Annotated in this window: 113 protein-coding genes, 1 tRNA gene, 1 other RNA gene and 2 pseudogenes (2 of these 117 cut by a window edge); 51 read left to right on the top strand and 66 right to left on the bottom strand. The window is 65.9% G+C overall.

Annotated elements, in window-relative coordinates; translation table 11 throughout:
- The 3 genes in view from G6N50_RS28390 to G6N50_RS28380 are tightly spaced (at most 45 nt apart) and all read right to left on the bottom strand, a layout consistent with a single transcriptional unit that may run on beyond the window.
- Positions 1–324, bottom strand: partial view of an SDR family NAD(P)-dependent oxidoreductase gene (locus G6N50_RS28390; protein ID WP_083092834.1) — the 5' portion only. Its footprint begins 474 nt before the window's first position; 324 of the gene's 798 nt are visible here — the first part of the coding sequence; it begins with the start codon at positions 322–324; its stop codon lies beyond the left edge, outside the window.
- 45 nt (positions 325–369) lie between these two features.
- Positions 370–810 (bottom strand): DoxX family protein, encoded by a 441-nt coding sequence (locus G6N50_RS28385; RefSeq protein WP_083092835.1) that lies wholly within the window; start codon positions 808–810, stop codon positions 370–372.
- Positions 807–1730, bottom strand: coding sequence for an alpha/beta hydrolase (locus tag G6N50_RS28380; RefSeq protein WP_083092837.1), 924 nt, complete (start codon positions 1728–1730; stop codon positions 807–809). Before G6N50_RS28380 ends, G6N50_RS28385 begins: the two co-directional genes overlap by 4 nt.
- A 67-nt stretch (positions 1731–1797) precedes the next feature.
- Here G6N50_RS28380 and G6N50_RS28375 point away from each other — a divergent pair, with 67 nt between their 5' ends.
- The 9 genes from G6N50_RS28375 to G6N50_RS29940 all read left to right on the top strand — a co-directional run bounded on the left by G6N50_RS28375 (position 1798) and on the right by G6N50_RS29940 (position 14686).
- The gene (locus G6N50_RS28375) at positions 1798–2121 is read left to right on the top strand and encodes a DMT family transporter (RefSeq protein ID WP_083093116.1); all 324 of its coding nucleotides are present in this window, start codon (positions 1798–1800) and stop codon (positions 2119–2121) included.
- A gap of 249 nt (positions 2122–2370) precedes the next feature.
- A complete protein-coding gene (locus tag G6N50_RS28370) occupies positions 2371–4806 on the top strand; it encodes a glycogen/starch/alpha-glucan phosphorylase (RefSeq protein ID WP_142275427.1) in 2436 nt (811 codons plus the stop codon).
- A gap of 339 nt (positions 4807–5145) precedes the next feature.
- On the top strand, positions 5146–6609 hold the full coding sequence (locus G6N50_RS28365) for a hypothetical protein (RefSeq protein WP_179970199.1): 1464 nt from the start codon (positions 5146–5148) through the stop codon (positions 6607–6609).
- A gap of 42 nt (positions 6610–6651) precedes the next feature.
- Positions 6652–6837, top strand: coding sequence for a hypothetical protein (locus G6N50_RS28360; protein WP_067832101.1), 186 nt, complete (start codon positions 6652–6654; stop codon positions 6835–6837).
- Positions 6838–6911: 74 nt separating this feature from the next.
- Positions 6912–7337: a hypothetical protein gene (locus G6N50_RS28355; RefSeq protein ID WP_083092842.1), complete on the top strand. Its 426-nt coding sequence runs from the start codon at positions 6912–6914 to the stop codon at positions 7335–7337.
- A 207-nt stretch (positions 7338–7544) separates the two neighbouring features.
- On the top strand, positions 7545–7988 hold the full coding sequence (locus G6N50_RS28350) for an MmpS family transport accessory protein (protein ID WP_179970076.1): 444 nt from the start codon (positions 7545–7547) through the stop codon (positions 7986–7988).
- The gene (locus tag G6N50_RS28345; RefSeq protein WP_083092845.1) at positions 7985–10813 is read left to right on the top strand and encodes an MMPL/RND family transporter; all 2829 of its coding nucleotides are present in this window, start codon (positions 7985–7987) and stop codon (positions 10811–10813) included. Before G6N50_RS28350 ends, G6N50_RS28345 begins: the two co-directional genes overlap by 4 nt.
- Positions 10814–10928: 115 nt before the next feature.
- Positions 10929–11756, top strand: a complete 828-nt coding sequence (locus tag G6N50_RS28340) for a mycofactocin-coupled SDR family oxidoreductase (RefSeq protein ID WP_083092847.1) — start codon at positions 10929–10931, stop codon at positions 11754–11756.
- Positions 11757–11803: 47 nt separating this feature from the next.
- Positions 11804–14686 carry an ATP-binding cassette domain-containing protein gene (locus tag G6N50_RS29940; protein WP_142275417.1) on the top strand — a complete coding sequence of 961 codons (2883 nt, stop codon included), beginning with the start codon at positions 11804–11806 and terminating at the stop codon, positions 14684–14686.
- 12 nt (positions 14687–14698) lie between these two features.
- Here G6N50_RS29940 and eno read toward each other — a convergent pair whose 3' ends face one another.
- Positions 14699–15982 carry a phosphopyruvate hydratase gene (eno, locus tag G6N50_RS28330; RefSeq protein WP_083092850.1) on the bottom strand — a complete coding sequence of 428 codons (1284 nt, stop codon included), beginning with the start codon at positions 15980–15982 and terminating at the stop codon, positions 14699–14701.
- A gap of 125 nt (positions 15983–16107) precedes the next feature.
- Here eno and G6N50_RS28325 point away from each other — a divergent pair, with 125 nt between their 5' ends.
- Positions 16108–16299, top strand: a complete 192-nt coding sequence (locus tag G6N50_RS28325) for a ferredoxin (protein ID WP_083092851.1) — start codon at positions 16108–16110, stop codon at positions 16297–16299.
- Positions 16300–16434: 135 nt separating this feature from the next.
- Here G6N50_RS28325 and G6N50_RS28320 read toward each other — a convergent pair whose 3' ends face one another.
- The 10 genes from G6N50_RS28320 to G6N50_RS28275 all read right to left on the bottom strand — a co-directional run bounded on the left by G6N50_RS28320 (position 16435) and on the right by G6N50_RS28275 (position 24766).
- A complete protein-coding gene (locus tag G6N50_RS28320) occupies positions 16435–16983 on the bottom strand; it encodes a carboxymuconolactone decarboxylase family protein (RefSeq protein ID WP_083092853.1) in 549 nt (182 codons plus the stop codon).
- Between the two features lies 1 nt (position 16984).
- Positions 16985–17830: a TauD/TfdA dioxygenase family protein gene (locus G6N50_RS28315; protein WP_083092854.1), complete on the bottom strand. Its 846-nt coding sequence runs from the start codon at positions 17828–17830 to the stop codon at positions 16985–16987.
- Between the two features lie 53 nt (positions 17831–17883).
- Complete coding sequence (locus G6N50_RS28310) at positions 17884–18222, bottom strand: hypothetical protein (protein WP_083092856.1); 339 nt, start codon at positions 18220–18222, stop codon at positions 17884–17886.
- Positions 18219–19481, bottom strand: a complete 1263-nt coding sequence (locus G6N50_RS28305) for an aromatic ring-hydroxylating oxygenase subunit alpha (RefSeq protein WP_083092858.1) — start codon at positions 19479–19481, stop codon at positions 18219–18221. Before G6N50_RS28305 ends, G6N50_RS28310 begins: the two co-directional genes overlap by 4 nt.
- A gap of 13 nt (positions 19482–19494) precedes the next feature.
- Entirely contained in the window at positions 19495–20238 is a 744-nt protein-coding gene (locus G6N50_RS28300; protein ID WP_083093118.1) for an SDR family NAD(P)-dependent oxidoreductase, read from the bottom strand.
- Positions 20239–20270: 32 nt separating this feature from the next.
- Positions 20271–21293 (bottom strand): ferredoxin--NADP reductase, encoded by a 1023-nt coding sequence (locus tag G6N50_RS28295; protein WP_308204198.1) that lies wholly within the window; start codon positions 21291–21293, stop codon positions 20271–20273.
- A gap of 158 nt (positions 21294–21451) precedes the next feature.
- Positions 21452–21904, bottom strand: coding sequence for a MarR family winged helix-turn-helix transcriptional regulator (locus tag G6N50_RS28290; RefSeq protein WP_083092861.1), 453 nt, complete (start codon positions 21902–21904; stop codon positions 21452–21454).
- An 11-nt stretch (positions 21905–21915) separates the two neighbouring features.
- The gene (locus G6N50_RS28285) at positions 21916–23169 is read right to left on the bottom strand and encodes a metal-dependent hydrolase family protein (protein WP_083092863.1); all 1254 of its coding nucleotides are present in this window, start codon (positions 23167–23169) and stop codon (positions 21916–21918) included.
- Complete coding sequence (locus tag G6N50_RS28280) at positions 23166–23501, bottom strand: hypothetical protein (RefSeq protein WP_179970075.1); 336 nt, start codon at positions 23499–23501, stop codon at positions 23166–23168. Before G6N50_RS28280 ends, G6N50_RS28285 begins: the two co-directional genes overlap by 4 nt.
- Positions 23498–24766 carry an aromatic ring-hydroxylating oxygenase subunit alpha gene (locus G6N50_RS28275; protein WP_083092864.1) on the bottom strand — a complete coding sequence of 423 codons (1269 nt, stop codon included), beginning with the start codon at positions 24764–24766 and terminating at the stop codon, positions 23498–23500. The genes G6N50_RS28280 and G6N50_RS28275 overlap by 4 nt, the downstream gene beginning before the upstream one ends.
- A gap of 185 nt (positions 24767–24951) precedes the next feature.
- Here G6N50_RS28275 and G6N50_RS28270 point away from each other — a divergent pair, with 185 nt between their 5' ends.
- Positions 24952–26352: an aldehyde dehydrogenase gene (locus G6N50_RS28270; RefSeq protein ID WP_083092866.1), complete on the top strand. Its 1401-nt coding sequence runs from the start codon at positions 24952–24954 to the stop codon at positions 26350–26352.
- A 4-nt stretch (positions 26353–26356) separates the two neighbouring features.
- On the opposite strand, the gene G6N50_RS28265 is transcribed toward G6N50_RS28270, so the two are convergent.
- Positions 26357–26551, bottom strand: coding sequence for a long chain fatty acid-CoA synthetase Faa4p (locus G6N50_RS28265; protein WP_083092868.1), 195 nt, complete (start codon positions 26549–26551; stop codon positions 26357–26359).
- Positions 26552–27393: 842 nt separating this feature from the next.
- Here G6N50_RS28265 and G6N50_RS28260 point away from each other — a divergent pair.
- Positions 27394–27609, top strand: a complete 216-nt coding sequence (locus G6N50_RS28260; protein WP_067827239.1) for a hypothetical protein — start codon at positions 27394–27396, stop codon at positions 27607–27609.
- Between the two features lie 30 nt (positions 27610–27639).
- Here the strand turns inward: G6N50_RS28260 and G6N50_RS28255 are convergent, their stop codons facing one another.
- From G6N50_RS28255 to pgm, 8 genes are all read right to left on the bottom strand, one after another.
- Positions 27640–29304, bottom strand: coding sequence for a hypothetical protein (locus tag G6N50_RS28255; RefSeq protein WP_083092871.1), 1665 nt, complete (start codon positions 29302–29304; stop codon positions 27640–27642).
- A gap of 56 nt (positions 29305–29360) precedes the next feature.
- Positions 29361–29831, bottom strand: coding sequence for a hypothetical protein (locus G6N50_RS28250; protein WP_083092872.1), 471 nt, complete (start codon positions 29829–29831; stop codon positions 29361–29363).
- 112 nt (positions 29832–29943) lie between these two features.
- A complete protein-coding gene (locus tag G6N50_RS28245) occupies positions 29944–31161 on the bottom strand; it encodes an NAD(P)/FAD-dependent oxidoreductase (RefSeq protein ID WP_083092874.1) in 1218 nt (405 codons plus the stop codon).
- A 4-nt stretch (positions 31162–31165) separates the two neighbouring features.
- On the bottom strand, positions 31166–31306 hold the full coding sequence (locus G6N50_RS28240) for a ferredoxin (RefSeq protein WP_232068851.1): 141 nt from the start codon (positions 31304–31306) through the stop codon (positions 31166–31168).
- A gap of 44 nt (positions 31307–31350) precedes the next feature.
- Entirely contained in the window at positions 31351–32265 is a 915-nt protein-coding gene (locus tag G6N50_RS28235; protein ID WP_083092875.1) for a metal-dependent hydrolase, read from the bottom strand.
- Between the two features lie 281 nt (positions 32266–32546).
- Positions 32547–32619: transfer RNA gene (locus G6N50_RS28230), tRNA-Ala, on the bottom strand.
- A gap of 43 nt (positions 32620–32662) precedes the next feature.
- Positions 32663–33883: an MFS transporter gene (locus G6N50_RS28225; protein ID WP_264028717.1), complete on the bottom strand. Its 1221-nt coding sequence runs from the start codon at positions 33881–33883 to the stop codon at positions 32663–32665.
- 53 nt (positions 33884–33936) lie between these two features.
- Positions 33937–35568: a phosphoglucomutase (alpha-D-glucose-1,6-bisphosphate-dependent) gene (gene pgm, locus G6N50_RS28220; RefSeq protein WP_083093119.1), complete on the bottom strand. Its 1632-nt coding sequence runs from the start codon at positions 35566–35568 to the stop codon at positions 33937–33939.
- 101 nt (positions 35569–35669) lie between these two features.
- On the opposite strand from pgm, the gene crcB (G6N50_RS28215) reads away from it, so the two are divergent.
- On the top strand, positions 35670–36068 hold the full coding sequence (gene crcB / locus G6N50_RS28215) for a fluoride efflux transporter CrcB (protein WP_083092878.1): 399 nt from the start codon (positions 35670–35672) through the stop codon (positions 36066–36068).
- 11 nt (positions 36069–36079) lie between these two features.
- Positions 36080–36448 (top strand): fluoride efflux transporter CrcB, encoded by a 369-nt coding sequence (crcB, locus tag G6N50_RS28210; RefSeq protein ID WP_083093121.1) that lies wholly within the window; start codon positions 36080–36082, stop codon positions 36446–36448.
- 18 nt (positions 36449–36466) lie between these two features.
- Here crcB (G6N50_RS28210) and G6N50_RS28205 read toward each other — a convergent pair whose 3' ends face one another.
- The 4 genes from G6N50_RS28205 to G6N50_RS28190 are packed head-to-tail and all read right to left on the bottom strand — an operon-like array spanning position 36467 to position 39163.
- Positions 36467–37093, bottom strand: a complete 627-nt coding sequence (locus G6N50_RS28205; protein WP_083092880.1) for a GNAT family N-acetyltransferase — start codon at positions 37091–37093, stop codon at positions 36467–36469.
- A 42-nt stretch (positions 37094–37135) separates the two neighbouring features.
- Positions 37136–37492, bottom strand: coding sequence for a DUF488 domain-containing protein (locus G6N50_RS28200; RefSeq protein ID WP_083092882.1), 357 nt, complete (start codon positions 37490–37492; stop codon positions 37136–37138).
- Between the two features lie 22 nt (positions 37493–37514).
- On the bottom strand, positions 37515–38213 hold the full coding sequence (locus tag G6N50_RS28195) for a mycothiol-dependent nitroreductase Rv2466c family protein (protein WP_083092883.1): 699 nt from the start codon (positions 38211–38213) through the stop codon (positions 37515–37517).
- A 32-nt stretch (positions 38214–38245) separates the two neighbouring features.
- Positions 38246–39163, bottom strand: coding sequence for an HpcH/HpaI aldolase/citrate lyase family protein (locus G6N50_RS28190; RefSeq protein WP_083092885.1), 918 nt, complete (start codon positions 39161–39163; stop codon positions 38246–38248).
- A 306-nt stretch (positions 39164–39469) separates the two neighbouring features.
- Here G6N50_RS28190 and G6N50_RS28185 point away from each other — a divergent pair, with 306 nt between their 5' ends.
- On the top strand, positions 39470–40036 hold the full coding sequence (locus tag G6N50_RS28185) for a hemerythrin domain-containing protein (protein WP_083092887.1): 567 nt from the start codon (positions 39470–39472) through the stop codon (positions 40034–40036).
- A gap of 40 nt (positions 40037–40076) precedes the next feature.
- A complete protein-coding gene (locus G6N50_RS28180; RefSeq protein ID WP_083092888.1) occupies positions 40077–41540 on the top strand; it encodes a protein adenylyltransferase SelO in 1464 nt (487 codons plus the stop codon).
- 3 nt (positions 41541–41543) lie between these two features.
- On the opposite strand, the gene G6N50_RS28175 is transcribed toward G6N50_RS28180, so the two are convergent.
- The 5 genes from G6N50_RS28175 to G6N50_RS28155 all read right to left on the bottom strand — a co-directional run bounded on the left by G6N50_RS28175 (position 41544) and on the right by G6N50_RS28155 (position 45384).
- The gene (locus G6N50_RS28175) at positions 41544–42371 is read right to left on the bottom strand and encodes an LLM class F420-dependent oxidoreductase (RefSeq protein WP_083092890.1); all 828 of its coding nucleotides are present in this window, start codon (positions 42369–42371) and stop codon (positions 41544–41546) included.
- A 32-nt stretch (positions 42372–42403) separates the two neighbouring features.
- Positions 42404–43969, bottom strand: a complete 1566-nt coding sequence (locus G6N50_RS28170; protein WP_083092891.1) for an adenylate/guanylate cyclase domain-containing protein — start codon at positions 43967–43969, stop codon at positions 42404–42406.
- Positions 43970–44031: 62 nt separating this feature from the next.
- Positions 44032–44442 carry a DUF4267 domain-containing protein gene (locus G6N50_RS28165; RefSeq protein WP_083092892.1) on the bottom strand — a complete coding sequence of 137 codons (411 nt, stop codon included), beginning with the start codon at positions 44440–44442 and terminating at the stop codon, positions 44032–44034.
- Positions 44443–44500: 58 nt separating this feature from the next.
- Positions 44501–44773 (bottom strand): hypothetical protein, encoded by a 273-nt coding sequence (locus G6N50_RS28160; RefSeq protein ID WP_083092893.1) that lies wholly within the window; start codon positions 44771–44773, stop codon positions 44501–44503.
- 14 nt (positions 44774–44787) lie between these two features.
- The gene (locus G6N50_RS28155) at positions 44788–45384 is read right to left on the bottom strand and encodes a TetR/AcrR family transcriptional regulator (RefSeq protein WP_083092894.1); all 597 of its coding nucleotides are present in this window, start codon (positions 45382–45384) and stop codon (positions 44788–44790) included.
- Between the two features lie 98 nt (positions 45385–45482).
- Here G6N50_RS28155 and G6N50_RS28150 point away from each other — a divergent pair, with 98 nt between their 5' ends.
- The 3 genes from G6N50_RS28150 (at position 45483) to G6N50_RS28140 (ending at position 47668) form a co-directional block, all read left to right on the top strand.
- Positions 45483–46487: an oxygenase MpaB family protein gene (locus tag G6N50_RS28150; protein WP_083092895.1), complete on the top strand. Its 1005-nt coding sequence runs from the start codon at positions 45483–45485 to the stop codon at positions 46485–46487.
- Between the two features lie 72 nt (positions 46488–46559).
- Positions 46560–47057 carry an RNA polymerase sigma factor gene (locus tag G6N50_RS28145; RefSeq protein WP_232068849.1) on the top strand — a complete coding sequence of 166 codons (498 nt, stop codon included), beginning with the start codon at positions 46560–46562 and terminating at the stop codon, positions 47055–47057.
- On the top strand, positions 47054–47668 hold the full coding sequence (locus G6N50_RS28140; RefSeq protein ID WP_083092897.1) for a methylated-DNA--[protein]-cysteine S-methyltransferase: 615 nt from the start codon (positions 47054–47056) through the stop codon (positions 47666–47668). The genes G6N50_RS28145 and G6N50_RS28140 overlap by 4 nt, the downstream gene beginning before the upstream one ends.
- A 46-nt stretch (positions 47669–47714) precedes the next feature.
- On the opposite strand, the gene G6N50_RS28135 is transcribed toward G6N50_RS28140, so the two are convergent.
- On the bottom strand, positions 47715–48116 hold the full coding sequence (locus G6N50_RS28135; protein ID WP_197748043.1) for a DUF732 domain-containing protein: 402 nt from the start codon (positions 48114–48116) through the stop codon (positions 47715–47717).
- Between the two features lie 171 nt (positions 48117–48287).
- Here G6N50_RS28135 and G6N50_RS28130 point away from each other — a divergent pair, with 171 nt between their 5' ends.
- From G6N50_RS28130 to G6N50_RS28120, 3 genes are all read left to right on the top strand, one after another.
- On the top strand, positions 48288–49745 hold the full coding sequence (locus tag G6N50_RS28130; RefSeq protein ID WP_083092898.1) for a phospholipase D-like domain-containing protein: 1458 nt from the start codon (positions 48288–48290) through the stop codon (positions 49743–49745).
- A gap of 81 nt (positions 49746–49826) precedes the next feature.
- Positions 49827–50690, top strand: coding sequence for a phytanoyl-CoA dioxygenase family protein (locus G6N50_RS28125; protein WP_083092899.1), 864 nt, complete (start codon positions 49827–49829; stop codon positions 50688–50690).
- A 166-nt stretch (positions 50691–50856) separates the two neighbouring features.
- Positions 50857–52419 carry an LCP family protein gene (locus tag G6N50_RS28120; protein ID WP_083092900.1) on the top strand — a complete coding sequence of 521 codons (1563 nt, stop codon included), beginning with the start codon at positions 50857–50859 and terminating at the stop codon, positions 52417–52419.
- A 7-nt stretch (positions 52420–52426) separates the two neighbouring features.
- Here G6N50_RS28120 and G6N50_RS28115 read toward each other — a convergent pair whose 3' ends face one another.
- On the bottom strand, positions 52427–53989 hold the full coding sequence (locus tag G6N50_RS28115; protein ID WP_083092901.1) for a serine hydrolase domain-containing protein: 1563 nt from the start codon (positions 53987–53989) through the stop codon (positions 52427–52429).
- A 227-nt stretch (positions 53990–54216) separates the two neighbouring features.
- On the opposite strand from G6N50_RS28115, the gene G6N50_RS28110 reads away from it, so the two are divergent.
- Positions 54217–54894, top strand: a complete 678-nt coding sequence (locus G6N50_RS28110; RefSeq protein WP_083092903.1) for a M15 family metallopeptidase — start codon at positions 54217–54219, stop codon at positions 54892–54894.
- 27 nt (positions 54895–54921) lie between these two features.
- A complete protein-coding gene (locus tag G6N50_RS28105; RefSeq protein ID WP_083092904.1) occupies positions 54922–55428 on the top strand; it encodes a DUF2505 domain-containing protein in 507 nt (168 codons plus the stop codon).
- 168 nt (positions 55429–55596) lie between these two features.
- On the opposite strand, the gene G6N50_RS28100 is transcribed toward G6N50_RS28105, so the two are convergent.
- From G6N50_RS28100 to G6N50_RS28080, 5 genes are read right to left on the bottom strand one after another with little or no spacing between them, the layout of a single operon-like run.
- The gene (locus G6N50_RS28100) at positions 55597–56799 is read right to left on the bottom strand and encodes a cytochrome P450 (RefSeq protein ID WP_083092906.1); all 1203 of its coding nucleotides are present in this window, start codon (positions 56797–56799) and stop codon (positions 55597–55599) included.
- Positions 56800–56810: 11 nt separating this feature from the next.
- On the bottom strand, positions 56811–57689 hold the full coding sequence (locus tag G6N50_RS28095; RefSeq protein ID WP_083092907.1) for a TIGR03619 family F420-dependent LLM class oxidoreductase: 879 nt from the start codon (positions 57687–57689) through the stop codon (positions 56811–56813).
- The gene (locus G6N50_RS28090; RefSeq protein ID WP_083092909.1) at positions 57686–58516 is read right to left on the bottom strand and encodes a TauD/TfdA dioxygenase family protein; all 831 of its coding nucleotides are present in this window, start codon (positions 58514–58516) and stop codon (positions 57686–57688) included. Before G6N50_RS28090 ends, G6N50_RS28095 begins: the two co-directional genes overlap by 4 nt.
- 3 nt (positions 58517–58519) lie before the next feature.
- Positions 58520–58843: a hypothetical protein gene (locus G6N50_RS28085; RefSeq protein WP_083092910.1), complete on the bottom strand. Its 324-nt coding sequence runs from the start codon at positions 58841–58843 to the stop codon at positions 58520–58522.
- Complete coding sequence (locus G6N50_RS28080) at positions 58840–60120, bottom strand: aromatic ring-hydroxylating oxygenase subunit alpha (protein ID WP_083092912.1); 1281 nt, start codon at positions 60118–60120, stop codon at positions 58840–58842. Before G6N50_RS28080 ends, G6N50_RS28085 begins: the two co-directional genes overlap by 4 nt.
- Before the next feature lie 102 nt (positions 60121–60222).
- On the opposite strand from G6N50_RS28080, the gene G6N50_RS28075 reads away from it, so the two are divergent.
- The 4 genes from G6N50_RS28075 (at position 60223) to G6N50_RS28065 (ending at position 62956) form a co-directional block, all read left to right on the top strand.
- Positions 60223–61146, top strand: coding sequence for a LysR family transcriptional regulator (locus tag G6N50_RS28075; RefSeq protein WP_083092914.1), 924 nt, complete (start codon positions 60223–60225; stop codon positions 61144–61146).
- 23 nt (positions 61147–61169) lie between these two features.
- Positions 61170–61328 carry a hypothetical protein gene (locus tag G6N50_RS28955; protein WP_169926935.1) on the top strand — a complete coding sequence of 53 codons (159 nt, stop codon included), beginning with the start codon at positions 61170–61172 and terminating at the stop codon, positions 61326–61328.
- 90 nt (positions 61329–61418) lie between these two features.
- Positions 61419–61856, top strand: a complete 438-nt coding sequence (locus G6N50_RS28070) for a nitroreductase family deazaflavin-dependent oxidoreductase (protein ID WP_083092916.1) — start codon at positions 61419–61421, stop codon at positions 61854–61856.
- Positions 61857–62056: 200 nt separating this feature from the next.
- Positions 62057–62956: a universal stress protein gene (locus G6N50_RS28065; RefSeq protein ID WP_083092918.1), complete on the top strand. Its 900-nt coding sequence runs from the start codon at positions 62057–62059 to the stop codon at positions 62954–62956.
- A gap of 28 nt (positions 62957–62984) precedes the next feature.
- On the opposite strand, the gene G6N50_RS28060 is transcribed toward G6N50_RS28065, so the two are convergent.
- Entirely contained in the window at positions 62985–64313 is a 1329-nt protein-coding gene (locus tag G6N50_RS28060; protein ID WP_083092920.1) for an adenylate/guanylate cyclase domain-containing protein, read from the bottom strand.
- Between the two features lie 175 nt (positions 64314–64488).
- Here G6N50_RS28060 and G6N50_RS28055 point away from each other — a divergent pair, with 175 nt between their 5' ends.
- From G6N50_RS28055 to murQ, 8 genes and pseudogenes are all read left to right on the top strand, one after another.
- On the top strand, positions 64489–66129 hold the full coding sequence (locus G6N50_RS28055) for an FAD-dependent oxidoreductase (protein ID WP_083092921.1): 1641 nt from the start codon (positions 64489–64491) through the stop codon (positions 66127–66129).
- Positions 66130–66200: 71 nt separating this feature from the next.
- Positions 66201–67343 (top strand): acyl-CoA dehydrogenase family protein, encoded by a 1143-nt coding sequence (locus tag G6N50_RS28050; RefSeq protein ID WP_083092923.1) that lies wholly within the window; start codon positions 66201–66203, stop codon positions 67341–67343.
- Entirely contained in the window at positions 67340–68395 is a 1056-nt protein-coding gene (locus tag G6N50_RS28045) for an acyl-CoA dehydrogenase (RefSeq protein ID WP_083092925.1), read from the top strand. Before G6N50_RS28050 ends, G6N50_RS28045 begins: the two co-directional genes overlap by 4 nt.
- Complete coding sequence (locus G6N50_RS28040) at positions 68392–69156, top strand: alpha/beta fold hydrolase (RefSeq protein WP_083092926.1); 765 nt, start codon at positions 68392–68394, stop codon at positions 69154–69156. The genes G6N50_RS28045 and G6N50_RS28040 overlap by 4 nt, the downstream gene beginning before the upstream one ends.
- Positions 69153–69914, top strand: a complete 762-nt coding sequence (locus G6N50_RS28035; RefSeq protein WP_083092928.1) for an enoyl-CoA hydratase/isomerase family protein — start codon at positions 69153–69155, stop codon at positions 69912–69914. Before G6N50_RS28040 ends, G6N50_RS28035 begins: the two co-directional genes overlap by 4 nt.
- Before the next feature lie 41 nt (positions 69915–69955).
- Positions 69956–70324, top strand: coding sequence for a VOC family protein (locus tag G6N50_RS28030; protein WP_083092930.1), 369 nt, complete (start codon positions 69956–69958; stop codon positions 70322–70324).
- Between the two features lie 183 nt (positions 70325–70507).
- Positions 70508–70993: pseudogene (locus G6N50_RS30200) on the top strand (BadF/BadG/BcrA/BcrD ATPase family protein); the annotation flags it as partial.
- A gap of 171 nt (positions 70994–71164) precedes the next feature.
- Positions 71165–72067 carry an N-acetylmuramic acid 6-phosphate etherase gene (murQ, locus tag G6N50_RS30195; protein WP_372509948.1) on the top strand — a complete coding sequence of 301 codons (903 nt, stop codon included), beginning with the start codon at positions 71165–71167 and terminating at the stop codon, positions 72065–72067.
- A 90-nt stretch (positions 72068–72157) separates the two neighbouring features.
- Here murQ and G6N50_RS29830 read toward each other — a convergent pair whose 3' ends face one another.
- A complete protein-coding gene (locus G6N50_RS29830; RefSeq protein WP_269473843.1) occupies positions 72158–72292 on the bottom strand; it encodes a hypothetical protein in 135 nt (44 codons plus the stop codon).
- A gap of 43 nt (positions 72293–72335) precedes the next feature.
- Between G6N50_RS29830 and G6N50_RS28020 the strand changes: the two genes are divergently transcribed.
- Positions 72336–72911 (top strand): N-acetylmuramoyl-L-alanine amidase, encoded by a 576-nt coding sequence (locus tag G6N50_RS28020; protein WP_408632528.1) that lies wholly within the window; start codon positions 72336–72338, stop codon positions 72909–72911.
- A gap of 63 nt (positions 72912–72974) precedes the next feature.
- Positions 72975–73262: a hypothetical protein gene (locus G6N50_RS28015; protein WP_083092933.1), complete on the top strand. Its 288-nt coding sequence runs from the start codon at positions 72975–72977 to the stop codon at positions 73260–73262.
- Positions 73263–73309: 47 nt separating this feature from the next.
- On the opposite strand, the gene G6N50_RS28010 is transcribed toward G6N50_RS28015, so the two are convergent.
- Both G6N50_RS28010 and G6N50_RS28005 read right to left on the bottom strand, forming a co-directional pair.
- Positions 73310–76462: a bifunctional cytochrome P450/NADPH--P450 reductase gene (locus G6N50_RS28010; RefSeq protein WP_083092934.1), complete on the bottom strand. Its 3153-nt coding sequence runs from the start codon at positions 76460–76462 to the stop codon at positions 73310–73312.
- 99 nt (positions 76463–76561) lie between these two features.
- The gene (locus G6N50_RS28005) at positions 76562–77332 is read right to left on the bottom strand and encodes an SDR family NAD(P)-dependent oxidoreductase (RefSeq protein ID WP_083092936.1); all 771 of its coding nucleotides are present in this window, start codon (positions 77330–77332) and stop codon (positions 76562–76564) included.
- Between the two features lie 294 nt (positions 77333–77626).
- Between G6N50_RS28005 and G6N50_RS28000 the strand changes: the two genes are divergently transcribed.
- Entirely contained in the window at positions 77627–77845 is a 219-nt protein-coding gene (locus G6N50_RS28000; protein WP_083092938.1) for a ferric uptake regulation protein, read from the top strand.
- 152 nt (positions 77846–77997) lie between these two features.
- On the opposite strand, the gene G6N50_RS27995 is transcribed toward G6N50_RS28000, so the two are convergent.
- From G6N50_RS27995 to G6N50_RS27965, 7 genes are all read right to left on the bottom strand, one after another.
- Positions 77998–80967 (bottom strand): MMPL/RND family transporter, encoded by a 2970-nt coding sequence (locus tag G6N50_RS27995; protein WP_163650916.1) that lies wholly within the window; start codon positions 80965–80967, stop codon positions 77998–78000.
- Positions 80964–81386, bottom strand: coding sequence for an MmpS family transport accessory protein (locus G6N50_RS27990; RefSeq protein ID WP_179970197.1), 423 nt, complete (start codon positions 81384–81386; stop codon positions 80964–80966). The genes G6N50_RS27995 and G6N50_RS27990 overlap by 4 nt, the downstream gene beginning before the upstream one ends.
- A 205-nt stretch (positions 81387–81591) precedes the next feature.
- Positions 81592–83058, bottom strand: coding sequence for an MFS transporter (locus tag G6N50_RS27985; protein ID WP_232068847.1), 1467 nt, complete (start codon positions 83056–83058; stop codon positions 81592–81594).
- 91 nt (positions 83059–83149) lie between these two features.
- Positions 83150–83542, bottom strand: coding sequence for a Rid family hydrolase (locus G6N50_RS27980; RefSeq protein WP_083092941.1), 393 nt, complete (start codon positions 83540–83542; stop codon positions 83150–83152).
- A gap of 48 nt (positions 83543–83590) precedes the next feature.
- The gene (locus tag G6N50_RS27975) at positions 83591–84025 is read right to left on the bottom strand and encodes a cupin domain-containing protein (protein ID WP_083092942.1); all 435 of its coding nucleotides are present in this window, start codon (positions 84023–84025) and stop codon (positions 83591–83593) included.
- A gap of 20 nt (positions 84026–84045) precedes the next feature.
- On the bottom strand, positions 84046–84966 hold the full coding sequence (locus G6N50_RS27970) for an NADP-dependent oxidoreductase (protein WP_083092943.1): 921 nt from the start codon (positions 84964–84966) through the stop codon (positions 84046–84048).
- Positions 84966–85211 carry a hypothetical protein gene (locus G6N50_RS27965; protein WP_142275419.1) on the bottom strand — a complete coding sequence of 82 codons (246 nt, stop codon included), beginning with the start codon at positions 85209–85211 and terminating at the stop codon, positions 84966–84968. The genes G6N50_RS27970 and G6N50_RS27965 overlap by 1 nt, the downstream gene beginning before the upstream one ends.
- Before the next feature lie 177 nt (positions 85212–85388).
- Between G6N50_RS27965 and pdxR the strand changes: the two genes are divergently transcribed.
- Together pdxR and G6N50_RS27955 are read left to right on the top strand one after the other, a co-directional pair.
- Positions 85389–86801 (top strand): MocR-like pyridoxine biosynthesis transcription factor PdxR, encoded by a 1413-nt coding sequence (gene pdxR / locus G6N50_RS27960; protein ID WP_083092945.1) that lies wholly within the window; start codon positions 85389–85391, stop codon positions 86799–86801.
- 79 nt (positions 86802–86880) lie between these two features.
- Positions 86881–88368 carry a LuxR C-terminal-related transcriptional regulator gene (locus tag G6N50_RS27955; RefSeq protein ID WP_083092946.1) on the top strand — a complete coding sequence of 496 codons (1488 nt, stop codon included), beginning with the start codon at positions 86881–86883 and terminating at the stop codon, positions 88366–88368.
- Here the strand turns inward: G6N50_RS27955 and G6N50_RS27950 are convergent.
- From G6N50_RS27950 to prfB, 12 genes are all read right to left on the bottom strand, one after another.
- Positions 88255–88686, bottom strand: coding sequence for a hypothetical protein (locus G6N50_RS27950; protein WP_158086044.1), 432 nt, complete (start codon positions 88684–88686; stop codon positions 88255–88257). The two genes, G6N50_RS27955 and G6N50_RS27950, sit on opposite strands and share 114 nt — an antisense overlap.
- 353 nt (positions 88687–89039) lie before the next feature.
- Positions 89040–90125, bottom strand: a complete 1086-nt coding sequence (locus G6N50_RS27945; RefSeq protein ID WP_232068846.1) for an aldose epimerase family protein — start codon at positions 90123–90125, stop codon at positions 89040–89042.
- A gap of 235 nt (positions 90126–90360) precedes the next feature.
- Positions 90361–90728, bottom strand: a transfer-messenger RNA (tmRNA) gene (ssrA, locus tag G6N50_RS27940).
- Between the two features lie 133 nt (positions 90729–90861).
- Positions 90862–91824: a coiled-coil domain-containing protein gene (locus G6N50_RS27935; protein WP_083092948.1), complete on the bottom strand. Its 963-nt coding sequence runs from the start codon at positions 91822–91824 to the stop codon at positions 90862–90864.
- A gap of 165 nt (positions 91825–91989) precedes the next feature.
- Positions 91990–92835, bottom strand: a complete 846-nt coding sequence (locus G6N50_RS27930; protein WP_083092949.1) for a maleylpyruvate isomerase family mycothiol-dependent enzyme — start codon at positions 92833–92835, stop codon at positions 91990–91992.
- A 52-nt stretch (positions 92836–92887) separates the two neighbouring features.
- Positions 92888–93634: an EamA family transporter gene (locus tag G6N50_RS27925; protein WP_443677639.1), complete on the bottom strand. Its 747-nt coding sequence runs from the start codon at positions 93632–93634 to the stop codon at positions 92888–92890.
- A gap of 92 nt (positions 93635–93726) precedes the next feature.
- The gene (gene smpB / locus G6N50_RS27920) at positions 93727–94236 is read right to left on the bottom strand and encodes an SsrA-binding protein SmpB (protein WP_065052255.1); all 510 of its coding nucleotides are present in this window, start codon (positions 94234–94236) and stop codon (positions 93727–93729) included.
- 2 nt (positions 94237–94238) lie between these two features.
- The gene (ftsX, locus tag G6N50_RS27915) at positions 94239–95132 is read right to left on the bottom strand and encodes a permease-like cell division protein FtsX (protein ID WP_083092952.1); all 894 of its coding nucleotides are present in this window, start codon (positions 95130–95132) and stop codon (positions 94239–94241) included.
- Entirely contained in the window at positions 95133–95822 is a 690-nt protein-coding gene (ftsE, locus tag G6N50_RS27910; RefSeq protein ID WP_007772842.1) for a cell division ATP-binding protein FtsE, read from the bottom strand. It abuts the gene before it with no gap.
- Positions 95823–95866: 44 nt separating this feature from the next.
- Positions 95867–96358, bottom strand: coding sequence for a hypothetical protein (locus G6N50_RS27905; RefSeq protein ID WP_163650914.1), 492 nt, complete (start codon positions 96356–96358; stop codon positions 95867–95869).
- The gene (locus G6N50_RS27900) at positions 96355–97341 is read right to left on the bottom strand and encodes a mechanosensitive ion channel family protein (RefSeq protein ID WP_232068845.1); all 987 of its coding nucleotides are present in this window, start codon (positions 97339–97341) and stop codon (positions 96355–96357) included. Before G6N50_RS27900 ends, G6N50_RS27905 begins: the two co-directional genes overlap by 4 nt.
- Positions 97331–98443, bottom strand: coding sequence for a peptide chain release factor 2 (gene prfB, locus G6N50_RS27895; protein ID WP_083092957.1), 1113 nt, complete (start codon positions 98441–98443; stop codon positions 97331–97333). Before prfB ends, G6N50_RS27900 begins: the two co-directional genes overlap by 11 nt.
- Positions 98444–98614: 171 nt before the next feature.
- Between prfB and G6N50_RS27890 the strand changes: the two genes are divergently transcribed.
- The gene (locus tag G6N50_RS27890) at positions 98615–99976 is read left to right on the top strand and encodes an FAD-dependent oxidoreductase (protein WP_083092958.1); all 1362 of its coding nucleotides are present in this window, start codon (positions 98615–98617) and stop codon (positions 99974–99976) included.
- 72 nt (positions 99977–100048) lie between these two features.
- Positions 100049–100480: a pyridoxamine 5'-phosphate oxidase family protein gene (locus tag G6N50_RS27885; RefSeq protein ID WP_083092960.1), complete on the top strand. Its 432-nt coding sequence runs from the start codon at positions 100049–100051 to the stop codon at positions 100478–100480.
- Here the strand turns inward: G6N50_RS27885 and G6N50_RS27880 are convergent.
- Positions 100422–100772 (bottom strand): annotated as a pseudogene (locus G6N50_RS27880) (group III truncated hemoglobin). The gene G6N50_RS27885 and the pseudogene G6N50_RS27880 sit on opposite strands and share 59 nt — an antisense overlap.
- Positions 100773–100971: 199 nt before the next feature.
- On the bottom strand, positions 100972–101769 hold the full coding sequence (locus tag G6N50_RS27875) for a universal stress protein (protein WP_083092961.1): 798 nt from the start codon (positions 101767–101769) through the stop codon (positions 100972–100974).
- A 258-nt stretch (positions 101770–102027) separates the two neighbouring features.
- On the opposite strand from G6N50_RS27875, the gene G6N50_RS27870 reads away from it, so the two are divergent.
- The 5 genes from G6N50_RS27870 (at position 102028) to G6N50_RS27850 (ending at position 108667) form a co-directional block, all read left to right on the top strand.
- Positions 102028–104358: a nitric-oxide reductase large subunit gene (locus G6N50_RS27870; protein WP_083092963.1), complete on the top strand. Its 2331-nt coding sequence runs from the start codon at positions 102028–102030 to the stop codon at positions 104356–104358.
- 30 nt (positions 104359–104388) lie between these two features.
- Positions 104389–104988: a hypothetical protein gene (locus tag G6N50_RS27865; protein WP_276053501.1), complete on the top strand. Its 600-nt coding sequence runs from the start codon at positions 104389–104391 to the stop codon at positions 104986–104988.
- Complete coding sequence (locus tag G6N50_RS27860; RefSeq protein ID WP_083092966.1) at positions 104985–105782, top strand: slipin family protein; 798 nt, start codon at positions 104985–104987, stop codon at positions 105780–105782. Before G6N50_RS27865 ends, G6N50_RS27860 begins: the two co-directional genes overlap by 4 nt.
- Positions 105783–106301: 519 nt before the next feature.
- On the top strand, positions 106302–107486 hold the full coding sequence (locus tag G6N50_RS27855; RefSeq protein WP_083092968.1) for a PPE family protein: 1185 nt from the start codon (positions 106302–106304) through the stop codon (positions 107484–107486).
- 92 nt (positions 107487–107578) lie between these two features.
- Entirely contained in the window at positions 107579–108667 is a 1089-nt protein-coding gene (locus G6N50_RS27850) for a PPE family protein (protein WP_083092969.1), read from the top strand.
- A gap of 4 nt (positions 108668–108671) precedes the next feature.
- Here the strand turns inward: G6N50_RS27850 and G6N50_RS27845 are convergent, their stop codons facing one another.
- Positions 108672–109016 (bottom strand): hypothetical protein, encoded by a 345-nt coding sequence (locus G6N50_RS27845; protein ID WP_142275429.1) that lies wholly within the window; start codon positions 109014–109016, stop codon positions 108672–108674.
- 53 nt (positions 109017–109069) lie between these two features.
- Between G6N50_RS27845 and hisN the strand changes: the two genes are divergently transcribed.
- From hisN to G6N50_RS27830, 3 genes are all read left to right on the top strand, one after another.
- The gene (gene hisN / locus G6N50_RS27840) at positions 109070–109858 is read left to right on the top strand and encodes a histidinol-phosphatase (protein WP_083092973.1); all 789 of its coding nucleotides are present in this window, start codon (positions 109070–109072) and stop codon (positions 109856–109858) included.
- 85 nt (positions 109859–109943) lie between these two features.
- The gene (locus tag G6N50_RS27835) at positions 109944–111341 is read left to right on the top strand and encodes an acyl-CoA dehydrogenase family protein (RefSeq protein ID WP_083093127.1); all 1398 of its coding nucleotides are present in this window, start codon (positions 109944–109946) and stop codon (positions 111339–111341) included.
- Positions 111342–111373: 32 nt separating this feature from the next.
- Complete coding sequence (locus G6N50_RS27830) at positions 111374–112579, top strand: acyl-CoA dehydrogenase family protein (protein WP_067830780.1); 1206 nt, start codon at positions 111374–111376, stop codon at positions 112577–112579.
- A 27-nt stretch (positions 112580–112606) separates the two neighbouring features.
- Here G6N50_RS27830 and G6N50_RS27825 read toward each other — a convergent pair whose 3' ends face one another.
- A protein-coding gene (locus tag G6N50_RS27825; RefSeq protein ID WP_083092975.1) for an oxidoreductase crosses the window boundary here: on the bottom strand, positions 112607–112908 show its 3' end. 565 nt of this gene lie beyond the right edge of the window; only the last 302 of its 867 coding nucleotides appear in the window; the start codon falls outside the window, past its right edge — the gene reads right to left on this strand; it ends in the stop codon at positions 112607–112609.

Raw genomic sequence — 112908 nt, 5'->3', positions numbered from 1 at the left:
GAGGGGCCGCAGGAACGTCACCGCCGCGTTGTTGACCAGGATGTCGGGCGCGCCGACGGCACCGGCCACTTCGGCGAAAAGCCTCTCCCTTTCCTCGGATTGCGATAGATCCGCCTGCACCGCAATGGCTTTCCCGCCCGCGGCGACAATCTCGTCGCGGGTCTGGCTCAGCGACCCCTGGTACTTCGGGTCGGGGTCCATCGTGCGGGCGGTCAGCGCCACCGTCGCGCCCTCCGAAGCCAGCCGGGCGGCGATTGCCCTACCCAGGCCCCGGCTGCTTCCGGTGACCAGAGCCACCATCCCGTCGCAGCGTTGTGCGCCCATCCTCGACCTCCTCCGGAAACGGCTTCTCCGCATCAGAGAATGCCATTATCGCCGATCGAGGGGAAGTGCCCTCCCGCGCAGCGCATCGATCGAGTAGTTGCCGCCGCCCGTGAAGATCAGCAGGAAGAACGCGAAGCAGAAGAGGATCGCCAACGCCCCGCCGTTGCCCGCCGGTGGATCGGCGACGGGCCAGAGCGCCTTGGGTTGATGGATCCAGAAATAGGCGACCGCCATCTCCCCCGAGGCCAGGAACGCGACGGCGCGGGTGAACAGCCCGGCGGCGATCAGCAGGCCCGCGAGGATTTCGATCAACCCCGCATACCAGCCGGGCCAGGATCCGAAGTCCACCCGAACCGGCGAAGGGATGGGCCAATCGAACAGGCTGCGCGAGCCGTAGGCGGCGAACAGCAATCCGTAGACGATCCGGAACACGCTCAGCGCGGCCGGCGCATAACGCCCCAGTCGCCCGTCGGTCTCGGTTGTCACGATCGACAGGTTACGGCCGCGGCCCAGTCGAGCAGACGGCGCCAAAGCCGATACCGACTCGACGCCATGTTGTGGCAGTGCGCGCTGTCGGCCAGGACGAGGGTGGTGATGTCCGGGCTGTTGCGGTAGAGGCCGGCCTCGGCCCGCGGGTCCGGTGAGACGTCGACCACGCCATAGCCGACCAACACGGGGACGTCGACCAGCGCGGCGTGCTCAACGACGACACCGGGGATCATGGCGGTGCCGAACACGCGCGGCACCATCGATTTCGCGACGACGCAGTCCGCCGCCACGACGTCTGCGGGGACGTCGGCAAGGTGAAACCAGCTTTGCAAGTACTCGCGCGGCCCCTCGAAGTAGGGCTGCGGCAGGGCGGAAAGGATCTCGCCGGCGAGCTCGGCCCGTCCCCGCGCGGTCGCCGCCCGGGCGATGAATGCCGGGTCCAGGTTCAGCGGCGCGACGTGTTGGTTGGTGCACCCGAGCAGGGCCAGTGCGGCGAAGCTGGAGAACAGCGCTTGTTGGGTGATCGCCAGATACCCGCCCAGCGAATGCGCCACCGCTACCGGGGGCGCGTTGATTCCGGTGGCGCCGGGCAAGGCGGAGACGGCGTGTGCGAGCGTGGCGGCGATATCGTCGAACCCGAAATCACATGCGGGTTGCGAACTTTCGCCGATACCCAGCGGGTCGATAGTCACCACGGAGTAGCCGTTCCTGGTGGCGAAATCGGCGAAGCTGTATCCCTCATGGCCGGGGATGCGCAGGTCCCAATAATCCCGGCTGTAGGTGCCACCCGGCAGACAGACCAACAGCCCCAGCGGCTGCGCGCCGGTGCGCGCGGGATAGTAGGTCGCCGCCAGCGCCGCCTGCCCCCCGATCACGTCGCCGACGTCGAACGTCAATGGCCGCGCGGGAAACGTCATACGGCGCAATCCTTCCACGACATGTCCTGTACACACATACATGTACGACCGCACGCAAGGAGGCGTCTTGACCTATCTGTTCCTCTTCTGCGCGATCTTTGCAGAGGTGATAGCGACCAGCCTGCTCAAAAGCACGGAGGGCTTCACCCGGCTGTGGCCGACCGTCATCTGCCTGACCGGCTATGCCGTCTCGTTCGCGCTCCTGGCGCTATCGATTTCGCGCGGCATGCAGACAGACGTCGCCTACGCGTTGTGGTCGGCGATCGGCACCGCCCTCATCGTGCTGATCGCCGTGTTGTTCCTCGGCTCGACGATCTCCGTCACGAAGATTGTCGGGGTGGGGCTGATCATCGCCGGTGTGGTCACGCTGAACCTGTCCGGCGCGCACTGACCGCCACCATCAGCGCCGTTTCGTCGCCGGCCCGTGAGCCGGTGTTTACGTAACCGCCTTCAACTGCGCGCCTGGTGTGCAAACATCGCTGCCAGACTGACGGTCTGTTCGCCCTCGGGCGGACCGGTTGATTGCGGCAACCTCCAGGGAGTAGGACCCACCATGACCGATGTCGACCAGCCGCCCTCCGACGGACTCTCCCCCTCCAGCCCCACCCGGGCCGACTTGGTCGAGCACTCCCGGAGCGGGATGGGCGCGACCGCGCTACAGCGGGCGATCAACGATCACCTGCGCTATTCGATCGGCCGCCCGGCCGCGGCCCGGCGGCCCGAGCACTACTACCGGGCGCTCGCGCTGGCCGTGCGCGACCGCATGCAGGACCGCCGCGTGGTGTCCACCCAGACCTCGCTCGATCTGGGCCGCAAGGTGACCTGCTACCTGTCGGCGGAATTCCTGATGGGACCCCAACTGGGCAACAACCTGCTCAACCTCGGCATGGAGCGGGCGGCCCGCGATGCGCTGGCGGCGATGGGCCAGAACCTGGACACGGTCCTGGCGTGCGAGGAGGAACCGGGCTTGGGCAACGGCGGCCTCGGCCGGCTCGCTGCGTGCTACCTGGACTCGCTCGCCACCCTGGAGCGTCCGGCGATCGGTTACGGAATCCGTTACGAGTTCGGCATTTTCGACCAGGAGATCCACGACGGCTGGCAGGTCGAGCAAACCGACAACTGGTTGGACCACGGAAACCCTTGGGAGATAGCCAAACCCGATGTCAACTACCTGGTCAAGTGGGGCGGCTACGCCGCTCACTACACGGACGACGCCGGCCACGACCGCGTCCGGTGGGTGCCGGGGCGGGTGCTGAAGGGCGTCGCGTATGACACGCCCATCCAGGGTTATGGCGTCAACACCTGCAACGTGCTGACGCTGTGGAGCGCGCGGGCCGTCAAGTCGTTCGCGTTGGAAGCCTTCAACACCGGCGACTACTACGGCGCCGTCGAAGACGAGGTCATGTCGGAGACGGTCACCAAGGTGCTCTATCCGAACGACGAGCCGGAGGCGGGTAAACAGCTGCGCCTGCTGCAGCAGTACTTCTTCGTATCCTGCTCGCTGCAGCACGTGCTGCACATCATGGACGATCTCGCCGACGTCTCGGTCAAGGAGCTGCCCCAGCGGTTTGCCTTGCAGCTCAACGACACCCACCCGTCGATCGGCGTCGCCGAACTGATGCGGTTGCTCGTCGACGAGCGCGAACTGGACTGGGAGGAGGCGTGGGAGATCACGGTCGCGACGTTCGGCTACACTAACCACACCCTGCTGCCCGAGGCGCTGGAGACCTGGCCGCTGGACATGTTCGCCGAGGCGCTGCCCCGCCACCTGGAGATCATCTACGAGATCAACCGCCGGTTCCTCAACGAGGTGCGCGCCCTGTTCCCCGGCGACGAAGAGCGGGTCGGCCGGATGTCGCTCATCGGCGAGAACGGCGGCAAAAGCGTCCGGATGGCACACCTGGCCACGGTGGGCAGCCACGCCATCAACGGTGTCGCCGCGCTGCATTCGGAGCTGCTGAAAAGCAGTGTGCTCAAAGACTTCTACGAGATGTGGCCGGCGCGGTTCAGCAACAAGACCAACGGCGTGACTCCGCGCCGCTTCCTGGCGCTGGCCAACCCCGGGCTACGGGAATTGCTAGACCGCGCCGTCGGTGACGGCTGGTTGACCGATTTGGGGCGCCTGCGCGGACTCGAGCCGTTCGTCGACGACGCGGCCTTCCGCCGCGAATGGCGCGACATCAAACGCAACAACAAAGCGCGCCTTGCCAAGTACATCCACTCGGTGGCCGGCGTCGAACTCAACCCGGACTGGATGTTCGACGTCCAGGTCAAGCGCATCCACGAGTACAAGCGCCAGCATCTCAATGTCCTGCACGTCGTGGCGCTGTATCACCGGCTCAAACAGGACCCCAGCCTGTCGATTCCGCAGCGGGCCTTCATCTTCGGCGGCAAGGCGGCCCCCGGGTATTTCATGGCGAAACGAATCATCAAGCTGATCAATGCCGTTGGGGAGACCGTCAACGCCGACCCGGACGTCAACCGGTTCCTGAAGGTGGCGTTCGTGCCGAACTTCAACGTGCAGAACGCCCACATGATCTACCCGGCCGCCGACCTGTCCGAGCAGATCTCCACCGCGGGCAAGGAGGCATCCGGCACCGGGAACATGAAGTTCATGATCAACGGCGCCCTGACCATCGGCACGCTCGACGGTGCGAACGTGGAGATGCGCGACGAGGTGGGTCCGGAGAACTTCTTCCTGTTCGGCCTGACGGAGCAGGAGGTCGGGGCGGCCAAAGCGGGCGGATACCGCCCGGCCGACCACATCGATGGCGACGAGGAGCTGTGCACGGTGCTGGATCTGATTGCCGGCGGTACGTTTTCGCACGGCGACACCGAGGTGTTCCGGCCGCTCGTGGACAACCTCCGCAATGACGATCCATTCCTGGTGTGCGCCGACTACGCGTCCTATGTGACCTGTCAGGAGGGGGTGAGCGCCGCGTGGCGGGACACCGAGTCGTGGACGAGGATGTCGATCCTCAATACCGCGCGCAGCGGCAAGTTCTCGTCGGATCGGGCCATCACCGAGTACTGCGACGACATCTGGAACGTGTGGCCGCTGACCGTCAAGATCTGAGAAATCGGCTGATTATCGCGACCCATCGGCGGGGGCGATGCTCACCCTGGCCGCGCCGGTCAACCCATATCTGGGCGACGTCTTAGCCGCGGCGTGCGTCGACTTCTCGGTGCTCCCCCGCGGGTATACCGGGCAAACCCAGACCTAGCGGTACCAGGGCAGGTGCCGGCGCCACCGCCGTCGACCAACGCCACCTGCCCCGCGGCGGATCCGCCCGAAACGGGTTAGGGTGGGCCCCTCACGCGATCTCGTCGCAATTGGACGTTTTAGCGGTCCGCCGCAAGGATCGATACGACGACTCGTGGCAGGAGAGATGTGACTTTACGCTTCCGCAGGTTCATGCTGGCTGCGTTGGCCGTGACGCTGGCAATGCTGCTCGTTCCGTCCGCCTCGGCCGACACCTACACAGACCAGCTGGTGAACAGGTTCGACGCCGAGACGCATGTGGTGGTCGACCCGGGGGCCAGACCGCCGCTGCAGAACGCCGACAAGCTGAACCAGCAGATCCTCACCAGCTCGTGGACGTGGAGTTCGGGACCACCGGTCTGGGTGGCGGCGGTGTCGCCCGCGCAGAGCGGCGTGACCACAGCCGACGCCGTACACGACGCCATGCTGGGCCGCAACGCCGAATTCAGCGGGGTCATCCTGGTCATCGACTCGCGCGGCTACCACGTGCGCGCCTACAACGTGCCCAAGGCCATCGCGGACAACGTCGATCAATTCATGAACCAGTCGGCGAAAGATCACCGCAACGACCCCTACGCCGCGACGAGCGCCTTCGTCGGCAAGCTGGCGAACGCCACCGCGGCCTCCCGCGGTCCGGTGACCACATCTCCCGTCGCGCACGAAAAGCACGACGACTGGGCCTGGCTGAAGGTGGCGCTGGTCATTTTCGGCATCGCGCTGGCCATGGCCGGCCTGCTCTGGTTCGCCGTGCGCCGAAATCGTAAGCACCGCAAGGCCAACGAGGCGCGCGAGGAGATCAAGCAGGAGCTCATCGCGGCCACGTCGAATGTCGGCGACCTCGACAACGCGGTGCTGACCGATAGCAGCGCCGACGTCAGTGCCGAATCGCTGAAGGCCAACGCCGCCCTGTACGACGCCCGAAAGGCTTATGACAAGGGCGATTACGGGGCGGCGCGGGCGCATCTGCGGGTGGTGGACGCCACGGTCGCCAAGGCCAACCGCAAGCTCAACCCGCGGCAACCCGCGCCCGACGTGGCCGCAGTGACTTCGGTGCCGGCCGGTGATCGCAAGCAGGCCGCGGTGCGAACCGCGAACCCCGACACCGGTGAGTCGGTGACGATCAACAACAACAACTACAGCACCACTGCGCAGCCGGGCTACCCGTACTACTACAACGGCGGATACCACAACGGAATGTTCTTCTACCCCGGCTATTACCCGTACGCGTTCTGGGGTCCGGGCTGGACGTGGGCGCTGGCCGATGTGCTGCTGATGGATGCGCTGCTGGACGACCACTGGGGCGGCAGCTACGACCGCGGCTTCGAGGCCGGCCGCGATTCCGCCTTCGCAGATGCCAACAGCTACGGCTACGACGCCGGACAGGGCACCGGTTACGACAGCCCGCCGGCCGATGTGGGGTTCGCCGGCGAGCACTCGGGTGGCGCTGACGTCGGATTCGCCGGCGGCGACGCCTCATACTCCGGCGGGGGCGACGTCGGCTTTGGCGGCGGTTGGGACTCCAGCGGCTCCGATTTCGGCGGCGGCTCGGATTTCGGCGGCGGCTCGGATTTCGGCGGCGGTGGGTCCGATTCCGGCGGCGGCGACTTCGGGTTTTGACGTCTTGCGACGCCACGCCGATCGAGAAGTTAGGTTCCTTCAATGAGTACAGACAAGATCAATCGCGCCATCCTGCTCGTGATGGTGGTGATCGGAGCGGTCGCCTACGGCTTGCTGTACAGCCACGCGTCAATCGTCTTCAAGCTGCTGGTGCCGCTCGGCCTGATCGTCTTGCTCGGGTTGATCGTCCGCGATGTGATCAAGGGCCAGGACTCCGGAAAGCACTGAAGCCCGGTCGCAATCCTTGCGGTAGCGTTCTGCGCGAGCCTTCGGTAATCCCCACGGCAGAGCAAGGACTGGATATGAGTTTGTACTTATATGGCCTGCTGACCCTACTGAGCCTTGCGCTGGCGTTGATGCTGGCCGCCGTCGCAGCCGTGTACGTAAATCGTTTGGAGCGCCGAACGACTGCTCCGATCAGCGAGGGTATCGGGAGCGCCAAAGCGGTCGTGCATAAGGTGCGCAAACGCGAACCGATGTCACAGGAGGAGTTGGCCTACGCGAAGCAAGTCGTCGCCGACCGTGGTTCGTTGATGACCCTTTGCATTCCCGGCGCTCTGTTCATGTTGGGCTGCTTCTTCGTCTTCGGCAGCCTCTACCACTTACATGGAGCGACGCCTTCCGAGCGGACATTCCTCGGGGTGATCCCAATGTTGACCTCGACGAACCTGGCCATTCAGATTCGCCGTAGCGCACGGTTGAAGCGGCAGCTGAAGAAGGTGTCCTGAGGGGCGATGAGACGGGGCATCCGGTGCGGTCACCGGCGGCCGGTTAGGCCGGCGGGCCCCTTCCGGTCGCCCTCGGTTTGCGATGTTCCTGGTCTTTGCACGATCATATGGCCATTGGGCACATGACCGTCTACTATTTGACGGGCACGGGGGCAAGAGCGGGGGGCAAAGACAGGATGTCCGGACCGGGTCGCGAGAGGTAATCGAATGAGCCCTCGTTCAGTCGGGCGGACGGTCCTGGCGCGAATCTGGATGCCGCTGGTCGCCGTCGTCGCGGTCGGCGTGGGCCTGCTGTGCATGTACAAGGTGCATCAGTTCTCCGAACCGGAGCCGGTCATCACCGTCAATGGCCCGCAGGCCCCCGAGGAGTTCAACATCAAACGGATCACCTACGAGGTGTTCGGCTCCGCCGGGCAAGGCGGGAAACTCGTGTACGTCGACATCGACGGCCACCCGCATCAGGTGGATATCACGACGCTGCCGTGGTCCCACACGGAGACCACTACGCTCACGGTGGCGTCCGGCAGCATCTCGGTGCACGTCCATGGCGGTCAGGTGGGTTGCCGGATGCTGGTGGACGGGGTGATCCGCGACGAACAGACGGGTGACCATCAGGACGCCGACGTCCAGTGCAGGGTGAAGTCGGCATGACCGAACACCGCCTCGACGAGCCCCGGGTCAAACGTCCCCTCATCCCAAAGATGGTCCGCGCGCTGGCGATACCGATCATCTTTTTCTGGGGCCTCCTCGCGGTCACCACGAATACCTTTATGCCCCAAGTGGAACGGGTCGCGGAAGAGCTCGCCGGGCCAATGGTCCCGCACTACGCGCCCTCGCAACGCGCGCTGCTGCACATCGGCGAAAAGTTTCACGAATCCAACTCGACCAACTTGACCATGGTGGTGTTTGAGGCGAACCGGAAGCTGGGAGACCAGGACCACCGGTACTACGACGATTTGATGCGCCGCCTCCAGAACGACACCAAGCACGTGCAATACGTGATGGATCTGTGGGGCAAACCGTTCACCGCGGCGGGGGCGCAAAGCGTCGATGGCAAGTGCACTTACGTGCTGTTGCGTCTCGCCGGTGACATCGGCCAGATTGAAGCCAACCAGTCCGTCGACGCCGTCCGCGACGTCATCAAGAAGGACACGCCACCACCCGGGCTCAAGGTGTATGTCAGCGGCGCGGCTCCGCTGGCCTCCGACACGTTGAGCATCGCGAATGCGAGCCTGAACAACGTCACGATCGTCACGATCTGCCTCATCGTCGTGATGCTGCTGCTGGTATACCGGACCCCCTCGACGCTGCTGGTGCCCTTGCTCGGCGTCCTCATCGAAATGCTTGTCGCCAAGGGCGTTGTCTCGACCCTGGGGCATTACGGGTACATCGAACTGTCGTCGTTCGCGGTGAACATCGTCATCGCGCTGACCCTCGGGGCGGGGACGGACTACGGCATTTTCTTGATGGGCCGATATCACGAGGCGCGACAGGCCGGCGAAAGCCGGGAGGACAGTTTCTACATCGCCTACAAGGGCGTGGCGCCCATCATCATTGGGTCTGGGCTGACGATCGCCGGCGCGTGCTACTGCTTGACATTCGCGCGGCTGAACTACTTCCACACCATGGGGCCGGCCGTGGCGATCACCATGTTGTTCACCATCGCGGCGGCCATGACGTTGGGCCCGGCGGTGTTGACCGTCGGCAGCCTCTTCGGGATGTTCGACCCGAGGACCAACGTGCACGGGCGTCTGTACCGGCGGATCGGGGCGAGCGTGGTGCGCTGGCCGGTGCCGATTTTGGTGGCCAGTTCCGCCGTCGTCATGCTCGGGGCGATCTTCGTGCCGAGCTACCGGCAGAACTACGACGACAGGCAATACCAACCGGCCAGTGCGCCAGCTAATTTGGGTTTTCAGGCCGCCGACCGGCACTTCCCCAAGAGCAAGCTGTTCTCCGAGATGCTGATGGTCGAGACCGACCACGACATGCGCAACTCGGCCGACTTCATCTCGCTGGACCGGGTCGCCAGGGCGCTGATCCGCCTGCACGGTGTGGCGATGGTGCAGGGGATGACGCGGCCGCTGGGCCGGGCGCTCGAGCACGCCAGCATTCCCTATCTGTTCACCACGCAGGGTAGCGGCAATGGTCAACAACTCCCGTTCAACAGGGAGCAGAACTCCAACACCGATGCGCAGGCCGAGATCCAGGCGCACTCGGTCGCGGTCCTGCGCAAGGAGATCGGCTTCTTCCAGAAGGTGTCCGACGAGCTGCACCAGACGGTGCTCACCGTTGAGGACCTGGAACGGGTCAGCCAAGAGATGAACGAGGAAGTCTCGAACCTCGACGATTTCTTCCGCCCGATCAAGAGCTACTTCTATTGGGAGAAGCACTGTTTCGACATCCCCATCTGCTGGGCGTTCCGATCACTGTGGGACACGATCGACCACATCGACCACCTCGCCGAGGACATCACGAAAGCCAGAATCTCGCTCGCGGAGGTGGATCAAGCTTTCCCGCAGATCATCGCCCAGCTCAAGGCTACCGCCGACGACACCGAAGCCCTGCAGTCGAAGTTGGTCAACAGTTACGGGTCGGCGGATCTGCAGTCCATTCAGACCGAGCAGACATTCGATGATTCGATCAACGTCGGCAACGACTTCGACAAGTCCCGCAGCGACGACTTCTTCTACATCCCGCACGAGGCCTTCGACAATGAAGACCTCAAGGCGGGCATGAAGCTGATGATGTCGCCGGACGGCAAGGCGGCCCGCTTCATCGTCACCCACGAGGGCGACGCGATGGGCCCCGAAGGGGTGGAACATGTCGAACAGTTCCCCGACGCGATCAAGACGATCCTGAAAGAGACGTCGCTGGCCGGCGCCCGGGTCTACATCGGCGGTTCGGGGTCCAACGACAAAGACATCAAGCAATACGCAGTGTCGGATCTGCTGATCGCGGCGATCGCGGCCTTCGTGCTGATCTTCTTGATCATGTTGTTCATCACGCGAAGTCTGGTGGCGGCGTTGGTGATTCCGGGCACCGTGGCCTTCTCCTACGCCGGGGCGTTCGGCCTTTCCATCCTGTTCTGGCAGCACCTCGTCGGCCTGCACCTGCATTGGCTCGTCCTACCGCTGACGTTCATCATCCTGGTGGCCGTCGGGTCGGACTACAACCTGCTGCTGATCAACCGGGTCAAAGAGGAACTGCACGGCGGGATTCACACCGGTCTCATCCGCGCGCTCGGCAGCACCGGCGGCGTGGTGACGTCGGCGGGTCTGGTGTTTGCTTTCACCATGCTGGCCATGCTCACCAGCGATCTGAGAACGATCGGCCAGGTGGGTTCCACCGTGTGCATCGGCCTGCTGCTCGACACGCTGATCGTGCGGTCGTTCGTCGTGCCGTCCATCCTGCGGATCCTGGGGCCGTGGTTCTGGTGGCCGACGCTGGTGCGTCCCCGCCCGCTGCCGCAGCGCTAGCCCGCATGTGACGAATCGTTGACCAGATCGAACACATCTCGCTAGTGTCCGACTACGACTTCTTCCGGGCCGCCGCATCCACCACCGCGACCCCGATGCGGGAGGCCCAGATCGTATGAGCGACAACGACACACCCCTGGCCGGACGGGTCGCGTTCGTCACCGGTGCCGCGCGCGGACAAGGCCGTTCGCATTGCGTGCGGCTGGCCCGAGCCGGGGCCGACATCGTCGCCATCGACGCGTGCGGCCCGGTGGCGGTGAATAACGGCTACCCGGCCTCGACGCCGGAGGACCTGGCTGAAACGACGAGCCTGGTGGAAAGCGAAGGCCGCAAGATGCTGGCGGCGCAGGTCGATGTCCGCGACGCCGCGGGGCAACAGCGGGTCGTCGACGAAGCCATCACCCAGTTCGGCCGCCTGGACATCGTCGTCGCCAACGCCGGCGTGCTGAATTGGGGCCGGCTGTGGGAGATTTCGGCTCAGCAATGGCAAGACGTCCTCGACACCAACCTGACCGGCGTCTGGAACACCATCAAAGCCACTGTGCCCGAGATGATTCAGGCGGGTAACGGCGGCTCGATCATCACCATCAGCTCCGCCGCCGGCGTGAAGGCCGTACCGGGTTGCGGTCATTACTGCGCCAGTAAGTTCGGCGTGGTCGGGCTGACGAACTCGCTGGCGGTGGAACTCGGCGGATATGGCATCCGGGTCAACTCGGTACACCCGTACGGCACCGACACCCCGATGGGCAACGACCCCTCGATGTGGCAACTGTTCGCCGACAACCAGACCTACATTCACAGCTTCTCCCCCGGCGCACTACCCACCGACTCACTCGCCGATCCGAACCTGGTTTCCGACATCGTTCTCTGGCTCGCCAGCGACGCGTCCTCGCTCGTGACGGCGGCGCAAATTCCCGCCGACAAGGGCTACCTGAAGATCTGATAAGAGAGCCAAAGGGCGCCGCCGCCGACGACGGGCATAATCGTGGCGTGAAGGGGCCCGGCGCTGCGAAGCCGAAAACGCGGGCTGGATCGCTGCGACCCGGCGAGCTGGCGCAGGCATCGGTGATGGGCGCCCTGTGTGCGGCGATCGCCATCATCGCGGTCGTCCTTCCGCACGGTGGCGGGCTGGGCCTGCTCGGCAGCGTGCCGACCGGGCTACTGGCCTACCGGTACCGGATCCGCGTGCTGATCGCGGGGACGGTCGCCGCCGGCGTGATCGGCTTCCTGGTCGTGGGCCTGAGCGGTGTGTGGGCGATAGCACTCTGCGCCTACGTCGGAGGGCTGGCCGGAACCGTCAAACGCCACCGCCGCGGCACACCCACCGTCATCGCGGTGTCCTTTGGCGCGGCCGTCGTCGTCGGCGCCGGGATGGTCGTCGCGCTGACAGTCCTGACCCGGTTCCGGCAGCTGGCCTTTCACACCGCTGCCGCCACCGTGGACGGCGCCTCGACGGTCGTGTCGCGGGTGCCCCCGCTGCGCGCCCCAGCGCAGCAGTTCAAGGAGTTCTTCGCCGAGGCGCTGCACTACTGGCAATGGCTCGTCCTCGGGTACTCCGTCTTCGTCATCGTGGGCGCCTCGCTGGCCGGTTGGTGGGCGTTGTCACGGGTGCTGGAGCGATTACGCGGGGTTCCCGATGTGCACAAGCTGGACGCGCCGGCCCGTAACGGCCCGGTCCGGCCGGTCCCGGTACGACTGGACCAGGTGCGCCTGCGCTACCTGCACGCCGACCACGACGCGCTGCACGCGACGAGCCTGGACGTGTGCACTGGCGAACACATCGCGGTCACCGGCGCCAACGGTTCCGGAAAAACCACGCTGATGCTGATCCTGGCCGGCCGCGAACCGACATCGGGCACCGTCGACCGTCCCGGGGCGGTGGGGCTCGGTGAACTCGGTGGGACCGCGGTCATCATGCAGCACCCCGAGAGCCAGGTGCTGGGCACTCGGGTCGCCGACGACGTGGTCTGGGGTCTGCCGCCCGGCAAGACCACCGACATTCCCCGGCTGCTCGGCGAGGTTGGGCTGGCCGCACTGGCCGACCGCGACACCGGCAGCCTGTCCGGCGGAGAACTGCAGCGGCTGGCCGTGGCCGCGGCGCTGGCGCGCGAGCCGGCGCTGCTGATCGCCGACGAGGTCACCAGCATGGTCGACCGGCAGGGCCGGGAGAAGCTGCTCGGCGTGCTGTCCGGCCTGACCGAACGCCACCAGACCGCGCTGGTGCACATCACCCACTACAACGACGAGGCCGAATACGCCGACCGCGCGATCAATCTCGGCGAGGCGTCGGTCGACACCGATCTGGTGCGAAGCGCGACCGCACCGGCGCCGACGGTGGCGACCGGCCACGCCTCCGATGCGCCGGTGCTCGAACTCGTCCGCGTCGGGCACGAATACGCCGGTGGCACCCCCTGGGCACAGACCGCGCTGCGCGATGTCAGCTTCGCGGTGCACGAGGGCGACGGGCTGTTGATCCACGGTGGCAACGGTTCCGGCAAGTCGACGCTGGCGTGGATCATGGCCGGATTGACCGCGCCTTCGAGCGGCGCCTGCCTGCTCGACGGGCGCCCGATCGCTGAGCAGGTCGGAGCGGTCGCGCTCCAATTCCAGGCGGCCCGGCTGCAATTGATGCGCAGCCGGGTCGACCTGGAAGTGGCATCGGCGGGCGGGTTTTCACCCGCCGATCACGCCCGCGTGACCGCGGCGCTGGCTGCGGTCGGCCTGGATGCCGGGCTGGCGAAGCGGCGCATCGACCAGCTCAGCGGTGGCCAAATGCGTCGCGTAGTGCTGGCCGGACTGCTGGCGCGGTCGCCGCGGGTGTTGATCCTCGACGAGCCGCTGGCGGGGCTGGATGCCGCCAGCCAGCGCGGCCTCGTCCAGCTGCTGGCCCGGCGGCGGCGTGACGACGGCCTGACCGTGGTGGTCATTTCGCACGACTTCGCCGGGCTTGCGGAACTGTGCCCGCGCACCCTGCACCTGCGTGACGGTTCGCTGGAGCCGGTACCCGCTGCGGCGCAAGGCAATCCGGAGCCTGCCGGCGCTCCGGCGAAGGGGGCGTCCGGCCGTCGGCGTCCGGTCGTGCTGCTGCGGCCCGTCCCGGGCAGTTCCCCCATACACGAGCTGTGGGCCGGAACCAAACTGTCTGTCGTGTTCGGCATTTCGTTGCTGTTGACGTTCTTCCCGGGATGGGTGGCGATCGGACTTACGGCCGCGCTGGCGGCGGCAGGAATCCGGCTCGCGCGGATTCCCCGGGGTGTGCTGCCGTCGTTGCCGCGCTGGATGTGGATCGTGCTGGCGATCGTCGGTGTCAACGCGGCATTGGCCGGCGGGAGTCCCAGGGTCCAGCTGGGCACCGTGACGCTCGGCTTCGGCGGCCTGCTGGACTTTCTCCGCCTCACCGCGCTGTCGGTGGTGCTGCTCGCCCTCGGCGCCCTGGTGTCATGGACCACGAATGTCGCCCAAATTGCCCCGGCGGTAGCCACTTTGGGCCGCTTCCTGCGACCCCTGCGGATCCCGGTCGACGACTGGGCGGCCGCATTGGCGCTCGCGCTGCGCACCTTCCCGATGCTCATCGACGAATTCCGGGTGCTCTTCGCCGCTCGCCGATTGCGGCCCAAGCCGCCGCCGCGGACGCGCTGGGCGCGTGTGCGGCGCCCAGCGGCCGACGTGATCGACGTGGTCGTCGCGGTCATCACCGTGACCCTGCGGCGCGCCGACGAGATGGGCGATGCGATCACCGCCCGCGGCGGCATCGGACAGATCTCGGCGATCCCGTCTCGGCCGAAACCGGCCGATTGGCTGGCGCTTTCGATCGTCTTGGCGGTGTGTGGCGCCGCCTTGGCGGCCGAGCTCGCGTTGGTCGCCGGCCACTGAGTAGGAACGCGCTCAGAACTTCGCCAGTGCGGGCACGTCCGCCAGCGCACAGTCCGGGATGCGTTCGGCCGCGCGCAGCAGGAAGTTGAGTTTCGCGATGCGCTCGCCCGACCGCGGTGCGCCGTTCTTCTGAAACGGCGCTCCCAGGCCCACCGCCAGGTCCATCACCACATCGTCGATGACGCCGCCCGAGCGGCCCGACGGGATCGCTAAAACGGCGTTCCGCATGGCATATTCGAAGCAGTCCAGCGCTTCGGCGATGGTTCCGACCTGGTTGGGTTTCAGGATGAAGCCGTCGACCGCGGACGCCTCGACGGCGCGCTGCAAGCGGGCGCGGTTGGTGACGATCAGGTCGTCTCCCAGGATGATGGAACGGTTCACCGCCTGCACCGCCTTGGCGAACCCGGCCCAGTCATCCCCGTCCAGCAGGTCTTCGACGAACAGCATCGGGAACTCACCACAGAGGCCCCGAACATAGTCGATCATCGCCTCCGCGGTCACCCGCGTACCGTTGAATGCGTATGTGGCAGAGCCGTTGTCGTAGACCTCACTCGACGCGCAGTCCAGTGCGAACGCCATGATGTCGGCGCAGCCGGCGCGCCCGACGGCCTCGGCCAGCACCTCCATGACGACACGCGGGTCGCTGGACGGCGCGATGTATCCGTACGACGACGCCAGCATCGGTGCGCGGCCGAGCCGTTCGGCGAGCACCTCGCCGAGCGTCTCGAACAAACTCACGCCCTTTTCGACCGCGGATTCGATCGAGTCCGCGGCGTACGGCACGACGAGGAACTCGCTGAACGTCTGACAGACGTCGCCGTAGTGACCACCGTTGATCATGTTGAAGCTGGGCACCGGGACGGTGGTCGGTGGTTTCAGGCCGAGCAATGCGCCGACGTAGGTGTACGTGGGTGTGCCCGCCGCGGCGGCCGCCGCACGCAGCAGCGCGACCGACGTGGAATAGATCGCGTTACCGCCGAGGCGGTGCTTGTCCGGCGTACCGTCGAGTTCGATCATGACCCGGTCCAGGGACCGCGGATCGTCGAACTCCGCGCCGATGAGAACCGGCGCGATCTCGTCGGTCACCGCCGCGATCGCGCGGTGGACGCTCAGGCCGTTGTATTGGCTTCGATCCCCATCCCGCAGCACGAACGCCTCGTGAGAACCCACCGAACAGCCGGTCGGCGACGCGCCGCGGCCCACATAGCCGGTATCCGTAGTGATTTCGACCTCGAGCAGGGGCCGGGCTTTGCAGTCCAGCAGTTGGCGGGCGATGACGGATGCGATCTTCATCATCGACCTCCCGGACCCAGAAGCTCAGCGTAAGACCGCGCCACTGAAAGGTCACTGAGAGGCGGCATACTAGGATTTACACAAGCCCCGATTGTGAAAACTTTGTGCGGGATCAAAGGAGGATCGTCATGCGGCCGGTAGTGAACCTTGATCGCTGTGAAGGCAATGCCTACTGCGTGAACATCGCGCCGAATGTTTTCCGGCTTGACGATGACGACTATGCGGTGGTCACCGCCGATCCGGTCCCCGCCGAGCAGGAGGCGCTGGTCGAGCGGGCCATCGCCGAGTGCCCGCGCGCCGCCCTGTCCCGCGAGGACTAGCGCGCGGAGTCACACCGGCACCACGTAGCGGCCATGCGGTGACTCGCAGATGCGCTAGCGCGGACGCTAGCGCTTTCGAGATTCACCGAGTGGTCGGACACCGGGGTGCCGGGCGTCGGCAACACGGCAGGCGGTCTACTCGTGCTCTTCCTGGACGCCGAAGGTGTTGACCGCCAAAGCCAGCAAGAGGTAGCCGCCGATCGTGAACGTCAGGTCCATGCATTGCTGGTGCGTGAACAGTTCGCCCAGTCGATCCCAGGTCGCCTGGCTGATCGTGCTGTCACCGGTGAGATCGTCGACGGCCTGGATCACGGCCTGGTCGGTCGGGTCGGCGCAGCACCCGGACCGGATGTCGACGATTTCGGACTCGGTAAGGCCGGCGCGCAAAGCGATCGGAATGTGGTGCGACCACAGGTAGCCGCAATTGCTGCGGTGCACCACGCGCAGCAGCGCGACTTCCCGCACCCGGGGTGACAGCGTCGACCGGGTGAGCAGGTACGCGTTGAACGGCAGATAGGCCGCGGTCAGGTCGGGGTGGCGCACCAGGGTCGACAAAACATTGCCCGCACCAACGGGCTTCGCCCGATCGGGCGGGAGCAGCGACGCCAGCGCCGCGCGGGCGCTCTCGCCCCACTCGGCGGCGGGCAACGGTGTCAGACGCAGCGGATGGTGGTCGGCGGTCATGCTATTGGATCGGCTCGTCGCCCAGCACGGTGGTGCGCAACATTTCGCGTCGCGAGTCCGGGTCGTACGGGGCGGCGCGGTGCAGCACCCCGCGGTTGTCCCAGATGACGGTGTCGCCGATCGACCAGCTGTGGCTGTAGACCTTGTCGGGCACCGTAGCGCGCTCGAGAAGCTCGTTCAGCAGGGCGCGTCCCTCATCGAGATCCATGCCGACGATGTAATCCGCGGAGGCACCCAGCACCAGCGATTTGCGGCCGCTGCGGTGTGTCCACACCAGAGGGTGTTCGTGGGTACGCCGGGATCGCCAGCGCTGCACCTGTTCCGGCGAGGGGTCGGGGTAGACGCGGCGCTGGGAGGCCTCCAGCGAGTGCACCACCCGCAGTGCACCGAATCGCTCTTTCTCCTCGTCGGTCAGGGCATCGTAGGCGGCGTACGAGTTCGCGAATTCGGTTTCGCCGCCCCATTCGGCGACCTGGACCGCCGACAACACGGTGGCCTTCTGCGGACATTCGTCACCCAGCGGTGTACAGCCGTCGATGTGCCAGTCGAAGGTGGCCTTCAGGTAGGCGGCCGACGCGTTCTTGGACTTGTCCAGGGTGATCGGGTAGATGCCGGCCACCGGGTGGTGGCCGTCGGAGGAATGGTCGATCTCGCCGAGGCGACGGCAGAAGCCGACCTGGGCTGCCGGGTCGAGCTGCAACCCACGAAAGACCAGAACTCCGTTGTCTTCCAACGCATCCAGCACCGCGGATCCGACCGAGTCGTCGCTCGCCAGTGCGCTCGGCTCCAGGCCCGCGACCTCGGCGCCGACAGACTCGGTTAGCTTGGTGATGGTGAGCAGACCCATGGTCGCTCCTTTCGAGGAAAAGGATCTATGGCGCGCCGCGGCGGGCGTGCAGGTCAGGGCACCGGTCCGCCTGTGCGGACCATCACCGCGTCGGCGGCATCGACGGGGGCGGGTTGATGCATGATCTCCACCGCCATGGCGACCATGATCAGCGAATAGATCATGTGCAGCAGGTTCAGTGCGTCGTCGGGCACATTGTCGAGGGGGAACTTGTCGCAGTAGTCAATCGCCTCTTCGAGGCGGGGGAAGAATGCGTCGTAGAAGTCTCGCAGTTCGGGCATCGACGCGTTGACCCGTGCGTTCCAGCGTTCGGTTTCGGTTGCCAGGCACCAGGTTTGGGCGTAGTCCTCCACCTCGGCGAACGCGCTGGGCAGCATGGGATCCATGGTCACACCCCTACCGAATCCCGTTCGCGGCGATAGGCTTCGACCCAGTCGACGGCGACCTTGTGCAGATGGCGCACCAGAATCTCCTGGTCGTTGAGGGGAAACTCGTCGACGATGCCGTACTCCAGCGCCGCCTGCGTCCCGCCGAGCATCCCGGCGTCTTGCAGCGCAAACTCTTTCAACACCACCGAGGCGACTTCATGCTCGATGCGCTCCCGGACGGTGCGCGCCGGGTGGAAGTAGGTGTACGCCTCGAATCGGTGCGTGTTGTGCGAGGTGGGCCAGTACCGGTACAGCAGATACCACCCGCCGTAGATCAGGATCTCGATGTTCGGGAAGATCTGGAAATTGCTGATGCCCCATGGCTCGATCCCCCCGGGATTGAGTCCGGGCGGCAGTTCGCCGATGTCGGGGGTTTGCCACGGTCCCACCAGGCCGCTGCGGGTGGCCCGCTCGATCGGATACATGTATTCCGGTGGCAGCAGCCAGCGGCGCCGCCCGGCCGTCGAGACCAACCGGTGCGGGCCGTCGAGTTGGAAATGCCCGCAAGTGAATCCGGCGTTGGCCTCGCGCACCTCGGCGGGCACCTGCTGTGAGTGCAGCGAGGGCACGTGATAGTACTCCTGGAAGGCGTCGGCGAAGATCTTCCAGTTGCTGTTGTTGTGGGCCACCCAGTCATACCGTTCGGTCAGCTTGCCGAACGGGTAATCGTCGAGCCCGGTGATCATCGGGCCCAGGAACTCGCGCAGGCTCTGGCGCGGCTCGGTGTCGAAGTTGATGAAGACGAAGCCGTTCCACACATCGCAGTGCACCGGACGCAACCCATACTGCGCGAGATCGAGGGCGAAGAACTCCGACTCCTGCTGGACAAATTTCAGCTCACCCTGCAGGTCGTAGCGCCAGCCGTGGTACTTGCAGGTGAACTGCCGGCACGTCCCGCGGGTCTCCTCGCCGGGAAAGTCGTTCCACACCAATTTGTTTCCGCGATGACGGCACACGTTGTAGAACGCACGGATGCGCTCGTCCTTGCCCTTGACCAGGATCACCGAAGCGCCGACGACTTCGATCTCTTTGGTCAGGTAGCTGCCGACACGCGGAAACTCCTCCACCCGGGCGACGTTGAGCCACGCCCGTTTGAAGATCGCCTCCCGCTCGAGTTCATAGAACTCCCGAGACGTCGAGTCCCGGAACGACACGGGGCCCGTTCCCAATTCGGGATAGTGCTCGGTCCAGGAGCCCTCTGGTGGCCTGCCTGCTCTCGTCATCGAATCCTCACTATCACATCACCGCTCCGCCGTTGACGCCCAAGACCTGGCCGGTGATGTACCTTGCTTCTTCCGAACATAAAAACCCCACGGCCGCAGCGATATCGGCCCCGGTGCCCAAATAGCCCAACGGGATACTGCTGGCGATCTGCTCGTTGGACGGCAGGTACCCGGCCGCCTGACCCTGGTGCTGCATCGGGGTCTCGATGCCCGAGGGCGGAATGTTGTTCACCGTGATCCCGTGCACGGCGTACTCCCGGGCCAGCGACTTGGTCAGGGTGATCACCCCCCCTTTGGACGCCGCATAGTGGGCGGCGAATGGGGAACCGCGCTGGGCGCTCGACGACGAGATCATCACGATCCTCCCCCAGTGCGCGTCCACCATGTCCGGCAGCGCCACCTGGCAACAGTGAAAGGTGCCGGTGAGATTGACGTCGATGATCCGCGACCAGGTTTCGGTGGTGATCTCCGCGAAGGGCGAAAAGTCGAACATGCCGGCGCTGGTCACCAAAACCGTCACCGGGCCCAGCTCGCTGCGCACCTTCGCGAAGGCCTGCTCGACGCCGGGCCGATCGGTGACGTCGGCACCCACCCCGAGCGAGGTCACGCCGGTGGCGCGCAGGTCGTCGGTGACGCGTTGCGCGGCATGCTCATTGACATCGAGGACCGCGACTTTGAGTCCGCGCCGGCCGAGTTCATGGCAGGTCGCCTCGCCCATGCCGGAGGCACCCCCGGTCACCACCGCCACCCTGGTCATCGATTCCGCTCCACCCTCGACCGCCTTCTCGCTCACTCGTAGACCACCCGCACCGTGGGACTGGTCGGCAGCGCCTGACACGTCAACACCCAACCGTCGTCGACCTCGTCCGGCTCCAGCGCGTCGTTGTTGATCATCCGGGCGCTGCCCTGCGTCAGGCGGGCCATACACGTTCCGCAGGAACCGATCTCACACGAGGACGGCGCCCGCAGGCCGGCCATCCGGGCCGTCTGCAGCAGGGTGTTGCCCGAATCGTACGGCGCCGTAGTGGTAACTCCGTCCAGCACGATGGTGACCTCGTCGGTGACCACTGCGGCCTCCGGCGGCGCCGCGGCCGCGATGTCGTTGACGTCGAAGTGCTCCACGTGCACCCGATCGGCCGGCATGCCCGCCGCGGACAGGGCCGTCCGCACGGTCTCCATGAATTCGTTTGGCCCGCAGATGTAAACGTCGGCGTCTCCGGCGTCATGGATGAACGCCTCGATGTCCGCCGGGGTGACGAAGCCGCTGTTGTCGTCGAGATGGTGGTGCAGGACGAAGCGATGGGCGTGCCGGGTAGCCAGCGACGCCAGCGCCTCATCGAAGATCACCGCGTCACGGCTTCGGTTGGCGTAGAACAACCGCGCGGGGCGCTTGCCGCTTGTCAGCGCCGTGCGCAGCAGCGAGAACACCGGCGTGATGCCGCTTCCGCCGGCGAACGCGATCAGCTCCCGGTCGCCGTCGCGCAGCACGAAGCGACCCTGCGGCGGCAGGGCGGGCAGCTGATCGCCCGGCGCGGCCGTGTCGTTGAGCCAGTTCGACACCACCCCGTTGCGGTCGCGCTTGACGGTGATCTGCAGATCTTCGCCGACGGCGGGTGAGGACGACATCGAGTAACAGCGTCGATGCTCGCGTCCCTCGACACTGACCAGCAGCGTCAGAAACTGCCCGGCTTGGTAGCCGAACTGTTGCTCGCCGCTCTGCGGGACATCGAGGACGATCGACACGGCGTCGCGGGTTTCGGGAATCACGCGCTTGATCCGCAGTGGCACAAAGCCATCCGGCAACGCGGTGATGTCGACACCGCCGGCGCCGGTCGCCGTCGCCGAACCGACGTTCGCTGTCGTGCGAATCTCACCCATCCCGGCCAGAGTATCAACTACTTGCGATTGGTCTCAAGTACTGGATGCAGGCGCCGCGCATCGATGCCTGCGCGACGACGCTCCGCGGGTGGTCAGCCCTCGACGTGATCGTCGAACAGCTCATGGCCGGTGCCCTTTTCGACTACGCGGCCCAGCAATTCACGCAGGGTCCGCTGCTCCTGCTCGGTCAGCACACCGAACACCTCCTGGTGTGCGGCGATCGCGTCATTGACCACCGTTTCGGCGACCTTGCGGCCCTCCCCGGTCAGGTAGGCCCGCAGGATGCGCGCATGCTGAGGGTCCTGTTTCCTTTCCACCAGGCCGCGGCGCTCCAGGGCGGTCAGCGCGAGCTGGACGCCTTGCGGGCTGATCAGCAGGCGTCGCGCCAATTCGGCCCCGGACAAGCCGGGTTCGTTGGCCAATTGGCGCAGCACACCGATCTGGGCGGTGCTCACGCCGTGTTCGCGCATCGCCTCGTTGATGGTGGTCAGCGAGTAGTAGAAGGCTTGCTTGAGCAACCACAGGATGTTGTCGGTGAGTTCCATACCCGCCTCCGTTACGCCGCGGGGGTTTTGTAGATCTGCCCGCTTTTCATGACAAAGCGGACGTCGAGGGTCGTGCCGATGTCGTCGAAAGGGTCTCCGGGGACGGCGATGATGTCGGCCAGGTAGCCCGGGGCCAGCCTGCCCAACTCGTCGTCGGCCTCGATCAGCTCGGCGGCCACCACGGTGGCCGCGCGGATCGCCTGCGCGGGCGTCATGCCCCGTTCGACCAGCGCGCCCAGTTCCTCGGCGTTTTGGCCATGCGGGATGGCCGGCGCGTCGGTGCCGCACGCGATGCGCACGCCGGCGTCAATCGCCTTGGGCAGCATCGCCTTTGCCTGCGGGAACACATCGAGCGCCTTCTTGCGGAGCTCCGGCGCGATGCGGTCGATGGCCATGGCGTCGGTCAGGTACGTGGTCGACACCAGGAACGTGCCGTGGTCGACCATCATCTGGATGGTCTCGTCGGAGGCCAGGAAGCCGTGCTCGATGCAGTCGATCCCAGCGCGGATGCACGCTTGTATTGCACTGTCCCCCACGGCGTGTGCGGCCACCCGGACCCCGGCCCGGTGGGCCTCGTCGGCGATCGCGGCGAACTCGGCATCGGAGTACTGCTGCGCGCCGGGCGCGGTGCTGTGTGACATCACCCCGCCCGAGGCGGACACCTTGATCAGCTTGGCGCCGTGCCGGATCTGGTAACGCACACAGGCGATCACGTCGGGCACCCCATTGGCGATTCCCTCGGCCACCGACAGCGGCATGATCCCGGGGGCCAACCGCTGGAAGACCGTCGGGTCCAGATGCCCGCCGTACGGGGTGACGGCGTGGCCGGCGGGATAGACGCGCGGCCCGGCGTGCCAGCCCTGGTCGATGGCGCGCTGCAGCGCCACGTCGAGCAGGTATCCCCCGGTCTTGACCATCAACCCGAGATTGCGCACCGTGGTGAACCCGGCCTCCAGGGTGGTGCGCGCGTTGACCGCGCCGCGCAGCGTGCGATACGCGGGGTCGTCCTGCACGCCGTGCATCGGCGCGGGTAGGCCCTCCGGGCCGCCGGGCCCGCCGATGAGCAGGTTGAGCTCCATGTCCATCAGTCCCGGGAGCAGCGTGACGTCGCCGAGGTCGATGATGGTGGCCGAGTCCGGAAGTAGCTCTTGGGGATTGATCGCGGTGATGCGTTCGCCGTCGATCACCACTTCCGCCGGCGTGTGGATCTTGCCGGTCACGACGTCAGCCCATCGCGCCGCCCGCAGCACCGTCAGGTCGGTCATGGAACGGGCTCGGACACGCAGTCCAGGGTCGACGCACCCGAGTCGGGGACGCGGGGCTGTTTCCAGCATTCCACCGGGAACGACACCATGATCATGGAATAGAGCAGGTGCATCAGATTCTGGACGTCCTCGGGCAGGTCGTCGAGAGAGAACTTGTCGCAGAACGCCAGAGCCTCTTCGGCCCGCGGTGTGATCGCGTCGTAAAAGGCCTTCATCTCCGTCATGGAGCTGGCCAACCTCTTGGCGTAGCGTTCGGGTTCGCTGGGCAGACACCAGTCCGCGAAGCGTTCGAGGTCGGCGAACTCGGCGGGCAGCATCGGCATCGTCGTCACACTCCTGCCGTGGAAGTCCGGCGATAGTCATCGATCCAGGCGGCGGTCTCCTTGTGTAGGTGACGGATCAGGACCTCCTGGTCGCAGAGCAAGAAGTCGTCGATCACCCGTGATTCGAGCATCGTCTGGGTCGCCTCGAGCGTATTGGCGTCCTGCAACCCGTATTCCTTGAACGACACCGCCGCCAGTTCCTGGGCCACCCGCTCGCGCGGGGTGCGCGGCGCGGGGAAGTACAGCGTGCCCTCGAAAAGGTGGCTGTTGTAGGACGTCGGCCAGTAGTGGTAGGTCAAATACCAGCCCTGACCCCAGAATAGGATGACGAAATTGGGGAACAGCTGGAACGAATCCAGGCCCCACGGATCACATTTCGCGGGGTTGAGCCCCTCGGGCAGCGGCCCCAGATCGGGCTTGTCCCAGGGGCCGAACAGCCCGCTCTGGCAGATGTCCTCCATCGGCTTGCGCATCTCTTCGGCCATTTCCCAGGCCCGCACCCCCGAGGTGCTGACCAGACGGTGTGGTCCGTCCAGCCTATAGTGCGGGGCTTCAAAACCCGCCTCGGCGGCCGCCTTCGAGTACGCGGTCGGCGACTGGTTCGCATGCAACACGGGCGCGTGATAGAACTCCTGGAACGCGTCCATGTAGAGCTTCCAGTTCGCCTTGACTTCCGAGCGGTAGTACCAGCGGGACGTCATCTTGTCGAAGGGGTAGCCTTCCAGCCCGGTGATCATGGGCCCCAGGAACTCTCGCAACGACTGTTCGGGCTGCTTGGCGAAATTGACGAAGATGAAGCCTTCCCAGACGTCGCAGTGCACCGGCACCAGGCCGTAGCGACTCTTGTCGAGGTTGAAGAACTCCTCCTCCTGCTGCACAAAGGTGAGGTTGCCGTCCAGGTCGTAGCGCCAGGCGTGGTACTTGCAGGTGAACTGCCGGCACACGCCCCGCGTTTCTTCCTGGGGCATGTCGTTCCACACCAGCTTGTTGCCGCGGTGGCGGCACACGTTGTGGTAGGCCTTGATGTCGCCAGATGTCGTGCGCACCAAGATGATTGAGGTATTGACGACCTTCAGTTCCCGAGTGAGGTAACTGCCCTTGCGTGGAAGCTGTTCAACGCGACCCACATTGAGCCAGGCCCGTTTGAAGATGGCTTCGCGTTCCAGCTCGTAGGTCTCGGGGCTGATGGAATCCTCGTACGACACCGGGTCGGTGCCCAATTCGGGGTAATGCTCGGTCCAGCTGCCCTCCGGCGGTTTGGGGAATCGAGCCATGATCGCTCCTTATGCAGTTCAATCTCACCGACGTCTTCGGCACCCAGCCCCTCACGGCTCCACTGGCTGCGCGAAACAACCACCTGCGCACTGGTTTCACCGATCCCTGAGAGCTCCGTCACGGCCGACGGTATATCCTCGACCCATCAATAGCAAGTAGTTGATATTGGCCTCGGGAGGCGCGGATGGACCACAAGCTGCATGTCATCTCACCACATACCGAGGAATCCATCGCCGAGGTCGATGCGGCGGGGCCCGACGACGTCGACGCCGCGCTTGCCGCCGCGCGCGCGGCATTGACCTCGGCGCCCTGGGCCCACAGCGAACCGTCGGAACGGATCGCCGCCATCCGGCGGCTGGCCGACATCTACGACCGGCGCCGCCCCGAGATGGCCAATACCATCACCGCCGAGATCGGCGCACCGATCAGCTTCGCCCAGCGCGCCCAGGTCGGCCTGCCCGCGTTCATGATCCGCGCGTTCTGCGACCTGGCCGAGCGACACCAGTGGCAGGAGACCAGGCCCGGGTTCTTCGGCACTGACGTGCTGGTCCGCAAAGAGCCCGTCGGCGTCGTCGCGGCGATCATGCCGTGGAACATGCCCCAGTTCCTCATCGTCACCAAACTGGTGCCGGCGCTGTTGGCCGGCTGCACCGTCGTGCTCAAGCCCGCGCCCGAAAGCCCGTTGGACGCGCTGCTTTTAGGCGAGATGCTCGACGAGGCCGGCCTGCCACAAGGCGCCGTCAGTGTGCTGCCCGGCGACGCCGAGCTCGGCGCCTACCTCGTCGCCCACCGCGGCGTGGACAAGGTGTCCTTCACCGGCTCCACCGCTGCGGGTCGCGCCGTCGCCACAGCCTGCGCGGCCAACCTGACCAAGGTCAGCCTCGAACTCGGCGGCAAGTCGGCGGCGCTGGTTCTCGATGACGCGGCGCCGGAGAAGGTCGCCGCCGGGGTGCGATCGGCCAGCCTGTCCAACAGCGGACAGATCTGCAACGCGCTGACCCGCGTACTGGTGCCCCAGGCGCGTCACGACGAATACGTCGACGCGCTCGCCGCCGAGATGGGCGGCCTTCGCGTCGGCGACCCCAACGACCCTCAGACCCAGCTCGGTCCGCTGGTCTCTCGCCGCCAGCAGCAGCGAGTACGCGACTACATCCAGGTCGGTCAGGACGAGGGCGCGCGGTTGATCGTCGGCGGCAGCGACATGCCCGACGGACTCGACCGCGGCTGGTACGTCAAACCCACCCTGTTCGCGGCGGCCGACAACGCCATGCGCATCGCCCGCGAAGAGATTTTCGGCCCCGTCATCACGGTCATCCCGTACCGCGACGAGGACCAGGCGGTCCAGATCGCCAACGACTCCGACTACGGCCTGGCCGGATCGGTCTGGAGCAACGACATCGACCGGGCCCTGGCATTGGCGACGCGGATCCACACCGGCACCGTCGGCATCAACCAGGGCTACACAATGGACCCGTTCGCGCCCTTCGGCGGCGTCAAGGGCAGCGGTTACGGCCGAGAACTCGGACCCGAAGGGCTCGACGGATACCTCGACACGAAATCGATCGCGATCGCGCCGGGCGGATGAGTAACTAGCCGGTCTCGCTGGCGACGTACACCGCGACGTACCCGATGGGGATGCCGGTCCAGGTCGCGATGCATTCGCGTGCCGCCAGCTCCACGCTGGCCCGGCTGGTAGCGCGGGTGGCCCTGCCGACTTCGGGAATCCGGATGATCCATCCGTCTGCGTCGCGAGTGATTTCGATATCGAAGCACTGGCCGACCATCGGACACTTCACGCGGGGAGCGACCCGCTGGCGGCGGGCGCTACGCAACGATTGACGTCGCAGCAGTGTGGGCTGAACAGACATGGCTGCTTTCCTGAGTCGCGAACGAACCGCGGGCAAGATTAATCCGCATCGAGGCGAAAACCTAATCGGCGGTCTCGGCCCGGTAACGGTGATACCCGTAGGTCAGCGCGGGGCGCGTCTCGCTAGCCGCCGCAGGCCTCGAATTCCTTGTTGCGCCGTACGACCGGATGGTGACGCGCTTCGGGGTAGTCGGCCCAATTGTCATCGGCTCGACCCGATTTCGGCCGTGGGCTTTGGCACGGTAGAGGGCTCGTCGGCCCGGCTCACCAGCCCGTCGATGGGCTCGCCCGCGGCACCGATCGCGTAGCCGACGCTGCAGGTGACGGTTATCGAGTGTTGACCAAACCGGATGGGGGTTTTGGCCTGGGTGGTGGCAGTACGAGCCGCAACGCGGCCCGTCGAAACCGTCGAACCCCTGCGCGCTCTTCAGCCACGCCAGCTTCTCGCCGACGATGTCGATGACCGCCATCGGAACATCGAACAGGCGTCGCGCCAGGCGGGTGATGCGGTCGAAGCGCTCTTCCGCGGGTGTCCGAGCAAGCCCACGCGCCGCACGGCGGCCATGCGCTGCGTTTCATTCGGTGCGTACGCTGCTTCGGGCATTCGCCGTCCATCCAAGATCGCTCCGGTCAGAGCATCCCAAAACCACCACGGCACTCCGGTGCGGTAACCGAAGGGCTGTCGACGTGGCCTCTCTACTGTGACGTAGACCACATCCGGCCGCAGTGTGTTGCGGGCGTCACACCAAAGGAGATTTCATGGTTGGCGTGGATCGTTCCAGGAAGGCCGTGATCGCCCCTCGTGCCGGCGCGGCGGTCAATTCACACCGGCTGCTCGTCGCCATTCTGACCGTCACCGTATTCATCTGCGCGATCGTGGGCGTCGTCGCGGCCGCGATGATGGGGCAAAGCACCGCCGCTCTCCTCATCGCGCTCGTGGCCGGTGGATGGTTCTCGGCCGCCGCCCTCTGCTGACCACATCCGCGGCGGCGTCGCGCCACCAGGTCATGCGCTGACGTCAGACTCGTTACGGTCGTCAGCAGAGCATTGCCGAAGCCGGCGCAATGTGTCGGGATCGCTCCGCACACACAGGCGGCGTCGCCCGTCTTCGTCGACGTCGACGCCAACGGGCAACTCGTCGCCGCCCGCGCCGGCCGGGTCGACGAGAAGCTGCAGTTCGTCGGAGTCGACGAACAACACGGCATCATCGTGCGACAGCCGCCACGGATGGCCATCGGTGAGCCACCGGCCACCGACGACTCGAATGTCGCCATTGTCTGACTGGTCTTCGTCCGCATCCGCCTCGACGCAATCGATCCACAATTTCGCCGGCACCGGACGGAAGTACACCGCGAGGCGTTGGCGGTTCAGGTCGAGGTCGACCGGCATTCCGATCGGAGGAAGCGAAGTGCCCTCGGGTTGGTCGTTCAGCGATTTCTTGACCTGACGAGAACCGACGCCCGTGCCGAACCAGTCGATGGTGAGGACGGTGGTGACGTACTGAGCGATCGCCAGGGTCAATAAACCGCCGGCCCCGGCGGCTCCAACTCCAGCGGCCCCCGCCACCCAGGTCACCGGCAGCGCGAGCAGACCGACGATGGCCGCCGCACCCGCAGCCGTGGCCACTTTGCCGGCGGCGGTCAGGCTGAAGTCCGCGTTGACGTCCGGCTCGGAGTTCTGCGCGGGTCGCACCCCCACGGTTCGCGGTAGCCGGTCGAATCGCTCGCGAACTCGCTTGACTTCCGCCTCGTATTCCTCGGTGCTGAGGTGACCGGCGCGCTTCTTCCGACCGGCCAGACTCAGCGTCTGTTCGAGGAGCTCGATGCTGTCTATGTCCTCCCGCAGTAGTTCTTTGCCCTTGGGGTCGCGCGGAATGCCGCCGAGGCCCATTTCGTACGTCACCTTGAAGTTGGCCTTGAAGTCGTAGAGCTTGCTATCGGCGCTCACGGTGCCGTCGACGACCAATCGACCGTCCTCGGTTCGCGGGACGATGTCGGCGTCGAGGGCGTCGAGACTGCGGTCCTGTCCGCCGATGCTGATGGTCTTCGGACCCGCCAGCGCACACGGTGCCTCGGGGTCGAAGTCGCCCTCGTCGAGATCGAAACTGTTCATCACGGTGTCACGGACCTGCCGCAGAATGCTCCATCCGGTGACGGCCAAAGCCGCCCTCTCGCGGGGGTTTTCGGCGAGGACCGACGCGGGTAGCTCCTCACCAGCGGGCAATTCGCGCAGTGTCTGCAGCTGCACCACCATGGATTCCTCGGCGGCCTCGCCGACGTCGAATCGCTGCACGATAGCGTCGAGTTTCTTGACCGTGCTGTCGTCTGCGGCCTCCGGGTCGACGTCCACCGGCGACGGCAGCAGCGCCTGAATCCCGTTGTCTCCCATTGCCTCCAGTTGCGGGCGGACCGCATCGGCGATTTGGGCGGCAAGCGAGTCGAGCACCCTCGTGCGGGCTTCATCGTCGGAGAGGCCGGGGTGCTGCAATTTCTCCAGGTTCACCATCAGCTCCCCGGCGATGCTGTGGGTTATCCAGTAGGCCTCTGCGTAGTCGAGTTCCCAGCTGATCCGCGGGTCTTGTCCGCCGAGAACCGTGAGCCCGCCTTCACGCCGTTCGATGTGCGGACCGAACAGCCACCCCACGTGCTCATCCGGCAACGGGTTGGCCACCAGTACAGGGGCATCCTGGGCGGTGAAGTTCAGTGCGATCGTCTGCTTGCCGGGCTCTAGTTGGTGCGGCTCGAGCTGGTCGTGATTGTCAACCGCCCCAACAGCGGAATCTCGTTGTACACGATCTCGCGTGACTCTCCGGCACGCGGACCATCCGGGATCGTGATCGTCGCCGGGGGCAGCGATACCAGTGGGATGCAGGTAACCGAATCGATGACGATTTTTGAATCGAAAATCGCCAGGTCTATCGCGAAGTGCCGCAGCGGGTCGCGGAGTTCACCGTCGACTTCCTCCTGCCACAGCCGCCGACGAGAGTCGAGGACGAACCAGACGCGATCCAGGGTGAGGTCAAGGGTGGCCGTCGCGGAGTAGCCGGCGCCGTCGACGGACTGCGTGTACTTGTCGCCGCTGAACATCTCGACCGTCTGATCCTGCACGCGTTCGCGATGAATCTCGATGATCGTGTCGGGGCGATGCATGTGGTGACTCCGTCCCTCGGCGGCGCGCATGGTGCCGTCGTCGCGCATGCGGTTATGTCGGTCCGATCAGTTGAACGCCGGTCGGCTTGTGGATGCTGTACCCAAAAAAGCGTGCCTCGAGTCACTTCAGGTTCATGGGGAGTAACGGACGTCCACTTGGCTAATCCGGTCGGCTCGGCGGGAATTCGGCGCGCTTCTCGATGGCCTCCCGGTAGGCATGTACCCGGCCCGGGATCGTCCCGAGCACGGCGATGGTGCGACCGCTCCGCCCGTAAGCGCCGACGAATTCCCAGCCGTCCGGATTCCCTTCGATGACCTCTACAGCGTCGTAATCAGTTGGCACGCCCAGCATCTGCAGCTTGACATCGTATTGATCGGACCAGAAATACGGCACCGCGTCGAAGGCTTCGGCATGCTCGGGCCCGGCCAGCAGTGTGCGCGCCGCGGCCTCGCCCTGACGTGCCGCGTCGTCCCAGTGTTCGGTACGCAGATGCCGCTCGTAGAGCGGATGCCACCAGCGCGCCACGTCCCCGGCGGCGACCACAGTGCCGTCGCCGGTGGTGCCCTCGGCGGCGCCGGTGGCATCGCAGACCACCCCGTCGTCCAAATGCAGACCCGACCCGTCCAGCCAGCCCGTGGCGGGCGTCACGCCCAGCCCGAGGATGACGACGTCGGCCGGGACGTGCGAACCGTCGGTGAGTCGAACTGCTTCTACCCGCCCGTTGCCGACGAATCCGTCGACGCCCACGCCGACGCGCAGGTCCACGCCATGCTCGCGATGCAACTTCGCCCAGTGCGGCGCCAGCTCAGCGCCTAACGCTTGAACCAGCGGACCGGAGGCCTTCTCTACGAGCACCACATCGAGCCCCAGCAATCGGCAGGTCGCGGCGACCTCGCTACCGATGAATCCGCCCCCGACCACCACAACCCGAGGACGCGAACCGAGTCGTTCCCGGATGGCTAGACAATCCTCGACCGTCCGCAGCAGAAGCACCCCTTCGGGAGCCTGGCCGCCCGGCCATTCGCGCGGCTCGGCGCCACTGGCGATGACAACTCCGTCGAAATCCAGGGACAGGTTCTGGCCATCGTCGCGGACCTGGACGGTACCTGCGGACATGTCGACGCCGACCGCGGTTGCGCCTCTGAGCACCCGCGCATCCATGTCGAACTGCGGCGCCATGTCGATGCCCGCTCGGTGCACCTGGCCGCTGAGCAGCTTCTTCGACAACGGCGGCCGATGGTAGGGCGCCTGTCGTTCGGCACCGACGATGGTGAGAGCGCCGTCGTAGCCGTCCCGTCGCAGCGTCTCCGCCGCCCGCATTCCGGCCACCCCAGCGCCCACGACGACGACCTGCCGTAGCCGACGATTCGTGGGCATCGCGTCAGTCCTCCACCACGATCGCCCGTGTGGGGCAGGACACTTCGGCGGCTTTCAGCGGTCCGCGTAGCTCCCGCCGTGGCTGCTCTTGGAGCAGGTGCAGCCCGTCCTCGCGTACGTCGAAAACCTCGTGGCACAGGCTCATACAAACGCCGTTGCCATCGCAGGTGTCAAGGTCCACCGAAACCTTCATCGCACTGCGGCCTTTCCTTCTATTTGTGCCCGTTCGCGGGCGGCCTTCGCCGCCGGCGAATTCTTGATGTACTCGACCGCCATCTCAGTGACCGCTTCGGGGCCCGGATGATGCCGGGGTCGCATGTACCTAGCGGGTTGCGTCACCATCAGCTGCCAGGGACCGGGCAACTTGTACTCCCGGGCCGCGCGCAGCCAATCTCGCCAGCGCCACTTCTGATCGATGGTCGGGTCGTGGGCCATCAGGTATTTCGCTCCGGCAATCCACCAGCCGTAAAACAGCGGGGTGGTCATCAACATCGAGAAGGCTCTGATGAAATAGTTGCCGCAGACGTGCTGGTAGACGTCGAACACCAGTGAGCGGTGTTCGACCTCCTCGGCGCCGTGCCAGCGCAGCAGATCCAGCATCATCGGGTCAGTTCCGGCGTAATCCAGGCCGCGGTTCTGCAGCACCCATTGGCCCAACATCGCGGTGTAATGTTCCAGCGCTGCCACGTCGGCCAGACGCCGATACAACCACCAGCGCTTCAACGCCGGTGGGAAGAATTTCGGCGGATCACCCAGCGACGCCGACAGCATTTTCCGGAGCCGCGAGGTGTACGGCTTGGTGTCGATGCCCTGTTCGGCCAGGTGGTCGAGCACCACCTGATGCGCCCACGCGTGCCAGGACTCCTGTTGGATAAAGGGTTTGATCGCCGCCTCCAACTCTGGGTCATCGACCAGCGACGACGCCTCGAGAACGGCCTTGATGAAGTGCCGCTCCCCTTCGGGTAGCAGCAGATGCAGGACGTTCATCATGTGCGTTGAGAACGGGTCGTCGGGCACCCAGTGCAGTGGCGTCTCGGACCAGTCGAATCGGACCATCCGGCGGTAGCGCGGGTGTCCGTCGTGGTGAAGTTGGACCTCGGGCATTAAAAACTCCTCCCGCCGACCGACCGTTGCAGTGTCGGTCGATCCCTTCTCGTCCCAGGAAGGTCGACCCGCGGCCGAATCGGACTGCAAGCGCGGATTCGCTGCGAACAACCGTTCACTCGGCCGCGTACCCGCCCGAGTGGCCGGTTATGCATACCGGCGGTACCAGGATGCTGAGAGTTGCCCTGCTTATTGCGCTGCGGGATCCGGATCGACGCCATTCGCGGCGTCACGCTGCACCGATGGAAACGATGACGCGGGATGCGGCCCGCGGTACTCGGTGGAGCTAAGGGGACTCGAACCCCTGACCCCCACACTGCCAGTGTGGTGCGCTACCAGCTGCGCCATAGCCCCGAGAAGTCGTGCCCATCGAAGTTACACCACCGGCAACCGCCGTTCAAAGTTGCTGCTCAGGCAGGTTCAACGTGTGCGGAGACGGCAACGGGCCGGGCTCCGGGACGGGCACCGTCCGCGTTTCCGGCGCCGCCACCCAGCCGACGGCGGCGATCAGCAGAACGACCCCGCTGATGGTGAAGCCCCAGCCGTAGCTCACCCGCTCGGCCACCCAGCCGAGCGTCATCGAGCCGACGATGGCGCCCAGATCGGACATCATCTGCACCGCGGCCACCGGGCTGCCCGCACGTGCCTCGCTGCCCAAGATGTCGGCGACCGCGGCCTGCATCGGCGACATGTAGATGCCCGTCACCGCACCGACCACCACCGCGACGACCAGAAACACCGACAACGACGACACGGCGCCCAGGAAGACGGTCGCCACACCGGACAACGCCAGACCCACGATCATCAACGTGCGCCGTCCCATCCGATCGGACAGGTAGCCACTTGGGATCATGGCCATCGCATTGCCTCCGGCGAACGCCGCAAGCGCAATGCCGATGATTCCGACGCCGCGCCCCATGACGTCGGTGATGAACAGCGGGATCAGCGCGACGCGAAGCCCGAAGGCCGACCAGCCGGTCGCAAAGTTGGCCCCCAGCGACGACCAATAGGCGCGGAACCGCAGCGCCTCTCGCATGGTCACCGTCGATCGCGTCGGCGGTCCCGGGGCGGCCAGGGCCGAATTCCGCAGGCTGAAAAACAGCACCACCGCCACGCCCAGCAGGGCGACGCCGTACACGATGAACGGAGCGGTCAGCCCCCAGCCGGCGGCCAGTGCGCCGACCGCCGGCCCACCCACCGCGCCCACCATGAACGACGTGGTGAACAGACCCGCCACCCGTCCGCGCGCGTCGGGCGGGCTGATATGGATCATCAGTCCCAGCGCCGAGACGTAGAACATCGTCGACCCGACGCCGCTGATGACGCGGTACACCAGTAATTGCCAGTAAGCCTGGGAAAACGCGCACGCGGCGGTGGCGACCGCGACGATCAGCATGCCGCCGATGTAAATCCGGCGCTCCCCCAGCCGCTGCACCAGCTGGCCGCTTATCGGCGCGAAACACAGTCGGCTCAACGAAAAGACGGTGACCAAAAATGTCACCGCCTTGATGCTGACCCCGAAACTGCGGGCGAAAGACGGCAGCGCCGGCGAAATCACCCCGTAGCCCAGCGCGACCATGATATTCGCCCAGCTGAGGATCCAGACTTCGCGCGGCAGACGGGTAGAACGCAGCCCGCGCCCCCCGGTGCGGGTAAGGCGAGGGGAAAGGGTCACCCGATGACTTTATTAACCACCTCGCGCGCGCTTTCTTGCACCTCCGCTAAATGCTCGGGCCCGTGGAAAGATTCCGCATAGATCTTGTAGACGTCCTCGGTTCCCGACGGTCGCGCGGCAAACCACGCATTGGCCGTCGTCACCTTCAATCCACCCAGTGGCGCGCCGTTACCGGGCGCTGCCGTCAGCTTCCCGGTGATCGGCTCCCCCGCCAATTCCGTCGCGGTCACCTGGTCTGCGGAGAGCTTCGACAGGCGGGCCTTCTGGTCCCGATCGGCGGGCGCGTCGACCCGCGCGTAGAACGGCGTGCCGTACTCGGCGGTCAGCCGTTGATAGCGCTGGGACGGACTCGATCCGGTGACCGCGAGGATCTCCGATGCCAGCAGCGCCAGGATGATGCCGTCCTTGTCGGTGGTCCACACCGAGCCGTCCCGCCGCAGGAACGACGCGCCGGCCGACTCCTCGCCGCCGAAACCGATGGTGCCGCCTATCAGGCCGTCGACGAACCACTTGAATCCGACCGGCACCTCGATCAGCTTGCGGCCGATGCCGGCGACGACCCGGTCGATCATGGACGAGCTGACCGCGGTCTTGCCGACGGCGATGCCGCCCGGCCACGATGGCCGCTGGGTGTAGAGGTATTCGATGGCCACCGCCAGGTAGTGGTTGGGGTTGAGCAGCCCACCGTCGGGCGTGACGATGCCGTGCCGGTCGGAGTCGGCGTCGTTGCCGGTGGCGATCTGATAGCGGTCCCGGTTGGCGATGAGCCCGGCCATCGCGTCCGGCGAGCTGCAGTCCATCCGGATCTTGCCGTCGTGGTCGAGCGTCATGAACCGCCAGGTCGCATCGACCAGCGGATTGACCACGGTCAGATCCAGGCGGTGCCGCTGCGCGATCTCACCCCAGTAGTCCACGCTGGCCCCGCCCAGCGGATCGGCGCCGATTCGGACGCCGGCCGCGCGGATGGCGTCGATGTCGACCACGTTGGGTAGGTCGTCGACGTAGTTGCCCAGGTAATCGTGGCGCTGCACGGTCTGCAGCGCGCGGGCCAGCGGAACGCGCTTGACCCCCGCCCCGTCGCGCAGGATCTCGTTGGCGCGCTTCGCAATTGCGTTGGTCGCGTCGGTGTCGGCCGGGCCGCCGTTGGGCGGGTTGTACTTGAAGCCGCCGTCGGCGGGCGGGTTGTGCGACGGTGTCACGACGATTCCGTCGGCCAGCGCCTCGGTGCGCCCGCGGTTGTAGGTGAGGATGGCGTGGCTGATTGCGGGCGTCGGCGTGTAGCGGTCGCGAGAGTCGATCATCGCGACGACGTCGTTGGCGGCCAGCACCTCGAGTGCCGACACCCAGGCCGGCTCGGAGAGCCCGTGCGTGTCCCGGCCGATGAACAACGGGCCCGTCGTGCCGTGCGCGGTGCGGTACTCGACGATGGCCTGGGTGATCGCCAGGATGTGTGCCTCGTTGAACGCCCCGGCCAGGGCCGACCCCCGGTGACCCGACGTGCCGAAAGCCACCTGTTGAGCGACGTCGTCGGGATCGGGTTGAACCGAGTAATACGCCGTCACCAGGTGGGGCAGATCGACAAGGTCTTCGGGCTGGGCCGGTTGACCGGCGCGAGGGTTGGCCACCATGGTCTCAATTCTGCCCGTCTCCGCGTGCCCCCGGGCTGCGCCGGTCTGGACTTCGGCCATACGCTGCGTAGCGCACCGGCGAACGAAGGGGATCAACACCAGTGGCGCAACTGGACTATCGCGAATTGGCCGCGGTGTTTGCCGGCGGGGCGCTCGGCTCCCTGGCCCGTGCCGCGCTGAGCACGCTCGCCGGCGGTGACCCGGCGAGCTGGCCCTGGCCCACGTTCGCGGTCAACATCGTCGGGGCATTTCTGGTGGGTTACTTCACCACCCGGCTGCTGGAGCGGTTGCCGACGTCGAGCTATCGGCGGCCGCTGCTCGGCACCGGATTGTGCGGCGGTTTAACCACTTTCTCGACGATGCAGGTCGAGACGCTGAAGATGGTCGAACACGGCCATTGGGGGCTGGGCGTGGGCTACAGCCTCACCAGCATCGTGCTGGGACTGCTGGCGGTGCACCTGGCCACCAAGTTGGTGCGCCGAGTACGGGTGCGCCGGTGAGCGCGGCCGCGGTGACGACGGCTCTGGTCTGGGTCGCCGTCGTGGTCATCGGCGGCATCGGGTCGGTGCTGCGTTTCGTCGTCGACCGCACGGTGGCACGCCGGGCGTCCCGGCCGTTTCCGTTCGGGACCCTTGCCGTGAACCTCAGCGGCGCATCGCTTTTGGGCTTCCTCGGCGGCCTGGCCCTGAACAAGGACGCTGCGATGCTGGCGGGCACCGCCTTCGTCGGCGCCTACACCACGTTCTCCACCTGGATGCTGGAAACGCAGCGACTCGGCGAGGAGCGCCGACTGTACGCCGCACTCGCCAACATCGTCGTCAGCGTCACGCTCGGCGAAGCCGCGGCGTTCATCGGACAGCAGCTCGCGGAGCAGCTTTGACGCCCGCGGGCCCGGCCATCAGGTATCGCGCTGACGCGGGACATCACCGGGGGTGCGCGGCAGCACGTACAGCGCCATCCGCCGGTTCGCCATGTCATGCTCGCCGAGAAAGGCGCAGCCGCTGCGCTCACAGAACTTACGCGCCAATGCGTTGCGATGGTCGGGATCGAACATGATGCGGCGACACCGCGGATCGAGGGTGAGGACGCTGGCCACCAGATGCGGCAGCAGGAAACTGACGTGCCCGCGTTCGATGTGGTCCAAGTCGGCGACCGCGACGTGCAAACCCAGATCGTGGGGATCATGCTCATATCGGTGGGCGATGGAATCCTTTGCCGCCCTGTAGATTTCGATGTACGCGCGGTCCACGCCGTCCAGCGTGGCGATGAGCGGGCGCGAAAACTCGCCTTCCAATTGCGCCTGGAGGTAGCGACGCCACCGCGCCACCGGCCAGTTGGACTCCCAGGCCTCAACCAGATGCGGCCGACTCATCCACTCCGAGACCATCTCGGCGTCGGCGTCCGGGTCGGCAACGCGCAGACCGTACGGCGCGGGCAGCTGCGGGATGGGCGGCGGCGGGACCGCGCGGACCGCCTCGGGAAGGTCGGTCAGTTCCCGCGGAAGGATGGGTCCGGCATTGGTCATGTCAACGGCACGAGCCTACGACGCTGCCGGTTCGGAGCCGGGTCAGTGGGCCTTGAGCAGCTGGGCCAGGACGGCCGCCTGGCTGATGTCGAGCTCGCGGGTCGCGGTGACCAACGTGACGGGGCCGCGCTTGGCGAGCTTGCGCAGCTCGTCCAGGGCGCTACTGTCGCGCAGTTCGGACTTGTAGCGTGACGCGAATTCGTCGAACCGGTCCGAATCGTGCTGGTACCACTCCCGGAGGTCCTTCGACGGGGCGATGTCCTTGCACCAGATCCCGACCCGCGGGTCGTCTTTGCGCACGCCCCGCGGCCAGACGCGATCGACGAGCACGCGCTGCCCTTCGTCGGGGCCGACCTCGTCGTAGACCCGCGCCACCCGGATCCGGTTCTTGGCGCTCACCCTTGCCAGCGTAGCGATGAACCTAGGTCCCTTGGCCCGTGAAGCGCTCGACATTGATGACCTCACCGCGGTTGATGCTGACCCAATCGCGCCCGCCCAGGTAGGGACGCAGGCTTCGGCCGATGAGCTCGACATCGGCGGCCGACTTAGGCCGCTGCAGCTCGTACACGTGGGGCAGCTCGGCCATGCCGGTGACCACCTCCCACAGCCTCAGGGCCTCGGAGCCGGTCGGCGGATCCACCAGCACCGGCCCAAACAAGCACTGTCCCAACAGGAAAAGCGTCGGCACCCCGTAGCCACCGGCATCGACGACCCGCTGATGATCACGGTGTATCTCGTCGTGGGTGGTCGGGTCGTCCAGCGCCGCATCCAACACCGACGCCTCGACACCGATGTCGCTCAGCAAGCGTCGGGCAACCGCGGGGTCGTGGGGTTTGCCGCCGAGAGTGTGCAGTTCACGCCCGATCGCGGCGTACCACCGATCCAGCAGCTCCATATTCGTCCGGCGCAGTAGCGCACCGATCCGCATCAACGACCATCCATAGGACCACTCCCGCTCCCACGGATGCTTCTGGCCCTCTGACCGGTTGATCTCCTCGAGGCTGAAGAACCGCCAGTCGACGGTGATGCCGAGTTGCTCGCGAACGTCGCGGATCCACAAAGAGGTCTGGTAGGCGAACGGGCACATCGGGTCGAAATGAAAATCCACCACAACGCTCATCTCGGCTCCGTCCTGCCGCTCAGTAGGGACGCTCAGTAGTGATACGTATCCGACGGGGCGGGCGAGTGATCTCGTTCTTCCTTGTCGATGTCCAGCGCTTCGATGCCATACGCACGAGCCAGCTCGAGAATCTTTGTGGCCCGGGCGATGCGGGGCAGATCGGAGCCGTTGCGGATTTCTCCCCCGTCGCGCTCGAACTCGGCGAAAAACTCTTTCGCCCAGGAGATTTCGTCCTGCGAGGGCGACAGCCCCTCATTGACGACGGCACACTGGTCGGGTGTCAGGCAGATCTTGCCGGTCATCCCGAACTGGGTGGACACCGCGGTGGCCTCGATCAGTTTCAGTGGATTGGAGCCGATGGTAGGTCCGTCGATCGCACTGGGCAGGTCGGCGGCCTTCGAGGCGATGGTGAAGCGTGACCGCGTGTACGCGAGGGTGGCCGGATCGTCTCCGAAGCCGGTGTCGCGGCGGAAGTCGCCGATGCCGAAGGCGAGCCGGAACGTGCCCTTGGTCGCGGCGATCTCGGTGATGCGTTCCAGGCCCCGCGCCGTTTCGACCAGGGCCACAATCGGCACATCGGGCAGGCGCTTCGCGGTCTCGGTGACGTGGTCGACCGATTCGACCATCGCCAGCATCACCCCGCCGACCGGGGTGGTGGCCAGGGCGGCCAAGTCGTCCGCCCACCAGGGGGTGCCGAAGCCGTTGATGCGGACCCAGTCGACGTTGCCGGCACCCAGCCAACCCACCACGTTGTCGCGGGCGGCGTGCTTGTCCTTGGGCGCCACCGCATCCTCGATGTCGAGAACGACGATGTCAGCGCGCGAATTCACCGCAGATTGGAACCGATCGGCATGCGCACCGTTGACCAGGAGCCAACTCCGGGCGAGTACCGGGTCGATGCGAGAGCCGATGTCTTCGGCCTCGGCGGTGCTGTTGACCTGCTCGTACATTTCAGCTGATCCGTCGTCTCTGTGCATCGGTGTCAGGATTGTTGCCCTAACCGTAGCGATTATCCCGAACCGGTGGTCCCAGATGCCCTGCGTAAAAAAAGACAGTTCGGACCGGCCACGGCGCGGTGGCGGCCCGATCGACCTGCGGCATCACCGAAATGGTTGCATCACAGCGCAATACGGGCTTTACCGATGCCCCGACACGCTGTGGCGTTTAGCAGCGAGTATGCCGGGTATTTCCTGCTCAAGCCGCGCACACAGCCCACAGTGCGCAGTCCCACTCCCAAGTCATTGGAGGTACCGGCGATGGGAGATCTCATTGTTGAGTCCCCTGAGGAAGTTGTCGCATTCCTGAAAGCGCAACACAACCTCATCGAGGACATGTTCGACCAAGTGCTGCACGCGTCGGATCCGAAAGCGCGTGAGGAGCCGTTCGCAACGTTGCGCCAGTTGCTGGCCGTCCACGAGACGGCCGAGGAAATGGTCGTGCATCCGCGTGTGCGGCGCGAGGACGGTGACGGCGACGCCATCGTCGATGCCCGGCTCAAGGAAGAGCACGAAGCCAAGGAGCTGCTGTCGGCGATCGAGAAGCTCGATATCACCTCGGACCAGTTCATCAAAGAGCTCACCAAATTGCGCGAAGCCGTGCTCGAGCACGCCCGGCAGGAGGAAGACCAAGAGTTTCCCGTCTTGAAACGCAAGGTAGACACCGACGACCTCAAGCGAATGGGCGCGGCAGTACGCGCCGCCGAGGCCATCGCGCCGACGCGCCCCCATCCCGGCGTGGAATCGGCGAAGCTGAACTTCGCGCTCGGCCCGTTCGCCTCGATGCTCGACCGCGCCCGCGACCTCATCGGCAAAGCCCTCGGTTAGGGCACCCGGCGCGGCTTCGGGTTTCCGTAGGCTCGATGAGATGAGTGTTGCCCCGGATACCACCGTTGCCCTCCACGACCGGTTCTTGCGCGAATTGCCGGAGATGGCGGTCCGCTGGCAGGCCGAGACCTTCCCCGAGTTGCGGTTGCTGGTGCTCAATGAGCCACTGTCCGCGCAGTTGGGCCTCGACGCCGCCTGGCTGCGTGGCCCCGAGGGGCTGCGCTTCCTGGTCGGCAACCTGGTGCCCGGCGGCGCCACTCCGGTAGCCCAGGCCTACGCCGGGCATCAGTTCGGCGGCTTCGTCCCCCGGTTGGGCGATGGGCGTGCGCTGCTGCTCGGCGAGCTGGTCGACGGCGACGGGCGGATGCGCGACGTCCACCTCAAGGGTTCCGGTGCCACACCGTTCGCCCGCGGCGGAGACGGCCTGGCCGCGGTGGGGCCGATGCTGCGCGAATACGTCGTCAGCGAGGCGATGCACGCCCTGGGCGTGCCGACGACACGATCGTTGGCCGTGGTGGGTACCGGGCGTTCGGTCCATCGCGAAGAAACGCTGCCCGGCGCGGTGCTCACCCGGGTGGCCGGCAGCCATCTGCGGGTCGGCAGCTTCCAATTCGCCGCATCCACCGGCAACGCGGACCTGCTGCGCCGCCTTGCCGACCATGCGATCGCCCGTCACCACCCCGCCGCCGCCGAGGCGGCGAACCCCTACCTCGCCTTGTTCGAGGCGGTCGTCGCCGTTCAGGCCTCGCTGGTTGCCCAGTGGATGCTGCTCGGATTCGTCCATGGCGTGATGAACACCGACAACACGACGATCTCGGGCGAAACGATCGACTACGGACCGTGCGCCTTCATGGAGGCCTACGACCCCGACACGGTCTTCAGTTCGATCGATTTCTGGGGTCGCTACGCCTATGGCAACCAACCGGTGATCGCCGGATGGAACCTCGCCCGCTTCGCCGAAACGCTTCTTCCGCTGCTCGCGGAGAACTCCGAGGAGGCGATCGCGATCGCCGAGCAGTCATTCGGGGTTTTCCATACCCGCTATGACGCGGTGTGGGGTTCCGGGATGCGCGCCAAACTCGGCCTGCCCGCCGGCATCGACGCCGAATTCGCCACGGTGCTGATCGAGGAACTGCTTCTGCTGCTCAAGCAGAACCACGTCGACTACACCTCGTTCTTCCGCCGGCTCAGCCACGCGGCGCGAACGGATGCCGAACCCGTCCGCGGATTGTTCATGGACCTCGCCGGCTTTGACGCGTGGTTGACGCGTTGGCGCGCCCTGGGTCCCGACGCCGACGCGATGGACCAAACCAACCCGGTCTACATTCCGCGTAACCATCTGGTCGAGGAGGCTCTCACCGCCGCGACGGCCGGCGAACTCGGCCCACTGGAACAACTACTCGCCGCGGTCACGGAGCCCTACACGGAACGGCCAGGCCTCGAACGCTACGCCGCTCCCGCCCCCGAGGACTTCGGCAAGTACCAAACCTTCTGCGGCACTTAGCTTTTACGCCCCCTTCGCGAGCTCGGCCTGTAGCTCGTCGAGGCGGCGCAGCGTCTGGTCGCGGGGTTCGGTGGGCAGGTCGACCAGTAGGTGCTCCAATCCCAGGTCGCGGTAACCCTCGAGTTCTTTCGCCGTCGGCTCACCGCCGTGGAAGTGGATCACCGGCACGTCCTTGCCGGCCACGTCACGCAGTTGGACAAGCGGGGGCGCCAATTGTTCTGCTGACGCCGTCATCGACAGCCAGCCCCCGTTCAGCCGGGCGATGCGCTTGAAGCCCGCCGGCCCTCCGCCGAGATACAGCGGCGGATAGGGCTTCTGGACCGGCTTCGGCCAGCTGTAGATGGGGTCGAAGTTCACGAATTCGCCGTGGGATTCCGCCTTTTCGTGCGTCCAGATCTCGATCATCGCGTCGAGTCGCTCGTCAACGACGCGTCCCCTGACCGACGGGTCGACACCGTGATTGGCGATTTCCTCCCGTAGCCAGCCCACCCCCACGCCGAATCGAAATCGCCCCTGCGACACGAGATCCAGCGATGCCACCTCTTTGGCGGTGTGAATCGGATCGCGCTGCGGGACCAGCGCGATCCCGGTTCCCAGAAGCAGGTTCTCGGTGACCGCCGCCGCGGCCGTCAGCGCCACGAACGGATCCAGCGTGCGGTAGTACTTCGGCGGAATCGGGCCACCGCTCGGGTACGGGGTCTTGGCATCGACCGGGATGTGTGAGTGTTCAGCGAGGAACAACGATTCGAAACCGCGCTCCTCGAGTGCCCTGCCCAAGTCCACCGGGCCAATGCCGTCGTCGGTAACAAATGTCAGCACACCGAAACCCATGATGCTCAGTCAACCGCATCACCGCTCGCCTGTCAGCGCGAACTTGCTCCTGCGGCCACTTGGCCGCGTTCGGTGACCGGGGCCAACCGCGCCATTCCGCGCAGGATCCACGGCGTGCGCTTCGCTATCACCGCCATGGCGCGATCCGATCGACGCATCGACGTTCGCGGACCGGGCGTGGGCGCGGCGGCCAGCTGCACTTCGCGAGATTCCCTGCTCGCTCGGTCAACGGCGACCAGTTCCCAGGCGCCGGGGACACCACGCAACTCGACGACACCGCGCTGTTGGAAACCGATCCCGGAGCCGACGACCAAATCACGAACCGTGCGTGACACCAGGATCTCCCCGCCATCGGCTTGCCCAAGGATCCGCGCCGCGATGTGGACTGCGATCCCGCCGATGTCGGCATCCAGGAGTTCGCACTCGCCGGTGTGGATGCCGATGCGAATCTCGATGCCCAGCTTCTCGGCGTCGTCGCGCAAATTCTCGGCGCATCGGATGCCCTGGGTCGGGCCGTCGAACGTGACGAGGTAGCCGTCACCGGTGCTCTTTACCACCGTCCCGCCGTATCGTTCGGTGGCCTCAGCGGTGATGTCGCCAAAGCGCTGCAGGACCGCGCGCCATCGCTCGTCGCCGGTTGCCGCCACCCGTTCGGTCGACGCGACGATGTCGGTGAACAGCACGGTCCGCAGGGCGCGACTCAACGGCGCCGGGGTCGCATGGCTGCCGGTGAGAAGTTCCTCGATCTCGGTCGCGATTCTGTCGGGATCGGTGAACCACGGAGCGTGATCGGTGCCGTCGAGCTCGACCATGCGCGCACCGGGGATGTGGTCGGCGAGGTACCTGCCTGCTTGCACCGGAACGCCGGGGTCTCGCCTGGCGTGCACGATCAGCGTGGGCATGGTGAGGGTTGGCAGGATCGGCCGGACATCGATGTGGAACGCGGCTTCGAGCGTGGCCCGCGCCATTCCGGGGCTCGCGCACATCCGCTCGAGCATTCCCAGCTGGCGCACTGACCGGACCGACGGCAGCAGACACTTGAGTGCCTCACCGCTTCCCCACGCTGACAAGACAGCCCGCCCGAATTTCTGGAAGCCGATGATCTGGTCCTCGGAGGGCGTGTACTCCTCGCCGACCTCGCGTATGGAGCGCGCCCGGAGCTCGGCCGGATCGGCATTGAGGTCATCCCAACCTTCGCTGGGGAGATACGCCGCCGTGCCGGTGAGGATCAGCGCCCGCGTTCTCTCCGGTCGCGTCGCGGCGAACAGGATGGCCGCCGGGCCACCCTCACTCACCCCGAGCAGGGCCGCCCTGTCGAAGCCGGCGGCGTCCATGACGGCCTCGATCTCGGCCGCCCGGTCGTCCAGCGTGCGGACCTTTGGAACGGGGTCCGACAGCCCGACGCCGGCTTTGTCGAAGAGGATGACGCGGCAAAACGTCGCGAGGCGCTCCATGAAGGCCTTGAACTCGGGCATGGTCCAGTACAGCTCGACGTGGCTGGCGAACGAGCCAGCGAAGACGAGGTCGACCGGCCCGTCCCCAAAAACCTGGTACGCGAGGCTGAGATCCCCGCAGTTTGCATACGCCGTCTCCGGCACGCAATGAGCGTACCGATTGCATCAAGGTCTAGGACAGCAAATACTTACTGCTTCGCTTCAGCTCACGGCGCCGGTTCTTCGGGTGCCGCCCGGGTTGCCGTCCGGATGGTCGGACGTACCGCGCCCCAGAGCCCGGCGGCGACACCGACGGCGGCGCCGCCCAGGCCGATGATCTGCTGCGAGGGCTTCAACTTGCTGTGCACGCTCATCCCGCCGACCAGGTCGGCCACGTCGGCACCGGCTGAGGCCAGGAACCAGCCGCGGGTGTTCTTACCGCGCAGTGCCGCCGACGCGAGCAGGACACCGATCAACGCGTCGCGATAGCCCATCGATCGCAGCAACAACTGCGCGGTCGGTGTCGGCTCGTCCGGGTCGCCCCACAGCTTGTTTGCGCGGAGCGGGTCGACGAGAAAGGAAACGCCAGAGGCAAGTCGGATGGTGCCCGCAAGAAGGCCGAACCGGTCGATTGACATGCTCTGAGAGCCTAGGAGCAAACCGTCCGATCGTGCACGCATTCCCACCGTGAGTCGCTCACGGCGCCGGGCAGGCGTCAGCGATCTGCAGCGATGCCGGCCACAGCACCGTGGCCAGCCCGAAGGCCATGGCGTCAGCGCCGGTGGGCGACACGGCTTCTATCCGCGCCTGAATCCGCTGAGTCGGGTCGGGGTGAATCACGGTCCACGCGAACCCAATACACAGGTATGGAATCGCCAGCCACGCCGCCAGTTCGATCAGCCCGCCGACGCTGACCTTGTGGCCGAGGATGCGCCGAACCGGGTCCATCGCGTGTTCGATTCCGCCCATGACCGCACTCCCCGCTACCGCAACACCAGTTTCAGAGCGTAGTCGACGACGACGTCTAGATCGGCGCCCAGATGGCCGGCGAGCCACTGCTGCGCGAGCTCGGCCATGGCGCCCGTGTACAGGGCCGCGGCCACCTCCGCGGCGACCGGATCCGAATCGGGATTGAGACGCCAGCCTTCGGTCAGCACACCCTCGCGCAGCAGGTCCTGCGTCGCGCGACGCCGGGCGGCCAGCACCGGGTTGGTGCGGGCATCGGTGAACAACACCCGGCCGCGGCGCGGATCGGCCGAGGAAAAGCCGAGCACCGCCGCGATGCCGGCCCGGGTCCGGGCCCGCAGCGAATCCCCCGCCTGCTCGACGGCGGCCTCGATCACCTCGCTGAGCTGCTCGCTCACCCGGTCGTACACCGCGCCGAGCAGATCGTCGGTGTCGCCGAAACTTTCGTAGAAGTACCGCGTGTTCAGTCCGCATTCCCGGCACACCGAACGCACCGAGACGGCCGCCTCACCCCCGCTGCCGAACAGTCGATAGGCGGCCTCGACCAGCAGCGCACGGCGCTCGGCGCGGCGGTCCTTGAGCGGTATACCGGCCCACCGGGTGGGACTCGACATCCCTACAGCCTAAGTCGACACGGCCCGGGTCTTGTCACACCCGTAACCAAAACTTTATTCTGGTTACAGCCGTGACCAGAAATGTCGAGGAGTGCGCTGTGTTTCTGCCACACCAGATCGTCGGGCAGATGATCAACAAACGGTTGGACGACAACATGCGGCGGTATTTCTTCCGCGGCATGGAGTTTGCCGCGCCGGTCGGCGATCCGGGTTGGTTCGGCCCCGACAGCGCCGTGTGGCGGGTGCATTCGCACTTGCCCGCGCTGATCTTCGGCCTGCAGTGCGCCGCCTTCATGGAAACGCTGGACCCGTCGATCTATTGGATGGGCATGCACCACTCCCGGCTGATCAAGCGAGACAGCAACGGAAACCCGATATCGCAAGTGCCCCAAATCGATCCCGAAGGCGCCGCGACCCGCCTCGGCCACTCGGTGGCGTTCTTCATCGGCACGGCATACGGGTCGACGGAAACCGCCGAACGCCTGGCGAAATCCGTTCGCGCGATGCACCACACCATCAAGGGCACTCGTCCCGACGGCGCCCGCTACGACGCCGACGACCCTGAATGGCTGCGGTGGAACTATGCGACCGTCGTCTGGGGCCTGGCCACCGCGCACGAGCTATATCACCCAATGCCGTTGCGCGGCAAGAAACTCGACCGCTACTACGGCGAGTTTGTCCGGGTCGGGCACGCGCTGGGAGGCACCGATCTGCCCACCACCAAGGCCGAGACGCTCGAGTGCTTGGAGTCATACTTACCGAAATTGGCTGTCACCCATGGGAAAGCGATGGGCACCGGCCCCAACGTCTCCATGCCGCAGGCGGCGGTCGACTGGGCCATCCGCGACACCATGCCGAAATGGGCGAAACAGATGCTGCAGCACCGCGACTGCAACATCGTCGAACGTACCGCCCGTCGCACCGCGGTGTGGTCGATCATCAACGGCATCAACGCCGCATCGGGACCGACCCCCGAGTTCCAGCAGGCGCAGGCCCGGGTCAAGGGGGGCACGACGGTCCCGCACACCCTGCCGACCTACGTGCTCGGCAGCGATCAGGTTCGCAGTCGCTCCGAGGTGGAGCGCAGCTTCCAGTCGGTGTAGTCGCTGCCGCTGCCGCGGATGTTCGACACTGGGGACATCTCACAAAGTCCCCCGGCGAAACGTCTACACAGCGTGACAGTCAAACGACCGTTTGAGGCGGTGGTCGTCGACCACGGCTCCGCCGTGCTGCGGGTCTGCCGGGCCATCGTCGGACCGGTCGACGCCGACGATGCCTGGTCGGAGACCTTTTTGTCCGCGTTGCGCGGCTACCCGGACCTGCCCGCCGACGCCAACGTGGAGGCCTGGCTGGTCACCATCGCGCACCGCAAGGCGATCGACCTCACCCGAGCCAGGGCACGGCGCGCGGTGCCAACCGACAAGGTCCCCGAGACCGGCGGCCCGGCGGCTCCCGGCAGGGACGACGACCTCGCCGCCGCGCTGGCCGGGCTGCCCACCAAACAGAAGCAGGCCGTGGCCTACCACTACCTGGCCGGCCTGCCCTATTCCGAGATCGCCGCCATCCTCGGCGGCAGCCCCGACGCCGCCCGGCGCGCCGCCGCCGACGGCATCGCCACCCTCAGACGCACGTACCGCGGCATCGCGACCGGCACGACGGGAGAACACCGATGAGCAACGAACACGAAACGGCCGTCGACCTGGCAAGGATCACCGACGCCACCGCCGACGACCTCGACGCACTGCACGCCCGGCTTGCCGCCGGCGCGCAACGCGACGGCATCCTCGACATCGCCTACCGCGTCGTCGACAGCCCGGTCGGCGCCCTGCTGCTGGCGGCCACCGAGCTCGGTCTCGTCCGCGTGGCCTACGCCAGCGAGGGACACGACACCGTCCTGCAAAGCCTCGCCGACAGGATCAGTCCACGCATTCTGCTCGCACCCGACCGGCTCGACACGGCCGCAAGGCAACTCGACGAGTACTTCGGCGCCAAGCGCCAGGAATTCAGCGTGCCGCTGGACTGGCGGCTGTCGGCCGGATTCCGCGCCACGGTGCTTCGTCACCTGTCCGAGATCGGCTACGGCCACACCGCGAGCTATGCCGCGGTGGCCAGGCTGGCCGGCAACCCCAACGCGGTTCGCGCCGTCGGCAGCGCCTGTGCCACCAATCCGCTACCGGTCGTGGTGCCCTGCCACCGCGTGGTACGCAGCGACGGCGCGATGGGTGGCTACCTCGCCGGCGCGGAAGCCAAACGCATCCTGCTGACCCTGGAGGCCGCGGCGTAACTCGGGTCGCAACGAATCCCGTTGCAGCAGAAACCGATAACGCCTCCTAGGCGGCGCCCGGCGTGAGGGGCGGAAGGTCGATGACCGGTGCTGGCTGTGGTGTCGACGCCGGCGTCGGCGCCTTGGTGACCTGTTGCCCCAGGTGCTGGGGGCAGTAGGCGCTGGCCGCGATCATGGTGAATTGGGCGGCGGCGTCCACCGTGAACCCCGGATTGCTCGACGACACGCTCTTGATGACCTCGACCTGGGGACTGCCCTCGTCCATCAGTTGGCACGCCCTTTTACCCACCCCGACGGCGGCGGCGGGGTCCTGATAGGTGATGCCCGCTTGGTTGAGCGCGGCGATGAAGCTCGCATCGGGTCCCGAAGTGCCGACCGGGTCGGCGTACGCCGGCGCGGCCACACCGATGAGGGCGGCGCAGCCGGCAAGCACTACCAGCATTCGCATGGCTTCATCCTCATATAGATCGCCTCCGTTGTCCTGCCGAGCCCCCGGGCTGTTCATAACCGCAAGTCGAGCCCGTTGTGGCCCTTCCTCACGAATCCTGGCCCACGGCCGCGATGTGGTACACAGTGGCTATGCCCGCGCTGCCCCATCAACATCGTTGAGAGCCCCGGCGTGCACGACGATCGACTTCTGACTCCCGGCCAGACCTGCTGGCGCACGGCACGTGCCGACAAGTTCGCGCCCATCATCGACGCGGCCGACTACTTCAAACACGTCAAGGCGGCGATGCTGCGCGCCCGTCACCGACTGATGCTGATCGGCTGGGATTTCGATTCCAGGGTGCTGTTCGAGCGGGGTGAGAAGACCCTTCCAGGGCCAAACCAGCTGGGCGCCTTCCTTTATTGGATGCTGTGGAAACGGCCGGGGCTGGATATCTACCTACTGAAGTCGAATCTACGGCTGCTACCGGCCTTCGACGGCATCTGGTTCGGCCTGACACCCGTGTCGCTGCTGAACCAGATCAGCAGCAAACGAATGCACTTCGCCATCGACGGCGCGCACCCGATCGGTTCGGTGCATCATCAGAAAATCGTGGTCGTCGACGACGCGGTGGCGTTTTGCGCCGGCATCGATCTCACCCTCGAACGATGGGACACCCGTGCCCACCAGCATGAGAATCACCACCGCCGGACGGCGGGACGCGGCTACGGCCCGCGACACGACGTCGGGCTGGCGGTTGACGGCGCGGCGGCACGGGCCCTGGGCGAGCAGGCGCTGGCCCGCTGGCAGGCCGCGACGCAGCAATCGTTGTCGCCGGTCGAGGCCAAGCACAGCGCCTGGCCCAGCAAGCTGGCGCCGAGCCTGCGCAATGTCGACGTAGGGATTGCACGCACCGTGCCGCGGCTCGGCGATCGCCGGGAGGTCCGCGAGGTCGAGGCGCTCAACCTGGCCGCCATCGCGGCCGCGCGCGGCACCATCTACGCGGAGAACCAATACCTGGCGTCCCGCACCATTACCGAGGCGCTGGCCGCGCGCCTCCGGGAAGACGACGGGCCCGAAATCGTCATCGTGCTCGCGCGTAAGGGCAATAACCCGCTTGAGCGGGGAACCATGGACAGCGCGCGCCACCGGCTTCTCCAACTGCTGTGGGAGGCCGACAAGCATGGCCGGCTGGGCGTCTACTGGCCGGTGACCGACGGCGGTGCGCCGATCTACGTCCATTCCAAAGTGCTGGCGGTCGACGATCGGCTGCTGCGCATCGGCTCCTCGAATTTCAACAACCGCTCGATGGGGTTCGACAGCGAGTGCGACGTCGCCATCGAGGCGCAGCCGACGAATTCCGAACACGACGACCTGCGCCACGAAATCACTTCGGTGCGAAACGAATTGGTGTCCGAGCACCTCGGCGTTGCGGTGAGCGAGCTGGAAGAGGCGATCGACGAACACGGGTCGGTCCTGAAGGCGGTCGAAACTCTTCGGAGGGACGGCAAGACGTTGTGCCCATTCACCGAGCGCACCGTCGCCGACGAGGCTGGCCCGCTGGCCGAGAACGACCTGATGGATCCCGACCACGTCCCACGGTCGTTGACGCGCAGCGTCCAGCGGTTCATCACCGGCCTTCGGGGTTGACCGGTCGGCGATTTGGGTATGGGTTGCGGCGAACTCGGCTTAGTGTGGGCAGAAGCGCCAGTGGACTAAGGACGAGCACCAATGAGCATCGACGACGAATCCGTCACCACGCTGGAGGACCTCCGGGGCGACCTGGCGCAGCGGTACAGGCGGACGCCGACCGGTGGGAGTTCGGTGGACAGCGCGATCGTCGAGGCCGACATGGCGGCGCTCGATCGCAACGGCTACGTCATCTGGGAGAACCTGCTCAGCGCCGAGCAATGCTCGCAGATCCGTGACGTTGTGCGCCCGTGGCTGGGGCACACCGGACGCAATTCCTTCGAAGGCCTGCGCACCCAGCGCATCTACAGCGTGCTGAGCAGGACCCGGGTATGTGATCCGCTGGTCGACGCTCCCCGGGTGCTGGCGGTGCTCGATCGCCTGCTGATGCCCAACTATCTGCTTTCGGCGTTGCAGGCCATCAACATTCAGCCCGGTGAGGCCGCGCAGCTGGCGCACCACGACGACGGTTTCTACCCGATACCACGGCCCCGGGCCCCGTTGGCGGCTGCCACGATCTGGGCGATCGACGACTTCACCGCCGACAACGGCGCCACCGTCGTCTACCCGGGTAGCCACCGCTGGGGCAAGCGCCGGCCGGGCCCCGACGATCAGGCGGTACCCGTCGTCATGCCCGCGGGATCGTGCGTCTTCTTCGTGGGAACCCTGTGGCACGGTGGGGGCGCCAACAACACCGGACACGAGCGCCTCGCCGTCACCGCCCAGTACTGCGAACCGTGGCTACGCCCGATGGAGGCCTTCACCTTGTCGACATCGCGCGACATCGCGCGAGCGGTTTCCGATGACATTCGCCGGATGCTCGGCTACAGCATCCACCCGCCGTTCGTCGGCAACGTCGACGGCCTACATCCCTTGCGGCTGTTGGAGATTGAGCCGGGACCGTAGCGGTCGGCCGATTGCTGAAAAGGCGGAACGCCCAATCCCCGGTTTGAAGCACCGCTGCCTGGCTATTCTCAGTTCTGTCATGACGCGTCGAGCGGGCCCGCCCGGCGAGCAAGAAGAAGTTTCGTCGACGGCCGGGCCCCGGAATCGCCTGCACCGCAACCATAGGATGGTGGCCGGTGCCAAGGTGCTGGCCGCGTCGATATCGCTGATCGTGGTGGCGGTCCTCGGCATCGCCTGGCACGCCTACCGCAGCGCGTCGGCGGGCATCACCAGATCCGAGGCGTTGGCGGGAGAACCCGCGTCCACCGGAAGCGATCAAAACATCCTGATCATGGGCCTCGATAGCCGCCGCGACCAGCACGGACAGCCGCTACCCCCCGACATCTATGACGCGCTGCACGCGGGCAACGAGGATTCCGCTGACGGCGATTCCGACGCGCTCATCATCGTGCACCTACCCGCCGGCGGCGGTCCAGCCACGGCGATCTCGATCCCCCGCGACGACTATGTCGATCTGGCCGGATGCCCGACCTCGGATTGCCGCGGCAAGATCAAGGAGGCCTACGCCTACGCCTACCAGCGCGTGATGGCCGGCCACGGCTCCGCCGGCTCGCAGCCGAATCCGAGGCCGTTGCAAGGGCAAGACTCGACGGCCAAAGAACAGGCGGCGCGGGAGGCGGGCCGCACGGCCGAAATCAGCACCGTCAAAAGTCTTCTGCAAATCCCGATCGATCACTTCATCGAAATCACCCTGGCCGGGTTCTTTCAACTCGCCCGGGTGGTCGAACCGATCACGGTGTGCCTCGCCGCGGACACCTCGGACCGCTACTACTCTGGCGCGGACTTTCATCAAGGCGTGCAACAGATCACCGCAACTCAGGCGTTGGCCTTCGTTCGGCAACGCCGCGACCCCAACGACGCGGCGTTCACCGACCTTGATCGAAGCAGGCGCCAGCAGGCCTTCATCGTCTCGGTGGTCAGTGCGATGCGCCGCGGCGGGACGTTGTCGGACCCCACCAAATTGCACGCCGTGTTTAACGTCGCCGAGCAGAACGTCGCCGTCGACGTCGGCTTCGACTTTGACGAATTCGTTCGTAATGCCTTGGCATTCCCCCAAAGACCCATGGCGCTGTACACCCTGCCGGTCATCAGTTTCGGCGAGCTCTCGAACGGTGCCTACGTGAACTTCATCGACATACCCACCATTCGCTCCATCGTGCACAACCTGGTGGGCGCCGATTCGTCGACCGCGCCCTCGAGCAGCAGCCCCACCACGGCGGCCCAACCGGACGGCGGTGCGCAGAGCACCCCCGGCAGCATCGCGCTCGATGTGGTCAACGCATCGGGCCGGGAAGGCGAGGCCACGAATGTCCAAATACTGTTGGCGACTGGGCAATTCAGTGAAGGCAAGGTCAGCACCGCCGACTCCACTGCCGAGACGAGCACCATCACCTACGGACCCGGCGCGAAGGTAGCCGCCACCGAGCTCGCCGACAAGTACGACATAGCGGCGACCGCATCCGACGGCGTACCCCGCAACACGGTGCGGCTGACCGTCGGGACCGATTTCTCCCGATTTGACCGCGCCCGCACATACTCATCGGATTCGACGACGACGACCGCCGCGGCACCGGTCACCACGGTCCCGGCCACCGGCGCCGGGGCGCAGGAACCTGCCGTCACCAACCTCTCGCGGATGACCGCCGACGGCATTCCCTGCGTGAAATGACAAGGAGCTACGGCTTTTTCCGCGGCGCAGGCGTCGAGATCGAGGCCGGTGGCGCCGCACCGTAGAGATGCAGGGCCTGCGCCGCCGCCGTCGCCACCGCACCTCTGAGCTTCGAGATCGGCGGGCTGCCGCGCAGGTGGATCGAGTTCGAGAGCAGAATGACGTACGTATCCGAGCCTGGGTCCATCCACAACGTGGTGCCGGTAAACCCGGTGTTGCCAAAGCTTCCGACGGGAAAGACCCTCCCGCGCGGTCTGGAGTAGGCCGTGTCGATGTCCCAGCCAAAACCGAACAGGCTTTGCCCCTCGATCGCCGGATACGTTGGAACGTGAGCTTGTTGGGCGGCACGGTTGGCCGCTTCGACTTGTTCGGCGGTGTGGCCGGGCTGCTGCGGAGTCGTCATCAGCTCGAGAGTTTCTTGCCCCAAAGGGAACTCACTCGTGCGACCGGCTAGCCGATCAAGCAGCGCCTGCGCAAAGATGCCGACATCGTGCGCCGTCGAGAACACGCCGGCATTGCCGGCCACTCCCCCCATGCGGCGCGCGGTCGGGTCATGCACCGTACCCCGAAGCAGGGCATAGAAATCCGGATTCTTGCTCGGGTCGTCCCTGCTTTCCTCATCGCGCGCCGTCGGTGCGATGCGCGCCAGAATACCCGTGTTCCAGGTCCCCGCGGGACAAGGCTCACCGCCCGTCGGCGCGGGGGCCCACGCAACCGCGGCGCCCCGCACCACGTGTGGGCCACACGCTTTGGCCGCAGGGAGATAGCGGCTGTCTTGCAGGCCAAGCGGCGCAAAGACATTGCGCTGAACGTAGGTGTCTTCAGGCTCGCCCGTGGCCTTCTCGAGCAGCGCGCCCAGCAGGATGTAGTTGATGTCGGAGTATCGGAAAAGCTCGCCCGGCCCCGACTGCAGCGGCGTGGTGAGAGCCCGATGCACACCCTGCGCTTTGTCGGGTGCACCCAGACCCCACGGATCGCCGAGGCTCACGTCGATCCCCTCGCCCGAGGTGTTGGTCAGCAACATGCGGACGGTGACCTTCGCCCGCCGTGGATCGTTCGTCGCGTTGAAGTCGGGCAGATATTTCTGCACCGGATCGTCGAACGCAACCTTGCCCTGCTCGTAGAGCTGCATGATGGCGACCGCCGTTGCGAGGCACTTCGTCAAGGACGCCAGGTCGAAGATGGTGTCCTCGGTCATCGGCTCCGCAGGTGCGGGTGATCCGTCCAGGCCCGGTTCGCCGGCCAGCTTGCGCGACCCGTAGGCCTGGTGAAAGACGACCTTGCCGCCGTGCCCGACCACCACCACGCCACCCGGCAGACCGTCCGCGGCGATCGCATCGTTCATCAGCTTGGAGACGGCCGCGAACTCGGGTGCGGGAGCGGGTGCGGGAGCCGCAGCCGGCGGGGGTGCGGGCGCGGACGCCGGCTGCGGTGGGCGGTCGGTGACCGGTGTGTGCGTCGTAAAGGCCCACGGGGAAGCCGCGACGAGGGCAAGCAACACAACGGCGACAACAACCGTCTTGCGAAGCGGTGGTGGCCAGGACTTCCACCTGCCCCTGACTACCGGCATACGGCAAGGGTAAGTCGACGGACCCGCGGCACGCACTATGCCTTTCAGATTCGGCGCAAAGCGGCTGTTGCGCACCAGGTCCCAGGGCGCAGCGAGCAGTCGCATAATCGAATGTGCAAGCGTTGGCGTCGGACCTTGCTCGCGACACGTGGTCGCGGCGGTCTGGCCAGGATGGAGCAAGCGGTGAGGACTCACCCCCGTTGACCTCCGGCAGGCGGTGGGTTGCCATGCTGGCGGGCGCCCTGGCGGCCGGTGTCGTGTCGACGCAGTGCACCGCCGCGCCGGCACCCCCCGCGGCCAGGCCGACGTCGGCCGCGTCGTCGCGGGCCGGCCCGCCGCCGGCGCCCGCCGCTGGCAACGTTCGTCCGGTCACCGCGGCCGAGCTCGGCCCGAGCTGGCGGCCGGGCTGCCCGGTGGACCCTGCGCAGCTCCGACGAGTCGAGGTCGACCACCTCGGATTCGACGGCCAAAGTCACCGCGGCGAGCTCATCGTGCACCAGGACCTGGTGCCCGAGGTCATCGCGATCTTCGAGCGGCTGTACCGCCTGGGCTTCCCGATCGAGAAGATCCGCCCGGCCGACCACTATCCGGGCGCCGACGATGAGCTGTCCATGCAGGACGACAACACGTCGGCGTTCAACTGCCGGGGCATTCCCGGAAGCGAGCACTGGTCTCAACACGCCTACGGTCGCGCCATCGACCTCAATCCCCGCCTTAACCCGTGCGTCTACGCCACCGGCACTTTCCAACCGCAGAATGCGGCAAACTACCTGGACCGCAGCCGAACCGACCCGGGACTCCTCCACGACGGCGACCCAGCCATACGCGCCTTCACGGACCGCGGGTGGAAATGGGGTGGCCATTGGGCGGCGCCCATCGACTATCAGCACTTCGAGCGCCCCTGAACCCGGCCTCTGCCACAATGGATCGGTATGTCTCGCTCATTCGACGTCTTGACCGAGTCGCCCGCCACTGTCGAGCAAATTCATGCCGCGTTCACTCGTGAGGACTATTGGCTGGCCCGCATCGCGGCCGGTGCCGCCGACACCACGCTGAATTCGCTGGAAGTCGACGCCGAAGGCACGGTGACAGTGCTCACGACCCAGCACCTAGGTCGTCAGCTCCTACCCGGGATGGTCGCCAAATTCGTCAAGACTGACGTGAAGATCGTGCAGTCCGAGACCTGGCGACCCGACGGTGACCGCCAGGTGCGCGGGCAGGTCAGCGTCTCGGCGTCCGGCGGATTGGGGTCGGGCCGTGCCGAGACTTGGCTGGCGCCGACGGACGACGGCGGCTCACAACTTCGCTCCGCCTTCATGGTGGAGGTCAAAATCCCGCTGTTGGGCGGCAAGCTCGAGAAATCCATCGGAGCCGGATTGGCCGAGGGCATCCCCGAAATGTTGCGCTTCACCACCACGTGGATCATCGAAAACGCCTGAGGCTCAAAGCGCCGATCGCGTCCTAAAAAATTTCAGGGCCGGAAGTAAACAAACGGCATCACGAAGCGGGACACGGCATTACGCTCCCTCACCTTACCCCGAACGTGTCGACAAGCGACCACTCCCACGGTGACGAGTTGGGAGTAACCACTGAGTGGCGCGGTGTTCCTAAACGTGGGCCGGCATGCTGTCCCAGCCCCGCACGGCCGAAGACGACGAGAACACCGCGGCGTCGAGGTCGGCTTCCCAATCGGGGAAACGATTCATGATCTCGTCCAACGCAATTCGTCCCTCGATCCGCGCCAGTGCATTGCCGAGGCAGTAATGGGCGCCCACCCCGAACGTCAGATGCTGGCGCGGCACCCGCGTCACGTCTAACGTTTCGGCGTTATCGCCGAACCGCCTTTCGTCACGGTTGGCGGCTCCGATCAACGTCAGGATCGCACTGCCTTCGGGCACGGTCGCGCCGTGGAATTCGATGTCTCGCGTCACGTACCGCGCCGCTTGCAGTGCGGGCGGCTCGAACCGAAGTAGCTCCTCGATTGCGCCGGGCAACAGCGATCGGTCGGCAACCAATTGCCGGCGCTGATCGGGATGCTCGGACAGCAGCTTGCCCGACCAGCCGATCAGCCGCGTTGTCGTCTCTGAGCCCGCGACCGCAACGACGTTCATGAACATCAGCAGCTCGTCGCGATGCAGCTTCCTCGTCACACCGTTCTCGTCCTCGAACTCGGCGTTGAGAAGCTCCGTCGTCAGATCGTCGGCGGGATGGTTTGTCCGCCAATCGATGAAGTCGGCGAAGACCTCTCCGTCGGCGAGCTTGGCGTCGGTGTTGTCGGTCATTCGTCCACCACGCTTGGTCCGGACGAACTTCTCGCCGTCCTCTTGGACTCGCCGCTGGTAGTCCTCGGGGATTCCGAACAGCATGCCTACCACACGCATCGGCATGATGGCGCCGAGATCCTGAACGAAGTCCAGCCGGTCGCCGCCGACCAGCGGATCCAGGCAGCGCTGCGTGAACTCCCGGATCATCGGTTCGAGGGCGTTGATCTTGCGCGGCGTGAACGCGCGGGAGAGCAGGCTGCGGTGGATGTCGTGCACGGGTGGATCTTCGAAGATGAGTAGTCCTGGCGGAATTTCGATTCCGGCCTTGATGATCTCCAGCACCACACCACGCGCGGAACTGAACGTCTGATGGTCTACCAGCGCCCGGTTGACGTCATCGAACCGGCTCAACGCATAGAAGTCGTGTTCGGAGTTGTAGTACAGCGGCGCGTTCTCACGGATGCGCCTGAACATGGGATAGGGATCGGCGTTGAGATCGACGTCCCACGGGTCGTAGTACAAGTCGTCGGCAGTCCTGATGGTCATGACATTCCTATCTACTGCGTACGCACGTGCGCGCCGAAGGTTTCACGATGCAATTCGATCAAGGCGTGGAGTTGCTCGAGGTAGTGCTGCAACGAATGGTGAGCGAAGCGGGCCGAGAGCGTGGTGGTGCCGCCGTCGGCCAATTCCCGCAAGATGTCCTTCGTCGCTTCGGGTTTCCCGGCCGGATCGAGGGGTTGTTCGGCCGGTATCACCACCTCGAAATCCGGGGGAAGCTCGAACTGCTGCAGCCATTCCGCCGCGGTGTGGATCGACACGTAGTACGGACACCAACCGTCCGCGAGGGTGACCGCCCGCCGTAATGAGCGTCGGGTCCGTCCACCGACCCAGATCGGCATATGCGGCTGTATCGCACAGGGATCCACGGTCAGGCCGCCGAACGAGTAGAACTCACCGTCATAGGCCGGCTTGTTGCTCGGCAAAGCCGCTCGCAGCGCCCGCAGGGCGTCATCGCACCGGGCCCCGCGGTCGTCGAAAGGCGCACCGAGCAGGTCGAACTCCTCCCTGAGCGAGCCGACGCCGACGCCGAGGATCACCCGCCCACCACTGACGTGATCGAGTGTGCCGTAGCGCTTCACGATCGCCAGCGGATGGTGATATCCCAACACCAGAGTCATGGTCGCGAAGCGAATCCGCGTCGTGCGCGCCGCGACATAACCGAACGTGGCCAATGGGTCCCAGTAGCGTGCTCCGCGCCGAACGGATTCGGTGGACGGGATGCCGATGTGCTCGCTGCAGGTCATGTGGTGATAACCGAGCCGATCCGCGACCTCCGCAGCCCGGCCGATGTCCTCGATGCCGGCGTCCTTTTCCCACTCCAGCGGTGCCCCAGCGACATTGGTGACGACCGGGGTGGCAATCCCGAGTTTCACAGCAGGGGCTCTTCACCCGCGAGAATGGTTCGGTGCATCAGGCGGCCGCTGTCCACCGGATACGGCAACACCCGGTGCATGGTGCCGGTGTTGTCCCAGACGAGCAGATCACCCGGCTGCCAGACATGCTGATAGACGTACTGCGGCTGGGTGGCCCAATCACGAAGCCGCGCAAGCAAAGCGCGGCTCTCCTCCACCGGAAGCCCGATCACATAATCGGAGGTTGCGCCCAATAGCAATGACTTACGGCCGGATTGATGGGTCCACACGATCGGGCACGCCTTGGTCGGCGACTTCTGCCAGAACGCCACCTCGTCGTAACTCATCTCCGGGGTGACGTAATACTGCGAGCGCTCCGCGCTGTGCACGACGCGCAGCTCCGCGATCGCGTCCTTGTCGGCCTGCGGGAGGTCCTCGTAGGCCGCGTATGTGTTGCAGAATTCGGTCTGCCCTCCGGTTTCGGAGAGCCGCACCGCGCGCAGCAGCGTGGCCAAATTCGGTAGGGGCTGCAGGGAACCGTCGAAATGCCAGAACATCGAGCCTTTGAGGTATTTGGCGCGCTGATTCACCTTCTCGTCGAGGGAGATCTTGTTGATCCCACCCTCGCCCTCGTTGGCGACCAAAGTACCGAGGGTCTTGGCGATGGCGACTTGCTGCTCGTCGCCGATGTCCAGCCCGCGGAAAAACACCACACCGCGCCGCTCGAGAACGTCGCGAATCGTCGCAGCCTCGCGCCCGCTCAGCAGCGTCTCGAGGTCGGTCCTGATTTCGCTGCCGATTCTCGGGGTGAGGTCGACGATCTCCAGCTGTGCAGAAGTGAGTCCCATGGTTCAGCTGACTCTCGTGAGAATGGTGTTGGCCGAATGCTTCACCCGCGGCTGCTTCCACAGTTCGACCGCCAACGAGACGGTGATCAGCGAGTAGAGCAGGTTGCGCAGATTGGCGACGTCGTCGGGCAGCGGCTCGGAGTAGTCGAACTTGTCGATATAGGCCACGGCCTCTTCGGCGTGCGGAAACACCTCGTCGTAGAAGGCCTGGATTTCCTCCATGGAGCTGTTGACACGTTTGACGTAGCGCTGGTGGCCGTCCTCGATCGCCCACTCGGGCACCAGGTGCTCGAGTTGCGAAAACTCCTGCGGCAGAACCCTAGTCATTGCTGGGCCGCCGCTTCGCCGGCCGCGACGTAGTCACCGACCACTTTGTGCAGGTGGCGCAGCAGGACTTCCTCGTCGTTCATCGTGAAATGCGTCAGGACACCGCTGTTGAGCATCGCCTGCAGACCCTCCGACGGGCTCGCGTCTTCGAGGATGATGTCGTTGAGGAAGGTCACGGTGAGCTCCTGGCCGAGGCGCTCCTTGTGCGTCTTGGGCGGGGGATAAAACATCTCGACCTCGAACAGGTGCGAGTGCGGGCCGGTCGGCCAATGCGTGTGCGTGCTGAAACCGGACGATCCGAAAATCACCACGAAGTTGGGGAAGAACTGGAAGGAGTCGAAGCCGTATTTCTCCGATCGGGTGGGATTGAGCCCCGGCGGCATCGGACCGCGATCGGTGCGCTTGGTCCAGGGCCCCGCAGCGCTGGCTTCCATCACGCACTCAATGGGCTTGGAGTACGGCGTCTTTTGCGATGGCTCACCGGAGAACGAGAACATCCGGTGCGGGCCGCTGAGTTGGTAGGCCAGCGCGTCGGTGAATGGGTTCGGCTGGTCGAACGCATCTCTGGCCTCTGCGGTGAGAGCGCCGAACGACGACGCATGCAAGTAGGGCCCGTGGTAACTCTCGGCGAAGCTGTCGACGAAGATCTTCCAGTTGCACTGCAACTCGGCCGAGAATTTGTAGACCCGATGCGGGCCGTCGAACGGATAACCCTCGATGCCATGGGCCAATTCGCCGAGAAAGGAACGCAGGGGCTCGGTGTTGTTCGGATTGAGGTTGATGAAGATGAAGCCTTCCCAGACCTCGCACTGCACCGCCGGCACCCGGCAGCTGTCGGCATCGAAGTCCAGCAGCAGGTCCTTGCGGGTGGCCGAGTGCAGCGATCCGTCCAGCTTGTAGCGCCAGCCGTGGAAGCGGCAGTACAGCAACGGGGCGCGACCCGACACCTCCTGGAACGGGTCGTCTTCCCACAACATCTTGTTGCCACGGTGTGGGCAGATGTTGTGGAAGGCGCGGATCACCTGGTCCTTGCCGCGCACGATGATGATCGAGGTGTTCAGGAACTTGAGCTCGCGGGTGAAGTAGCTGCCGGTGCGCGGAACGCGTTCGACCCGCCCGACGTACAGCCAGGTCTTCTTGAAGACGTGCTCGCGTTCTTTCTCGTAGAACTCCTCGGACACACAATCGTCAAGCGACACCGGGCCGCGGCCGAGCTCGGGGTATGCGTCGGTCCAGTGCCCGCTCGGGGGCTTGGCGACGGCGATGGGCTGATTCATCCCGGGTACCTCCCTACCTGGTGCGGCCGACGCTAGCAGCTGGGGGGACCCCCAATAAGGTGTACGAACGCAACACCCTGTTGCATACTTGGAACGCAGCCCATGGAACAGAATCTGCCCTTCGACCTCGATGCCCTGCTGGTGTTCGGCAAGGTGGTGGACTGCCGCAGCATCTCGAAGGCGGCGACGGCGCTGGGCATGCCCAAGTCGACGGTGAGCCGGAAGCTGACCAAGCTGGAATCCGACCTGGGCATCAAGCTGCTGCGGAAGAACACCCACCAGCTGACGGTCACCGATATCGGCGAGCAGATCTACGACCACGCGCTCAATATCTTGACCGAGGCCAACGGCGTCCGGGCGCTGGTGGAGGGCAGCAGGCAGGAGCCACAGGGTGAGCTGCGGGTCGCGATACCGGTAAGCCTGGGCATCGACTATGCATCCAGGGTCGGGGCCACCTTCCTTCGGCGTTACCCGAACTCGCGCTTGGACATTCGGTTGGTCGACAACATGGTCGACCCGGTCAAAGACGGTTACGACGTCGTGTTCGGTCCCGGGCCGCTGCAGGATTCGACACTGATCGCGCGCAAGGTCTTCGACCTGAACCTGTTCCTCTGCGCCTCAACCACTTTCGTGGGTCAACTGCCGGACCCGATCACCGAACCCGCGCAGTTGAACACCCTGCCGTTCATCGACTTCGGGTTCTGCGGACCGCAAAAGCTGGCGGTGACCAAACCTAACAAGCGATACGAGCTGTCGCCACGAGTGCGCGCACGGGCCAACAACTTTCAAGTGTGCAAGGAGTACATTCTGCAGGACCTCGGCATCGGCGCCATGCCCACGCAGATCATCTGCGCCGAGGAACTGCGCGAGGGCACCATCGTGCCGATCCTTCCCGAATGGACGGTGGAACCGCTGGCGGTGCACATGATCTATCCCTTCGAGCTCTCCTTCTCCACTCTGATCAGCGCCTTCTATGACACCGCCTGTGAGATCATCGTCGAGAACATCGCCCGAGCAGAGACTTAGAGCTCGTAAGAGACAATTGCCTCATGGCTAGCGAACCCCCACCTTCACGGCCGGCCGAGCCAAAACCGCCGCGGGAACGCGTCACGCCCGAGGACTTGGAGAGGTTCGGCGACGAGGAGCAGGCGCGCGAGGCATGGGACGAGCGCCGGCTCCGCGACGAGCGACCGCCGCACCATTACTAACCCGCCGCACTGTGACCCGACTGTGCGAGCGGAGCGCGCTTCAGGGACAGTACTGGAAAAGCCCGACGCCGCTGAGTGAGACTGGTAGCCATGAGTTTGGTGGAAAGGGTGTTCTCGCAGGTGCTGCGGGTGCACGACACGGTCTATCAGAAGACGAACGGCTGGATCGGTCACCGCACGCTGTGGATACCGAGCCTGCTACTGCATACCGTCGGCGCGAAGACCGGTAAACAACGCACGACGTCGCTGACTTACGCCCGCGACGGTGACAACTATCTGATCGTCGCCTCCAAGGGCGGTGCGCCCCGGGCTCCTGGCTGGTACCACAACCTGAAGGCCAATCCCGACGTCGAGATCAACGTCGGCCCAAGACGTCTCGCTGTCACCGCACGACCGGTGCTGTCCGGCGATCCCGACTACCCGCGGCTATGGCAGATCGTCAACAAGAACAATCAAAATCGCTACAACGAATACCAGAAGAAGACGTCGCGACCCATCCCCGTCGTCGTCCTGGCGCCGAAAGGCTAGAACGCCGCCACCGATCCCATGTCCACTGCCAGATGCGGTCCATGTCGGGAGATTAAGCGTCCGTCGGGCTGCGGCAAAGGACCCTCGGCCTGCACTCGATGCCTTTGGTCCTTCGGCTTGCATCTCTTCGGCCCTGACAAATGAGGGCCGCCCTGAGCGATCCTGCCGGTGGGCACATAGCCGATCAGAAACGAGCTGGAATGGTGCAACCACCGCGTCGCGGGGTCGTGGTAGGTATCGACGGCTCGGCAGCGGCACTGGGCGCTGTGCGGTGGGCGGCCCGTGACGCAGCGCTGCGGGATGTGCCGCTGACCATGGTCCATGTCATCGATGCCTCCTTACCGGAGTGGTTCGAAGTCGCCGCGCTGGGGAGCTTCTGCCAATGGCTGGAACGGCGGGCGCGCGGTTTCCTCGACTCGGCGGTCAAGGTCGCCGAGGAGAGCACCGGCGATTGTGGCCCGGTACAGATCCACAGCAAGGTGTTTCGTTCGGCCACCGTCCCGACGCTCATCGACCTGTCCAGACAGGTCGAGATGGTCGTGGTCGGCTACCGGGGGTATGGCGGCGTGCTGGTCCGCAGCTTCCTCGGCTCGGTGAGCTCGGGACTGGTCTACCACGCGCATTGCCCAGTCGCCGTGATCCACGACGAGAAGCCGCTGATCAGCAATGTCGCTCGAGCGCCGGTCCTGCTGGGCATCGACGGCTCGTCCGCGTCGGAGGCGGCGACTGCGGTCGCATTCGACGAAGCGTCACGACGGGGTGTCGGTCTGATTGCCCTGCACGCCTGGACGGATCTGCGGATTACCGACTTCAAAGAGGCGTTCCCGAACTTCGATTGGGATGTCGGGCTGTCCACCGAGGAAGAGATGCTTGGCGAACGGCTGGCGGGTTGGCAGGAGCGCTATCCCGAGGTGGGGGTCCGTCGCAGAATCGAAATCGGTGAGCCCGCGCATTGGCTGATCGAGGCATCCGAATGGGCGCAATTGCTCGTGATCGGCAGCCACGGCCGGGGCGGCTTCGCCGGCATGATGCTGGGCTCGGTCGGCGCGGCGGTGGTCAACAGGATCAAGGTCCCGGTGATCGTGGCTCGTCGTTCCTGACAGCGTCAAGAGCCGTCGTTATCCGATGTCAGCCCTCGACGGCGAATAGCCCCCACTCACCCGCCACACCCTTGAGAACGTGCTCGCCGCGAGCGGCAAAGCTGAGCCCCGACCCGGCGACCAGGTCGACGACGATGCGCGAGACGAGCACCTCGCCCGGCCCGGCGGCTGCCGCCACACGCGCTGCGATGTGGACAGCGATGCCGCTGATGTCGTCGTCGCGCAGCTCGACCTCGCCCGTGTGTACGCCCGCCCGCACCTCTAGACCCAGGCTCCGCAGCACGTCGCGGATCGCCATGGCACACCGGATCGCGCGGGCGGGTCCGTCGAACCGGGCGAGGAAGCCGTCGCCGGTTGTGTTGACCTCACGGCCCTGGAAGCGTGCCAGCTGGCGCCGTACCTGGACATCGTGCCTGCCGAGCATCTCCTTCCACCGCTGGTCGCCAAGCTCGACCGCTCGCTTCGTGGAGTCGACGATGTCGGTAAACAACACCGTCGCCAGTACGCGTTCGGCCACAGGCAGCGGCCGGACGCCGGTGAGGAACTCCTCGATCTCATCGAGAACGGTATCGGCGTCGCCTGTAAAGAACAGGTGGTCGGCGCCGTCGACCTCGACGAACTTGGCTTCGGGGATGCGGTCAGCGAGGTAGCGACCCATCTCGAGCCGCACCATCCGGTCGCCGCGCCGATGGAGCACGAGCGTCGGCACCTGGATCGCGGGCAGCACGTCGCGGATGTCCAGCTGCGGATAGAGCGCGAAGATGTTGCGCACCATGCCCGGGCTGGCAGCCACCCGCTGCAGCCGCGCCCACCACCGCCGGAAATCGGCGTCGCCCCGCCGGCTCGGAGCCCACGCACCCAGCCCGATGCCCTCACCCCAGCCCTTGGCACTCACCTCGACCAATGCCGTCAGCTGCTCCTCGGTGACGCCAAGTGGGTAGTCAGTTGCTCGGAGCAGGCGGGAAAACGTGCCGTAGAGGATAAGCGCATTCACGCGGTCGGGATGGCCGGCAGTCATCAGCACCGCCATCGTGCCTCCCTCGGAGACGCCCACGAGGTCGGCACGTTCACATCCGGCCGCGTCCATGACGGCGCGCAGGTCATCGACGGACTCTTCCAACGTTGGCGCGTGCATCACCGGATCCGAAAGGCCCGTGCCCCGCTTGTCAAAGGTGACGACGCGGCGAAAGGACGCGAGCCGCGAGTAGAAGTGAACGACTGACGGCTCCTCCCACATGATGTCGAGGTGCGAGATGAAGCCGGGCGCGACGACCAGGTCGGGCCCTTCTCCGGTCACCGAGAACGCGATGTTCAGGCCGCCGCTCTTGGCATAGTGGACGTCCGGCGCGACGTTCATGGTCGAACCATACGCTTGCCTGGGCCCAGGTGTTCCGTCCCGACATTTGGGGCGGATGCCTCATGTGCCGCCATGGCTGTGCGGTGGACGATTTCTGTATCGAAGAATTTCGACCCCACACGCGAAGCCGCTCTCGTGAATCAGCGACTCCCGTGAAAGGGATTGGGAGGCAGTCATGTTCACCATCGAAGAGCTGGCCACAATTCCACTCTTCTCGACGCTGGGGGACAAAGAACTGGAGTACCTTGCCGGCGCCGTTGAGGACATTCACCTCATCGCCGGGGAGTACGTAGGCCACGAGGGCGAAGGAAGGTCCTTAGCGATCGTGGTCGAAGGCAAGGCCGAGTTGACGAAGCTGGTGAACGGAGTCGAGCAGGTGATCGGCGTGCGGCTTCCGGGCGAAGTCGCAGGCGAGATCCCGATGACACTCGGTACGTCGTTGCCCGCCAGCATGCGAGCCGTCGAGCCATCGCGCGTGCTGAAAGTGACGGTCGAGGAGTTCCACACGCTCGCCGCCATGGCGCCCCAAGTCTCCGAAGCGGTCGGTGCCGCGGCGCTGCGGCGCATGGACATGCTCAGAAGCGCCACGGCCAGCCCCCGCGAGCCCGCCATGTTCGTGATCGGCCCGCGCGTCGACCCGGGAGTGCACGCATGCGACACCTTTCTGCATCGCAACCAGATTCCTTACGAACGCCTAGATTCAGACGACCCCGCAGCTCTCGAACACACCGGAGGCAAACCCGCCGCCTATCCCGTGGTGGTGCTGCGGGACGGCACCCAGCTGGCCACCCCGACGATGCGGGCGGTTGCCACGGCCGCTGGACTGACGGTCGAACCGACCCGGAGAAACTACGACGTGGTGATCGTGGGCGGCGGCCCGGCGGGCCTGACTGCGGCGGTCAACGGCGCCTCCGAGGGTTTGCAAACCGGACTGATCGAATCCTTCGCCCCCGGCGGGCAGGCCGGCACCTCAACCCGGATCGAGAACTACACGGGATTTCCGTTCGGCGTCTCTGGTGACGACCTCGCGACGCGGACGCTGCAACAGGCGAAACGGCTGGGCGCCGAAATCGTCGTGACGCGTCAGGTCGAAGGCATCGATCCCGCCGAGATGGCAGTCACCCTCGATGGTGGCGACGTTCTTCGGACGAGGTCGATCGTGCTTGCGATGGGTGTGGAATGGCGACGCCTGCGGCTCGAATCGGTCGATCGGTTCGTCGGCTCCGGTGTCTACTACGGCGCGGCACGCAGCGACGCGGGTCTGGCGCAGGGCAACGATGTGTATCTGATCGGTGCGGGCAATTCGGCCGGCCAAGCCGCCGTGTTTCTCTCCAACCACGCCCGATCGGTCACGCTCGTCGTGCGGGGCGAATCGCTCGCCGAGAGCATGTCTGCCTACCTCATCGAGCAGATCGCAACAAAAGCCAACATCCGGGTGGAAACCCGATCCGAGGTTGTCGCCGCGCACGGAGACGAACAACTCAAGGAGATCGAGGTGATCGATCGAAGGACCGGCATCACATCTCGGCGCGGCGCGAGGGTGCTCTTCGTGCTCATCGGCGCCGAGGCGACGACTGATTGGCTCCCACCACAGATCTCGCGCGACGAACACGGCTTCGTGTTGACGGGAACCGATGCGATGAAGGCGGGACCGTGGAAGCCCGGACGCGAGCCGTTCGGCCTCGAAACGAGCGCCCCGGGCATCTTCGCAATCGGCGACATTCGCTCGGGATCAGTGAAGCGCGTCGCGGCATCAGTCGGTGAAGGCGGCACAGCGATCGCCCTGGTGCATCGCTACCTGCAGCTCCCCCACTAGGGGCGGCTGATCTGCCGGCGCATCAGGGTCGGCAACTTCCTCGCTTCCGAGCGGGTGGTTAGCCTGCCAGTATGGTCCCGTCGCCTGCCGCGCTTACCGCCGCAGAGCTGGAATTGCGGGAACAGGTTCGGGCGTTCCTGGCCGAGACGCTGCCCTGGGGGACGTTCGAGCCTGGCCTCGGGATGAGCGCCGGGGTTGACCGGGCGTTCTCCGCCGCGTTGGCCGAGCGTGGCTGGATCGGCATGGCGGTCCCGGCGGGCTACGGCGGCCACGACGCCACCGCCGTCGACCGCTTTGTCGTCGTCGAGGAGCTGCTGCGCTGGGGCGCCCCGGTTGGGCATCACTGGGTGGCCGACCGGCAGATCGCCCCGGTGCTGTTGCGTTACGGCACCGAGGACCAGAAGCAGTGGCTGTTGCCGCGAATCTGCCGGGGCGAGTTGTGTTTTTGCATCGGCATGAGCGAGCCCGACGCCGGAAGCGATCTCGCTTCGGTGCGGACGCGGGGTGTGCGCGACGGGGATGGCTGGCGAGTGTCGGGCGTGAAGGTTTGGACGAGTAACGCGATGCGCGCCGACTTCATGATCGCGCTGTGTCGAACCGGGGAGGGCGAACGTCATAGCGGGCTGAGCCGGTTCCTGATCGATATGCGCAGCCCCGGCGTGACGGTCAAGCCGATCCCCTACCTGAACGGCAGCACCGACCACTTCGCCGAGGTGCTCCTTGACGGCGTGCTGGTGTCCGACGAGATGGTAATCGGTGAAATCGGACAGGGTTGGGCGCAGAACGCCAGCGAGTTGGCCTTCGAGCGGAGCGGCCCGGACCGGTGGATCTCGACCTTCCTGTTAGTCCAAGAGTTCCTGCGCGAGTGGCCGGACCTGGCCGCCACTGTCTCCGGGAGTCGGCTGATCGGCGAACTCGCGGCCCAATACTGGGTGGTGCGCCGGCTATCGCTGTCCGTGGCCAGGGCGATCGATGCCGGCGGCACGCCCGCCGCCGAGGCCGCGCTCATCAAGGAGATGGGCACCCGGTTCGAACAGGATGTCGTGAGCGCGCTGCGGGGATTGTTGGACCGTGAGCTCGTCTGCGGCCTGGAGCCGGAGCCGTCGCTCTTCGAACGGTTGCTACGCCGCGCCGTGCTGGATTCGCCGTCGTTTACCATCCGCGGCGGTACCAACGAGATACTGCGCTCGGTCGCGGCCAAAGGTTTGTCATGAGCGAGAACGAACTGTATAGCGCGGCCGCCAAACTGTTCGCCGCGCACAGCCGGTGGCAGGATGTCGGCGAAGCCGAAGCTACCGGTTGGGCGCCGCAACTTTGGAACGCGTTGCAGCAGAGTGGATTCAGTGACGTCCCTATCCCGGAGCAGCTGGGCGGAGCCGGGGGCAGCGTTGCCGATGCTGTCCAGCTGCTGCGAGCGGCGGGAGCACACGCGGCACCGGTGCCCCTGGCCGAAGCCGGACTGGTCGGCGGATGGCTATTGGCTTCTGCCGGTCTGCCATTGCCCAAAGGTGTTCGCACGGCGCTGCCGCCCGTCACGACACTCCGCCTCGACGGTGATCGCCTGTTCGGTACGGCGCCCGCGGTCGCGTGGGGTCACCGTGCCGAGCATGTCATCGGGCTCGTCGACGGCGTCGTGGTGCTCGCGCCCGGACCGGCCGCATCATCAGGAGGCCCGGCCGTCAGCCGCGCGGTCAATCTCGCCGAAGATCCCCGTGACACAGTCGTTTTCGACGGCGTGCCGGTAACCGCGCGCGCCGACGCACCGGACGCGGTTACCGATCAAACTTTGTGGGAACGCACCGCGCTGGGTCGCGTCGCGTTGATGGCCGGCGCGATAAGTGCCGTCGCGGCAATGACACTGCGCTACAGCGGTGAACGCGAGCAGTTCGGACGCCCCATCGGTCGCTTCCAGGCCGTGCAAGCCCATTTGGTCACCATCCACCAGCAGGCCGCGCTGATCGCATCGGCGACCGATGGTGCGACCGAAGCGGTCGAACTCGGCCGCGGCGGTTTCGAAATCGCTTGCGCCAAAATGCTTGCCGACCGGGCCGCGCAGCTGGTGTCGGCGGCCGCCCACCAGACGCATGGCGCGATCGGTATGACGAGGGAGTATCCGTTGCATTATCTGACCCGTCGCCTCTGGGCATGGCGAGACGAAGCCGGAGGGCATCACCGCTGGGCGGACAGGCTTGGCGCGGCCCTGGTCGCCGGCGGCCCCGACGCCCTGTACCCAGCCATCCAGTCGGGGTCGGAGGTGATGTCGTGAATCGACTGCAACGCCCGGACGGGGTCACGCTGGCCTATCAGGTGCACAACCCGGACGCGCCGGGCTTGCCGCTCTTGCTCACACACGGTTTCGGCGCCACCGCGGGCATGTGGAACCGCAATATCGATGCCTTGAGCGTCGACCGACCGGTGATCGTTTGGGACCAGCGCGGCCACGGCAGCAGCGACGCACCCGACGACATGGACCGCTACACCGAGCAGATCAGCGTCGCCGACATGGCGGCCATTCTCGACGCCGCCGGTGCCGATCGCGCCGTGCTCGGCGGAATGTCGTTGGGCGGCTACCTATCCCTGGCCTTTCACCTCGCCCATCCACAGCGCGTGGCCGCGCTGGTGCTGGTCGACACGGGGCCGGGCTACCGCAACGACGAAGCACGCGACAAGTGGAACGCGTGGGTGGAACGACGCGCTCGAGAACTTGAGCAGGGCGAAGGGCGTGCCGACGTCTCGGCGGAAGTGGCTCAGGCGTTGCATGCGCATCCCGAGGGGCTGCCTCGCGCTGCCCGCGGTGTGATGGCGCAAAAGGACTCGCGCGTGATCACGTCGCTCGACAGCATCAGGGTGCCCACGTTGGTGGTCGTCGGCGCCCAGGACACCGACTTCCTGGCCCCGGCCGATTACATGCACCGCAAGATCGCCAATTCCCGCAAGCTGGTCATCGACAATGCCGGGCATGCGGCGAATATGGACCAGCCCGAGACATTCAATGCCGCCGTGCGCGAACTGCTGGAACAGCTATGAACACTGTCGATGTCACCGTCGAATTCGTCGGCCACGTCGCCGTCGTAGAGATCCATCGGCCCCCGAACAACTACTTCGACACCGCCTTGATCACGCACATCGCCGACACCTACGAGCAACTGGACGACGACATCGAATGCCGGGCGATCGTGTTGTGCGCGGAGGGAAAACACTTCTGCGCGGGCGCCGACTTCTCCCAGCCCGCCGAGAATCGTTCGTCGCCCAAAGAGCTTTACGCGCAGGCCATCCGGCTGTTCCGCGCCCGCAAGCCGGTTGTCGCGGCGGTGCAGGGCGCCGCGATCGGCGGTGGGCTCGGGCTCGCCCTCAGCGCAGACTTCCGAGTGGCGGCGCCCTCCTCGAGATTTGCGGCCAACTTCAGCCGGCTGGGGTTTCATCCCGGCTTCGGCATCACCGCCACGTTGCCGCGTGTCGTCGGCCAGCAAAAAGCCCTCGAGTGGATGCTCACCGGTGAGCGTTATGGTGGTGAAATCGGCTATAGAACAGGGCTTTTCGATGAATTGGCCGCTGACGGCGATGTTCGCCCGGCGGCGATTCGGTTCGCCGAGCGTATCGCCGCCTCGGCGCCCCTGGCGCTCACCAGCATCCGTGCCACGATGCGCGCCGGACTCGCCGAGGCCGTCGCAGCCGCCACCGCCCACGAGCTCGATGAACAAACGCGGCTCCAGGCGACCGCCGACTTCCGCGAGGGCGTGACGGCGGCGGCACAGCGCCGTGCTCCCCTATTCACCGGTCGCTGAACTCCCGCGAGTTCACAGCGGAAACCGATACGGTGCATTGCATGCGTCGCGTGGACTACGTCATCCAATATGTCGAATCGCTCAGCCGGTCGGTGGCCTTTTACTGCGACGTGATCGGGCTCGAGGTGCGAATCGAGGGCGACGGCTATGTCGAGTTCGCCCTGGAAAACACGAAGTTCTCGCTTTTCGAACGCTCGAAGCTGCCCGAGCTCATCGGTCGCGAAGGCGGCAATCCGCCCTGCGGTGAGATCGGCTTCCTGATTGAGGACGTGGATGCAGAAGCGGAGCGGCTGCGCGGACTCGGCGTCGAGATCCTCACCGGGCCGGTGGATCGGCCATGGCGTGAAAGGACGCTGCACATCGCCGACCCGGACGGCAACATTGTCGAATTCGCCGAGAAACTGCGGTGATTCAGCGCTTCCGGACCCTCTCCGTCGACCTCGGCAAGACGTCCTGCCGGGCCGCGGCAGGCGGCCGCAGGGCCGAAGGCACGGGCGCACCGGGGCTCGCGACACCGGGCGGCGCGCGGGCCGCGGAGGCGGCGATCCTGGCCGTGGCCGGCAAGCTAGTGCGAGATCGGCCCGGTCGACGAGGTGGTCGTGGGCGCCGCCGGGGCGCTGACGGCGCCGGACGCGGCGCGAGCACTGGGCGATGCGCTGCTGGCATCGCTGCAGACGGAGCGCGTCACGGTAACCAGCGACGCCGTGATCGCGCACGCGGGCGCGCTGAACGGGGAGCCGGGCGTCGCACTGATCGTGGGCACCGGCGTCGTGGCGCTGGCGATCGACGCGGACGGCGCCCTGCGCACCGCCGACGGTTGGGGCGCGTGGCTGGGTGACGAGGGCGGCGGCGCGTGGATCGGCGCCGCGGGGCTGCGCGCGGCGTTGCGTGCCCACGACGGCCGCGGACCGTCCACATCGTTGCTCGACGCCGCCCGCGCCCGGTTCGGCGCGCCGGAGACCTGGCCCGGGCAGCTCACCGGCGCCGCCGCGCTCGCGTCGTTCGCGCCCGACGTCCTGGCCGCGCAGGGCGACGCCGCGGCGCTGGCGATCGTCAGCGCCGCCGCCCAGGCGCTCGCCGCCACCGCCCGCGCGGCCGGGGATGGGCCGGTGGCGATGGTCGGCGGACTGGCGGGAGTCTTCGACGGGGTCGACGCGCTGCGGGCGCAACTCGACCTCATCCCTGCCGCCGGCGACGCGCTTGATGGCGCGCTGCGGCTACGGGCGATCCACGAGCCGTATTTGATTCGCGTGCAAGCGGCTCCGGAGGCCCTTGTCGCGCACGGGCTCGATGCGCTGGCCACCGAAGCCGTGCGGCCAGACCTTGACGACCTCGACGCGCGGCCTATCGCCGAGGTCGTCGCTCTGCTCGTTGCCGCCGAGGCCGACGCGCACGGCGCGGTGGCGGCGGCGGTCCCGCGGATCGCTGCGGCGGCCGAGGCGATCGCCGCGCGGCTCGACCGCGGCGGCCGTCTGATCTATGCCGGCGCCGGAACGCCCGGTCGGCTCGGGGTGCTCGACGCGGCCGAGTGCGGACCCACATTCGGCACCGACCTGGTGCGCGGAGTGATCGCGGGCGGGGCGGCGGCGCTGACCGAGGCGATCGAGGGCGCCGAAGACGCCTTTGACTTAACCGATCTCGCCGACCTGACCGCCGCCGACGTGCTCGTCGGGATCACGGCGTCGGGCCGCACACCGTACGTGCTCGGGGAGCTCGAGCACGCGCGCGCGGTGGGGGCGCTGACCGTCGCGATAGTCAACAACCCGAGCAGCGAGGCGTCGGCCGATTTGATGATCGAGCTGCTGACCGGGCCCGAGGTGCTCGCCGGGTCTACGCGGCTCACCGCGGGGACGGCGCAGAAGGTCGTGCTCAACGCGCTCTCGACGAGCGTGATGATTGCGCTCGGCAAGGCCTATGGACCGCGGATGGTCGACGTGCGCGCGACCAATGCGAAGGTGCGCCGCCGCGCGGTGCGGATCGTCCGCGACGCGGCGGGAGTCGACGAGGAGACGGCGATCGCCGCGCTCGCCGCCGCGCGCGGTCACGCCAAGACCGCGATCGTCGCCCTGGTCGCGGGCGTTGACGCGACCGAGGCCGCCGTCCGGCTCGACCGGGCGCGCGGACGCGTGCGGGACGCGTTAGGTGGGACATAAAGCAAGACGTCCCGCGGGCCGGCGTCACGCCCGTATCGTGAGGACCGTGTGTGAGCCTGCGTGCGGTGGGCCAGCTCGTGTCAGTCGCCGTCAGCTGCTGGCGCTGGCCGGCGGCGCCGGGGTGGCGTCCCTGGTCGGCAGCTGCTCGAGTGCGACCCAAACGAACTCGGCCTCGGCGTCTGAGACCCGCCCGAAGCCGCCTTCGGTTCCGGCTCCTCCCGCCACGTCGACAATCAATGCACGCCTGACCGCTGCGACTTCGGCACCGTTGTTATGCCGCGACGCCTGGGGCGCGCGACCGGCCCGCTCCGGAGGAAAGCGCCACACCATCACCCGGATGACTCTGCACCACGAGGCCGTCGTCCTGGGCGAAAACCGCCATGCCCCAAGCCATCTCCGACAGGATCAGCGATACCACCAGGACCAACACGGCTGGATCGACATCGCCTATCACGTCGGCGTCGACCGCAATGGCAACATCTACGAGCTGCGGAGCACCGAGATCGCGGGCGACACCGCGACGGACTACGACACGACGGGCCATTTCCTGGTCCTCTGCGAAGGAGACTTCGATCAAGAGGCTGTGCCGGAGGCCCAGCTCCAGGGAGCGGCTCGCGCGTTCGCATGGGCGGCTCAGAATTTTCACATTTCGACCGACACACTGGCGGGCCATCGGGACCTGGCCCAAACCTCTTGCCCCGGTGGAAACCTGTACACCCACATTTCGTCGGGCGACCTCAAGCGCCGCATTGACGACCTGCTCGGCGCGGGCGGAGTGGACCTGCAGCGCTTCTGCGGTCCCGACGCGGCCGCAAGAGTCGCGTCAATCGAGGCCGGAAACTAACCGGCCCTCCCCTGAGGCGCTCGTCGGCGGAGTCGGCGGGACTCGAATTGCCGCGACGAAGGAATGTTTGTCGCCCTGTACAGCGGGCATCCCGGTGACCAGGCGGAAAAAGGGGTCAGCATGTCGGTCACACATCTCGGCGGTTTCGCCACTGCCTGCCAGGAGGCCGTGCGGGCTGTCCTTCATGCCATCACCGCTCAGGGCGACGAACGCCGAGGGCACCTCTCGGACGCCAAGGCGGCAGTCGACATGGCGCTACGCGATGCCCATAGCGGTGAGGAATGGTACCTGGCACAGCACCTGCGCCAGGGAATCAAGGATGTGGAGACCCGCCTGCGCGACGCTTCCTAGTCGCTGGCCATTGCGTCGCAACAGCTGCCGCGTAACCATGACGAGGTTCACCCCGCCCACACATCCTCGACGTAGTGGTCGGATTCGATGAGAGCGTTCAGCCAATCGCGGGCCTGCTCGTCGTCATCGCCCGTCCGTGCCCGATAGATGTCGAGGAAGGACCCGCGCACCGACGGCGCCATCCGTGCGCCGTCGCCGCACACGTAGACGTGGGTGTCCTTGGCCGGGTCGCCTAGCAGGTTCCACACCTCGTCGGCGTCCGCGGCGATCCGGTCCTGCACGTAGCGAACCCCGTCCTGCGGCGCGCGAGAGAAGGCCGGGCGCATCTGCACGATACCGATGGCTTCGGCCTGCTCGAACCGGTCTCGGAAGATGTAGTCGACCTCCGGATCACGCACCCCGAAGAAGCACAGCGCCGGCTCCACCGGCATTCCGGCACGCTGTGCGGCGAGTCGGTCACCGAGGAAACCGAGAAACGGTGCGACACCGGTACCGGCGCTGACCAGGATCACGTTCTTGGCCGGATCGGCACCGGCCCGGAACGCCTGCCGAGCCGGGTCCACCCGCGCCCGGATCACTTGTCCGGGTTGGACTGTCGCGAGGTAGTTGGACGCGACGCCCTTGAACAGGCCGTGACCGGAACGAGCCGGCGCATCGAGCACACTGACGACCAGTCCTACCGTGCGTGGTGACAGCATTGACGATGACGCGATTGAATAGTGCCTCGGCACCATGGGGTCGAGCAGTTCGAGGAGTTCGGCACCGGTGAGAACGCAAGCCGGGTATTCGTCGAGGCACTCGAACACGCTGAGCGGGCAGCCGTCTGGGGCCTCGGCCAGTTGGTTAAGCCGCTGGCACTCTTCAGGATTGCTGTTGGCCGCCGCAAGGCTTCGTAACTGACTGCTGGTCACCGGTTTCCGCAATTCGACGAAGTGCGTCAGCAGTTCTCGTGCGCTGACCTCTCGATCCAGCGCAATGAGCCGCCGCGAGCTGCGCCGAGGGTTGATTGCCAGCCTCAGTCCAGGGTCGATGCCGAGTTGCGCCAAAACCGCGTCGACTACCTCGGGTGGATTGTCGGCCATCACCGTGAGGTGGTCGCCCGTTTGGTAGTCGACGCCGTCCGGAAGGTCGACGCGGACACTGGTTTTGGCTTGACCCAGCCCGGGGCTGACCAGTTGGGTGTTCTCGACGATGGTCATCGGGATCACCGACGACCGTGCGTCCATCGCGGCCGTCACCGGCCCGACGATCCGGCGCAACTCGTAGAGCGGTTCGGCCGCATCCGTGAGTGGCGCGGCGTCGGGGTCTCCGAAGCGTTCGGCCAGCGATGCCCACAGCGCGGCGGCGAACTCCTCGATCGTGCCGACCATATCCCCCGAGGTGTCGGCTGCTGCCCGCGGGACCAATCGGTTGGCTCCCAGCTCGCCGAGGCGTTCATCGATGCGCTGCGGGATCGCCTGGTAGGTGTCCGCCCAGTTGTGGTCACCCACACCGAGAACCGCGACATTGGGCCTCGGACTCAGCGTGGTATTCGCGTCGAGCAGCCAGGTGAGGAAGGCGCGCGCGTCGTCGGTCGGCTGTCCGTTGTACGAGGACGCGATGATCACGAGGGCCTCGGCTTCGGGGAAGCCACCAACGGCATCGTCGAGGGGGGCCACCGTCGCCGTGCAGCCTAATGCCGTGGCATCGTCGGCGAATTGGCGGGCCAGCGCGCGGCAGGTGCCGAGGTTCGAACCGTACAAAATGGCCAGCCTGGTGCCGGCCGTGATAGCCGTTGGGCGCTGCTCTGCATTCGGCCCGGCCGCGGCCTCGACGGCAGGTGTGCCGGTCTGGCGGTCCTGCGGTGTGCGCCGAAGCACGTCGAGTCGGAACCCAACCGGCCGGCGGCTGGTCGGGGTTTCCCACTGCGGCACATAGTGGTAGGCGTCGATGAGGCGGTAGCGATGGACGAGCCGGGCCAGCGCCATGGCCGCCTCGTGCAGCGCGAACTGACGGCCGATGCAGGATCGTGCACCGGTGCCAAAGGGTTTGAACAACGCGGCCGGCCGGGAAGCCGAACGATCGGGAGCGAAGCGGTCGGGATCGAAGAGTTCGACATTGTCGCCCCACTGCGGCTGGCGGTGCAGGGCGCCGGTGAGCACCGTGACCGCCTCGCCGCGCTTGATCGGATGCTGGCCACCGATCACGGTGTCTTCCAGGGCCATTCGATCGAAGTTCAGCACCGGCGGGGACAACCGCAGGGTCTCCTCGATGACCTGCCGCAGGTAGGTCAGCTTGCCGATGTCGTCATAGCCGGGCAGGTAGTCGTCGTCGGTCGCGAAAACGGTGTCCACCTCGGCCTGCACCCGATGCAGGACCGTCGGATCGCTGACGATGTTGTACAGCGTGTTGGGCATCAGCTCCGATGTGGTGAGCTGCCCCGCGATCAGGAAAGTCATGATCTGATTGCGGATATTCTGCGTTTCGAGCACCGGTTTGCCGTTCGGATCCTGTTGCAGCATCAGCGCCAACAGGTCCTCAGACTCACGGTCACCGGATCGATGCTCGGCTATCAGTCCGTCGATGAACGTGTGCAAGGTGGCCAATTGTTCGGTGAACACCGGCGTGGGCGTGTCAGATGTCAACTCCCCCAGCGCAATTGTGAAGCTCTGTGGGATAGGGGCCAGGCCGGGGTAGTCGAAAGAATCGAAGCGCGAACCGAATCCGGCGAGCGCCACGGTGTCCATGGCCAGCTTCTGCAAGTCGGTGGACACGTCCACCGGTCCGACTCCCGCGCTGGCGTCCCAGCGCTCGATCATTTTGCGGTTGATGTCCAGCATCGCCGGGTGGTAGGCGCGCAGACCCGCGTAACTGAAACCCGGTAGCAGCACATCGTGGGCGCGCTGCCAGTTCGGTTCGCCGTGGTAGGCCGTGAACAGACCGTCACCGGCCAAGGGCCTGACTCGAGCAAGGGTTGCCGTCAGGTTCTTCGCGAAGCGGCTCTCGTCGCAAAGCTCGGTGACGAGCTCCAGCGAGCACGCGTACAGCTTCCTGAAGCCGCCGTTGAAGTCGGCGTAGAACAGCGGACCGTGCAACTCGCCGAGTAAGTCCACGGGCAACGCCCGGGGGCGGCCGACCAACTGCTCCGGACCGGGCAACGGTCCCTCGGCCGAGGGGATGCCGGGAAGATCCGGCGGCGGCGACGCACGGAACTCGGTCATGCGGGCAGCATAGATATCTGTATGGCAGTGGCGCCTGGAATCCGCGGATGTCATCCTCGGCCAACGCCGGTTCCCTACCGGCAGCGGAGCTCCATCGGGTCAGTTGCGGCCGGCCATGATGCCGCCGTCGACGTTGAGAATCGCACCGGTGACCCAGTTGGCCTGATCAGAGAGCAGATACGTGACGGCGTTGGCGACATCGGCGGGGGTGCCGACTCGTCCCAATGGATGAAGCGGCGCGAAAGTGTCAAGGGTGGCGTCGATCTCGTCCTTCGGGACCCACCGCTCGAGGGCGGCGGTCTTGACAGCGCCCGGTGCCACCGCATTGACGCGGATCTTGTGCCCGGCAAGCTCGATGGCCAGGTTGTGGGTCAGCGCATGCAGCCCGGCTTTTTGCATCGAATGCCCACACGATGGGGTCACACCGATCGCCTGATGCGCCCACATGCTGCCGATGTTGACGATCGCCCCGCCTTCCCCGCGGACGATCATGCCCTCGACGACGGTCTGCGTCAGGAAGAACAACGCGTAGTTGAGCTCCATGTACGAGTCATAGGTCACCGCGTCATACTCGAGAAACGGCTTGGGAACAAAGAATCCGGCCGCGTTGACCAACAACGTCGCATCGCCGTGCTGCCCGGAAAGCGCGCGCTGCACATCGGCGACGGCACCGCGGTCCGTCAACTCGGCGGCGATCCCCCAGGCTTGGCCACCCCGGCTCATGAGCTCAGCGACGGTGTCGTCGACACGGTCGTTCGACAGGCCGACGATCACAGCGCTACCGCCGTGATCGACGATGTCCATCGCGACCTGCCGACCGATGCCGGCACTGCCGCCGACAACAACGACCTTCTTGGCCTCAAAATGCATATGCGGGATCCTTCCTGGTTCTCCTGACGGCTCCGGCTGCACCGCAGTCTTCGCATCGGCGACGCCGGTAAGCCCGTCTGCTGGGGCGCCCCGCAACCGCGGTGACAAATCCCGTCCGGTTGTGGTCGTACTGAGACTGCAGCCAGGCGGGGTGAGCTGTCATCACCCCAACCACCCATTCACCCGGGTGAGTAGACCGGACCCCGATGGCGCGTGGCCGCTCTTGCGAAAGGTTGTTTGCTGTCGAGGCGAAACCAGCATTCGATTTGGGCCGTTGGGCGTACCCTGACCTTTATGGTCAAGACCAAGACCTGCGCACATTGCGGCCACACGTTCGATCCGAGCGCCCTGCCGCGTGACCTGTCCGATCCGGACTGGCTTCCGGCCGCATCAATCTATTGCTCGCATGAATGCAGTGACCGATTCCATTGCGAAATGGGGCATTGCTGCTCGACCCACGTGAAAGAGAAGGCTCGGCGCGAAGCCGCCATGGCGGCGCGGCACCAAACGTAGACCGATCGCCGTCGGATTTTTCTTTGTTCGTTCCGGGGGGTGTTCTACCGGCCCCGTCGACCGGACGTAGAGATCAGAAAGCAGACGCTCCTCCAACGGCCAGGAAGGCGCAGCGTACGCCTAACCTGAGCCGTAAAACATTACCTCCCAGATCACTTCGCGGCGCCTACTGTGCCGGATGGTACGTCCGCGGATTCGAGGGGGAGGGCCCCGTGCCGCGGGTGGTACAACAGAGCACGAACCAGCGGGCGCGGCCCCACGGACCGAAGCATCTGGCTGGCCGGCCGTACGCGTACCCGCTTCGGCCACCAGAACCAGCGTCCCATCACCGTCATGATCGATGGCGTGATGAGCGATCGGACGACGAAGGTGTCGAACAACAGACCGATGCCGATCGTCGTTCCGAATTGGCCGATCGCCCGGAGATCGCTGGTGATCATCGTGGCCATGGTGACGGCGAACACCACACCGGCGGCAGTCACCACCGGGCCGGTCACACCCATGCCACGGATGAGTCCCGTCTTCAGGCCGGCTCCGATCTCCTCCTCGATTCGCGATACCAGCATCAGGTTGTAATCGGATCCCACCGCCAAGAGCACAATCAAGGCGAATTCGGTTGCCACCCAGTGTAACTGGAAATTACCAAGATGCTGCCAGATCAGTGTCGAGAACCCGAAGGCGGCCCCCAACGACATCACGATGGTGCCCACGATGACGCCCGCTGCGACCAAAGCGCGGGTGACGATCACCATGATGATGAAGATGAGCACGATCGAGGCCACCCCGGCGATCATCAGGTCGTACTTGGCGCCGTTGGCGATGTCATAAAACGTCGCGGCCGTACCGCCAAGGTAGATGTCGGCATCCTCCAGCGAGGTGAGCTTCAGTGCCTCCTTGGCGGCTTGGCGCTCCTGATCGACAGACGCGATTCCCTTCGTCGTCGCCGGATCCACCGAGTGAGTGATGATGAAGCGAGCAGCCTTGCCGTCCGGCGATACCATCAAGCTCAACCCCAGCAAGAAGTCTGGGTTCTGGAAGATCTCGGGTGGCAGGTAGAACAGGCTCTCCACCTGAGAGTCGTTGAAGGACTTGCCCATCACGGCGTTCGTGTCGGTCAGCCGGTCGAACTGATCGATCAGGCTGTCGAACGAGCTGTAAATGGTCAGCGTCGTATCCCGGATCGATTTCGAGACGGCGATATTCTCGGGAATGATCGCCAGCAATTCGCGCGTGGTCTTGGCCGTGTCGGTGAGGTCGCTGGTGAGGGCGTGGAACTTATCGGCCAGCTGATCGAACCCGTCCAGCGCATCGAAGAGCGCTCGTAGCGACCAGCAGATCGGGATGTCGTAACAGTGCTTCTCCCAGTAGAAGTAACTGCGAATCGGCCTCCAGAAGTCGTCGAAATCCGCGATGTGATCCCGGATTTCGTCCGTGATGGCCGCCGTCTCCCCCGTTGTTTTCGAGCTGTCGTCCGCGGCGTTCGCGAGCTTCTGGGTCACCGCGTACTGGCGCTCCAACAGTGCTATCTGAGTGTCGAGGAAACCGGTGATCTTCTTGATGTCGCCGACGCGGTCCTTCAAGTAGTTCAGGTTGCTGCGGATCGGCGCGCTTTGCACACTGAGCTGGAACGGAATGGATCCGTCTTGAATCGGCGGGCCGAGCGGCCTGGTGATGCTCTGCACCCGTTCGATGCCGGGCACCCGGAAGATGGCGCCGGCAATCTTGTCCAGGACCAGCATGTCTCGGGGATTGCGCAGATCGTGGTCCGATTCGATCATCAGCAGGTCTGGGTTCAGACGAGCTTGGGTGAAGTGTTGATCGGCCGCGGTGTACGCCTTTACCGACGAAGCACTCTCCGGCAGGTAGTAGAGGTCGTTGTAACGCGGGGTGAAGCCCATCAAGCCAATCGCGCCGACGATCGCCAGGATGACGGAGGTGGCGAGGATGGGCGCGGGCCACCGCACGATGGCCGTCGCCAAGCGGCGCCACCGGGTGTAGTTGAACTCGCGCTTGGGGTCGAAAAGGCCGAAGCCGCTTGCGAAGGCGATCAGCGCCGGCGTCAGCGTGACCCCGGCGGCAACCACCACCAGCAGACCCACCGCGCACGGAAACGCCAGCGAACTGAAGTACGGCAGCCGAGTGAATTTCAGACAGGCCAGCGCCCCGACGATCGTCAAACCCGAGCCCAGCACCACCCTGGTGACACCGGCGAAAGTGTCGTAGTAGGCGGCTTCGCGGTCCAGCCCCCGTTCGCGGCCCTCCTGGTAGCGGCCGACCATGAAGATCGCGTAGTCGGTACCCGCCGCGATGGCCAGTGCCGTCAGCAAGTTGACGGCGAAGGTCGACAGCCCCATGATGCCGGTGTTGCCCAGCAGCGCGACCACGCCGCGACCGGTGGCCAGTCCGACGAACAGGATGACCATCGTCATCAGCACCGTGCCGATGGATCGATAGACGAACATCAGCATGATCGCGATGATGATGATGGTGATGATCGTCATCTTGGCCAGGCTCGCGTCGCCGACCACGATCGTGTCGGCGGTCAGGGCTCCCTGACCGGCGACATAGGCCTTCACCCCCGCCGGCGGCTTCGAGTCCGCGACTATTTTTCGAACCGCGGCAACCGATTTGTCGCCGACCGCGCCGCCCTGGTCGCCGCGCAGGTTGACCTGGACGTAGGCGGCCTTGTGGTCGTAGCTCTCGACACCGGAGGCCGTGAATCGCTGTCCCCAGAAGTTCAGCGCATGCTCGACGTGTTCGTGGTCCTGCTGGATCTTCTTGACCAGATCGTCGTAAAACCGGTGAGCGTCCTCGCCGAGAGGCTTGTCACCGACCAGGGTTACCAGGACGAGGTTGTCGGAGTCGTACTCCTTGAATTTCTGCCCGATGTGCTTCATCCCGGTCACCGAGGGCGCGTCGGACGGCGAGAGCGGCACCGAGACGTCCTCGGCAACCTTCTCCAATTGTGGGACGAAGACGTTGACGCCGACCGCGATCAGCAGCCAGACGACGACGATCGGCAGCGCCAGGACGCGGATGGTACGGGCCAGACGTGGTCTGCGTTCGACTGAGGTGCGCTGCGCGACGGGGATTCTGTCCGTGTCGCTCGTGTCGTCGGTCACGCGGACTTGTCCAAGCAGGAAACCTGCGCGTCCCGGGTGTTGGCCTGTTGTTGATCGACCAACTTGCCGTCGACGGTGATGCGGCAACCGATGGAGGGACTGTCACCTTGGGCGACGACGTAGGCGAAGATGCCGGGCATCTGGGCGACGATCGTCTTCGACCACGGCAAGGTGGTGAAGCTGGCCTTCTGCGGGAGTGACTCCGCATCCATCCAGTTGACGACGCCGGTCGTCCCGGGCGGTCCCAGGATTTCGTAGATGGCGGTCTTGGCCGCATACGGCGGGGTCGCATCCCGGGGATCGGGCTTGGGCAGGCCGGGTCCTGGGAAAACGCCGTTAAGTCGCACCACGGCAACGCCACCGATGATCAGCGCCGCGGCCACAACCAGCGGAACCCATGCCCGCTTGAGGAGTGTCAACACCGTGCCTCCCGATGGGGAATGGTCGACCGGCCGGTATCAAGACATCTCTTCAGTTGCGCCACGGCTAGCCGAACGCCATAGCGGTCGAGTTGATTCCCGGCGTGGCCGCCAGACCGACGCACTGCAGCAGCAGCGTGCATCTCGCGACTGTCAAACAACTCGGCTGCAGCGCTTTTCACTATTGCCTTTCCCGGGCGAACGATCACTGCGGAGGCGACGGTTCGACCGCGGCCGAGGGCCTGCTGGCCAGGGCTGGTTGCACGCCGGGCCGATCGCGGCACAAGGCTGCGATGTCGCAGGGCACAGGTTGGCACCCGGCAGGAGGGTTGGTTATCACAAGCGCGGAGCACAACGCGCCCAGGGCAAACAGCGCGGCGCTCACCTCTAACACGTGGGCGAATCCGGTGGCGCTCGTGCCGACGCTGATCAGGCCCATGGACCCGATCGACATCAGCGCGGCCAGCCGCGAGACCGCGTTGTTGACCGCCGATGCCAGGCCGCTGTGTTCGGTCGGCACCGAGGCCAGCGTCACCGACGTCAGCGGTGTGATAGTCGCGACCAGCCCGATGGCCAGCACGGTGATCCCGGGGACCAGGTCGGTGATCACGTGAAATCCATTGGCTTTCGGGCGGATCAGCAGCAGCCCGATCCCCGCCAACGCGGGTCCGGCGATCAGGAACACGCGTGGCCCCACTCGCGCGGCGATGCGGCCGACGTGGCTTGCGAACACGAACGACAGCGCCGGGATCGGCAGGGTGGCCAGTCCGGTCGCGGTGGCTGAGTAGCCGCCGACTTCTTGGGTGTAGAGGGCGATGGCCAGCGAGCCGAGCGTCAGCGCGCCGTAGACGAACGCGGTGACGAGATTGGCCGCGGCGAAGTTGCGAAAGGTGAACAGCGGCAACGGAAGCATCGGAGACCTACTGCGGCGCTGCCAGCTCACGAATCCGGCCAGCGCGGCGGCCCCGATCACTGATGGTGTGATGACCATCGGGTCGGTCCAGCCGTCGCGTTGCGATTCGATCAACGCATACACGGTGGCGGCCAGCCCTACCGCCGATAGGCCCGCCCCGGTGATATCGACTCGGGCGCCCTCGACCCGCCCCGACATCGGGCACAACCAGAACGTCAGCGCATACCCGACCGCCATGGGGATCGCCGACAACACGAAAATCCAACGCCAGCCGAGGAAATCGACGCACATGCCGCCCAGCAGGGGGCCCAGCGCGAAGGCGGTTCCCGTCCACCCGGTCCAGACGCCGACCGCCGCCGGCTGGTGTGCTTTGTCGAACACCGTGTTGATCAGCGCCAGCGAGCCCGGCACGAGGAACGCCGCACCCAGACCCTGGATGAGGCGCGCGGTGATCAGCATCGCCGGGGAGGTCGCAACCGCCGCCAGAACCGAGCCCGTCCCGAAAGCCAACAGCCCGAATCGCATCGCCGGAACGCGTCCGAACAGATCCGAGATGGACCCGCCGGGCAAAATCGCGGCCGCCATCGCCAACAGGTAGCCGTCGATGATCCATTGCTGCAGCGTCAGGCCGCCCCCGAGGTCGTGTTCGGTGGCCGGCAACGCCAGGTTGATCACGGTGGAGTCGAGGAACGCCACCATGGACACCATCACCGCGACCACCATCGCGCGGCTGGTGGGTGCCGCCTCGCGCAATGTCACTGCGAGCTCCGTTCGGCGCGTGACGGTGGCGGGGCGCCAGACCCGTTGCGGCTCACCATCGGTCGAAATGCCCCGCGTCGCCGGTAACTGCTCATGCCGGCAGGATGGCGGTGACTTCGACTTCCACGCGGACGTTGGGCCATACCAGCCCATCGATGATGCTGAACATGGCGGCGGGTTGGTGGCGGATGATCTCTTTGCTCACCGCCAGGTAGGCGGACGCATTGTCACGGCTGGTGATCCATTGGCGCATGTAGACAATGTCGGTGAGCTTGGCGCCGGCCTTGCCCAGCGCGCATTCGACGTTGGCCCAGCACTGCCGGGCTTCGTCGGTGAAGTCCTCAGGCCGGGTGCCGTCTTCGCGCAGGCCGGGCGTACCGGAGACGAAAATCTGCGTGCCGCCGCGACCGGATACGGCAACAGCGTCGGCGTATTCGGCGATGTGGGCGGCCACTCCAGTGAAGATCGGAGTAATGGTGGTCATCTCGCCACTCCTTGGTGGTGTGAGGTTTTCGTCCGGATTGATCAAGGCTCATGTTTTCGCGTCGTCGTCCGTGGTGAGCGGGCCATCGCCGGTATCGACCAGGAAGACCGCGAGTAACTCAGCGGGTTCGGAGGCGCTGGCATTTTCACTGGTCGTGTGGTGTGCGCCGGGGGCTTCGCTCCACGTCTCACCGGCGTGATAGACGCGTGCAGGCTCACCTTCGACCTGGCTGCGGATCGCTCCGGAGATCACGTAGGCCATGATGAACGCCGATTTCGCGTGGCGGTGAGCTCCGCTTTTCGCTCCGGGTGGATAGCTGACGGTCACTGCTTGAAGTGATTTGCCCGGCACATTGGTGGGTTGATTGAAAACTGGTCGGACAACCGGGTTTTGATCCGAATTCTCTGGCACCGGCTGGGCGTGGGCTGCAGGCGCGAGCATCACTGCAACCGTCAGTGCGGTGAGTGGCATTTTTAGGTCCATTTTTGGCTGCCTTCCTTTTTTCAGCCTTCAACGACGCGCAGGATCGTCTTGCCGGGGGTGCGCTTGCCGGGAGCGAACGCCGCGGCAGCTTCGGCGAGTGGAAGCACGGCACTCACCACCGGCTTGAGACGTCCATCTCGTACTCGCGCGGCGAGGCCGGCGAGCTGGGCGCGATCGGCTTCGACAACGAAGAAGACTGCCCGCCCATCGCGCGGCAGGGTCTTCGGCGGCTCGGCGATGGCGACGAGCGTTCCGCCAGCCCGCACCAGATCCGCCGAGCGGGCCAGAATGTCTCCGCCGATCACGTCGAACACCACATCGACTTCGCCTGCTTCCTCGAGCTTTTCGGTGTCCAGGTCGAGGAACGTGTGGACACCGAGCTCGGCCGCCCGCTCGCGATCTGCGGCCCGGCCGGTACCGATGACGCGCGCGCCGACCTCGCGAGCCAGCTGCACCGCGAGCGACCCAACCCCACCCGCGGCGCCGTGAATGAGGACCGTTTGCCCGGCGGCGAGGCGGCCGTGGTCGAACAGGCCCTGCCAGGCCGCCAATCCAGAGATGGGCAGCGCCGCGGCCACGGTGTGGTCGATGTCGATTGGTAACGGTGCGAGATTGCGGGCTTCGACAGCGGTGTACTCCGCCAGCGAGCCATTGCGCGCCCAGTCGGCAAGCCCGAACACCCGCTGACCGACGCTCAAACCGGTGGCGCCGTAACCTAACTCAACCACCACACCCGACAGCTCATGTCCGGGCACGCTCGGTGTCCGGTCGCGGCCCGCGTGGTCGGTCCAGGTGTGCGGCCATTCAAGCTCCGTGCGCGTGAAGCCCGCGGCGTGCACCCGCACGACGACGTCGTTGTCGGCCGGTTGCGGGTAGGGCAGTTCTACCAACGCCAGGCCAGCGACACCGGCGTCACGATCTGAAACGGTGATTGCTTGCATTACAGGTCCTTCCTGATTCCGGTTGTCGTTCTCGGGTCAGCCGCAGGCTGCGGTTGTACGCTGACGAGCTCAAGGCCGAGATCACGGACCCGGTCGAGGAGTCCGTAAAGCTGTGACTGGTCGCGGATTTCACCCGTGAACGCGGTTTCGGTCGCACCGGCCTCGAGCCGCATCCCTTCCAATGCGGAACCGAGCCGCTCGGTCACGCGGCCTCGAACGCAGATCCGGTACATCGTCGACTGCACTTGTCCTCCGCTCGCCAACTGGTGATTCAGCGTTCACCGGCACGGGGTGAGTCGTCATCACCCGGCGAGCTAATTCACCCGGGTGAGTGCACAGGCATCAGAGCGTAGTCTTAATACCGCTTTGCCAAGCCCCAGGAGCTGCCCAATCGCCCACTGGTAACCACCACGAGCACGGACATGCGCGCAACGACCGGATCACAAAGCTCGGTCGCCGGGTTGGATCTTTACCTGGATCGCCCCGGCGGCAGGGTGCGTGATGGTGTCATGGAAGCCATTCGCGACGCGATCCGTTCGGGGCGATTGGTGCCGGGCATCCAGTTGCCCTCGAGTCGCGCGCTGGCCGCCGACCTCGGAGTTGCGAGAAACACCGTCGCCCGTGCGTACGCCGAACTCATCGCCGAGGGCTGGCTGACATCACAACACGGCTCGGGCACATTGGTTGCCCAACGTGCGGCTGAAGTCGTCCGGTCCGTGGCTTCACCCCCTAAACGACCGACACAGCACGAGTTGGACCACGACTTGCGACCGGGGCATCCGGACCTGTCGTCGTTTCCACGGATGGAATGGAGTCGTGCTGTCAAGCGCGCGTTGAACGATGCCCCGTTCGAGGCGTTCGGCTACGCCGACCCCCAGGGGCGCCCGGAGCTTCGCAGCGCCCTTGCCGAGTATCTCGCTCGTGCTCGGGGAGTTCGGGCCCGGCCGGACAACATCGTCATCTGCAGCGGCGCCGCTGAAGGATTGAACCTCGTGGCCGCCGCGCTGGCAGAAGCCGGGGTCGCCGCTGTCGCCGTCGAATCATTTGGCCTGCGGGCACAGCGGGCGTCGCTCGCTCGAGCGCAGTTACGTTGCCCCCCACTGACAGTGGACTCTCATGGCGCTGATGTTATGGCCCTCGACGGCATTGCAGATGCGGGCGGTGTGCTGCTCACTCCGTCGCACCAGTTCCCGCTGGGCGTGCCTCTGTGGTCCGACCGCCGCGCAGCCGTCGTCGATTGGGCGCGACGTACCGGCGGACTGATCATCGAAGATGATTACGACGGCGAATTCCGCTACGACCGTGGCCCTGTCGGTGCGCTGCAGGGCATCGATCCCGAACATGTCATCTATATGGGGACGGCGAGCAAGTCGCTGGCGCCGGGGCTTCGGCTCGGGTGGCTGGTGCTGCCAGACCGACTCGTCCATGCGGTGGGCCGGCAGAGGGGTGAACGCGAGGAGACGTCCGGCTTCGTTGACCAGTTGGCGATGGCCGAATTCATCGTGTCCGGTTCCTATGACAGACACATTCGCACCATGCGCGCCCAGTACCGGCGCCGCCGCGAGCAACTCGTCGCCGCTGTCGCCCGGTCATCACCGACGACCACCGTCGCGGGAATGCCCGCGGGTCTGCAGGTGATGCTTGAGCTTGCCGGGGCCGACGAGAGCGCGCTGTCTCGTCAACGGGCGTGGCGACGGCTCGGTGTGGACGGTCTTGATCTGTTTCGCCATCCCGAAGCCGGCAGCAAGCGGAACGGCTTAGTAGTGGGGTTTGCGGCGCCCTCGCCGAGCGCATGGTCGGCGGCGTTGGACGCCTTGATCCGACTGCTGCCCTGAAACATCCGCCTCAACTGGACCCATCTCGTCGTGCCCAAGTGGCCCACGATCAGCGCGAAACCGCGATTACGTTCAAAGCATGATAGTGGCAGACAGCTCAACGATCGCCGATCTGCTGTGCGTCACGCCGATCCTCTTCGACTTCGAGGGCAAAGCACCGACTGAAGCCGGCGAGCCGGCGGTGCTACTTGCCGGAAAGACGGCACCACCGGCGATCCGCGCTCAGCTCATCGAACGGGCAGCCCTGATCGACATCCTTTCGGCGGAACCCTCTCGCAAGCTCGCGTTGCTCAGTGCGCCGGCGGGCTGGGGCAAGACGACGCTTTTGGCGCAATGGGTAAGCGGCGCCGATGACCGCCGTCGACGGGGTTGGGTGTCCCTTGATGCGTCCGACAATGATCCGGCGCGATTTTGGGGCTGTGCGATCGCGGCGCTGGGCAAGGCCAGCCCGGGGGTGGCGCCCCGTGCGTTCGAGCTCATCACGATAGGTGCCGACCCTCGACAGGTGGTCTTGCCCACCCTGCTCGACGAGTTGGCCGCCATCGACCACCAGGTCGCGCTGATCCTCGACGACTATCACCTTGTTGAAAATAAGACCGTGCATGAGCAGGTGGGTTTCGTGGTGGAACGGATGCCGCGAAATTTCCAGCTGGTCATCGCCACCCGCTCGGATCCCCTGCTGCCGTTGGCGCGGTTGCGCGCCCGCGGCGAGCTGCTGGAGCTGCGGGCTGAGGAGTTGCGCTTTCAGACCGGCGAGGCCGCGGACCTGCTTGACGGCGTGCTCGGTTTGACGTTGACCGACGCGCAAGTCCAACTGCTGTTTCGCCGCACGGAGGGGTGGGCCGCGGGACTGTATCTCGCCGGACTGTCGTTGGCCGGTCGCACCGATGCCGCAGCATTTATTCAGACCTTCGCCGGCGACAACCGTCACATCGTCGACTACTTGATGGCCGAGGTGCTCGACGGTCAACCACCGCACCTTCGTGACTTTTTGCTCCGTACCTCGGTCTTGGGACGACTCAGCGGTCCGTTGTGCGACGCGGTGCTCCAAACGTCTGGCTCGGCCTCGGTTTTGGAGATGGTCGAGCGCGAAAACCTGTTTGTGGTGCCGCTGGACATGTCGCGTCACTGGTATCGCTATCACCAGCTGTTCGCAGAGCTGTTGCGCACCGAGCTGCGTCGCACCGAGCCCGATCTCGTCGCCGATCTGCACCGACGCGCGGCGACCTGGTTCGAGACCGAGGGGCTAATCGATGAGGCGAGGCGCCACCTGGTCGGCGGTGGTGACATCGCGCGCAGTGCTGATGTCCTCGCCACGGCCGAGCTGAGCGCGGACGTGGGGGTGACTTCGCGCCACGTCGGGTGCGCGGTCGGTGAGGAGTTGACGCCCAAGGAGCTTGAGGTTCTTCGCCTGCTGCCCACCCGGTTATCGCGAACTGAAATCGGTGCGCGGCTATATGTCTCGCTCAACACCGTGAAGACCCACCAGCGCGCCGTGTACCGCAAGCTCCGCGTCGAGCACCGCAGCGCGGCGGTTAGGCGGGCGCGAGAACTGGGCCTGTTGTAATTCGCCTGCGGGCCGAAGCTTCGGGTGAAAAGAAGACTTCGTCACTGTGCAGTGCCCGGAGCCGCCGGACTGGTGGGACTCGTTGGGCTCGCAGGACTCGTCGGGGTCGTAGGACTGGTTGGGGTGGTAGGACTGGTTGGGGTCGTGGGAGTCGTTGGGGTCGAGGGAGTCGTTGGGGTCGAAGGACTGGTTGGGGTCGTGGGAGTCGTTGAGGTCGTAGGGCTCGTCGGCCGCACAGGGCTGGTAGGACTCGTGGGGCTCGTCGGAGTCGGAGGAGTCGTGGGCGTGGTACTCGCAAGTCCCGGGCCTTCGCCGCACCAGTCCGCCACATCTTTCGGGTACTGCTCGAGCGGTGGAGGACAACGCTGTCCCGGCGGGAAATTGGCCCCGGCGTTGAGCAGATCGCACGGCACGTAGACCTGCTTGCCCTTGGGAGTGTTGGTCAGACACTTCGTCGGCGGCTCGCCGTGGGCTTCGACGGGAATGATGGCCACCGCCACCACCGCGCCGAGCACCCAAGCAAAACGGCGATAGGTCATGAGAGCTCCTCGTGATGCGGTCTCGGGCGTGCACAACGTGACATCGCCGTCGTATGACGATTAAAGCCGCTCACCCCACGCGAAATCCAACGGGTTAGGCCCGACCGCAGATATGGGCGCCCGCACCGGCGCTCATTTCGTGCTGAAGGCAAAAACCGTTGTCGAATCGTAGGTCTGGCCCGGGTTGAGGGTGGTGGTCGGGAAGTTCCGGTGATTCGGCGAATCGGGGTAGTGCTGGGTCTCCATCGTGAATCCCGCGCCCTGTCGGTAGATGTGCCCGCTGGTGCCCGTCAACGTCCCTTCGAGGAAGTTGGATGTATAGAACTGCATACCGGGCTCGGTGGTGGAGACGGTCAGCGTGCGCCCGGTCCGCGGGTCCTCGGCCCTGGCCGCCTCCACCAGCCCGGTGTTGTGGCCGCGGTTGATCACCCAGTTGTGGTCGTAACCCCGGGCCAGCAACAGCTGCGGGTCGTTCGCGGTGATATGTGCCCCGATCGCGGTCGGGGAGGTGAAATCGAACGGCGTGCCCTGCACCCGCCCGATCTGACCGGTCGGGATCTGTGTGGGGTCGGTGGGCGTGTAGTTGTCGGCATCGATGGTGACCTTCTGGTCGTAGACGTCGAGCGTGTCCTCACCCGCCAGGTTGAAGTAGCTGTGGTTGGTCAGGTTGATCACGGTCGGCGCGTCGGTGGTCGCGCGGTAGTCGATGCGCAGTTCGTTTTTCTGGTCCACGGTGTACGTGACGGTGGTCGCCAGTGTCCCGGGATAGCCCATTTCGCCTGCAGGACTGACATATTGGAGCCTCAGGCTTACGCTGTCGCTACCGTTCTGCTGACTGGCCTGCCACACCTTCGTATCGAAGCCGGCGGTACCGCCGTGCAAGCTGTTGCCACTGTTGTTGATCGGCACGTGATACCCGTTGCCGTTTAACGAGAAAGCCCCCTTGGCGATTCGGTTGCCATAGCGACCGATGATCGCGCCGAAATAGGTCTTGGCAGATCCGGTGTTGTTCAGGTAGCCGTCCAGGGCCGGAAAGCCCAGCACCACATTGTTGACATTTCCGATGCGATCGGGGACCTCGATCGACTGAATGATGCCGCCGTAGTTCAGGATTCGTACCCGCATGCCGTACCCGCTGGTCATCGTGTAGCGACTGACCGGGGTCTCACCCACCCGACCGAACGGCTCGCTGGTGATTGACGGCGGTTCTGCCGGCATCGATGCATTGCCGCTGTGCGTGGTGGAGCTGCATGCCGTCAAGCCCGCTACACCGGCGATGGGGATCAGTTGAAGTAATCGTCTGCCGCGCATGGGCGCTCCTCGCACTCGTAGGAAACCTACCTGCGGCGCAATATTGCCGCCTGTGATGAGGTACAGGATCGTCCGTTCGGAGCAACGGGTCGAAGCATTCGATCCAGTCAAACGAAAGGGCCGCCGAGCGGCGGCCCTTTCTCTGTGGAGCTGCCGGGAATCGAACCCGGGTCCTACGGCATTCCCTCAAGACTTCTCCGTGCGCAGTTCGCTATGCCTCTACTCGGATCTCCTGGTCACGCGAACAAGCCAGGATGACGATCCCAGTCGCTGTTGGTGTCCCGATAAGTCCCGCGACCGGACTCATCGGTGGATCCCTCTAGCTGACGCCAGGCTCCGGGTCGAGGGCTTTCCCGGTCTGACGGACTAGCTGTCGCTTAGGCAGCGAGAGCGTAGTCGCGCTGATGTGAATCGGCGCTTATCTGTTTGCAACGACGCTTACGGTGGTCAGTTGCCTGCACCGGCACGCTTCCCTTGATTCGATGCGCGAAGTCGAAACCTTTCAGCCCCTCGCACCCCGCCGACTTTCGGCAGGAATATCAATGGTACCTGCCTATCAACCAGCGGCAACGCAAATATGTTCCGCGCTGGGGCGCCGAATCCCCCGGCGCCTGGCACCGGGGGATTCGGGCAGTTGGGGTTGCTAGTTGATGCCGACCACCTCTTGGGCGATGGCAGCAATCCGGGTTTGCGCCGCCGAGACGACGCCCTGCCGGTTTTTGTGCGCCTCCTCATAGGCGATGACAACCCGCACGTCGTCGGGGGTGGTGAGATCCTTGATCGCGGCCACCGCCTCGCTGACGTTGAGTTCGTCATAGTTGCCGATGGGCAACTCGGACTCGTCCAGGACGCCGACCGTGGCGCGACCGGAGTGCAAGGCGTCGGCCGCCCGGTCCGCCCCTTCGGAGCGGGTGACCCGTTCCGCGGCCCGCAACGCGGCGCTCTGCGACGCGGACAGTGCCTTCGCGGCGATCTCGCCGGCATTGCCGCCGCGCTTGACGAGGTCGTTGATCGCCGGACCGGTGGAACGCAGCGCATCCACGGCCCGGTCCACCCCACGGGCGGACCAGGTCACCGGCAGGTTGACCAGCTTCACCGCGGTGCCGGCGGCCATCTGGATCGGGGTACGGCGAAGCGCCGCAGGTCCGCCCAGCGCATCTTCGGCGAGCACGGTCGTCAGCCAGTCCACGGTCGCCGCGTGGGCGGTGATCAGGCGGTCGGCGAGATCGACGATGTCCTGGCGCTTCGCGGCGACGGCCAGCGCCTTGGTGTAGCGAGCCCGGTCCAGCAGCTGATCCTCCAGCGCGAGGTCACCCAGCAGCGCCTCGTCAAAGGGTTCGGCCTGCTCGGTCAGCGCTTTGACCGCCGCAGCGGCGCGGCCCAGGAAGGGACCGATCACGTCAGGGTAGCCCCCCAGGTCCCGTATCGCCGACTCGATCGCTTCGGCCCGGGCACGGCCATTTCCGGCGTTCTGGGAAAGCTCGCGGCGCACCGCCTCGGTGCGCGCCTGGACGACGCGGGTCTCCGCGATTTGAATCTCGGTGTTGGTCAGGTCGAGCAGCGTGCGCAGTTGCGCAAGCAATCTCGAGGTATCGGGTGCAGTCATTTTTATGGCCCTCCTGGCATTGACGATGGGTGTCGGCGCAAGGCGCGCTCTTTGACCGCCTACCCGTTCACCGGCCCCCAAGACACCATCAATGCGCAGGTGTGACATATCTCGCTTTGTTTACTCCGTCACCGCCCGATTCGTCGGGCAAGACGAAAAGACTTGTCAGATAACGAAATTGAGGCGGTCGACAATCTGCGCGGCAACGTCTTCATCGCCGCCGAGTTCGATGTCCTGCGAGCGGGCGGGACACATCGGGCGGCCACCGGCGAGCCGGGTGAACTGCAGCCCGTCCAGCCGGATGGTAGCGGTGGGTGCTTGGCCGCCGAAATCGTCGGCCACCGCGGCCCGGCCGTCGACGCTGACCCGGATGGTGCGGGCCAGCGGGCCGGTGAGGTCGAACTGGACGCGTGAACCGTCGGGCGCCTTCGCCAGCTTGCCCACCACGTAGCCCATGGTGGCGGCGATCTCGTCGACGGCGAGCGAGGCCGCGGGTCCGGCGAGTTCGCCGTCGGACGGCGGCCTCCCCAACGCCACCCGAATGTCTTGCTCGTGCATCCAGCAGTCGAACACCCGGATCCGCATGAACCGGCCATACGAGTCCGGCCCACTGGGCGTCATCGTCACGGCGTCCCACTCCTCGCCGGACATGTTCGAGAGCGCCTCGCGCCGATCGGTGGTGATCGCTCTGAAGCTTTCCAGCACGTCGGCATCGGCGTGCGCGCTCAGATGGCGCACCCAGCACTCGTTCATCACGCCGATGTCGTTGCGCACGTGCTCCAGCGCCGAGACGTCGATATCGGGCTGGGGAGCGGCGATGCCGGCAAGGAACGACTCGGTGCCGATCATGTGCGCCACCAAGGCTTTGACGTCCCAGCCCGGCAGCGGGCTGGCCGCCCGCCACTGCGCTTCCGACAGCCCGGCCAGCAGCGTGTCGATGTCGTCCCACACCGCGAACAGGCCGGAGAGCACGGCGGACTTGTCGAGTTTGGTGACGGGGCGATCGGCCATGCTCAGGATCGTAGGCCGATGCTTCCCGTCAACAGAAGCGGCCTCACAACCGTCAGGCTGAGGCGATCATCGCCACGGATCCCATGGCGAGCACCATGCCGATGCCCTGCAGTCGGGTCACCCGCTCGCGCAGCACGACCATCGCCAGCACGACCGTCGCGGCCGGATAAAGAGAAATCAAGATGCTGGCCAACGACAGCAGCCAGGTGTGCAGCGCCGCGAGCATGGTGATATTGGCGAAAATGTCCAGCACCGCCACGGCCACGGCCAGTTTGAGCGGCCGCCCCCGCGGCATCGCCAGGTTCTGGCTGGACTTCGCCATCGCGAACACCACGAGGCTGGCCGCCACCCGCGCGAAGAACAGCGGCCAGAGTTTGCACACGTGCGGCGCCTGATGGAGGAACACCAGGTTCAGTCCCATCGCCGAGCCCGCAACCACTGTGAGCCAGGCCACTTTTGGAGTGAACCGGTACGGTGTCCCCTCGGCGGGGGCCTCGCGGCTGACCAGCATCACCGCCGCCAGCGCCAGCACGACGCCCACCAGGGCCGCTTGCCCGGGCCGCTCCCCCATCGCCATGCCGACCGCGACGGGCACCGCGGCGTTGAGCACCGCGGCCAGCGGTGAGACCACCGAAATGGGCCCGGAGCCCAGCGCCGCGAAAAACGCCCACATGCCGAACGCCATGCCGATGCCGTACAGGGCACCCCACAGGACGGCACCGAGATGGATGGGGCCGCCGACGAAAACGGCCATCACGCCCACCAGCAGCGTCTCGATCGGGTAGGCGACGAGCATCACGCGCAGCGCGGCCACCCGCCGAGCTGCAACGCCGCCCACGAAATCGCTGACACCGTACGTAACGGCCGACAGCTGGGCGTATGCCGCCCCGATCAGGTCATGCCCTTTGCTCGGCGCCCCATTTCACGGACCACTTCGCGCTGTGCATCGCGTTGCGCCATGTCCTGGCGCTTGTCGTAAGCCCTTTTACCGCGCGCCAAGGCCAGTTCGACCTTGACCTTGCCCTCGGAGAAATACAATGACAGCGGCATCAAGGCGAGGTTACCATCCCGTATCTTGCCGACCAGCCTGTCAATTTGTTGCCTATGTAACAACAACTTTCGGTTGCGACGCGGCTCATGATTGGTCCAGCTACCGTGCTGATACTCCGGAATGTACAAGTTACGCAACCACACTTCGCCGTCGTCGATCGTTGCGAACGCGTCAGCCAACGATGCTTGGCCCAGACGAAGGCTTTTGACCTCGGTGCCTTGCAAAGACACTCCGGCCTCGAACAACTCGATGATCGAATAGTTATGCCGCGCTTTGCGATTGGTGGCTATCACCTGTTTGCTGCCACCTTTGCCGCCCGCCGCCTTGGCTCGGCCGGAACCCTTGGCCACAGCTACCGCCTTATATAGAGGCGCAATGTTGCATATGCCGTCATTGCCGCCATCGACACGCCGAGCAGGAACAACCACGGCGAGATGTAAAGGATGTCGGCGTAGTCGACCTTGGCGATCAGATGTGCTTGGTAGAACTGGCTGAGCGCGTTGTCCAGGAACACTGCCCGAACCAGCATGAGTCCGACGACGGCGATGGCCACACCGATGGACGCGGCCAGCATCGCTTCCACCAGGAAGGGCAGCTGGGTGTACCACCGGCTGGCACCCACCAGCCGCATGATCCCGATCTCCGTGCGCCGGGTGTACGCCGCGACCTGCACCATGTTGGCAATCAACAAGATCGCCCCGACGGCCTGCACCAGCGCGACGGCGAACGCGGCATCACGCAAGCCGTCCAGGACGGCGAACAGCCGGTCGATGAGGTCCTTTTCGTTGAGGATGCTGCGCACCCCGGGCTGCCCCTGCATCGCGGCGTCGAACTCGGCGTGCTGTTCGGGATTGTTCAGTTTGACGATGAACGACGCGGGAAACGAGTCCTTGCCCGCCACATCCTTGAATTCCGGGAACTTCTTGATGGCGTCGTTGTAGGCGTCCTGCCGGTTGACGAAGCGCACCGATTTGACGTCTTGGCGCGCATCGATCTTGTCGCGCAACCCCTTACACGGCGCGGACGCGCATATCGTGTCATTGGCCGAGATGTCGTCGGTCAGGAACACCTGCGTCTCGACGCGGTCGAGATAGATCTCGCGCGAGTTGTCGGCCAGCCGGACCACCAGCAGACCGCCGCCGAACAAGCCGATGGAGATCGCCGTCGTCAGGATCATCGCGGCCGTCATCGTGACGTTGCGCCGGAGCCCGGTAAGGACCTCGTTGAGTAGGAAGCCGAAGCGCACTTAGCGGTCCATCCCGTAGATGCCGCGCTGCTCGTCGCGAACCAGCCTGCCCAACGACAATTCGACGACGCGCTGGCGCATCGAGTCGACGATGTGGTGATCATGCGTTGCCATCAGCACCGTCGTCCCCGTGCGGTTGATCCGCTCCAACAAATCCATGATGTCCTTACTGGTATCTGGGTCGAGGTTGCCCGTCGGCTCGTCCGCCAGCAGGACCAGCGGCCGGTTGACGAACGCGCGGGCGATCGCCACCCGCTGCTGCTCGCCACCGGACAATTCGTGGGGCAACCGATTGGCTTTGCCGGACAGGCCGACGGTTTCCAGCACCTCCGGCACCACCCGGTTGATCGCGTCCGTCCGTTTTCCGATCACTTCCAGCGCGAACGCGACGTTCTCGTAGACCGTCTTTTGCTGCAACAGGCGAAAGTCCTGGAAGACGCAGCCGATGACCTGGCGCAGCTTCGGGACGTGACGACCGCGCAGCTTGTTGACGTGGAACTTCGATACCCGGACGTCGCCGCTGGTCGGGTTCTCCGCGCCGAGCAGCAGCCGCATGAACGTGGACTTGCCCGACCCCGACGGGCCGATCAGGAAGACGAATTCACCCTTGTCGATTTTGACGTTGACGTCCTCCAGCGCCGGGCGGGCCGACGCTTTGTACTTCTTACTGACATGGTCCAGGGTGATCATCACGGCACGCCAGTGTAGCGGTGAATTTCGCCTGGCAGGCGAAGTCAACTGGCCGGTGGCGGCGAAGTCGGCGTCGGGCCGGGCCCCGGCTGCGGTTGCTGCGGCGGCGGTGTGGCCGGGCTCGAGCTGGGCGGGCAGAACGGCTGCGGCAGGATGCACGGCAGCTGCGGCAGCTGGAACGGCGGTGTCGTCGTGGTGGTCGTCGTCACCGGTGGCGGCGGCGGTGGCGGGGGCGGCGGTGTGCTCGTCGGAGTGGGCGTATAGGTGACGGTTGGCGGCGGCGCCTGCACGCGGCTGCGCGGCACCCACGTGTAGTTGGGGTCGGGCACGAATCCCGGCGGCACAATTTGCTGCGCCGGGGGCTTGGGTGGCGGTTCGGGGCGGTAGGTGTCGTAGACCCACCACACGGCGAAGAACGCGATGAGCAGCACGAGTGTCGACGTGCGCATCCGCCCGCCGAACACGTACTTCGGCCAGCGATGCTCCGCATCCGTGTCGTAGCCGCGCTTCTCGAGGATGTTCAGGGTGAACTTCAACGCTTCTGCACCGCACCTTGGACTTCATCGTCGGACTGCTGTTCGGCGGCCTGGGCGGCCGGAACGGAGGGGTCTTCGACCAGGCCCACCGTCGCGTCCGCCGCGGTCACGATCCCGACGCGGGCCAGCGCCCGGATGACCAGCACGCGCAGCTGCCTGCCGACCTCGAACTGCTTGCCGGGCAGGGTGCGAGCCACCAGACGCAGCGTGACGGTGTCGACCGCGATACTCTCCACACCCATCACGGTGGGGGCATCCAACAGCAATTCCCCGAGGACGGGATTCTCCATCGCGCGGTCGCATTCCTGATGCAAGACCTCGTTGACCCGGTTGAGGTCGGCGCTGGTCGACACCGGGATGTCCACCACCGCGCGCGCCCAGTCCTTCGACAGATTGACCACCTTGACGATCTGCCCGTTGGGAATGGTCAACACTTCGCCATCCGACGAACGCAAGCGGGTCACCCGCAATGTCACGTTCTCCACCGTGCCGCTGGCCTCCGTCGCGGAAACCACCGTGATGGTGACCAGATCTCCAAAACCGTACTGGCGCTCCACCAGGATGAAGAAACCCGCCAACAGGTCTCGCACCAACTGCTGGGCGCCGAAACCCAGCGCGGCACCGACCACGGTGGCCGGCGCGACCAAGCTGCCCACCGAGAACTGCAGCACGTCGGCGATCTGCATGATGACCCAGATGCCGATGATCACGATCGACACCCAGGAGATGACCGACGCCAGGGCCTGCCGGTGTTTGGAGGCTTCCGAGCGCACCAGCGCGTCGCTTTCGGCGAAACCCAAATTGAGCTGATGGGTCACCTGCTGCGCGACCCAGTTGACCAACCGGGCCGCCAGCACCGCCGCGATCAGGACCATGACGATCCGCAGACCCCGGGTGATGATCCACTCACCGAGTTCGCCCCGCCAGAAGTCGTGCCAGCGGTGCGTCATCGATGCAGCAAGAAAACTTGTGTTATTCGTCATCTTTTCGGTTGCGCCAACGTATTCCCGCTTCCAGAAATCCGTCGATGTCTCCATCCAGGACGGCCGCAGGATTGCCGACCTCGTACTCGGTCCGCAGATCCTTGACCATCTGATACGGCTGCAGAACATAGGAGCGCATCTGGTTGCCCCACGAACTGCCACCTTCGCCTTTTAACGCGTCAAGCTCAGCGCGTTCTTCGGAACGCTTGCGCTCCAACAACTTTGCCTGAAGCACCCGCATCGCCGAGACCTTGTTCTGCAACTGCGATTTCTCGTTCTGGCAAGTCACGACGATACCCGTTGGGATGTGGGTTAAACGTACCGCAGAGTCGGTGGTGTTCACCGACTGGCCTCCCGGGCCACTCGAGCGGTAAACATCAACGCGCACATCACCTTCCGGTATGTCGATGTGGTCGGTGGTCTCCACCACCGGGAGCACCTCGACTTCAGCGAACGATGTCTGACGTCGGCTCTGGTTGTCAAACGGGCTGATTCGCACCAGCCGGTGGGTGCCCTGCTCGACGGACAGCGTGCCGTACGCGAAGGGCGCGTGCACGGCGAACGTCGCGCTCTTGATGCCCGCTTCTTCGGCGTAGGACGTGTCGAACACCTCGACGGGATACTTGTGCTGCTCGGCCCACCGGATGTACATCCGCATCAGCATCTCGGCCCAGTCAGCGGCGTCCACCCCGCCCGCCCCGGCCCGGATCGTGACCAGCGCCTCGCGTTCGTCGTACTCGCCCGAGAGCAGGGTCCGAACCTCGGTCGCTTCGATGTCCGCGCGCAGCGCCTTGCGCTCGGCGTCGGCCTCGGCCAGCGCGTCGGCCGCGCCTTCCCCCTCCTCGGCCGCCAGCTCGTAGAGCACCGGCAGATCGTCCAGGCGGCTACGAAGCTCCTCGACCCGGCGCAGCTCGCCCTGAGCGTGAGACAACTCACTGGTCACCCGCTGCGCCCGCGCCTGGTCGTCCCACAATTGAGGATCCGATGCCTCGTGTTCGAGCTTCTCGATGCGGGTGCGCAGACCGTCCACATCGAGCACCCGCTCCACCGTGGTCAGGGTGGCGTCGAGGGCGGCGATATCGGCTTGACGGTCAGGTTCCACAGGCGACAACGTTACCCGGGGCCCGCCGACCGACTTTGCTCGCAGCGAGTGTCCAGGTCACGACCAGCGGTCATGCGTTTAGCATCGAGTCACGATCATGTGCGCCCCGCTCTGCGCGCCGGGCTGTTTAGGAAGCCCCCGGCGCTATCGAGCACGAATAGAAGGTCGAGTATGCGCCCTTATCACGTTGCAATCGTCGGCTCCGGCCCGTCCGGTTTCTTCGCCGCATCGTCCTTACTGAAGGCGGCCGACGGGTCCGAGGACTTCGATGTCGCCGTCGACATGCTGGAAATGCTGCCCACCCCCTGGGGACTGGTGCGCTCCGGCGTCGCGCCCGACCACCCGAAGATCAAGTCGATCAGCAAACAGTTCGAGAAGACGTCCCAGGATCCGCGCTTCCGTTTCTTCGGCAACATCGCGGTCGGCGAACACGTGCAGTCCAGCGAGCTGGCCGAGCGCTACGACGCCGTCGTCTACGCCGTCGGGGCACAATCCGACCGCGCGCTGAACATCCCGGGCGAAGATCTACCGGGCAGCATCGCCGCCGTCGATTTCGTGGGCTGGTACAACGCACACCCCAACTTCGAGGAGGCCACGCCGGATCTCTCGGGCGCCCGAGCCGTAGTCGTCGGCAACGGCAACGTCGCCCTCGACGTGGCACGCATCCTGGTCACCGACCCCGACGTGCTGGGACTGACCGACATCGCCAACCACGCGCTGGAGTCGCTGCGCCCGTGCGGCGTCGACGAGGTGGTCGTCATCGGTCGGCGCGGGCCGCTGCAGACCGCGTTCACCACCCTGGAGCTCCGCGAGCTGGGCGAGCTGGACAACGTCGACGTGATCGTCGACCCCGCCCAGCTGGAGGGCGTCAGCGACGAGGATGCCGCGGCGGCCGGCAAGACGGCGAAGCAGAACATCAATGTGCTGCGCGACTACGCGAAGCGCGATCCGCGCCCCGGGCACCGCCGCATCGTGCTGCGCTTCATGACGTCCCCGATCGAGATCAAGGGCGACCAGAGGGTGGAAGGGATCGTGCTCGGCCGCAACGAGCTGGTCACCGACGACAACGGGCGGGTGTCCGCCAACGACACCGGCGAACGCGAGGAGCTGCCGGTTCAGCTGGTGGTGCGCTCGGTCGGTTACCGCGGCGTGCCCACCCCGGGGTTGCCGTTCGACGAGAAGACCGCGACGATCCCCAACAGCGGCGGCCGGGTCGACGGCAGCCGCAATGAATACGTGGTCGGCTGGATCAAGCGCGGACCGACCGGCGTCATCGGCACCAATAAGAAGGACTCCCAGGACACGGTGGACACCCTGCTCGCGGATCTGTCCGGCGCCGACGGTCTGGCGGATTTTCCGGACAACCACGCCGACCGGCTGGCCGACTGGCTGGCGTCGCGCCAGCCACAGCTGGTCACCTCGGCGCACTGGGAGCTCATCGACACCCATGAGCGAGCGGCCGGCGAACCGCACGGACGTCCCCGCGTCAAGCTGCCGAGTTTGGCCAAGTTGCTACGGGTCAGCCACGGCTGATCGCCGATCTCTGCGGCGCCGGGGATACAAAGGCTCTACTCAACGACGCCGATTCTCCGTAGCGTTGAGCGGGTGGGTAGCGACCAACCGGTAACCGTGCTTTCCGAGAATGAGAACTGGAATCTGTTGGGCAGCGTCGCGCTGGGCCGGCTGGTCACCAACTTCGCCGGTGAGCCCGAAATCTTTCCCGTCAACTTCGTCGTGCAAGACCGCACGGTGCTGTTCCGCACGGCCGAGGGCACCAAATTGTTCTCGGCCGTGGCGCATCACGCGGTGGTCTTCGAGGTCGACGACCACAACCTGGTCGACGGCTGGAGCGTGATCGTGCGCGGTCGGGCGCGATTGCTGAAGAATGACGCGGACATCCAGCACGCCGAACGCGCACAGTTGCTGCCGTGGACTGCGACGCTCAAACCGCACTATGTGCGGATAACCCCGACCGAAGTCACCGGCCGCCGCTTCCGGTTCGGTCCGGAGCCTGACCGTCACGAGCCGGTTGCGTGACGAGGAGCTCGGGCGCGTCGAGACCGGTCAGCCGCCGGCATGGCCCACGCGATGCGGCCGGCCTGAACCTTCGCCCGATCGGCCGCCGGCCCGCTGTACATCTCGTCAACGGTGTTGTGCCACAGGCGGAGTCAGCGCCGGAAGTGGCGATCCGACAGCGGAGCACGGCGATGAACGGCTCCGCCAGGACCTCGTCGTCCAGCGCCCGCCCGTAGAAACGGCGCAGTAACACCTCCACGTCAGCGCGGTCGATCAGGTCTGCGCCTGCCTCGGCCGTGGTTGGCTGGCTCATCGTCAACAGCCCCTCGATCTATCTGCAACTCGGAGTAACACTATTTAAGTGTAGCGTCCCATCAGCAGAGCCATAAGCCCCTTGACAACAAGCAGCACCAACCGGCACACACGGAACAAATTCCCCGTGCAATCCGACGTCGACTTCGATTCTGTTGCGCAACGGTATGTTTCAGGCCACCACACCAGCTCTGCCCGAGCTACAGATTGCCGCAACGTATCGCCAGCACGGAATGGCCCGCATGGCACAGGGCCTCGGCCCGAGCGTGGTCGGTGACCAGCAGCCGGTCCGCTTCGTGGCGGGCACGCAGGTACCGGTCCACGCCGCCGGCCACGATCGCCGGCACCACCTGCACGTCGGGATACAACCGCATCCACCGCGCCAGTCGACGATCCAATTGTGCTCGCGCCGAGAACTTCTCAGGGCTTCCCTCCCGGGCGTCCGCCACCCGGGATACCGACACGGCCTGCAGTGCCGCTCCCCTCAGCCTGGCTTCGTCGAACGCATGCCACAGCACCGTGCCGTTGTCCACTTCCACCACCACGCCGCTGACCCGCGGCGCCGTCAGACGACCCGTCGACTGTTGGATCACCGCGACCGGGCACAGCGCCGAGCGGACCAAGGAGGTCGCAACGGAGGGTCCGCCATGGCAGGCGTGGTCGATTCCGATCTGCCCGACGCAGATCATGAGCGCCGACCTTGATTCCTCGAGCAGCTTGGAAACCGTTTTGCCCCAAAGGATGTCGGTTTCTACCTTGACCGGTTCGCCGACGGCGTCCACGGCCCGATGCGCGTCGACCAACGCGGCTCGGGCGACGGCGAGTCGAGTACCGACGGCACGCGCTCCCGAACCATCGCGAGGATCGATGACATACACCAGCCGCAGCGGAATGTCGCGGTTGACCGCCTCCTCGACCCCCCAGACGGCCGCATGTATCGCCGCCTTGGATCCGTCAACCCCCACCAGAATTGCGGGAGCTGGATACCTGTTGCTCATCGCGACTTCCCTCTTCGAGCGTAGAAGGGTGCCCGTTACACCGTTGCACCGTGAGGTTATCGCCGTAAACCTTGCTCCCCCAGATACATTGGTCCCGAAATAGGTGCCTTTGGACCCTACGATCGACGAAACCTGCGAAATTCGATGTTGCCATCGCGATGTCAGCGACCGAATACTAGGTGCGGACGAAAACTAGGTGTGTTTGACATGCGAGACAGCGGGCACCACCACCCACCACCTGGACGGGAGACCTCGCGCATGACCGCTCAACCGACATCCACCCAGCCCTCATCGTCACAGCCCCTCATCGGAAAAGGTTGGGTCCAAGGCGTCGCCCTGGTCATGATCTTCGGCTTTCTGGTGATGGGCATCCTGGCCTACCGCACGTATTCGGCTTCGATGCCGCTGCCCGACAAGGTCGTCAGTGAATCGGGCCAGCTTCTATTCACCAGCCAGGACATCACCAGAGGTCAGGAGCTCTATCAGGCCCGCGGACTGATGGAATACGGTTCGGTGCTCGGCCATGGCGCGTACCTCGGTCCCGACTACACCGCCGAATACCTGCGGACCGCCACGCAGGATGTCTCCGGTCAGCTCCGGTCGCAGGGTGTCACCGATCCGCGCGAGCGGGTGGTCACGGAGTTCCGCACCAACCGCTACAACCCCGCCACCAAGACGTTGGTGTTCACCGATCGGCAGGCCGTGGCGTTCGACCACATCCAGAGCCAGTACGCCGCTTACTTCGGTGAGAACTCGACGAAATACGGCCTACTGCCGCACATGATCACCGACAAGGCGCAGATCCGTGACCTCACGGCGTTCTTCGCCTGGACGGCCTGGGCCGCCGCGGCCGAACGCCCCGGCCACAACTACACCTACACCAACAACTGGCCGGCGGAGCCGCGAGTCGACAACGGTCCCACCGCGGCGGTGATCGTCTGGTCGGCGCTGTCGCTGATCGCACTGCTCGGCGGCATCGGGGTCATGTTCGCGGTATACGGCCGCTGGAGCCAGAAGGTCGGCTGGCACAGCGCCGAGTCGTCCACCCTGTCCTTCCGCCAACCCGGCGAGGTGAGCCTGACGCCGGCGCAGCGCGCCTGCATCTGGTTCTTCGCGATCGTGTCGGTGCTGTTCCTGGCGCAGGCGCTGCTGGGTGCCGCGGCCGAGCACTACCGGGCCGATTTGTCGAACTTCTTCGGGCTGGACTTGGCCCGCGTGCTGCCCTACAACTTGGCCCGCACCTGGCATCTGCAGCTGTCGCTGTTTTGGACGGCGGCGGCCTTCCTGGCCGGCGGCATCTTCCTGGTGCCGTTCATCGCCCGCCGCGAGCCCAGGCGCCAGGGGTTGCTCGCCTACGTGCTGCTCGGCGCGGTCGCCGTGGTGGTGTTCGGGTCGCTGATCTGCGAGGCGCTGTCCATCTACGGCGTGATCCCGGCGGGTGGGCTGTTCTCTCAGCAATGGGAGTACCTCGACCTACCCCGCCTGTGGCAAATCCTGCTGATCATCGGCATGTTCGTGTGGATCGCCATCATCTGGCGCGGCCTGCGCGGCAGGCTCAAGCGCGAGTCGAAGATGAACATGCCCTGGCTGTTCTTCTTCTCCGGACTAGCCATCCCGGCCTTTTACGCCGTGGGCCTGCTGGCCGGCAGCGACGCCCACTACACCGTGGCCGACTTCTGGCGGTTCTGGGTGGTGCACCTGTGGGTCGAGGACTTCCTCGAGCTGTTCACCACCGTGATGGTGGCTTACATGTTCGTGTTGCTCGGCGTGGTGCGCGAACGGATCGCGCTGGGCGTGATCTTCCTCGACGTCATCCTGTACTCCGCCGGCGGTGTAATCGGCACCATGCATCACCTGTACTTCTCCGGGACGCCGGTAGAGCACATGGCTTTGGGCGCGTTCTTCTCGGCCGCAGAGGTCATTCCGCTGACGTTCCTGACCGTCGAGGCGTGGGCGTTCCTGCAGCTCGGTGCACGCCAGCAATCCGGCGACGCCAACCCGTTCCCGCACCGCTGGGCAGTCATGTTCCTGGTCGCGGTGGGATTCTGGAACTTCTTGGGGGCGGGTATCTTTGGCTTCCTGATCAACCTCCCGGTGGTGTCCTATTACCAGATCGGCACCGCACTGACCGCCAACCACGCGCATGCGGCGATGATGGGCGTGTACGGCATGCTCGCGGTGGGACTGGCCATGTTCGCCTTCCGCTACGTGATCCCGCCCGACAAGTGGCCCGAGAAGTTAGCGCGAATCTCCTTCTGGTGCATGAACATCGGGCTGGCCTGGATGGTGTTCGCCACGTTGCTCCCGTTGGGCGTGCTACAGCTCTACCACTCGGTCAACGACGGCTACTTCGAAGCGCGGTCGCTCGGCTACATCACCAGGCCCGGCAACGCCGTCCTCGAATGGCTCCGGCTACCGGGTGACGTCATCCTGATCGTCGGTGGTGTAGTGCCGTTCGTCTGGATCGCCTGGACCGCACTGCGTCATTTCCGGTCGGGTACGACGGCCGAGGAACTCCCCGAAAATCCGCTGTACACGCACGCCCCGACCGAGCCGGAGCCGGGCGCCGCAGTGCCGGCGAAGGATTGACCGGTGACTGCGCCGACTTCCTCGGTGTGGATGGTCGCCGGGTATTCCCTGGCTTTGCTAGCCGTCGGCTGGAGTTTCGACGCGATGGCCCGGCGGGCTTCGGCGCATGCGGCGCGCTGGCGCACAGGACAATTCACCTACCGGACCGACCATGATGCATGGATCTGTTCGCAGGATCATTGGCTGTGGCCGACCTCGTTCGATCCCAAACATCGAGTCATGCGGTATCGCGCATTGCCGGTGGTCTGCAACAGCTGTCCCGTCAAATCGGACTGCACGTCCTCCGAGCACGGGCGTGAGATAAGCCGCGAGGTCGACCCCTGGCCGCATTCGGACGCCGGGCGGTTTCACCGCGGGATCGCCTGCTGCGTGGCCGCATTGGGAATCGTCTTGCCGCTGGCCACATTGATCGCCAACCACTCCCCCGCCGACGCGCTGGTCCTCGTGGCCACCGTGCTGTTGGTCGCGCTGCTCGGAGCGCCGCTGGCCCGCCACCTGTGGAACACTCCGTCCAACGCGCCCGAGCACCTGCCGCACCGCACCGCGATCGAAGACCAAGTGGCCGCCGCAATCGACCGGTACTCCACGCGCTGGGGCGGTTGGAAGAGCAAGGAGGACAACACCACATGATTGCCCTTGTGATCGGCCTGATCTGCGCCGGGATTGTTTTGCTTGTGGTGCTCGCGGCGTGGTCGCTGGCCGTGCTGCGCGAGTACGAACGCGGAGTCGTGTTCCGGATGGGACACGCACGCCCCCTCTACGGTCCCGGATTGCGTTTTCTGATTCCGCTGCTGGACAAGATGATTCGGGTTGACCAGCGCCTGGTGACGCTGACCATTCCGCCGCAGGAGGTGATCACCCGGGACAACGTGCCGGCGCGCGTCAATGCCGTCGTGATGTTTCAGGTGATGGATCCACTGAAAGCGATTCTGGCGGTGGAGAACTACGCGGTGGCGACGTCGCAGATCGCTCAGACGACGCTGCGTTCGCTGCTGGGCCGGGCGGACCTGGACACGCTGCTGGCGCATCGCGAGGACCTCAACAGCGATCTGCGCACGATCATCGAGAAGCAGACCGAGCCGTGGGGTGTGCAGGTGCGCGTCGTGGAGATCAAGGACGTCGAAATCCCGGAGTCGATGCAGCGGGCGATGGCCCGCGAGGCCGAAGCCGAGCGCGAACGCCGCGCGAAGGTCATCAACGCTCGTGGGGAGCTGCAGGCATCCGAGGAGCTGCGCGAAGCCGCGGAGACCCTGTCGAAGAGTCCGGCGTCCCTGCAGCTGCGCTACCTGCAGACTCTGTTGGAGTTGGGGGCCGATCAGAACTCGACCGTCGTCTTTCCGCTGCCGGTCGACATCATCACCCCGTTCCTGCGGCATCCCGAGATGCTGCAGGGTGTGGTCGACAACCTCAATCATCGCGAGTGACCAGGAGCGCACCCTTCCACCGGGTCTGCCCAAGGCCGCCTAGGCCGTCGGCGCGGGCCGACCGGCATCGGCGGACGGCAGGCACCTTGCCGCGATCTCCAGACACCAAGACTTTCAAATACTTTCGTTGTTAAACAGGCGTAAATTACGGCTGGGGATTGGTTAACAAAACATGAACGCATAGTGAACGGTCGCTAAATTCTGCCTGGTCCGCGCCGTGAAATACGCAAAACCCCGCAGGCATCGGCCGCACCTGCGACGTTTGAAGGGCCCGAGAACCGAAGGTCTTTTGTAATGCCCTGCGCGCACGCTCCGCCAACCCGTTAAGCGCAACGCTGCCCGGCGAGACGGCAGCAACGCGACCGCACCGGGCTGCCCTACCAACCCAACGCGGGGTGAGCTTTGCCGGCCTGCAAAGGGGATCCGGGAGCGGCCCACATTCGAGAACTACGCCGATGCGGCAAGCGCCGGCGCCAGTGGCGTTTGCCCGAAATCGCTCTACGAGGGGATGTATCACACATGGAATGGGCTTTTCTTCCACCGGAAATCAACTCTGCCCGGATGTACACCGGCCCCGGGTTGGCCTCGCTGCTGGCCGCCGCGGGAAGCTGGGACGCGGTGTCGGCCGAGCTGGCCTCCACCGCGGAGTCGTACGAATCGGTGCTTGCGGGTCTGGACCTGCAATGGCGCGGCCCCGCCGCCGCGTCGATGGCGTCCGCGGCCGCCCGCTACATGGGCTGGCTGCAAGCGACCGCGGAACAGACGAAGCAGACGGCCATGCAGGCGCGGACCGCCGCGGCGGCCTACGAGCAGGCGTATGCGATGACGGTGCCCCCACCGGTCATCGCCGCCAACCGCACCCTGTTGGCATCTCTGGTCGCGACGAACATCGTGGGCCAGAACACCGCGGCCATCGCCGATACCGAGGCGCAGTACGCCGATTTCTGGGCGCAGGACGCCGCCGCCATGGCCGGCTACTCAGTGTCGTCGACGGCGGCGACGACGCAGTTGCCCCGGTTCGCCACCGCGAACAAGACCACCAACGAGTCCGGGGTGGGCGCCCAGAACGCCGCCGTCGCCACGGCCAACACCAACGCGGGCGTGACTAAGGCCGCGGCACAGACGTTTTCGCCGTTGTCCACGCAGCAACCGCAAACCACAGCGGGCAACATCTACAACATCTCAGGCGACTACTACGACCTTTCGTCGGCCGCCTCGGCCAATGGCAACGCCTTCCGGGTCCTTGACGCCATTCAGGGGACGGGCCTGGGCTTCAGCGCTCCCTACAACATGGAGCAGTTCGTGTCCGGAATCATCGGGGCCGAGAACAATTTGGGCATTCTCGCCAAGCCCGGGGCGGCCGCGGCCAATCTCGCTCCCGCGCTCGCGGCGCCGGCGCTGCGCGGCGCCACATCGGGCCTCGGCGGGGGCCTGGGCAAGGTCACCGCGACCCTCTCGCACGCCGGCACGATCGGGCCGATGTCGGTGCCCGCGAGCTGGGCCGCACCCACCAGCACACACATCTCGCCGTTGGAACCCGCCGGCTTCACCACGCTGCCGGGGACCGAGGAGCCGATGGCGTCCGGGTATCCCGGCTACCCCGGCATGCCCGGCGGCGGTGCCGCGCGATCCGCCGGCGCGGGTGTCCCGCCCCGCTACGGCGTGCGGCTCACCGTGATGCCCCGCCCGCCAGCCGCCGGGTGACGTGCCGGTAATCCGCCAACTGCCCTCGGCCACAAGCGAAACCGTTCGGCGCGAGCAGTCTCGTTTTACGCAGCTCATAGAGCTGTAAGACCATGGATTTCGGCTTTCTTCCGCCAGAGGTGAACTCCGGCCGGATGTACGCAGGCCCCGGTTCGGGCTCGCTGCTGGCCGCCGCGGGAAGCTGGGACTCGCTCTCGGCCGAGTTGGGCATCACGGCCGCGGTCTACGAATCGGTGCTGTCCGGCCTGACGGGCCTGCACTGGCAGGGGGCGGCGTCCCAGGCGATGGCGGCCAGCGCAGCGCCATACGCGGCGTGGCTGTATACGACCGCCGAACGTGCACAGCAGACCGCGATGCAGGCTCGGGCGGCCGCGGCGGCCTACGAATTGGCGCATGCCATGACCGTGCCCCCACCCGTGGTCGCGGCCAACCGCACCCAGTTGGCGATGCTGGTGGCAACGAACTTCTTCGGCCAGAACACCGCGGCCATCGCGGCCACCGAGGCCCAGTACGCCGAATACTGGGCGCAGGACGCCGCCGCAATGTACAGCTACTCAGCAGGTTCGGCTGCGGCGGTGCAGTTTTCGCCGTTTTCCTCGCCGCGCCAAACCACCAACGCGAACGGCGTGCTGGCCCAGCAGGCAGCCGTCGCGCAAGCCCACGCCAGCAGCGCCGGGTCGAACTCGGGCTCGCAGGTCGCTTCCTCGGCAGCCGGTTCGTCGTCGCAGTTGTTCCGGATCTTTGACACCATCCAGGGGGCTTCGACCGCGTTCAGGGCCATCTTCACGACGGAGGGGATCCCTTCCGGAATCATTCAGGCGGACAAGAACTTGGGCATCTTGCCGAACCTCGCGGCGGTTCCGGCCGCGTTCCCCAAGGCGCCCGCGCTCAGCGTCGCCACATCGGGCCTGGGCAACGTCAACGCGGTGCTCGCCCGCGCCGGGCGGATCGGACCCATGTCGGTGCCCGCCGGCTGGGCCAGCGCGACCGGCAACTCCGTGTCGGCATTGCCGGGCGGCGGCCTGTCCGACCTGGCGGTGACCGAAGCGGTCGGCCGAACCGGGTCCGGGACGCCCGGCATCCCCGGTATCCCGGGCGGGACGGTCAGGCGCGCGACGCTTGTGGTCCCCCGCTACGGCAGGCGGATCATGGTGATGGCGCGTCCGCCCGCGGCCGGTTGACCGCTCAGGAGGCGGGCGGCTGCGGCGATTCGGGTGGCGCAGGCGGCCCGGGTGCCGCAGGCGGTGCCGGGGGAGCAAATCTCCAGTTGTCCGGGTTCTTCGGCGAATAGACCACCGGAAACAGCTGGCCGATGGTCGGCCACTGGTTCACGTCGACGGCCATGCGCTGATACACCGCGTGTTCGTTGACGGTGGGCCCATTGATCACGCCGGCGATGGTGACGAACTGCTCGCCGGTGGCGTCCGGGCGGGGGCTGATTCCGGTCACCAGCAGCGTGCCGCTCAGCAGCTCACCGCGCGGGCCCCGCGGAACGAACCGCTGGACGAGAAATACGGCCAATACGGCCATCAACAGGAGCAGCAGACCGAATTCCCACACGACGCCATGGTAGGACTGCTCACATGAGTCACGACGATCTGGCGCTGGCACTGACGCTGGCCGACCGCGCAGACACGTTGACTTCCGCCCGATTCGGTGCGCTGGACCTGCGCGTCGACACCAAGCCCGACCTGACGCCGGTGACCGACGCCGATCGCGCGGTCGAGACCGAGCTGCGCGAGGTGCTCGCGCGCGAACGGCCGGACGACAGCATCGTCGGCGAGGAGTTCGGCGGCGACACCTCCTTCACCGGGCGACAGTGGATCATCGACCCGATCGACGGCACCAAGAACTTCGTCCGCGGGGTGCCGGTGTGGGCCAGTCTGATCGCGTTGCTGCAAGACGGCGTCCCCGTCGTCGGCGCCGTCAGCGCCCCGGCGTTGCAGCGCCGGTGGTGGGCCGCGCGCGGTCAGGGCGCCTTCGTGACGGTCCACGGTGCGCCCGCCCGTCGCCTCTCGGTTTCCTCGGTGGCACAACTCAATTCGGCAAGCCTTTCGTTCTCCAGCCTGTCGGGATGGGCGCAGCTCGGCGTCCGGGACCGATTCATCGCGCTGACCGACGAGGTGTGGCGGGTGCGTGCCTTCGGCGACTTTCTGTCCTATTGCCTCCTCGCCGAAGGGGCCGTCGACATCGCCGCCGAACCGGAAGTGTCGGTATGGGACCTCGCGGCGCTCGACATCCTGGTGCGCGAAGCCGGTGGGACGCTGACGGCGTTGGACGGCACACCTGGACCGCATCGCGGCAGCGCCGTGGCCACCAACGGCCTGCTGCACCAGCAAGTACTCGGCCGCCTCGCGGCCGCCGCCGTGTGAATTAGTTAACAAGTGTTCTCCCCGATCTTACTCCGGAGTAAGATCGGGGATATCCGCATTGCCCAACGACCTGAGGCTGCTGAAAATGACCGGTTCCGGTTCTCAACAGACATCCGCCCGCACCCGCGTCAAACGGCGCGACCACAAGTCCGCGGTGGGGCTGCAACCGCATAAGCGCACCGGCGTCGACATCGCCATCGCGCTGATCACCCCGCTCGTCGGGCAGGAATTCCTGGACAAATACCAGCTGCGTGACCCGCTCAACCGCGCCCTGCGCTATGGCACGAAGACGATCTTCTCCACCGCCGCGACTTCTTCGCGGGAGTTCAAGCGGATCCAGAACCTGCGCGGCGGGCCGACCCGGCTCAAGTCCAGCGGCAAGGACTACTTCGACCTGACGCCCGACGACGAGCAGAAGATGATCGTCGAGACGCTCGACGACTTCGCCGAGGAAGTGCTGCGGCCCGCCGCACACGAAGCTGACGAGGCGGCGACCTATCCGCCCGACTTGATCGCCAAGGCCGCCGAGCTGGGCATCACCGCGATCAACATCCCCGAGGATTTCGACGGCATCGCCGCGCACCGATCCAGCGTGACCAACGTGCTGGTCGCCGAGGCGCTGGCCTACGGCGATATGGGTCTGGCGCTGCCGCTGCTGGCCCCGGGGGGCGTGGCCTCCGCGCTGACCCATTGGGGCAGCGCCGACCAGCAGGCCACCTACCTGCCCGCGTTCGCCGGTGAGAACGTGCCCCAGGCGTGCGTGGCCATCGCCGAACCGCAACCGCTCTTCGACCCCACCCGGCTCAAGACCACCGCGGTGCGCACCCCGAGCGGGTACCGCCTCGACGGGGTGAAGTCGTTGGTCCCGGCCGCGGCCGACGCCGAGGTCTTCATCGTCGGCGCGCAGCTGGACGGCAAGCCGGCATTGTTCATCGTCGAATCCTCGACCAAAGGCCTTACCGTGAAAGCGGATCCGAGCATGGGGATCCGCGCCGCGGCTCTGGGTCACGTCGAACTCTCCGGGGTGACGGTGCCGGCGAGCGCCCGGCTCGGTGAGGACGAGGCGACCGACGCCGATTACTCCGAGGCGATCGCGCTGTCCCGGCTGGGCTGGGCGGCGCTGACCGTCGGTACCTCGCACGCGGTGCTCGACTACGTCGTCCCGTACGTGAAGGAACGCCAGGCCTTCGGTGAGCCGATCGCCCACCGGCAGGCGGTCGCCTTCATGTGCGCCAACATCGCCATCGAATTGGATGGGCTGCGGCTTATCACCTGGCGCGGCGCGGCGCGCGCCGAGCAGGGTCTGCCGTTCATCCGCGAGGCGGCGCTGGCCAAGCGGCTTGGTGCCGACAAGGGCATGCAGATCGGCCTGGACGGTGTTCAGCTGCTCGGCGGCCATGGTTACACGAAAGAGCATCCCGTCGAACGCTGGTACCGCGACCTGCGGGCCATCGGCGTCGCCGAGGGCGTCGTCGTCATCTGAGTCGTTATCCAACTCGAGCTGAAAGTTCAATCATGGCAATCAATCTGGAACTTCCGCGCAAGATGCAAGCGGTGACGACGAAGACGCACCAGGGCGCCGCCGAATTGATGCGGCCGATCGCCCGCAAGTACGACCTCAAGGAACACGCGTACCCGGTCGAGCTCGACACCCTGTTCAGCCTCTTCGAAGGGGCCTCGGAGTCAATCGAATTCGCGGGAGCCAACGCGCTGGGCGGCGAGGACGAAGAGCGGGATAAGAACCACAACGGCGCGAACATGGCCGCGCTGCTGCAGACGCTGGAAGCCAGCTGGGGCGACCTCGCGATGATGCTGTCGGTCCCCTATCAGGGGCTGGGCAACGCGGCCATCTCCGCCGTCGCCAACGAGGAGCAGCTGCAACGCCTGGGCAAGGTGTGGGCGGCGATGGCCATCACCGAACCCGGCTTCGGATCGGACTCGGCGGCGGTGTCGACGACGGCCACCCTCGACGGCGACGAGTATGTGATCAACGGCGAGAAGATCTTCGTCACCGCCGGGTCGCGCGCCACCCACATCGTGGTGTGGGCGACGCTGGACAAGTCACAGGGGCGCGCGGCGATCAAGTCGTTCGTCGTGCCGCGCGAGCATCCCGGTGTCACGGTCGAACGGCTCGAGCACAAGCTCGGCATCAAGGGTTCCGACACCGCGGTCATCCGGTTCGACAACGCCCGCATTCCGAAGGAAAACCTGCTCGGCAACCCCGAAATCGAGGTCGGCAAGGGCTTTTCCGGAGTGATGGAGACCTTCGACAACACCCGGCCCATCGTCGCGGCCATGGCCGTCGGGGTCGGGCGCGCCGCGCTGGAGGAGATTCGCAAGATCCTCACCGAGGCCGGCGTGGAGATCTCCTATGACAGGCCCTCGCACGCCCAGAGCGCCGCGGCGGCCGAGTTCATTCGGATGGAAGCCGACTGGGAGGCGGCCTATCTGCTCTCGCTGCGGGCGGCGTGGCAGGCCGACAACAAGATCCCCAACTCCAAAGAAGCGTCGATGAGCAAGGCCAAGGCAGGCCGGATGGCCACAGACGTGACGCTCAAGACGGTCGAATTGGCCGGCACCGCAGGCTATTCCGAACAGGCGCTGCTGGAGAAATGGGCGCGCGACTCTAAGATCCTGGACATCTTCGAGGGCACGCAGCAGATTCAGCAGCTGGTGGTCGCGCGCCGCCTGCTGGGCCTGTCCTCGTCCGAGCTCAAGTAGCGAGGGGCCCCGCACTTTCGGCGGAAATTACGCGGCGACCGCGGCGACCGCGTTCAGCCGCTCGCAGGCTTCGTCGTCCAGTTGGATGGACGCGACGTCGAGGTTCTCCTCCAGGTGCCCCAACGACGAGGTACCGGGAATGAGCAGCACGTTGGGTGCCATGTGCAGCGTCCACGCCAGCGCGACCTGCGCGGGTGTGTGGCCCAGTCGCTGCGCGGTCTCCTGAACCACCTGGTGGCTCAGCACCGGGTTGGGCTGCATGAAGGCCGCACCCAGCGCGAAGAACGGAACGAAGGCGATCCCCTGCGTCGTGCACTCCTCGAGCACCG

It is taken from the genome of Mycobacterium mantenii (assembly GCF_010731775.1).
Classification (GTDB): Bacteria; Actinomycetota; Actinomycetes; order Mycobacteriales; family Mycobacteriaceae; genus Mycobacterium; species Mycobacterium mantenii.
The sequence above is the reverse complement of the archived record's forward strand: the minus strand, read 5'-3'. Positions and strand labels throughout refer to the sequence as shown.

Bases quoted from the DNA above. Each gene is read 5' to 3' on its own strand.
- G6N50_RS27935 (WP_083092948.1), bottom strand. From the start codon at position 91,824: ATGACTGCACCCGATACCTCGAGATTGCTTGCGCAACTGCGCACGCTG.
- G6N50_RS27970 (WP_083092943.1), bottom strand. From the start codon at position 84,966: ATGCAAGCAATCACCGTTTCAGATCGTGACGCCGGTGTCGCTGGCCTG.
- ftsE (WP_007772842.1), bottom strand. From the start codon at position 95,822: ATGATCACCCTGGACCATGTCAGTAAGAAGTACAAAGCGTCGGCCCGC.
- G6N50_RS27890 (WP_083092958.1), top strand. From the start codon at position 98,615: ATGCGCCCTTATCACGTTGCAATCGTCGGCTCCGGCCCGTCCGGTTTC.
- G6N50_RS28060 (WP_083092920.1), bottom strand. From the start codon at position 64,313: ATGAACGTCGCGCCGGACGTCCACTATGCCAAGAGCGGCGGCCTGAAC.
- G6N50_RS28300 (WP_083093118.1), bottom strand. From the start codon at position 20,238: ATGACCAGGGTGGCGGTGGTGACCGGGGGTGCCTCCGGCATGGGCGAG.
- G6N50_RS28235 (WP_083092875.1), bottom strand. From the start codon at position 32,265: ATGCCCGAGGTCCAACTTCACCACGACGGACACCCGCGCTACCGCCGG.
- G6N50_RS28275 (WP_083092864.1), bottom strand. From the start codon at position 24,766: ATGGCTCGATTCCCCAAACCGCCGGAGGGCAGCTGGACCGAGCATTAC.
- G6N50_RS28360 (WP_067832101.1), top strand. From the start codon at position 6,652: ATGAGTACAGACAAGATCAATCGCGCCATCCTGCTCGTGATGGTGGTG.
- G6N50_RS28175 (WP_083092890.1), bottom strand. From the start codon at position 42,371: ATGGGTTTCGGTGTGCTGACATTTGTTACCGACGACGGCATTGGCCCG.
- G6N50_RS27975 (WP_083092942.1), bottom strand. From the start codon at position 84,025: ATGGACCTAAAAATGCCACTCACCGCACTGACGGTTGCAGTGATGCTC.
- G6N50_RS28250 (WP_083092872.1), bottom strand. From the start codon at position 29,831: ATGCGCGACGACGGCACCATGCGCGCCGCCGAGGGACGGAGTCACCAC.
- G6N50_RS28115 (WP_083092901.1), bottom strand. From the start codon at position 53,989: ATGCCGGTAGTCAGGGGCAGGTGGAAGTCCTGGCCACCACCGCTTCGC.
- G6N50_RS28180 (WP_083092888.1), top strand. From the start codon at position 40,077: ATGAGTGTTGCCCCGGATACCACCGTTGCCCTCCACGACCGGTTCTTG.
- G6N50_RS28035 (WP_083092928.1), top strand. From the start codon at position 69,153: ATGAACACTGTCGATGTCACCGTCGAATTCGTCGGCCACGTCGCCGTC.
- G6N50_RS28030 (WP_083092930.1), top strand. From the start codon at position 69,956: ATGCGTCGCGTGGACTACGTCATCCAATATGTCGAATCGCTCAGCCGG.
- G6N50_RS28015 (WP_083092933.1), top strand. From the start codon at position 72,975: ATGTTTGTCGCCCTGTACAGCGGGCATCCCGGTGACCAGGCGGAAAAA.
- eno (WP_083092850.1), bottom strand. From the start codon at position 15,982: ATGATGAAGATCGCATCCGTCATCGCCCGCCAACTGCTGGACTGCAAA.
- G6N50_RS28050 (WP_083092923.1), top strand. From the start codon at position 66,201: ATGGTCCCGTCGCCTGCCGCGCTTACCGCCGCAGAGCTGGAATTGCGG.
- G6N50_RS28080 (WP_083092912.1), bottom strand. From the start codon at position 60,120: ATGAATCAGCCCATCGCCGTCGCCAAGCCCCCGAGCGGGCACTGGACC.
- G6N50_RS27865 (WP_276053501.1), top strand. From the start codon at position 104,389: ATGGTCGCCGGGTATTCCCTGGCTTTGCTAGCCGTCGGCTGGAGTTTC.
- G6N50_RS28350 (WP_179970076.1), top strand. From the start codon at position 7,545: ATGAGCCCTCGTTCAGTCGGGCGGACGGTCCTGGCGCGAATCTGGATG.
- G6N50_RS27835 (WP_083093127.1), top strand. From the start codon at position 109,944: ATGACCGGTTCCGGTTCTCAACAGACATCCGCCCGCACCCGCGTCAAA.
- G6N50_RS28000 (WP_083092938.1), top strand. From the start codon at position 77,627: ATGGTCAAGACCAAGACCTGCGCACATTGCGGCCACACGTTCGATCCG.
- G6N50_RS28090 (WP_083092909.1), bottom strand. From the start codon at position 58,516: ATGGGACTCACTTCTGCACAGCTGGAGATCGTCGACCTCACCCCGAGA.
- G6N50_RS28155 (WP_083092894.1), bottom strand. From the start codon at position 45,384: ATGTCGAGTCCCACCCGGTGGGCCGGTATACCGCTCAAGGACCGCCGC.
- G6N50_RS27930 (WP_083092949.1), bottom strand. From the start codon at position 92,835: ATGGCCGATCGCCCCGTCACCAAACTCGACAAGTCCGCCGTGCTCTCC.
- G6N50_RS28185 (WP_083092887.1), top strand. From the start codon at position 39,470: ATGGGAGATCTCATTGTTGAGTCCCCTGAGGAAGTTGTCGCATTCCTG.
- G6N50_RS28105 (WP_083092904.1), top strand. From the start codon at position 54,922: ATGTCTCGCTCATTCGACGTCTTGACCGAGTCGCCCGCCACTGTCGAG.
- pgm (WP_083093119.1), bottom strand. From the start codon at position 35,568: ATGGTGGCCAACCCTCGCGCCGGTCAACCGGCCCAGCCCGAAGACCTT.
- G6N50_RS28190 (WP_083092885.1), bottom strand. From the start codon at position 39,163: ATGTACGAGCAGGTCAACAGCACCGCCGAGGCCGAAGACATCGGCTCT.
- G6N50_RS28140 (WP_083092897.1), top strand. From the start codon at position 47,054: ATGAGCAACGAACACGAAACGGCCGTCGACCTGGCAAGGATCACCGAC.
- G6N50_RS28955 (WP_169926935.1), top strand. From the start codon at position 61,170: ATGGCTAGCGAACCCCCACCTTCACGGCCGGCCGAGCCAAAACCGCCG.
- G6N50_RS28065 (WP_083092918.1), top strand. From the start codon at position 62,057: ATGGTGCAACCACCGCGTCGCGGGGTCGTGGTAGGTATCGACGGCTCG.
- G6N50_RS28045 (WP_083092925.1), top strand. From the start codon at position 67,340: ATGAGCGAGAACGAACTGTATAGCGCGGCCGCCAAACTGTTCGCCGCG.
- G6N50_RS28110 (WP_083092903.1), top strand. From the start codon at position 54,217: ATGCTGGCGGGCGCCCTGGCGGCCGGTGTCGTGTCGACGCAGTGCACC.
- G6N50_RS27980 (WP_083092941.1), bottom strand. From the start codon at position 83,542: ATGACCACCATTACTCCGATCTTCACTGGAGTGGCCGCCCACATCGCC.
- G6N50_RS28370 (WP_142275427.1), top strand. From the start codon at position 2,371: ATGGGCGCGACCGCGCTACAGCGGGCGATCAACGATCACCTGCGCTAT.
- G6N50_RS28290 (WP_083092861.1), bottom strand. From the start codon at position 21,904: ATGGAACTCACCGACAACATCCTGTGGTTGCTCAAGCAAGCCTTCTAC.
- G6N50_RS27945 (WP_232068846.1), bottom strand. From the start codon at position 90,125: ATGCCGGCAGAACCGCCGTCAATCACCAGCGAGCCGTTCGGTCGGGTG.
- G6N50_RS28315 (WP_083092854.1), bottom strand. From the start codon at position 17,830: ATGGGTCTGCTCACCATCACCAAGCTAACCGAGTCTGTCGGCGCCGAG.
- G6N50_RS28125 (WP_083092899.1), top strand. From the start codon at position 49,827: ATGAGCATCGACGACGAATCCGTCACCACGCTGGAGGACCTCCGGGGC.
- G6N50_RS27850 (WP_083092969.1), top strand. From the start codon at position 107,579: ATGGATTTCGGCTTTCTTCCGCCAGAGGTGAACTCCGGCCGGATGTAC.
- G6N50_RS28270 (WP_083092866.1), top strand. From the start codon at position 24,952: ATGGACCACAAGCTGCATGTCATCTCACCACATACCGAGGAATCCATC.
- G6N50_RS28340 (WP_083092847.1), top strand. From the start codon at position 10,929: ATGAGCGACAACGACACACCCCTGGCCGGACGGGTCGCGTTCGTCACC.
- G6N50_RS28135 (WP_197748043.1), bottom strand. From the start codon at position 48,116: ATGCGAATGCTGGTAGTGCTTGCCGGCTGCGCCGCCCTCATCGGTGTG.
- G6N50_RS27845 (WP_142275429.1), bottom strand. From the start codon at position 109,016: ATGGCCGTATTGGCCGTATTTCTCGTCCAGCGGTTCGTTCCGCGGGGC.
- G6N50_RS28285 (WP_083092863.1), bottom strand. From the start codon at position 23,169: ATGACCGACCTGACGGTGCTGCGGGCGGCGCGATGGGCTGACGTCGTG.
- G6N50_RS27860 (WP_083092966.1), top strand. From the start codon at position 104,985: ATGATTGCCCTTGTGATCGGCCTGATCTGCGCCGGGATTGTTTTGCTT.
- G6N50_RS28320 (WP_083092853.1), bottom strand. From the start codon at position 16,983: ATGACCGCCGACCACCATCCGCTGCGTCTGACACCGTTGCCCGCCGCC.
- G6N50_RS28120 (WP_083092900.1), top strand. From the start codon at position 50,857: ATGGTGGCCGGTGCCAAGGTGCTGGCCGCGTCGATATCGCTGATCGTG.
- G6N50_RS27875 (WP_083092961.1), bottom strand. From the start codon at position 101,769: ATGAGCAACAGGTATCCAGCTCCCGCAATTCTGGTGGGGGTTGACGGA.
- G6N50_RS28365 (WP_179970199.1), top strand. From the start codon at position 5,146: ATGCTGGCTGCGTTGGCCGTGACGCTGGCAATGCTGCTCGTTCCGTCC.
- G6N50_RS28240 (WP_232068851.1), bottom strand. From the start codon at position 31,306: ATGAGCCTGTGCCACGAGGTTTTCGACGTACGCGAGGACGGGCTGCAC.
- G6N50_RS28260 (WP_067827239.1), top strand. From the start codon at position 27,394: ATGGTTGGCGTGGATCGTTCCAGGAAGGCCGTGATCGCCCCTCGTGCC.
- G6N50_RS28355 (WP_083092842.1), top strand. From the start codon at position 6,912: ATGAGTTTGTACTTATATGGCCTGCTGACCCTACTGAGCCTTGCGCTG.
- G6N50_RS27830 (WP_067830780.1), top strand. From the start codon at position 111,374: ATGGCAATCAATCTGGAACTTCCGCGCAAGATGCAAGCGGTGACGACG.
- G6N50_RS28205 (WP_083092880.1), bottom strand. From the start codon at position 37,093: ATGACCAATGCCGGACCCATCCTTCCGCGGGAACTGACCGACCTTCCC.
- G6N50_RS28165 (WP_083092892.1), bottom strand. From the start codon at position 44,442: ATGTCAATCGACCGGTTCGGCCTTCTTGCGGGCACCATCCGACTTGCC.
- G6N50_RS28075 (WP_083092914.1), top strand. From the start codon at position 60,223: ATGGAACAGAATCTGCCCTTCGACCTCGATGCCCTGCTGGTGTTCGGC.
- G6N50_RS27955 (WP_083092946.1), top strand. From the start codon at position 86,881: ATGATAGTGGCAGACAGCTCAACGATCGCCGATCTGCTGTGCGTCACG.
- G6N50_RS28195 (WP_083092883.1), bottom strand. From the start codon at position 38,213: ATGAGCGTTGTGGTGGATTTTCATTTCGACCCGATGTGCCCGTTCGCC.
- pdxR (WP_083092945.1), top strand. From the start codon at position 85,389: ATGCGCGCAACGACCGGATCACAAAGCTCGGTCGCCGGGTTGGATCTT.
- G6N50_RS28005 (WP_083092936.1), bottom strand. From the start codon at position 77,332: ATGCATTTTGAGGCCAAGAAGGTCGTTGTTGTCGGCGGCAGTGCCGGC.
- hisN (WP_083092973.1), top strand. From the start codon at position 109,070: ATGAGTCACGACGATCTGGCGCTGGCACTGACGCTGGCCGACCGCGCA.
- G6N50_RS28245 (WP_083092874.1), bottom strand. From the start codon at position 31,161: ATGCCCACGAATCGTCGGCTACGGCAGGTCGTCGTCGTGGGCGCTGGG.
- G6N50_RS27900 (WP_232068845.1), bottom strand. From the start codon at position 97,341: ATGACGAATAACACAAGTTTTCTTGCTGCATCGATGACGCACCGCTGG.
- G6N50_RS28100 (WP_083092906.1), bottom strand. From the start codon at position 56,799: ATGACCATCAGGACTGCCGACGACTTGTACTACGACCCGTGGGACGTC.
- G6N50_RS28265 (WP_083092868.1), bottom strand. From the start codon at position 26,551: ATGGTCGGCCAGTGCTTCGATATCGAAATCACTCGCGACGCAGACGGA.
- G6N50_RS28305 (WP_083092858.1), bottom strand. From the start codon at position 19,481: ATGACGAGAGCAGGCAGGCCACCAGAGGGCTCCTGGACCGAGCACTAT.
- G6N50_RS28380 (WP_083092837.1), bottom strand. From the start codon at position 1,730: ATGACGTTTCCCGCGCGGCCATTGACGTTCGACGTCGGCGACGTGATC.
- G6N50_RS28070 (WP_083092916.1), top strand. From the start codon at position 61,419: ATGAGTTTGGTGGAAAGGGTGTTCTCGCAGGTGCTGCGGGTGCACGAC.
- G6N50_RS28010 (WP_083092934.1), bottom strand. From the start codon at position 76,462: ATGACCGAGTTCCGTGCGTCGCCGCCGCCGGATCTTCCCGGCATCCCC.
- G6N50_RS28345 (WP_083092845.1), top strand. From the start codon at position 7,985: ATGACCGAACACCGCCTCGACGAGCCCCGGGTCAAACGTCCCCTCATC.
- G6N50_RS28160 (WP_083092893.1), bottom strand. From the start codon at position 44,773: ATGGGCGGAATCGAACACGCGATGGACCCGGTTCGGCGCATCCTCGGC.
- G6N50_RS27855 (WP_083092968.1), top strand. From the start codon at position 106,302: ATGGAATGGGCTTTTCTTCCACCGGAAATCAACTCTGCCCGGATGTAC.
- G6N50_RS28325 (WP_083092851.1), top strand. From the start codon at position 16,108: ATGCGGCCGGTAGTGAACCTTGATCGCTGTGAAGGCAATGCCTACTGC.
- G6N50_RS28055 (WP_083092921.1), top strand. From the start codon at position 64,489: ATGTTCACCATCGAAGAGCTGGCCACAATTCCACTCTTCTCGACGCTG.
- G6N50_RS27870 (WP_083092963.1), top strand. From the start codon at position 102,028: ATGACCGCTCAACCGACATCCACCCAGCCCTCATCGTCACAGCCCCTC.
- G6N50_RS28085 (WP_083092910.1), bottom strand. From the start codon at position 58,843: ATGACTAGGGTTCTGCCGCAGGAGTTTTCGCAACTCGAGCACCTGGTG.